Origin of the sequence: Xanthomonas sp. NCPPB 1638 (genome assembly GCF_041475635.2) — a bacterium.
Taxonomy (GTDB): Bacteria; Pseudomonadota; Gammaproteobacteria; order Xanthomonadales; family Xanthomonadaceae; genus Xanthomonas; species Xanthomonas cucurbitae.
Genome location: NZ_CM192984.1, coordinates 1,827,782 through 1,943,124 on the forward strand (window position 1 = coordinate 1,827,782; position 115,343 = coordinate 1,943,124).

A 115,343-nucleotide genomic window follows, 5' to 3' on the forward strand; every position below is an offset into this window, starting at 1 on the left:
AGATCGGCCAGGCGAACGGAATGCGGAACGGACGCGGCAGTTCCGGGTGGGTGTGGCGCAGGATCATCACGCCGGCGCAGACGGCGGCGAAGGCGATCAGCGTACCCATCGAGGTCAGCTCGCCCAGCACATCCAGTGGGAAGACGGCGGCCAGCAGCGCGATGCCCACGCCGGTAATGACGGTGTTGATATGCGGCGTGCGGTACTTGGGGTGGATGCGGGTGAAGATCGGTGGCAGTAGACCGTCGCGCGCGATAATCATGAAGATGCGCGGTTGCCCGATAATCATCACCAGCACCACCGACGACAGCCCGATCAACGCGCCCACTTCCACCACCACGCGCAACCAGGCCAGCTGTGGATGCGCGGCCACCGCCGTGACCACTGGCTCGTCGGTGCCCAGCAGGGTGTAGGGAATCAGGCCCGTCATCACCGCGGCCATGGCGATGTACAGCACGGTGCAGATCACCAGCGACAACATCATGCCGATCGGCAGGTCGCGCTGCGGCCGGTGCGATTCCTGCGCCGCCACCGAGACGGCCTCGAAGCCGATATAGGCGAAGAACACCATCGCCGCGCCGCGCAAGACGCCTTCCATGCCGTACTTGCCCGGGCCTTCGTTGGCCGGAATGAAGGGGTGCCAGTTGGAAGGATCCACATATTTCCAGCCGGCCACGATGACCAGGAGGATGAGCCCCGTCTTGAGGATCACCATGGCCATGTTCATCGCCGACGACTTGCGGATGCCCACGTAGCACAACCAGGTCAGCAACAGCACGATACCGGCGGCCGGCAGGTTGGCGATGGCGCCGGTGGGTTGTAGCTTGCCGTCCAGCGGGGCGCTGACCAGTGCGGCCGGCAGGTGGATATCGAAGTGTTCCAGCAGGCTCAGGAAATAGCCGGTCCAGCTGACCGCTACCGCCGAAGCCGAGACGCCGTACTCCAGCACCAGCATCCAACCGATGAACCAGGCCGCCAGTTCGCCGAAGGTGGCGTAGGTATAGGTATAGGCGCTGCCGGACACCGGCACCATCGCTGCGAATTCAGCGTAGGCCATGGCGCAGAACGCGCAGCAGACGGCGGCCAGCACGAACGACAGCACGATCGCCGGGCCGGCATGGTCGGCCGCTGCCTGGCCGGTGATGACGAAGATGCCGCCGCCGATCACCGCGCCGATGCCGAGTGCGGTCAGCCCCCAGGGGCCGAGCGCGCGTTGCAGGCCCAGCCCGTCGGCCGCCTCATGGCTGGCGTGCGGGTGTTTGGTGGCCCAGAGTTGTTTGAACATGGAGGGGTTCCGGCTTGGCGCTGCGCGCGATCGTTGAACGAGAAGACCGGCGCTGGGCGCCGGTCTTGAGAGACAGTCAGGCCCGTTTGGCCAGACGGCTGTGGTGGATGCCGTAGCCGAAATAAATGAACAGGCCGATCACCGTCCAGCCCACGAACACCTTCCAGTGTTCCTGGAAGGCCTGGAAGAACAGGAACAGGCAGGCCAATGCGCCCAGCGGGCAGATCACCATCGCCAGCGGTACCCGGAACGGGCGCGGCAAATCGGGCTTGGTGAAGCGCAGCACCATGACGCCGGCGCAGACGGTGGCAAAGGCGAGCAGGGTGCCCATCGAGACCAGTTCGCCCAGCACGTTCAACGGGATCATGCCGGCCAGCAGCGCGGCAACCACGCCGACGAAGAGTGTGCCGACGTAGGGGGTGTGGAACTTGGGGTGCACCTTGCCGAACAGCTTGGGCATCAATCCGTCCTTGGCCATGGTGTAGAAGATGCGCGGCTGCGCCATCAGCATCACCAGCACCACCGAGGACAGGCCGGCGATCGCACCGATCTCCACCGCCGTCTTGAGCCAGGTCAGCTGGGGATGCGCTTCCAGCGCGGTCGCTACCGGCTTGGCGGTGCCCAGCTGGGTGTAGGGCAGCAGCCCGGTCAGCACCGCACAGACGATGATGTAGATCACCGTGCAGATGGCCAGCGACACCAGGATGCCGATCGGCATGTTCTTCTGCGGGTCCTTGGTCTCGCCGGCCGAGGTCGAAACCGCGTCGAAACCGATGTAGGAGAAGAACACGATGGATGCCGCGCGGAACACCCCGTCCCAGCCGAACTGGCCCGGGCCGGTGTTTTGCGGGATGAAGGGGTGCCAGTTGGCCGGGTCGATATAGGAAATGCCGAAGCCGACGAACAGGCAGATCACCACCACCTTGATCGCCACCACGATGGCGTTGGCGAACGCCGATTGGGTGACGCCGACGTAGCACAGCATGCTCACCGCCGCGACGATCAGCACCGCCGGCAGGTTGATGAGGTTGCCCGAGCTGACGAAGCTGTGCCCGTCCCACGCCAGTGGCGCGCCTGCCAGTTCTGCCGGGAACGGCAGCCCGAGCGTGCCGGTCAGGAAGCTGATGAGGTAGGCCGACCAGCCGACCGCAACGCTGGAGCCGGCAAACAGATATTCCAGCACCAGGCACCAGCCGATGAACCAGGCGATGCCTTCGCCAAGGGTGGCGTATGAATACGAGTACGCGCTGCCGGAGACGGGCATCATCGCGGCGAATTCGGCGTAGCACAGGCCGGCGAAGGCGCAGGCGATGCCGGCGAAGACGAACGACAGCATCACGGCGGGGCCGGCATGGTTGGCTGCGGCCTGGCCGGTCAGCACGAAGATGCCGGCGCCGATCACCGCGCCGATGCCTAGCATGATGAGGTGCTTGGCGGTGAGGGTCCGTTGCAGCGTGACCTCGCCCTGCAGGCCGCCTTCGACCGGTTCGCCCGCATCGACGTGTCCAGCGGGTTCGATCGGTTTGACCCTCAACAGAGACTTCAGCATTCGGTACATCCCCAAGTGGCAAAGCGTCGGGCGATGGCGCCCGGAAAAGGTGTGCGCCGCGTCCCGACGGACAGGCAAGCGGCCTACCTTGCCAAAGCCGCAGGCTCACGACAAGCGCGTACGCAGCATGAATGGCGATAATGGCGGTCCGGCCCATGGGCGATCGAGCACGATAGATGGTGGATGCAACCCTGCGGCAGCAACTGGCTGCCTACCGGACGCGCTGGCCGGAGGAAGCTGCGGTGGCCGAACAGTTCGCACAGCTGCTGGACGATGCGGCAGATCCCTTCGTGCGCGCGCGTGCCGAAGGTCACTTCACCGGCTCGGCGTGGGTGGTCAGCGCCGACGGCGAGCGCACCCTGCTCACGCATCACCGCAAGCTGCAACGCTGGCTGCAGCTGGGCGGGCATGCCGATGGCGACCGCGACCTGGCCCAGGTCGCGCTCCGCGAGGCGGAGGAAGAATCTGGTTTGAGTGGCCTGCGGCTGGCGGATGCGGTTCTATTCGATCTGGACCGCCACTGGATCCCGGCACGCGGCGAGGTGGCCGGCCACTGGCATTACGATGCGCGCTACGTGGTGGTGGCAGGCGCGGACGAAGCGTTCGAAGTCAGCGCAGAATCACTGGCCCTGGCCTGGCGCCCGATTGCCGAGCTGCTTGCCGAAGGAGAGCTGGATCCGTCAATGCGGCGCATGGCGGAAAAGTGGGTGGCTCGAGGCGTGTGATGGGTGCGCCCTCATCCGCCCTGCGGGCACCTTCTCCCGCAAGCGGGAGAAGGAAACAGCGGGAGAAGGAAACAGCGGGAGAAGGAAACAGCGGGAGAAGGAAACAGCGGGAGAAGGAAACAGCGGGAGAAGGAAGCAAGTGGGAGATGGGTAGCCTGCACTCCCTTCTCCCGCTTGCGGGAGAAGGTGGCGCAAAGCGCCGGATGAGGGCCGCTCGTGCACCAATCGATCAATACAACACCCGCGTCCGCAAGGTCCCTTCGATCAACGCCAAGCCTTCCTTCAGCGCGATGGCCTGCGCCTCGCTGGCACTGACGTCGATCACCACGTAACCCACCTTGGGGTCGGTGCGCAGGAACTGGCCGTCGATGTTGACGTTGTGGCGCGAGAACAGTTCGTTGATCTGCGACAGCACGCCCGGCACGTTGCGGTGGATGTGCAGCAGACGCAGGCTGTCGGGGTGCTCGGGCAGGGTCACCTCCGGGAAGTTCACCGCTGACAAGGTGCTGCCGTTGTCGCTGTAGCGCACCAGCTTGGCGGCGACTTCAATGCCGATGTTGTCCTGCGCTTCCAGCGTGCTGCCGCCTACGTGCGGCGTCAGGATCACATTGTCGTGCGCGGTCAGCGGCGATTCGAACGCATCGCCATTGCCCTTGGGTTCGATCGGGAACACGTCCACCGCCGCGCCGCCGATCTGGCCGGAGGTCAGTGCCGCATCCAGCGCCGCGATGTCGATGACGGTGCCGCGCGAAGCATTAATCAGGTGCGCGCCGGGCTTCATGCGGGCGATTTCCGCCGCGCCGATCATGTCCTTGGTGGACGGCGTTTCGGGGACGTGCAGGGTCACTACGTCCGCGCGCGCCAGCAGGTCGTCCAGGTCGATGGCCGCGCGCGCGTTGCCCAGCGACAGCTTGGTTTCGATATCGTGGAAGATCACCTGCATGCCCAGCGATTCGGCCAGCACGCCGACCTGGGTGCCGATATGCCCGTAGCCGACGATGCCCAGTACCTTGCCGCGGGTTTCGTGGCTGCCGGCGGCCGACTTGGACCAACCGCCGCGGTGGCATTGCGCATTCTTCTGCGGGATGCCGCGTAGCAACAGGATGGCTTCGGCAATCACCAGTTCGGCCACGCTGCGGGTATTGGAGTAAGGCGCGTTGAACACCGGAATGCCCGCCAGCTCGGCCGCTTCCAGGTCCACCTGGTTGGTGCCGATGCAGAAGCAGCCCACCGCGATCAGCCGCTTGGCGTGCGCCAGTACCTCGGCGCTCAGCTGCGTGCGCGAGCGGATGCCGACGATGTGTGCGTCGGCGATGCGGGCGATCAATTCGTCTTCCGGCAGCGACTTGGCGTGCAATTCGATCTGCGAATAACCGGCGGCGCGGAACACCTCCACGGCGGTCGGGCTGACACCCTCCAGCAACAGCACGCGGATGTCCTGCTTGGGAAACGAGGTCTTCTTCGGCGACATGGGGGAGTGCACTGCAACAATCGGGCCGGCCACTATGCCAGATGGGGTGCGCGATGGGGCGTTCGCAACGCATGGTTCGCAGCGGCGCAGCCCTTGTGCTGCAACGGTTTCAGCTGAATCAAACACAGTGTTGGCGGCTGGCGATGTAACTGGACGCCGCTGGCGCACGCTGGCACGCTGTGCGGTTCCTACCGCTGCGCCGCGTGCCATGACCGATCCCCGCATCCTTTCGTTGCAACAGGCCGTGCCGGCGTTGCGTTTGAAGACCGAGCCGGCCGAGCTGGAACACTACGGCCGCGACTGGACGCGACGCTGGACGCCCAACCCGCTGGCCATTGCGCTGCCCGGGTCGGTGGAAGAAGTACAGGCCGTGGTGCGCTGGGCCAATGCGCAGGGCGTGGCGGTGGTGCCCTCGGGCGGCCGCACCGGGCTGTCCGGTGGTGCAGTGGCGGCCAACGGCGAGCTGGTGCTGAGCCTGGAGCGCCTGAACAAACCACTGGACTTCAACGCAGTGGATCGCACGCTCACCGTGCAGGCCGGCATGCCGCTGGAGGCGGTGCACAACGCCGCACGCGAACAGGGGTTGCTCTACCCGGTGGATTTCGCCGCGCGCGGCTCCTGCTCCATCGGCGGCAATATCGCCACCAATGCGGGCGGCATTCGCGTGATCCGCTACGGCAACACGCGCGAGTGGGTCGCCGGGCTGAAGGTGGTCACTGGCGCCGGCGAGTTGCTGCAGCTCAATAACGCACTGGTGAAAAATTCCAGCGGCTACGACTTCCGGCACCTGATGGTCGGTTCCGAGGGCACGCTGGGCATCGTGGTCGAGGCCACGCTACGGCTCACCGATCCGCCGCCGCCCAGCAATGTGATGCTGCTGGCATTGCCGTCGTTCGAGGTGCTGATGCAGGTGTTTGCCGCCTTCCGCGCGCAGTTGCGCCTGGAGGCCTTCGAATTCTTTACCGACCGTGCGCTCGAGCATGTGCTGGCGCATGGCGCGCAGGCACCGTTCGCGCAGGTGCATCCGTATTACGTGGTCACCGAATTCGCCGCCGGCGATGAGGCGCAGGAAGCGGCCGCGATGGCCGCGTTCGAGACCTGCATGGAGCAGGGCTGGGTCAGCGATGGCGTCATCAGCCAGAGCGATGCGCAGGCCGCGCAGCTGTGGCGGTTGCGCGAGGGCATCACCGAGGCGGTGGCGCGCTATACGCCGTACAAGAACGATGTCTCGGTGCGGATCTCGGCAATGCCGGCGTTCCTGGCCGAAACCCAGGCCTTGCTCGGCGAGGCGTATCCGCACTTCGAAGTGGTGTGGTTCGGTCATATCGGCGACGGCAACCTGCACATCAATGTGCTCAAGCCCGATGCCACCAGCCAGGCCGAGTTCGTGGCGGCCTGCGATCAGGTGACCAAGCTGCTGGCGCAGTCGCTGCAGCGCTGCGCTGGCAGCATCTCCGCCGAACATGGCATTGGCCTGGTCAAGAAGCCCTATTTATCCAGCACGCGCTCGGCCGCGGAAATCGCGTTGATGCGCGGCGTCAAGCAGGTGCTGGACCCGCAGTTGTTGCTGAATCCAGGCAAGCTGTTCGACATGCAGGACACGCCAGGACCCGCACAGGCCGGTTAGTCTTTCCACACCTTCACACGGAAACGACATGTCGATGATGCGCTCTCTGGTGTTTTGTGCGTTGACTCTGCTGCCGCTGGCAGCGTTTGCCTCCAGCCTGGCCGGCACGTCGGCCGGTGCGTCCTCGGCCGGCTCGTCCAACAGCAGCAGTTCGGGCGATGACAAGGTGGTGGCCGATGCCCGCGAAGATGCCGCCGGCTTCGTCGCCAGCAACGGTGCCATTCGCGGCGCACGGCTGGAAGCGGCCCTGCTGCAACTGCGCGCGCGGCACGACAGCGCACGCCTGGCCAGCGACATGGAACTGGCCCAGTCCATCCTGGCGCAGTGAACCGCCGCGGTCGGTGTCGATGGCTGTGGCTGGCCGCAGTCATCGCACCGGCGGCCTACGCCCAATCGCCGGCAACGCCGGCGCTACAGATCCGCTTGGCAGCGGCGCCGTTGAGCGCGGCCGAGCGCGATGCCAGTGCGCAGTTGGTGGGGCAGGTGATAAAGCATCTGCCCGCGCGTTGGGCGCAGCGTGTGGCGATGCCGATCCAACTGCAGTGGCGCGACGATCTGCCGGCGCGCGTGCACGGCCGCGCGATCGGCCAGCGTGTCCTGCTCGATCGCGCCTTGTTGCAGGCCTGGAGCGCGCAGCCGGCAAGCGCGCGCGCCGATGTGGCAATGCCGGCAACGCGTGCGGCAATGGCGGCGCTGGTGCACGAACTGGCGCATGTACTGGATCGTGGCAACGGCAGTGCCTTGTCACGCGATCCCCGGTTGCGCGACCTGGCCGGTTGGCAGGTGCGGCCCTGGCGTATCGGGCGCGGCGCCAACCAGTTCAGCGACCGCAGCCCCGACAACTACGAGCGGCATAGCCCGGCCGAGTTCGTCGCGGTCAATCTTGAGCATTTCGTACTGGATCCGGAATACGCCTGCCGGCGTCCTGCACTGGCGGCGTGGTTTGCGCAGCAGCTGGGTCCGCCGCAGGACACTGCCTCGTGTATGCCGGCGCTGCCGTATCTGCAGGCCGACAACGATGCCGGTGCGATGTCGTTGCTGATGCTGGACCCGGCGCGCGTGTATGCCGTGGACTACCTGCTTGCCGAAGGCAACGACCAGCCGATGAGCCGCTGGGGCCATAGCATGCTGCGGCTGGTGATCTGCGCGCCCGGGCGTGCGCCCGGGCCGGCATGCCGGCTGGATCTGCAGTACCACCGCGTGCTGTCGTTCCGCGCCTTCGTCGGCGATGTGCAGATTTCCAGCTGGCGCGGGCTCACCGGCTCGTATCCGTCGCGACTGTTCGTGTTGCCGCTGAATCAGGTGGTGGACGAGTACACCCAGGTGGAATTACGCGCCTTGTCCTCGGTGCCGCTGGCGCTGACGCCCGGCGAGATCGCCGCGCTGCTCGCGCGCGCCGCGCAGGTGCACTGGAGCTACGACGGGCGCTACTACTTCGTCAGCAACAACTGCGCGGTGGAAACCTACAAACTGCTGCACGACGGCGTACCGCGCCTGGCTGCCGCCGGCCTGTCCTCGATCACCCCGCGCGGCGTGCGCCAGCGCCTGCAACGCGCGGGTATCGCCGACATGGGCGTGCTGGACGACCGCGCGCAGGCCACGCGCCAGGGCTATTACTTCGAATCGGCGGCCACGCATTACCAGGCCATGTTCGATGTGCTCCGGCGTGGCCTGCCGGTGCCGCAGACCAGCGTGGCGCAATGGCTGGAGACGGAGCCACAGGCGCGCGCGCAGTGGTTCGATCGCGGCGGCCTGCGCGAAACCGCGGCGGCCTTGTTGCTGGAACAGGCGGCGTTACGGCGCCAGGAATTGCTGGCGCGCGATGCCATCAAGCACCTGCTGCGTCCGGGCGCGGCCGGGCTGGACGCCGTGCAGGCGCAGCTGCAACAGCTGTTCGCCCGCCAGGCGCAGCTCAGCCATCCGGCGGCCTTGCTGGACGGGGAGGGGTACGGGTTGCCGCAGCCGAGCGAACGCGATCACCTGGTCACGCAGGTGGCGCAGTCCAGCGCCGGGCTGGCCGATGGCTGGAAGCAATTGCAGCAGCAGGGGCGGCAGCAGTTGCCGCCGCCGCTGCGCGAGCGGCTGATGCAAGGCGAGGCCAATGTGCAGCGGCTGCAGGCGCGGCTGCGCGAACTGGCGCGACCGGTGCAGGCACCTTCGGCCGCCGCGTCGTAGGTGCTTGGCGTGCGCCAGGCACGCGGCGTCACGGTGGTACGGCGTCCACCAAGTCCGGCGCGTCGGCACCGGATTGGCGGTGCAGTCAGCCAGCAGCCCCGGTGACAGGGCTGCCGGCAGATGCCACCTCAGTCGGCGCGACCGGCGAATTCACCGGTTGTGGTATTGACCAACACGCGTTCGCCGTTGCCGATGTACTCGGGCACCATGATTTCCATGCCGGTGTTGAGCTTGGCCGGCTTCGGGCGCTTGGTAGCGGTGCCGCCTTTGAGCTCGGGCGGGGTTTCCACCACTTCCAGGGTGACCGTCTGCGGCAGTTGCACGGCCACCGGCTGGTCGTCGATCACCTGCACGTAGATGCCGGTGAGGCCATCGGTGATGTAGCCGGCATCGTTGCCGATCACGTCCGCGTCCAGCGTATAGGGGGTGAAGTCTTCGTCGTCCATGAACACGAATGCTTCGCCGTCCTTGTAGGAGAACGTGGACTGACGGCGCAGCAGCTCGACGTCCGGCAGGTTGTCGTCGGCATCGAAGCTGGCATCCAGCTTGGCGCCGCCGGGCACGCTGTACATGATGAAGCGGAAGCGCACGTTGCCGCCGCGCCCCTGCGGCGAGCTGCGCTCGATGTCGCGGATCTGGTAAATGCCGCCGTTGTATTCGACGACGTTGCCTTTCTTGATGTCGTTGGCTTTCATGGGAATCGGGAGTAGGGAATGGGGAATGGGGAATGGGGAATGGGGAATGGGGAATGGGGAATCGAAAAAGCCGGGGCCGGGGTGCTGAGAGTAGGGCGTCGTTGCGATTCCCCATTCCCGATTCCCGATTCCCGATTCCCGGCTACTTGGGCGCCAATCGCACGCCGCCGTCCAGGCGGATCACTTCGCCGTTGAGATAGCGATTGCGCAGGAGGAAGGCGACGGTGTCGGCGTATTCCTCGGGCTGGCCCAGGCGCGACGGGAACGGGATCGCGGCCGACAGCGATTGCTGCAGCGCTTCGGGCATGCCGTCCACCATCGGGGTCCAGAACACGCCAGGGGCGATGGTCATCACGCGGATGCCGAAACGCGCCAGCTCGCGTGCCATCGGCAGGGTCATGCTGACCACGCCGCCCTTGCTGGCGGCATATGCGGCCTGGCCGATCTGCCCCTCGAAGGCGGCGACCGAGGCGGTGTGTATGATGAGCCCGCGCTCGCCGTCGTCGCCGGCCGCATTGTGTTGCATGACATCGGCCGCAGCCTTGGCGACATTGAAGCTGCCAACCAGGTTGACCAGCACGGTGTTGCGGAAGGTCGCCAGCGGCATCGGCGCGTCCTTGCCCAGGACGCGGCCAGCGCCCAGGATGCCGGCACAATTGACTACCAGGTTGAGCCCGCCCAGCGCCTGCGCGGCCTGGGCGATGTTGGCCGACACCTGTGCCTCGTCGGTGACGTCGGTGGCGAAGTAATGCGCGTTGCCTGCGCCCAGCAACGCCAGCGCGGCGTCGGCCTTGTCGGCATTGACATCGAACAGCGCCACCTGGCCGCCGTCGGCCACGATGCGTTGTGCCACGGCCAGGCCCAGGCCGGAGACGCCGCCAGTGATCGCGGCAAGGACAGAGGTTGGCTGCATGGAAGGATTCCCGGAAAGAAGCGTTGCAGGCCAATGCAGATCGGCGCGCGAACGGGTGGGTGCGTGGCCGGCAATTCTATCCGAAGCCTTCGCGCGATCGTGGTGGTAACGCTGGCGACCCCTCAGGCGGCCGTCGCCAGCGCCTTGCCGGTCTTGCTGCCGCTCTCGCGGCCCAGCAGTTGCGCCAGCCAGCGGCCGGTGCGGGCCAGGGCGGGCAGGTCGATGCCGGTGGACATGCCCAGGCCATGCAGCAGGTACACCACGTCTTCGCTGGCGACATTGCCGCTGGCCCCCTTGGCGTACGGGCAACCGCCGGCGCCGGAAACCGCCGCATCGACCACGCGCACGCCTTGGTCGAGACAGGCGGCGATATTGGCCAGCGCCTGGCCGTAGGTATCGTGGAAATGCACCGCCAGGGCCTGCATCGGCACCTGCTGCGCCACGGCGGCCAGCATCTGCTGCGCCTTGCGCGGCGTGCCGACCCCGATGGTGTCGCCCAGCGAGATTTCATAGCAGCCCAGCGCATGCAGCCGTTGCGCGACATCTACCACGTCGGCCAACGGCACCTCCCCCTGGTACGGGCAGCCGAGCACGGTGGAGACATAGCCGCGTACGCGCACGCCGTCGATGGCGGCCTGCTCCAGGATCGGGCGAAAGCGCTCGATCGATTCGTCGATGCCGGCATTGGTATTGGTGCGGTTGAATGCCTCCGACGCTGCAGTGAACACCGCCACCTCGCGCGCCCCAGCCGCCTGTGCACGCACATAGCCCTGCAGGTTCGGCACCAGCACCGGATAGGCAATGCCCGGCGCTTGCGTGATACCGGCGAACACCTCGGCGGCGTCGGCCAGTTGCGGTACCCAGCGTGGGCTGACGAAACTGGTGGCTTCGATGCTGCGCAGGCCGGTGGCCGACAACTGATCGATCAAGGCGATCTTGTCGGCGGTGGCGATCGGCTGGGTCTCGTTCTGCAGTCCATCGCGTGGACCCACCTCGACGATGCGGACGAAGTCGCTCATGCCGCCGCTGTCCTGGGCGCGGCGGCTAGCGCAGCGCGGCACTCGATGCCGATGCCGACGGGCGCCGCCGTGCCGCCGCCGATATCGCAGCAGGCAAGCAGCGTCATGCCACGTTCTCCGGTACCCAGGCCGGGGTGCGCTTGCCGAGAAACGCGCCCAGACCCTCCTGGCCCTCGGGCGATACCCGCAGGCGGGCGATCCAGGCCGCGTTGGCCGCATCGATGGCGTCGCGATCAGCGGGCGGCATGACCGAGCGCACCAAGGCCTTGGCAGTGCTGGCGGCCAGCGGTGCGGCCGCCAGCAGCAGGCGGATCTGGCGTTCCACTGCCGTGTCCAGTTGATCGGACGCCACCAACTGATGCAGCAGGCCCAGCAGTTGTGCGGTGCCGGCATCGAAGATTTCGGCGGTGGCGAACCAGCGCCGCGCCTGGCGCGCGCCGATGGCGGCGACGACATACGGCGAGATCACCGCCGGCAGCAGCCCCAGCTTGCTCTCGGTCAGGCCGAAGCGCGCCTCGGTGCAGCCGATGGCGATATCGCAGCAGGCCACCAGCCCCACGCCGCCACCGAAGGCGGCGCCATTGACGCGGGCGATGGTGGGCTTGGGCAGTTCGTCCAAGGTGCGCATCAGCCGCGCAAGCGCCGATGCATCGGCGGCATTGTCCGCCTCGCTGGCAGTGGCCATGCCACGCATCCAGTTCAGGTCTGCACCTGCGGAAAATGCATCGCCGGCACCGGTCAGCACCACCACGCGGATCTGCGCTGCACGGCCGGCCTGTTGCAAGGCCTCGGTGAGGGCGGCGATCAAGGTCGCGTCGAAGGCGTTGTGCACCATGGGGCGGTGCAGGCGCAGGGTGCGAACCGGTCCGTGGTCCTCGACGATCAAGCCAGTGTCCTGCATTGCGATAGACGTCCATGAATGAGATGCGAACCATGATAGCGGTACGGCCCGTCTCGGCCATGATGCAGTGCGTCGATGCTAGAATTGAGAACCATTCCTAATCACCAGGCCGTCTTTGTGACGTTGTCCGACATGCCCCTGCATCGCGTGGCCATCGTGGATTCGGTAGAGGATCGTCTTCCCAACGACACCATTGCACGGCGGCTGCGCGAGCTGGGCTTCGTGGCGGGCGAAGAGGTCACCGTGCTGGCCACCGGGCCGGTGGGTCGTGAGCCATTGCTGGTGCAGGTTGGCTATACGCGTTTTGCGCTGCGGCGCAGTGAAGCCGCCCGCGTGCAGGTGCGTCAAGAGGTGTCGGCATGAGCGTCGCTGCCGTGCCCTTGCGCCTGGCCCTGGTGGGTAATCCCAACAGCGGCAAGACCGCGCTGTTCAATCAGCTGACCGGCAGTCGGCAGAAAGTGGCCAATTACACCGGCGTCACCGTCGAGCGCAAGGAAGGGCACTTCCGTGCGCCCTCCGGCCGTGACTTCGCGGTGCTGGACCTGCCCGGTGCCTACAGCCTGCAGCCGGCCAGCCTGGACGAGGCGATCACCCGCGACCTGTGCCGCGGCTTCTATCCCGGCGAACCGGCACCGGACGTGCTGGTGTGCGTGATGGATGCCACCAATCTGCGCCTGCACCTGCGCTTTGCGCTGGAGCTGCGCGAACTGGGCCGGCCGATGCTCGTGGCGTTGAACATGGTCGATGCCGCACAGCGACGCGGCATCGTCATCGACCTGCCGGCGCTGGAACAGGCGCTGGGCGTGCCGGTGGTGGAAACCGTGGCAGTGCGGCGCGGTGGCGCCAAGACCCTGGTGGAACGGCTCGATTCGCAGGCGGCCAGCCTGGCCGCACCAACCGCGACGCCACCGGCGGACGGTAATTATCACGCGCAGGTGCGGCAGATCCTGAGCGCGGCGGTGACCATGCCCACGCGCACGGCGCGGGTGGACGACGCGCTGGACCGCTGGCTGTTGCATCCCATCTGGGGGCTGGTGACGCTGGCGGTGGTGATGTTCCTGATCTTCCAGGCGGTGTATGCCTGGGCCACCCCGGTGATGGACCTGATCGATGCCGGCACCGCTGCGCTGGGTGAGTGGGTGGGGACCAGCTTTCCCGAAGGCCCGCTCAACAGCCTGCTCAAGGACGGCATCATCGCCGGCCTGGGTGGGGTCATCATCTTCCTGCCGCAGATCCTGATCCTGTTCGCCTTCATCCTGGCGCTGGAAGAGTCTGGCTACCTGCCGCGTGCGGCCTTCCTGCTTGATCGCATGATGGCGGCGGCCGGCTTGTCCGGGCGCTCGTTCATTCCGTTGCTGTCGAGTTTTGCGTGTGCGGTGCCGGGCATCATGTCCACCCGCAGCATCCAGGACCCACGCGACCGGCTCGCCACCATCATGGTCGCGCCATTGATGACGTGTTCGGCGCGCCTGCCGGTGTATGCGCTGCTGATCGGCGCCTTCATTCCGCAAAAGACGGTATGGGGCATCTTCAACCAGCAGGGGCTGGTGTTGTTCGGCTTGTACGCTGCGGCCATCGTCAGTGCGCTGCTGGTGTCGTGGATGATGAAGAAGTGGCGCCGCGACAAGAGCGAACACCCGTTGATGCTGGAGCTGCCGTCCTATCGCGTGCCGCAGCTGCGCGACCTGGCGCTGGGGTTATGGGAGCGCGCGTGGATCTTCCTCAAGCGCGTGGGCGGCATCATCCTTGCGCTGACCATTCTATTGTGGTTCCTGCTCTCGTTCCCGGCGGCGCCCGCCAATGCCACCTTGCCGGCGATCGACTACAGCTTCGCCGGCCGCATCGGCCATGCGATGGCGGTGTTCTTTGCACCGCTGGGCTTCAACTGGCAGATCTGCATCGCGCTGATTCCTGGCCTTGCTGCGCGCGAAGTGGCGGTAGCCTCGCTGGCCACGGTGTACGCGCTGTCGGCCGCCGATGACGATGCGGCGGCGCAGGCGCTGTCGCCACTCATCAGCGATGGTTGGTCGCTGGCCACCGCGCTGTCGCTGCTGGTCTGGTACATCTACGCGCCGATGTGCATCTCCACGCTGGCCACGATCAAACGCGAAACCAACTCGTGGAAGCAGATGACCATCAGCGCGGTGTACCTGTTCGCGCTGGCCTACCTGGCTTCGCTGGTGACCTACCAGCTGGCGGTCGTGCTCGGGGCTGGCTGACATGGAACTCTCGCTCGCCCTGCAGTACGTGGTCATCGCCGTCGCGGTGCTGCTCAGCCTGTGGGTGGTGATGAACAAGCAGTTCCCCGGCAGCTTGCGACGGCTGCGCGGGGCGCTTGCGCTGGTGCTGCTGCGCGATGGGCGGCCAGCCTGGATGCAGGCAGTGGGCCGTCGCGTGGCGCCACCGGCCACCCAGGCGGGCGCGTCCTGTGGCGGCTGCGACAGTTGCGGCCCGACGCCACCGCGCAGGCACTGACGCACGCTGGCCCGGCGCCACGCAGTGCACAGCCCGCCCGCCGCAGCGGTTGGTTATGCTTATGCCATGACCACTTCCTTCCAGATCTCCCGACGTGCGCAGGCGCTGACCAGTTCGGCGATTCGCGAAATCCTCAAGGTGACCGAGCGCCCGGAGGTCATTTCCTTCGCCGGTGGCCTTCCATCGCCGGCCACGTTTCCGGTGGAGCGCATGCGCGCGGCCAGCGACCAGGTATTGCGCGATGCGCCGCAGGCCGCCTTGCAATACGGCCCGACCGAAGGCTATGCGCCGCTGCGCGAATGGGTGGCTGCGCGGCTGAGTCGCGATGGCGCCAGCATCCGGCCCAGCCAGGTGCTGATCACCACTGGCTCGCAACAGGGCCTGGACCTGCTGGGCAAGGTGTTCATCGACGAAGGCAGCAAGGTGCTGGTGGAAACGCCGAGCTACCTGGGCGCATTGCAGGCGTTTTCGCTGTTCCAGCCCAGCTTCGTCGGCATGCCCTCCGACGAGGAGGGAGTGGTGGTGGAGGCGCTGGATCCGGCGCTGCTGGCGGAAGCACGGTTTCTGTATTGCCTGCCCAATTTCCAGAACCCCACCGGCCGCCGTCTGCCGCTGGCCCGACGCCAGGCGCTGGTGGAACGTGCGGCACAGGCGGGCGTACCGATCGTCGAAGACGATCCGTATGGCGAGCTGTATTACAGCGGAGAGCCGCTGCCCAGCCTGTTGTCGATGAATCCCGACGGCGTCATCTACATGGGCTCGTTTTCCAAGGTGCTCGCGCCCGGCCTGCGGCTGGGGTACGTGGTGGCGCCGGAAGCGGTGCTGGGCAAGTTGATCCAGGCCAAGCAGGCGGCTGATCTGCATACCCCGTCGTTCACACAGCGCGTGGTGTACCAGACCCTGCAGGACGATTTTCTCGATACCCACATCCCGCAAATTCGCGCGCTGTATGCACGCCAGTGCAGCCTGATGCTGGAAGCGCTGGACCGGCATTTCCCCGCACAGGTGCGATGGAATCGCCCCGAAGGCGGAATGTTCCTGTGGGTCAGCCTGCCGCCGGGGCTGGACGGCACAGTGCTGCTGGCACGGGCGATCGCACGCAACGTGGCCTTCGTGCCCGGCGCGCCGTTCTTCGCCACCTTGCCGCAGGCCAATACCTTGCGGTTGTCGTTCGTGACGGTGCCGGGCGAGAGGATCGATACCGGCATCCACGTGTTGGGCGAGGTGCTGCGCGAGGCACTGGCCGAGTTGCCAGCGCAGGGCCAATGACGGCATCGACAACCGTGCGTCCACCGGCGGCCAGCGTGACGCGCGATTTCACCCGCATCGATACGCACAGTGCCATCGGTGCATACCTAAAGCTTTGACCATTCCCCATTCCCGATTCCCGGCACCTTGTACAACTCCCGCAGCCTCGCTAGCCTGCGGGCATGACAAGTTCCTCTGTAAAAGTGTTGATCCACGGCGCCTCCGGGCGGATGGGCAAGGCCTTGCTGCGCCTGGCGGCTGAAGACGAGGCCGTGCAGGTCGTCGGTGCGGTGGTGGGGCGCTCGCCAGCGCAGCGGGTGGTGGACGGCGTGCCGTTCTTCGCCGCCAGCGAGCTGGGCGGCGCGCCGGCCTTCGATGTGGCGATCGACTTCAGCCTGCCGCAGGGCTTTGCACCGATCCTGGCGCTGTGCGCGCAGCGCGGCAAACCGCTGGTGTCCGGCACCACCGGGCTGGACGAGGCGCAGCGGTCGGCATTGCTGGAAGCGGCGCAAAGGATCCCGCTGGTGTGGGCGTCCAACTTCAGCCTGGGCGTGGCGGTACTCACCGAGCTGGTCGAGCGCGCCGCCGGCACCTTGCCGGGCTGGGATTGCGACATCGTCGAAGCGCATCACGTGCACAAGCAGGACGCGCCTTCGGGGACCGCATTGACCCTGGGCGAGGCCGCCACCGGCAGCGGTGCGCAGCCGCGCTTTGCCAGCCTGCGTGCCGGCGATATCGTCGGTGAGCACATGGTGCAGTTCACCGGGCTGGGCGAGCGGGTGGAGCTGGTGCATCGCGCCACCAACCGCGACATCTTCGCGCGCGGCGCCCTGCACGCGGCCAAGCGCCTGATCGGCCGGCCCGCCGGCAGTTACCGGGTGCGCGACCTAGTGTTGTAAACGCAGCGCAATCGCACGTGAACGGGTGCGGCCTGCCGCAGCCTGTTGGTGCGGATGCGCGGCCATGCAGTCGGCCTGATTCGCTCGTCAGGCTGGCAAGCCGGGGCACTTGCCTTTACAATTCCCGCTTGCCCGAACCAGCGTCGGACCGGTCCCCAGCACCGTGTCCGCGCTTTGCTGCAACCGGAATTTGGCCGGAAGCGCATCGGAGTCCCAGGCAGCCAGAGCGAGACCCCACGTGACCCAACCCGCAATCCTTGTCCTCGAAGACGGCACCGTGTTCGAGGGCGAATCCGTAGGCGCCAACGGGCTTTCCGTCGGCGAAGTGGTGTTCAACACCGCCATGACCGGTTACCAGGAAGTCCTGACCGATCCCTCCTACGCCCGCCAGATGGTCACGCTGACCTATCCGCACATCGGCAATACCGGTTTCACCGATCAGGATAACGAGGCCAGCAAGATCTGGGCCTCTGGCCTGATCGTGCGCGATGTGCCGCGCCGTCCCAGCAGCTGGCGTAGCCAGGTGGCCTTGCCGGAATGGCTGCAGGCACGCGGTGTGGTGGCCATTTCCGGCATCGATACCCGCAAGCTGACCCGTCTGCTGCGCGAAAAGGGCGCACAGAACGGTGCGCTGATGGCCGGCGAGATCGACATCGAAAAGGCGCTGGAAGCCGCGCGCAGCTTCCCCGGCCTGAAGGGCATGGACCTGGCCAAGGTGGTCTCGACTGAAACCAGCTACACCTGGCAGGAAGGCCAGCTGGATCTGGATGCAGACACCTTCGTGCGGGCCGAGCTGAAATACAACGTCGTTGCGTATGACTACGGCGTCAAGCTCAACATCCTGCGCATGCTGGCCGAACGTGGCTGCGACGTCACCGTGGTGCCGGCGCGCACGCCGGTGGCCGAAGTACTGGCGATGAACCCGGACGGCGTGTTCCTCTCCAACGGCCCGGGCGATCCGGAGCCGTGTGATTACGCCATTGCCGCGATCAAGGAGTTGATTGCACGCAAGGTGCCGACCTTCGGCATCTGTCTGGGCCACCAGCTGCTGGCGCTGGCTGCCGGCGCCAAGACGCTGAAGATGACCACCGGCCACCACGGCGCGAACCATCCGGTGCAGGATCTGGATAGCGGGCGGGTGATGATTACCTCGCAGAACCATGGCTTTGCGGTGGACGAAAGCACGCTGCCGGCCAATGTGCGGGTGACCCATCGTTCGTTGTTCGACGGCACCAACCAGGGCATCGCGCTGACCGACGCACCGGCGTTCTCGTTCCAGGGCCACCCGGAAGCCTCGCCGGGTCCGCGCGATGTGGGGCCGTTGTTCGATCGGTTCACTGCGCTGATGGCTGAAGCGAAAGCTTGAACCCGGTTGCCGGGCCATGTGCTCGCCCTGATGACTGCACGGCATCCCGTCGGCCCAGTGGAGATTCCAATGCTTGATCGCATCGACATCGAAGGTTTGAAGGGAGTTGGCAAGGTTGAGCTGCGGTTCGACGCAGCCAGCCGGGCGCGCGTGCTTTTCGGTGTCAACGGGGTTGGCAAGACCAAGTCGTTAGAGGCTATCTATGGTGCGTTGCTATTCACCAATGAGGAGTTTTTGCGGGTCGAGAGTAATTCGGTGGTCCATGCCGGACAAAACGTTCCCGCATCCGCTGTCCTTATCGACGATGCGCAGTACCTAGTGGATCTGCCCCCGCAGCAACTGATACATGTACGAGCTGTTGCTCCACATGCAGTGCGTCACTCTCGTCCCTTGGTTTACATCGGAGCGGGTGGGCGCTCGTCGATAGGACGTCTGCCCACATCTATTGCGGCACTAGGAAACTTTGAGGAACGTAGATCTCAGCACTTTGGCATGTTGTTGCAGGAGTGCGAAAGAGGTTCTTTGCGCTCTGCTGGCATGGATGCGGACATCCGCGTCTGGTTCATACAACGTGCGCAGTCGGTGAACCCCTTTCAAGTGGAAAAGGACAACCTGCGTAATGAGATCGAGTCGGTGTTAAAGCTGTTGCATCGCATCGATCAGCGCGTGGATGCCGAGCGCCTGCAGATCGACGGGTCGCAGCGTGTTTATCTGAGTGTGGAAGGCCGCATGATCGAGCTGGGGGAACTCAGTTCGGGATTTGCATCAGTCGTGAAACTGTTTCAAGCGATCATCTCGGGGTATGCCGGCTTCAGCAACTCCAAGGATCTGCAGAACCTGCCGGGCGTGGTGTTGATCGACGAGATCGAAAGTCATCTCCACGTTGGCTGGCAGGTCAGCATCGTCAGGCATCTGAAGACGCTGTTTCCGAATACGCAGTTCTTCATCAGCACCCACTCGCCGCTGGTGTTGACCCAGCTTGAGCAAGGCGAGGCTTATCTGCTGGAACGCGATGCGGCGGACGGAGTCGTCAGATCGTCCGTGATCGACTCGCCCAACATGAAGGCATTTGCCGATGTGCTTGAAGAGACCTTCGGGGTCGATCTCAATGCACTCAAGCGCGATGCCCTGGTCAGCGAAGACCAGTCCGCCACCAAACGTGCATTGCTGGATCTCATCAAGCAGCGCCGCGACCGCCAGGGTGGAGGGCAGGCATGAGTCGTCTGGTACTGCTGGATGCCAACCTGCTGATCGGCGCACTGGACGGGGAGGAGGGCAACGCGGATCACGCAGCCTCGCTGTCGACGTTCGAGGCGCTGGTCGCCGATCCTGACGTGAAGATCGCGATCTCCCCGCTGATTCGATACGAAGTACTGCGAGGGTTGGACGAGGCGGATGTCGGTGCGGTGAACGCCATCCTCAACGACATGAAGGAGTTCGAGGTACGGGGCCAAGAAGCCGTGCGTGCTGCGGAAGTATTCCGGAAGGCTCGCCAGACCAATGTAACGCTGGATAAGCGCAGGTTCGACGTGTTCCATTGCGTCTGCGCAGAAATCAATGATCTCGAAATCCTCAGTAAAGATGTGGATATCGCGAAGATTCAAGAACTCATGAAGGCCTGAATAAGACAATGCCAAAGCGAACCGACCTTAAAACCATCCTCATCATCGGCGCCGGCCCGATCGTCATCGGCCAGGCCTGCGAGTTCGATTATTCCGGCGCGCAGGCGTGCAAGGCGTTGCGCGACGAGGGCTACCGCGTGGTGCTGGTCAACAGCAACCCGGCCACCATCATGACCGACCCGAACATGGCCGACGCCGTGTACATCGAGCCGATCAACTGGCAGACGGTGGAAAAGATCATCGCCAAGGAAAAGCCTGATGCGCTGCTACCGACCATGGGCGGGCAGACCGCGCTGAACTGCGCGCTGGATCTGGCCGACCACGGCGTGCTGGAGAAGTACAACGTCGAGCTGATCGGTGCCAAGCGCGAAGCCATCCGCATGGCCGAAGACCGCGAACTGTTCCGCGTGGCGATGGGCGAGATCGGCCTGGACTGCCCTAAGGCCGAAGTGGCGCACACGCTGGAAGAAGCGCTGGATATCCAGACCCGCGTCGGTTATCCGACCATCATCCGGCCGAGCTTTACCCTGGGCGGCAGCGGCGGTGGTATCGCGTATAACCGCGAAGAGCTGATCGAGATCGTCGGCCGCGGCCTGGAGCTGTCGCCGACCACCGAAGTGCTGGTGGAAGAATCGGTGCTGGGCTGGAAGGAATTCGAGATGGAAGTCGTGCGCGATACTGCGGACAACTGCATCATCGTGTGCGCCATCGAAAACCTCGACCCGATGGGCGTGCACACTGGCGACTCGATCACCGTCGCTCCTGCGCAGACCCTCACCGACAAGGAATACCAGCGCCTGCGCGATGCCTCGATCGCGGTGTTGCGCAAGATCGGCGTGGACACCGGCGGCTCGAACGTGCAGTTCGGCATCAGCCCGACCACCGGTCGCGTCGTCGTCATCGAGATGAATCCGCGCGTGTCGCGTTCCTCGGCGCTGGCCTCCAAGGCCACCGGCTTCCCGATCGCCAAGGTCGCCGCCAAGCTGGCGGTGGGCTATACGCTGGACGAATTGCTCAACGAGATCACCGGTGGGCTGACCCCGGCCTCGTTCGAGCCGTCGATCGACTACGTGGTGACCAAGATTCCGCGCTTCGCGTTCGAAAAGTTCCCGCAGGCCGATGCGCGCCTGACCACCCAGATGAAGTCGGTGGGGGAGGTGATGGCGATGGGCCGCACCTTCCAGGAGTCGTTGCAAAAGGCGCTGCGCGGCCTGGAGACCGGCAAGATCGGGCTGGACCCGACCGGCCTGGATCTGGGTAGCGAAGACGATATCGCCACGCTCAAGCGCGAGCTCAAGGCACCGGGCCCGGAGCGTCTGTTCTACGTGGCCGACGCGTTCCGCGCCGGCATGACGGTGGACGAGGTGTATGCGCTGTCCTTCATCGACCCCTGGTTCTTGGACCAGATCGAAGAACTCATCAGCCACGAGCAGCAACTGGCCGACGACGGCATGGCTGCGCTGGATGCGCCGCGCCTGCGTACGCTCAAGCGCGCCGGTTTCTCCGATGCGCGTCTGGCGCAGCTGATCGGCAGCAACGAAGAATCGGTGCGTACGCTGCGCCGCGCGCTCAAGGTGCGCCCGGTGTACAAGCGCGTGGACTCGTGCGCGGCCGAATTCGCCACCAGCACCGCCTACCTGTATTCGACCTACGAGGACGAGTGCGAAGCGCTGCCCACCGGTCGCGACAAGATCATGATTCTCGGTGGCGGTCCCAACCGCATCGGCCAGGGCATCGAGTTCGACTATTGCTGCGTGCACGCGGCACTGGCGCTGCGCGACGATGGCTTCGAAACCATCATGGTCAACTGCAATCCGGAAACCGTCTCCACCGACTACGACACCTCCGACCGCCTGTACTTCGAGCCGCTGACGCTGGAAGACGTGCTGGAGATCGTGGAGCTGGAACAGCCCAAGGGCGTGATCGTGCAGTACGGCGGCCAGACCCCGCTGAAGCTGGCGCGTGCGCTGGAAGCCAACGGCGTGCCGGTGATCGGCACCAGCCCGGACTCGATCGACCTGGCCGAAGACCGCGAGCGTTTCCAGCAACTGGTCGACACGCTGGGCCTGAAGCAGCCGCCGAACCGCATTGCGCGCAACCCGGAAGAAGCCTTGGTGCTGGCGCGCGAGATCGGCTACCCGCTGGTGGTGCGCCCGAGCTATGTGCTGGGCGGCCGCGCAATGGAGATCGTCTACGGCGAATCGGATCTGGCGCGCTACGTGCGCGACGCGGTGAAGGTCTCCAACGACTCGCCGGTGCTGCTGGACCGTTTCCTGGACAACGCGGTGGAAGTGGACGTGGACATCATTGCCGACAAGGACGGCAACGTACTGATCGGCGGGGTGATGGAACACATCGAAGAGGCCGGCGTGCATTCGGGCGATTCGTCCTGCTCGCTGCCGCCTTACTCGCTCTCGCCCGAGACCCAGGCCGAACTGCGTCGCCAGGTGGTGATGCTGGCCGAAGGCTTGAACGTGGTCGGCCTGATGAACACCCAGTTCGCGGTGCAGGTCAACGATGCCGGCGATGACATCGTGTATCTGCTGGAAGTGAACCCGCGCGCCTCGCGCACCGTGCCGTTCGTGTCCAAGGCCATCGGCATGCCGCTGGCCAAGATCGCCGCCCGCTGCATGGCCGGCAAGACGCTGGCCGAGCAGGGCGCTACCCAGGAAATCGTGCCGGACTACTATTCGGTGAAGGAGGCGATCTTCCCGTTCGCCAAGTTCCAGGGCGTGGACCCGATCCTGGGGCCGGAAATGCGCTCCACCGGCGAGGTGATGGGCGTTGGACGCAGTTTCAGCGCCGCGTTCGCGCGTGCGCAGGAAGCCGGTGGCATCAAGGCACCGCCGGTGGGCAAGGCCTTTGTGTCGGTGCGCGATCCGGACAAGCAGCGCGTGTTGCCGGTGGCGCAGGCGCTGGTGGAGCGTGGCTTCACCCTGGTGGCCACACGCGGCACCGGTGCCTGGTTGCAGCAGAACGGGCTGAGCTGCGAGATCGTCAACAAGGTGGCCGAAGGCCGCCCGCATATCGTCGATTCGATCAAGAACGGCGAGATCGTCTATATCGTCAACACCACCGAGGGCCGTGCCGCCATCTCCGACTCGTTCTCGATCCGGCGTGAAGCGTTGCAGCATCGCGTGACCTATTCGACCACTGTCGCCGGCGCCAAGGCGCTGGTGCATTCGCTGGAATTCCGCGGCACCGGCCCTGTCTGGTCGCTGCAGGAACTGCACAAGGAGCTTCAAGCATGAGAGCACCCATGACATCCAAAGGCGCGCAGCGCTTGCGCGAGGAACTGGATCAGCTGAAATCGGTCAAGCGTCCGGCGGTGATCGCCGCGATCGCCGAAGCGCGCGCGCACGGCGATCTGAAGGAAAACGCCGAGTACCACGCCGCGCGCGAGCAGCAGAGCTTCATCGAAGGCCGCATCAAGCAGCTGGAAGGCGAGCTCTCGCATGCCGAGATCATCGACATCACCAAGCTGGGCGCCGGCAGCAAGATCGTGTTTGGCGCCACGGTGACGCTGGCCGACGTCGAGACCGACGAGGAAAAGCGCTACCAGATCGTCGGCGACCTGGAAGCCGACATCAAGATGGGCCTGATCGCGATTTCCTCGCCGCTGGCGCGCGCCCTGATCGGCAAACTGGAAGGCGATGCGGTGACCATCGACGCGCCCGCTGGCCAGCGCGAATACGAAGTGGTCAGCGTCGCGTACCTGGATTGAGCGGCATCACTGCGCGATGACCACCGCCACGCTGCTGCTGCCGGAAAAACGCCGCCTGCCCGGGACCCTGGACAATGCGGTGGTGACGCGTTCACTGGCGCGTGCCGACCAGCACGTCGCCAATGCGGGCGAGGTGGCGCAATTGCAGCGCCACTTCACCCTGACCCCGTCGTACTGGCCGGTGGCCGCGTTGACGCGGCAGCTGGATGCCGGCGATGCCGCCGGCGCCACCTGGGTGCGCGCCGACCCGGCCTACGTGGTGCCGGACATGCAGGGCGCGCGGCTGATGGGCTATGGCGAGGCGCTCGGTGCCACCGCGGAGGATCTGGCGATGCTGCTGCCGATCCTCAAGCCGATGTTCGGCGATGCCGGATTCCTGCTCGATGCGCCCACGCCGTCGCGCTGGTATCTGCGGCTGTCGCCGGATGCGAAGCTGCCCGAGTTCGCACCGCCGGATGTGGCGATCGGCGATGACCTGTTCGACCATTTGCCGGCCGGCGATCTTGGCCGGCGCTGGCGCGCGCTGCTGACCGAAGCACAGGTGATGCTGCATCAGCATCCCTGGAACGAAGGTCGCGTGGCCAGCGGCAAACCGGCGATCAACTCGCTGTGGTTCTGGGGCGGTGGCGTATTGCCGCAGGTCGTGACATCGCCGCATCGCCAGGTGCGCAGCCGTGAATCGCTGCTGCGTGCGCTGGCCCTGGCGGCCGGTGCCGATGCGCAGGACGAACAGCGCGTGGATGCGCTGGTGGATCTGCGCCATCTGCGCTCGCTGCAGCAATTCGGCGACGACGCAGTGGCACCGCTGCTGGCGGCGATGACCCGCGGCGAGCTGGATCGGCTGGTGCTGGATTTCCAGGACGGCGAAACGCTGTCGCTGGCACGCGCACAACGCTGGCGGTTCTGGCGTTCACCGCGGTTGCAGCTGGCGTAATGACGGGCACTCCACGGATTGTCCGGCGCCCGGCAGGGCAGGCCGGAAGCTGGCCCGATGCCATGTTGCCGCTGCTGCGCCGCATCTACGCCGCACGCGGCGTGACCGACGTGCAAGGCGCGCAGCCGCGGCTGGGGCAGTTGCTGTCGCCGGAGCGGCTGCACAACAGCACCGTGGCAGCGACCCTGCTGGCCGATGCGATCGCGCAGCAACGCCGCATCCTGGTGGTGGGCGATTTCGATTGCGACGGCGCTACCGCTTGCGCAGTGGGGGTGCGCGGCCTGCGCATGCTGGGCGCGCTGGATGTGCATCACGCCGTGCCCAATCGCATGGTGCATGGCTACGGCCTGTCGCCAGCGCTGGTGGATGAGCTGGCCGTGTTGCAGCCGGATGTCTTGGTCACCGTCGATCACGGCATCGCCTGCCATGCCGGTGTGGCGGCGGCCAAGGCGCGCGGCTGGACGGTGCTGGTCACCGACCATCATCTGCCGGGCGAGGTACTGCCGCCGGCCGATGCGATCGTGGACCCGAACCTGGCCGTGGACGATTTCCCCAGCAAATCCTTGGCCGGCGTGGGCGTGATCTTTTACGTGCTGCTGGCCTTGCGCAGCGTGCTGCGTGCGCGTGGCGCGTTCGCCGACCGCAACGAGCCAGATCTATCGGTATTGCTGGATCTGGTGGCGGTGGGCACGGTGGCCGATCTGGTGCCGCTGGATACCAATAACCGGGCGCTGGTCTCGGCCGGCCTGCGTCGGCTGCGCGAGGGGCGCGGCTGCATCGGCCTGCGTGCCTTGATCGACGCCAGCGGCCGCGACGTGGCGCGACTGAGTGCCAGCGATATCGGGTTCGCGCTTGGCCCACGCTTGAATGCGGCCGGCCGTCTCGAAGACATGGCGCTGGGCATCGAACTGTTGCTCAGCGAGGACTGGAACCGCGCACGCGAGATCGCAGGCACCCTGGAAGAGATCAACGCCGAACGCCGCGCGGTGCAGCAATTGATGACCGACGATGCCGAGCAGGCGGTGACCAAGGTGGTGCTGGATGCCGATGGCGCCTTGCCGATCGCCGCCTGCCTGTTCGATCCGGACTGGCACCCCGGGGTGATCGGTCTGGTCGCCTCCAAACTGAAAGACCGGCTGCATCGCCCGGTGATCGCGTTGGCCCCGGCCGAGCCAGGCAGCAATCAGCTGCGCGGTTCGGCGCGTTCGATCCCCGGCCTGCATATCCGCGATGTGCTGGCAGCGGTGGATGCCCGGCATCCCGGCTTGATCCAGAAGTTCGGCGGCCATGCGATGGCGGCCGGGCTGAGCATGGAACGTGCGGCGTTGCCGATCTTTGAGCAGGCGTTTCGAGCGCAAGTGCAGACGATGGTGGACGCTTCGCTGCTGCATGCCGAACTGCATAGCGATGGCGAACTGGCCGCGCACGAACTCGACCACCTGCATGCCGAAGCGTTGCGTGTGGCCGGTCCCTGGGGGCAGGGCTTTCCCGAGCCGCTGTTCGATGGGCAGTTCGAGGTGCTGCAATACCGCGTGCTCAAGGAGCGTCACCTCAAGCTGACGCTGCGTTGCGCCGGCCGTGCCGAGCCGCTCAACGCCATCCATTTCAACGGCTGGCACGGCAGCGAGCCGGCGCGCATGGTGCGGCTGGCCTATCGGCTGGTCAGTGATGACTACCGCGGCGGCACCGCAGTGCAGTTGATCGTCGAGCATTGCGAGCCGGCAACGGGCATGGGTTGATCTGAGAGCTTTGCGCGCGTCGTCATCCAGGCACCGCAATCAGTATCGCTTGCCCTGACAAACCGACCATCTCGACTGGTCCTTGCCCGCTCACCGTCGCGGGCCCCTTGGCGGCATGGATGCCGCCACGGAGCTTACAAGGACGTACTTGCAGCGTGTCCCGCGATGGTGGGCGGGCAAGGGCGCTGCAGCAAATTCGCAGCGTCGCGTGCGCGGTGTCCTCACCGCTCGCGGGACACGCCGTGAATCCGTCCCTGGAGGCTCGGTGGCGGCATCCATGCCGCCACACGGTCCCGCAATCGGCGAGGGCACCGCACTAGACAGTTGGCTAGGTGCTGTTGAAGAGCGGGGACCGCGCGTCGCTGCTTGCTTTATTGAAAGCCCTGCACGCCGACCATCTCTACCGGTCCTTGCCCGCTCACCGTCGCGGGACCCTTGGCGGCATGGATGCCGCCACGGAGCTTACAAGGACGTACTTGCAGCGTGTCCCGCGATGGTGAGCGGGCAAGGGCCCTGCAGCAAACGCGAAAATCGCGAGGCTGCGATGCCCTCACCGCTCGCGGGACACGTCGTAAATCGTTCCATGGAGGCTCGATGGCGGCATCCATGCCGCCTGTCATGCGTGCAGCCAGGTCGGTGACCCGCAGCAAACACCATGCATCGTGTGGGAGCGCGTCGCCTGCAGCAGCACTGGATGCAGGCAGTGGTGGCACTCGATTCCGGTGTTCCACGCATGCACATGTTGGTTTTTGCACGACGACGCGGGACAGTGCCGCGCGCCATTACGCCTTCATCGCTGGTGTGGTCTGGCGCGTGCGGTTCTCCGGCGCGCGCATCGGCATGCCGAACAATGGCCGCAGCCAGCGCAGGCGGCGGATCAGGGTTTCGTGCAACAGCAGGCAACCCGCCACGGCGGCAAGCAGCACCAGTACCGGTTCCAGCCAGGGGCCCAACTGTAGCGGCGCCAGCCAGTACAGCGCCAGGATGATGAGGCTCTGGTGCAGGATGTACCAAGGGAACACCGCTTGGGTGCAGTACGACAGCCAGGCGAACGGGTGGTTCAGACGATGCCGCGCCCACCCCAGCAGCGCCAGCAAGGCCAGCCAGGTGTAGGCCGCGCGCGCCAGCCGTTCGATCCCATCCCAGCGCACGTTGGCCAGCAGCGCGCTGGGCTGGGCCGTATCCAGGGTATGGCCAAGATGACGAATGCTCAGCTCGGTGGTGATGGCCAACAGCGCAGCCACCAGCGTCGGCCAGCGCCACTGCGCCACCCACGTCCATAACCGGCTGCTGTGGGCCAGCACATATCCGAGCACGAACAGCGGAAACGACTCGGCATGCACGAACCAGTCGCCGACCAGGGCATGGCTCGGTGGATGACGTGGCAGCACCCACAGCACACAGAAGGCCTCCCACATGATCGGTGCCAGCAGCAGGGCGGGGACCGCAATGCGGGTGGGCAGGCGCGGCAGGGTGACCGGCAGGGCGCGGCCCAGTGCAACCAGCGCCATCAATAAGAAGGTGTAGGGCAGCAGGTAGGCCAGGTACCACAGGTGGTTCCAGGTGATGCCATGTTCCCAGCCATCGAAGCTGCCGGCCGGCCACGGCCGGACCTGCCAGTAGCGCAGCAGGAAGCTGCCGAAGCCGGGGACCACCTTGCCGTTGCTCACGCCCTGGCAGTAGGCCTGCACCGACACCACCACGAACATGCCGAACAGCAGGGGCGGCAGCAAGCGCCCGCAGCGCCGCCAGGCGAACTGCCAGGGCGCACGCTCGGTACGCGCCAGGCCGATCGCGATGCCGGAGATCATGAACAGCAACGGCATCCGCCAGCGGTTGAGCGCAATCATCGGCGGCTGCAGCCAGTCGGTGGTGTAGGCACTCTTGAGATGGAAGCCCCAGCCGGCCACGTAGGCCATGCCCACGTGATAGAGGATCAGCAAGGCGAAGGCGAAGACGCGCAAGGCATCGATATCGTGGCGGCGCTCGGTCATGGTCGGCGGTTGCTGGAGGGGTGGACGCATCCTGCCCACCAGCCCTTGCCGCAGGTGGGGCCAGGGGTGGAAACCACCGCCCGCAGTGACCAGTGGCGTCCACCCAGGGACGAATGGGGACGGCCGGGATGGCGGTTTCGCCTTGCTGCGCGGGCCTCTATGATCGGCACCTGCCAACTGCGGACGTATGCAATGGAATTGACCGGGTCGCGCCCGCCAATCGCCTGGGACGGGGCCGGCCGTGCCGCCACGCGCTGGGCCGTCGTGATCTGGTCGCTGGTGTTTTACCTGAGTGCGCTGGGCAACGTCTGGACCGCCTGCCTGGCCGCGCGCCGCGACGGCCAGCCGATCGTGCTGTGGCAGTTGCTGAGCTGGGAGCTGAGCAGTGCCACCGCCGCGCTGTTGCTGCTGCCGGCGGTGTTGTGGCTGTGCACACGCTGGCCGCTGCATGCCGATGCCTGGCTGCGACGTGTGCCGCTGTACCTGGCTGCGGCCCTGGGATGGTGGCTGGCGCACGTCGGCGGCATGGTGCTGGTGCGCAAGCTGGTCTACGGGCTGGCCGGCGCGCACTACGATTTCGGCGGCTGGTTGCAGTGGGTGTACGAGCTATCCAAGGACCTGCGCACCTTTGCGCTGCTGGTGGCGGTGCAGCACGCGCTGGGCTGGTATGCGCGGCGGCGTCAGGGCGAGGCGCATCTGCTCGCCGCGCCGGACGAGGGGCCACCCGTGGAGCCGCTGGATCGCCCGGAACGCTTCCTGGTGCGCAAGCTTGGCCGCGATTTCCTGGTGGCCACCGCCGACATCGAATGGATCCAGGCCTCCGGCAACTACGTCAACCTGCGCGTCCGCGGTCATGACTATCCCCTGCGCAGCACCATGGCGGCGATCGAGGCCAGGCTGGATGCGGCCGTCTTCGTACGGATCCACCGCAGCTACCTGGTCAATCTGGGCCAGGTGCAGGCGATCGAACCGGTCGATTCCGGCGACGCGCGCGTGCACCTGCGCGACGCCACGGTGCTGCCCTGCAGTCGCAGCCATCTGGCCGGGCTGCGGGCGCGGGCCGGGCAGGTGGCCGGCACGCCCAGGCCGGACGCGGTGACGGTCTGAAGCAAACGCCCGCGAGCGGCAGTGCAGTTTTCTGCAGTGGCCTCCCCAGGGTTGTGCGGAGCCGAGACGCCGGCGGCGTGTCCTGTGATCCGTCCGGTTAGTCGAGCGGTGCTGCCGGGCCGCGGCGCGCGCGCCGGCCACTGCTGCGTTCCGCGCATGCGGCCCGCTTGCTAAACTAGCCAGCTTGTTTGCCGGAAATCCGTCATGATCGAAACCAATCCGATCCGCCAGCGCATCACCGATCTCAATGATCGCGTGCTCTCGCTCAGGGGGTATCTTTGACTACGACGCCAAGAAAGAGCGCCTAGAGGAAGTCAGCCGGGAGCTGGAGAGCCCGGATGTGTGGAACGACGCCGAGCGTGCCCAGGCCCTGGGGCGTGAACGTTCCCTGCTGGAAAAGACCGTCGTCGGGATCGCCGACGTGCTGGCTGGCCTGGCCGATGCCGGCGATCTGCTGGAGCTGGCCGATAGCGAGCAGGACGAAGAGACTGCGGTAGCGGTGATCGCCGATCTGGACAAGTACCAGGCGCACGTGGAAAAGCTGGAATTCCAGCGCATGTTCTCCGGACAGATGGACAGCGCCAACGCATTCGTCGACATCCAGGCCGGCGCCGGTGGTACCGAGGCGCAGGACTGGGCCGAAATCCTGTTGCGCATGTATCTGCGCTGGGCCGAGTCGCGCGGCTGGAAGACCGAGCTGATGGAAGTCTCCGGTGGCGAAGTGGCGGGCATCAAGTCGGCCACCGTGCGCATCGAGGGCGAGTACGCCTACGGTTGGCTCAAGACCGAGATCGGCGTGCACCGGCTGGTGCGCAAGTCGCCGTTCGACTCGGACAACCGCCGGCATACCAGCTTCACCTCGGTGTTCGTGTCGCCTGAAGTGGACGACAACATCGAGATCGACATCAACCCGGCCGACCTGCGTACCGACGTGTATCGCTCCTCCGGCGCCGGTGGCCAGCACGTCAACAAGACCGAATCGGCGGTGCGCATCACGCATATCCCGACCAATACGGTGGTGGCCTGCCAGACCGGCCGCAGCCAGCACCAGAACCGCGACAACGCGATGAAGATGCTGGCCGCCAAACTGTACGAGCTGGAAGTGCAGAAGCGCAATGTCGAGCGCGATGCGCTGGAAGCGACCAAGTCCGACATCGGCTGGGGCAGCCAGATCCGCAACTATGTGCTGGACCAGAGCCGCATCAAGGACCTGCGCACCGGCATCGAACGCAGCGATACCCAGAAAGTGCTCGACGGCGACCTGGACGAATTCGTCGAGGCCAGCCTGAAGGCCGGTCTGGCCGCAGGTTCCAAACGCCTGGATGCCTGACCGCCGCGTCGGGCGGCCGTCGTCGCACGGCATCCTGGCGCGCCACTGCGGTGCCTGCATCGCAGCGGCGAGAACGCCTGCAGCCCCCGGGTGACCCGAGGGCTGCGTGCGTTCGTCACACCGTCAACGTCAAAGTAGAGTGCCGGCGCTGCCGGTTGCTCACTCCCCACCGGGCACCGCCCGACTTATTGCAGACCGATTCCCGCCATGACCGAGCAGACCCCCGCGCCACCGATCCCCGCCGACGAGAACAGCCTCATCGCCGAGCGTCGCGCGAAACTGGGCGCATTGCGCGGCCAGGGCATCGCGTATCCGAATGACTTCGTGCGCGAGCACTTTGCCGGCGACCTGCAGGCCGAATTCGCCGATGCCGACACCTGGACCCCCGAAGCGCTGGAAGCCAGCGGACGCACCGTCAAGATGGCCGGCCGCCTGATGGCCAAGCGGGTGATGGGCAAGGCCAGCTTTGCGCAGATCCAGGACGAGTCCGGGCGCGTGCAGCTGTTCCTGCAGGGCAATGTGCTCGGCGATGCCTATCCCGCGTTCAAGGGCTGGGACGTGGGCGACATCGTGGCGGTGGAGGGCGGGCTGACCCGCACCAAGACCGGCGAGCTGTCGGTCAAGGCCAGTACGCTGCGGCTGCTGACCAAATCGCTGCGCCCGCTGCCGGATAAGTGGCACGGGCTGTCGGACGTGGAGCAGCGCTACCGCCAGCGCTACGTGGACCTGATCGTCACCCCGGAAGCGCGCGAGGTCTTCATCAAACGCTCCAGGATCATCCGCGCCATGCGCGCCTGGCTGGACGCGCGCCGCTTCCTGGAAGTGGAAACGCCGATGATGCATTACATCCCCGGCGGCGCCACGGCCAAACCGTTCACCACCCACCACAACGCGCTGGATCTGGATCTGTACCTGCGCGTGGCCCCGGAGCTGTATCTCAAGCGCCTGGTGGTCGGCGGGTTGGAGCGCGTCTACGAGATCAACCGCAACTTCCGCAACGAGGGCGTGTCGACCCGGCACAACCCCGAGTTCACCATGCTCGAGCTGTACGAGGCCTACGCCACGTACCACGAGATCATGGACCTGACAGAGCAGGTGATCCGCGACACCGCGCAGTCGGTGCTGGGTACCACGCAGGTGAACTGGGACGGCGCCGCCATCGATCTGGCGCCGGCTTTCCGGCGCTGGCGCATGGATGAGGCCGTTCGTCATCACAACCCGGAGATCAGCGTGGCCGACTGCACCGATCGCGCCGCGCTGCTGCGCCATTGCGAGAGGCTCAAGATCCGGGTCAAGCCGTCTTACGGCTGGGGCAAGCTGCTGCTGGAAATCTTCGAGGCCACCGTCGAGCCCACGCTGGTGCAACCCACCTTCATCACCGACCATCCGGTCGAGGTGTCGCCGCTGGCGCGTTCCAGCGATACCGAGCCTGGCTATACCGATCGCTTCGAACTGTTCATCAACGGCAAGGAACTGGCCAACGGCTTTTCCGAGCTCAACGACCCCGAAGACCAGGCCGCGCGCTTCCAGGCGCAGGTGCAGGCCAAGGACGGTGGCGACGATGAAGCCATGCATTTCGATGCCGATTACATCCGTGCGTTGGAGTACGGCATGGCGCCGACCGGCGGCCTGGGCATCGGCATCGACCGGTTGGTGATGCTGCTGACGGGCAGTACGTCGATCCGCGATGTCCTGCTATTCCCCTACATGCGTCCGGAAGCCTGACTTTTTTTGTGCTAACCGCGTGTCGGCGGCACAGATACTGCATATGCTAGGGCAGAGCCATGGGCCGCTTGCGGTCCATGGGAGTCGACACAGGGGTCGGCATCATCGCTTTTCCGTTCTCGGAATAGAGGAGCAACGGCTATGCAGGATATTTCAGGGGGTCCGGGCGGCATGGTGTCGACGGATGCATGGGGTAGCTGGACGGAAAAGGCGGATCTGGGATTGAACATCGTCATTGTCGATGACCAGATGTCCGCGAGGACGATGCTGCGCCATGTGATCGAAGACATTGCGCCAGAATTGAAGGTGTTCGATTTCGGCGATCCGCTGGACGCGCTGGCCTGGTGCGAGGCCGGGCGGGTGGACCTGCTGTTGCTCGACTACCGCATGCCGGGCATGGACGGCCTGGAGTTCGCGCGGCGCCTGCGCCGGCTGCCCATCCACCGCGACATCCCGATCATCCTCATCACCATCGTCGGTGACGAGCCGATCCGGCAGGCCGCACTGGAAGCCGGGGTGATCGATTTCCTGGTCAAGCCGATCCGCCCGCGCGAACTGCGCGCGCGCTGCGCCAATCTGTTGCAGCTGCGCCAGCAGAGCGAGAGCGTCAAGCAACGCGCGCTATCGCTGGAGCAGCGTCTTCTGGCCAGCATGAACGAGGTCGAGGAGCGCGAGCGCGAAACCTTGTCGCGGCTGGCGCGTGCCATCGAATACCGCGATTCCGGCACCAGCGCCTTCCTGGAGCGCATGTCGCACGTGGCCGGCCTGATCGCTGAGCAACTCGGGCTGTCCGAGGAAGAGGTGCGCATCATCGAGATGGCTGCACCGCTGCACGACATGGGCAAGATCGCCATTCCCGATGCGGTGCTGCTCAAGCCGGGCAAGCTCACCGACGACGAGATGAGCGTGATGAAGCGTCACCCGCGCATCGGCTACGAATTGCTCAGCGGCAGCCAGAACCGTTTCATCCAGATCGGCGCGCTGATCGCGCTGCGCCATCATGAACGCTACGACGGCACCGGCTATCCCGATGGCCTGGTGGGCGAGGCGATTCCGCTGGAAGCGCGCATCGTGGCGGTAGCCGACGTCTTCGACGCGCTGCTGTCGCCGCGCCCATACAAGGATGCATGGACCATGGATGCGGCGCTGGCCTATCTGTATGCGCAGCGCGGCCGCCTGTTCGACCCGCGCTGCGTGGATGCATTGCTGCGCGGCCGCGCCCAGCTCGACCAGATCTGCGGCGAATTCTCCACCGCATCGGCGCGACCCGGGGTGTGACGTGAGGGCTGTATTCGCCCGGTTGCGCGACCGGTTCGTACGGCGCGCCGACAGTGAGCATCGCCAGGCGCTGGTGCGCGTGGTGATGATCGGATTGATCCTGGCGTACGTCCTGGCATTCGGCTCGCACTGGGACCTGCCCGACCGTCCACTGCATCTGCTGTTGCGCTTGATCGCAATCGCGCAGAGTGGGGCGGTGCTGCTGGTGGTGTGGATCGTCGTCAAACCAGGGCGCTCGCACCTGCGCCGCACGCTTGGCATGCTGGCTGACTACGGTCTGCTCAGCCTGGCGATGACCTGGTTCGGTGCGCCGCTGGCGTGTCTTTACGTCGTGGTGCTGTGGGTAACCATTGGCAACGGATTACGCTTCGGCACGCATGCGCTGCAGACGGCAGTGGCGATGGCCGTCCTCAGCTTCGGGGCAACCCTTGCCAACAGCCCGTATTGGCAACAACGGACCGAGCTCGGGCTTGCCCTGCTGGCGGCACTGGTGGTGATTCCCATGTCCTTGCTGCGCCTGCTGGACGACGTTGCCGATGCCCACCCGCCCGTCGCCGGGCACGACCACGGTGACGACATGGCGCCATTGCGCGGCCACCCCCCAACCCCATCCAAGCAAACGCGGCACTGAGGCGTCTATGAAGTCTCCATTACCATGGCTGAAGGGTCGCCTCTCAGGGCGGGCAGATACGGAACACGCGCAGAATCTGATCCGTATTCTCATCACCACCCTGTTCATCTCCTACCTGGGCTGGCGCTACCTGCACACCCACGGCGATACCCTGATGGCGACCTGGTTGATCCTGGTCGGCGAGCTGGTGGTGTCGCTTGGATTGATGGTGGCGATCCTGCTGAGGCCACAGATCTCGCATACACGCCGCCTGGTCGGCATGGTGGTGGACTACACCTGCACCGGCGCGATCATGGCCATCCAGGGCGAGCCCGCCTCGCCGCTGTATGCGGTGTGCCTGTGGGTGACCATTGGTAACGGCTTGCGCTATGGCAGCCCGTATCTGCGCGCCGCCACCGCCATGGGGAGTCTGAGCTTTCTCAGTGCCATCCTGATTTCGCCGTACTGGAAAGCCAATCCCTACCTGAGCTGGGGGTTGTTGCTGGGCTTGATCGCGGTGCCGCTGTATTTCGACTCTTTGTTGCGTGCGCTGACCCGCGCAGTACGCGAGGCGCGGCACGCCAACCAGGCCAAGAGCCGTTTCCTGGCCAACATGAGCCACGAGTTCCGCACTCCGCTCAACGGGCTGTCGGGCATGACCGAGGTACTGGCGACCACGCGGCTGGATGCCGAACAGAAGGAATGCCTCAATACCATCCAGGCATCGGCACGCAGCCTGTTGTCGCTGGTGGAAGAAGTGCTGGATATCTCCGCGATCGAGGCCGGCAAGATCCGCATCGATCGCCGCGACTTCTCGCTGCGAGAAACGATCGGCTCCGTCGATATGATCCTCAAGCCGCAGGCCAGGACGCGGGGCCTGGAATACATCACCGAAGTCGCTGCAGAGGTGCCGGACCTGCTCAAGGGCGACACTGGCCATCTGCGGCAAGTATTGCTCAATCTGCTGGGCAATGCGGTCAAGTTCACCGAGCATGGGCATGTACTGTTGCGGGTGTCGCGCATACCCGGTAACGCAGATGAGGCGGTGCGGCTGCGCTTCGAGATCGAAGACACCGGAATCGGCGTGCCGATGGATATGCGCCCGCGGCTGTTCGAGGCGTTCGAGCAGGCCGATGTCGGTCTGTCGCGTCGCTATGAAGGAACCGGGCTGGGGACCACCATCGCCAAGGGGCTGGTCGAAGCCATGGGCGGTTGTATCGGATTCAAGCAGAACCAGCCCGACGGCAGCGTATTCTGGTTCGAGTTGCCGGTCGAGATCGGCGAGGCGGTGAAATCCACCCAAGCGCGCGGTCCCGCCGGTGCGCCGGTGGAGGCGTCCGACGAACTGGAAGCCTCGAATGTCATCGCGTTCTCCAATCCGTTCCTGCGTCATCGCGCGCGGGTACGCAGCATGCGCATGCTGGTGGCCGATGACCATGAAGCCAATCGCATGGTGCTGCAGCGTCTGCTGGAAAAGGCCGGGCACAAGGTGCTGTGCGTCAACGGGGGCGAACAGGTGCTGGACGCGCTGAGCGAGGAAGACTTCGACGCGGCGATCGTGGACCTGCACATGCCGGGCATGAATGGGCTGCAGATGCTCAAGCAATTGCGGGTGATGCAAGCCAGCGGCATGCGTTACACGCCGGTGATCGTGCTCAGCGCCGACGTCACGCCGGAAGCGATCCGTGGCTGCGAACAGGCCGGCGCGCGCGCTTTTCTCGCCAAGCCGGTGGTCGCGGCCCGATTGCTCGACACCCTGGCCGACCTGGCTGTCAGTACCCGCCCCTTGGCGACGCCGGCCACCGTGGTGCAGGCGCCGACCAGTTTCCAGGGCGTGCTCGACGCCAGCGTGCTGGACGAGTTGGCGGCGCTGGGCATGGGCGACGAATTCGAACGGCAGTTCGTCCGGCAGTGCCTGGAAGATGCACATAACTGCATGACTGCGATCGAACGCGACGGCACGCGCTCGGATTGGGAGCAACTGCGTGAGAACGCGCATGCGTTGCGTGGCGTCGCCAGCAATCTGGGCCTGGCGCAAGTGGCCGGTAACGGCGGCGAACTGATGCGCATGGCCGATTGGCAATTGCAGAGCGAATGGAGACAACGTCTGTCGGTGTTGCGCGAACAGCTGACAGCGGGAAGAGAGGCACTCGGCGCACGCTTGCAAGGCGCCAGGGACGACGAGTGCTCCCCCCAGAGTCGCGAATAGACAGACCGCCGACGCATCAGCCTGCGTCAAGTTCCGAGCGACGCGACTGGGCGCGCACCAGGCGGTCCATGGTGCGCAGTGACTTCTCGCCCAGTTGCATCGCCGTGTCGACCCAGATCTCGGTAATACGCATCATCTCGTCCAGCGGTACGGCCGTGGTCAGTTCGCGCACCTGGTGCATTGCCGCCCAGGCATGCGGGGTGCGTTTGCTCTCTCGAATCACTTGTTCCACCGCAGCAACACCCTGTCCGCGCGGGACGACGCGATCGACCAGGCCCATGCTCTGCAATTCGTTGGCCGAATATAGATTCCCTTCCAGCATGATTTTTTGCGCCAGTTGAGCGCTGATGCGCTGGCACATGAAAGAGTAGGCGCCCATCCCGGGAAACAGATCGAACAACACCTCGGGCAGCCCCATCATGACGCCTTCCTCGGCGACGATGGTGTGGCAGCTCAGCGCCGCTTCGAATCCACCACCGAGCGCGTTGCCTTGCACCAAGGCGATGCTGTGCGCACGCACGCCGAGGCCGACATGAAAGGCATGCACGCCGCGGACGCAGCGCTGCGCATAGTCCAGCAGGCGTGCGCGGTCGCCTTCGCGAATGAGCTGGCAGAACAACGCCAGATCGCCACCCAGATTGAATACGTCGCTGTCCGATGCCAGCACCACGTGTGGCGACAAGACGCCAGCCGCTGCGAGTCGTTGCCCCAAGTTTGTCTGGTAGCCGGTGATGTCATCGACCAGTCGGGTCGAGAAGCAGGCCCGCCCAGGATGATCGGCCAGGTCGGCATGCATGTTGATCCAGTACACCTCACGCTGCGGTTCTTCGGTGATGCGCAGGGTCGAGCCGATGTTGGTACGAATGAAGGGTTGAACTGCAGACATGGTGGTTCTCCGTGAAGACCGTCCGGCCGGTCGCCTTGCGGACGGAGATAAGGGTGAACGCCTGAGCGTGCGCCGACATCGGATTCTATGCGTGCAAAGGCAAGTGCCCGCAAGGTCTTCAAGACATTGCCGACATTCGCGAAGACTGAACACCGTCGCTCTACGGCGGTGGGGCATCAAACCTTGGGCAGTTCGCCGCACAGAAGCTTGCTGAGCCTGGTCCGGGCCGGTTCTTTACAAAACCCGACCAGTTGCGGTTGCCTGCCCCCGGCAAGGTTGGAATAGCAGTGGCCTCCGCGTCGCGGTCCGCCAGGGCCAGATCATTTTTAACGATTATCTTCCTGGATAATGTCGCAAGTGCCGGATTCGGCGCATTCGGGTGAATTGCATTGCTACCGTTTGGCGCGCAATGATTCGCATAACGACGCGTCCACTGACCTGTTTACTGTTAAGGCGATTGCTGGCGCAGGGTGATCGCTCGGTACTGCCCGCGATTGCCATAGCGCGGTCCCTTGGTCTCGAACGTGGCGCATAGTCTGTCCTTGCCGCAGGGCAGCAGATCGGCGCGTGCAACCCGATCCAGATAAGCGATCTCGGTTCTGCGCTGCGCGGCCTCTGCCAGGACTGGTTGGGCTCCCTTGGCCGCATAGACCAGCCCTCCCATGCACAGGATGGCTCCGATCATCATGGCCCCCAAGCCGAGCCACATGCGTCGGGTGGCGGTAGTCTCCAGCGCGTGCTGTGCTTGCGCATAGCGTGCGGTCGCTTGCTGGAGCGTGTGTGCCGCATCGGCCAGCTTCCGGTCCAGGCGCTCGGACGCCGGCTCCAGGGTTTGCATCAACGCCTGCTGACTCACCTGCGTCAGGCGGGGAAGCGCGTCGTCCAACACCCGGTTGACCTGACGATCCGCATTGGCGACCGTGCTCTGCAAAAGCTGCATTTGCTGCTGCACCCGCTGCTCAAGACTCTGCTCACGCTGCTGCAGCGCCGCGATCAAGACGGCCATGGCCTTGATCGCTTCCCTCATCGATGCCGTGGTGTCGTCTAGACCGGTATTGTTCTGGATATCCATGGTGTTCTCTTCAAGGGTTGATTGGTTGTGCGTACTCCAGCTATCCGCCGCCTATCCGCCGCCGCCACCACCTCCGTCGCCGCTGCCGCCGCCCCCATCACCCTGCGGGCCGTATGGCAGCGTGGGCCCGTGCGCGAACTGCGGCAGCGTCAGTACCATCACCGGGCCACGGCTGGTCTGTACCTCTGGTGCTACGTCCATCCCGAGGGCTTGGTGCGCCGCGACGTGCTCCTGGGCTTCCTGCTGGGCCTTGGCGTCCAGATGGGCATGACCTTCCTGCGCGAAGGCATTGCCCTGCGCGCTGTTGGCCACACGCTTGAGGGCATGTGCGATGGCCACATCGTTCTTGGAGTCCAGCGCATAGACCAGATCATCCACGTCTGGATCGCCGGTGATGGTCGTGCGTTGGAGCGCTGGTCGATCACCTTGCTGGTCTGTGGCATGCGCACCGGCAGCGTGATGTGGCATGGGCTGTCGCGGGTATCGCGCATCCACTCGTGCCGGAGGGCTGTCCGGGTCGTCTTCACCATGCAATTCCAACGCGGTGAAGGGCTGTTCTCCGCGCCCGATGCGCGCGCGTCGTTCGTCTGCGACACGCGTGTTTCTTTCAAGATCCCGTTCGCCCTGGAGGCGTAGTGCACGCAGGCTGTCGTAGAGCTCGTCCCATGCGGTGTTCGGATCTTTCGATGCAGCGGCCGCTGGTGGATCCGATGGCCCGGCCTGGGCCAGGCCCGATGCCTGCGGTGCAACGATCTCACTGTCGCCAGCGGCGATGGCGCGCTCAGCAATAGGCAGGCCTGGTCGTGACATCGTCGCAGCAGCGTCAGGCGTGTCTGGCCCGGCTGTCTGCCAGGCTGGGGCATCGCCGTGCCGCGCAGCGATGGGGACAGCCGGCGATAGCGAGTGCAGCGGCTGCCTCACCTGCTCAGGCTCCGCCGCAAGGTCCGCAGGCCGCGCTTGGGAAGTGGAGAGTGGCACCTGCGGCTGCCTAGCATCGATCTGGTGGGAGTGCAGCGGCTGAGCGGCTTGTCGCTGTGCATCATCCGACGCAGAGGAGGGTACTGCCGCTACCCGCGTCGCAGCGGCCCGTGCCGCCGGTTGCGCGACGCCGTGTGCATCGCCTTCGTGCGCCAGCCTGGCCAATGCTTGCTGGTGTGCCAGGTCGGCTGCAAGCCGAGGCTCACCCAAGGCCTGTGCTGGTTCTGTGGGGTGTGCAGCGGCATCGTGTGCCGAACGCTGGGCTGGATGCTGCAACGTGTTCGCTACCGGCAGTGGCGAGGCGGAGCTGTCCCGGGTTTCCTGCGCCTGGTGCTGTGCTTGCTCGCGTGATGCAACGTGCCGGTCGTGCGGCGGTTCCGGTTGCTGCGGTTGGCGCGATTGTGTTGTCTGCTGGTCGTGAGCGCGTTCCCGAGCGTGCTGCGCCTGCGATAGTTGCTGTTCGCGTTGCGTCACGTCCTGCGCCTGCTGCTGCGCGTGGTGGTGCTGCTGTGCGAGATGCTCCTGCTGCACGCGCTCCTGGCGCTCCTGCGCAATGCTGGCTGCTTGCATCCGTGCCTGCACGTCCAGCATCAGCTGCGGGCTGGAAGTACCAGCGCCGCCGGAACTTGCACCGTCGCTCGCGCCATCGGCAGTGGACGTTGCAAGGCGCGGATCTGCCAGCGACTCGGGAATCGATCCACGCGATAAAGGCGCCTGCCGCGCCTGCACATCCCGCAGCGCCTGGCGGATCTCTTCGGTGTGGGTGACCGCGACGATGCGGTCTACGCCGTCGGGGCCGCGTTGCAGGTGCGCAACCGGGCTGTCGGCGCCGAAGGTTTCGCCTGGACCACGCTGCAGCTGCAGTGCGCCATCGCCGGTGAGTCCGGCTGTTTCACGCGTGCGCTGGATCGCCAGCTCGATCGCTTCACGCCAGTGCGGCTGTAACTCGGTACCTATCATGCGGTAGCGATACAGCGTCTGCTCGCGCTGCACGTCCTGCGGCGATGGCGGGGTCTGCTGGATGGCGGCAATCGACTGGGCCTGCTCGGCAAGCGCCTGCTGCAGCATCGCGCGCGTGGTCTCCAGCTCCAGCACCCGGTTGGCATCGGGCGAAGTGCCGGGGCTGGTCCACCGGCCTTCGATGTCGCGGTAGTAGCGCTGGCCGTTCGAGGCAGTCAACGCATCCGGATCCGGCAACGCCTGCTGGACGGCCGGCGACATCGGCAAGCCCTCGGCGGCCCAGCCGCTGCGGTGGTAGGCCAGTTCATAGCGCGCGGCGATCGCACCGGGACTGTTGGCAATATTGCGGGCGATGACTGTTTGCGCTTGTGCGTCCAATTCCGCTGCACGGGGTGGCAAGGCGGTTTCCTGCACGTAGCTGCCGCGATCGTTGGCACCGGAGACCGCAGTCTTGACCAGACGATGCCATTGGCCGTCTGCCGGATCGCGCTTCCAGTCGGCAGGACTCAGGCTGGGGCGATCGGTGGCGTTGGCCGGCTGTCGATAAGGATCGACCGGATCGGGTGCGTCTTTCAGCGCCAGTGCTGCAGCGACATTGGTCGCCTGGTAGTTGAGTTCTCGGGCCTTGGCGAAGCTGGCGACGATCGGCGTGGCGGTGGGGTTGTCAACGCCATCGGCGGTGGTGTCTGCTTTGCCCTCGCGTGCCCAGGCAGTGCCGTTGAACGCCCACTTGGTGCCATCGCCATCGGTCTGCCGGTAGATCGCGCGGTTGTCGAGCAGCGCGGCGGCCTTCTCGCCGGCCACGCTCATAAAATAGTCATCGGCGGCGATCAGCACCATCGGCCCGGCGCCGGAGCTGCCCAGTGCGTAGGCCGCCGCGCTACCGCCGGCCCAGCCACCGACATTGCGCCCGGCGAAATGCGCCAGCTCCGATTGCGCGGCCAGTGGGTTGTCCTGGCCCAGCAGCTGCGTGGCGCGTTGGCCGGAGGCCACTGCGTCGGCGGCGGTCGCGAGCAGGCCGGCCGTGCGCAGCGCCTGGCCGGCGGATAGCTCGCCTGCGAGTAGCTCGGGGTCGATGAAGCCGCGCTGCGAGAGTGGGGTATAGGGGTGCGATGGGGCGCTTGCGGACGAATGCAGCATGCTGCGGGTAGCGCCGCTCATGCTCGGCGGCGTGTCATCCAGCACTTGCCGGATCAGGGCTGCATTGGATTCGGACAAAGTGACACGACCGGCCTCTTGAGCATGCGCAATGGCCATACGCAATTCTTCGCGGCCGGCGATTTCGCGGGCGACGGGATCTGGATCACCGGGAACAGCGACCAGATTGGTCGAGGTGCGCTGTTTGGCGAGGATCACCGCAGCGATGCGTTGCTCAGAGCGGATGATAGCGAGCCATTCGGACTCGATGTCATTCGTGGCACGCAAGATCTTCAACTGCTGCGAATGATCGATGCGATACTGGTCGTACTCGGAAAAAATCTTGTTGTTCTGGGCCTTGGTCTCCTTTTTGGTCAGGCTATCTGGTCTTGTCGCGTAAAGATCACCATTGTCGAGCGCGATTTTGAGGGTGTCTTGCAGGTCACGAACTTCCGCCGCCACGCGCTTCAAGGCCGCCGTGTCATCGCGCATGGCGGCGCGGCCCACGGCAGAGTCAAGGATTTCCTTGAGACTGCGATTAACGCCTGTCGTATATGAGCTCAGCGTTCGTCCTCTGTGAGGCGAGATTGCAAGTTCATTGGCTAGATCGCCCTCCACCGGAAGGTAGATCCGATTGGCTGAAATATCTTGATTTATCAGTCCGTGCTCGACCAACTTCTTGAGAAGAATGTGGTCTCGGAAGATGCTTTTCTCAATGACGTGATGACTATGAAGAGTGACATTGCTGTTTCGCATCTTCTTCTACCTCATCAGTGACTGAAAAATTAGGGACGCTCTGAACAAAGCAGCCTGATCTGCGACAATTGACCGACGATCCAAGCGGACGATTTCGATGCAACTGAGCTTTGGCGACGCGGAGCACAACGGCAAACGCAAGCGAACACGGCGGGAGGTGTTCCTGGCCGAGATGGATCAGGTGGTGCCGTGGAAGGCCTTGCTGGCGCTGATCGAACCGCACTATCCCAAGTCGGGCCAGCCTGGGCGACAGCCGTATCGACTGGAGACGATGCTGCGGATTCACTTTCTGCAGCAGTGGTACGCGCTGAGAGGGTGTTTACATAATGATATAATAGTGCCATCTCATCACAGACAGTCATCGAAATGGGCCGCCCACTGAAGATTCAAGTCGAACATGAAGCTGTGTTGATGGACATCGTCGCGTCGGATCCGACGGCGACGTTGGAGGAAATCAGGCTTGAGCTTCTCCGCCGCTGCAACGTGCATGTTCATGAGCAAACGGTGGTCTCGACGTTGAAAAGGCTTGGTATCGAGCGCCGCCCTAGCCATGAGGTGGTAACGATCGAGAAAGTCCAGATCGATAAGTCGCGTTATGGCTATACCGATGCGCACGCTCGCCAGGAGCCGGAACAGACCTACCCGAGTTGCCTGACCAACGCCGAATGGGCACTGGTCAGGGATATTTTCGAGAAGGAAGGCGGGCGCGGTTTGCCGCCGCGCATCAGCCGCAGAACGCTGGTGGATGCGTGTTGTTATGTGGTGCGCAGCGGTGGGTCGTGGCGGATGCTGCCAGTACATTTTCCACGTTGGCAAAACGTGTATCGCACCTTCCGCCGCTGGAGCGAGCAAGGCAAGTTCGAGCAGATGCACGACCGCCTGCGCGGGCAATGGCGCGAGCGCGAAGGAAGGAACGAAGAACCCACCGCCGCAGTGATCGATGCACAATCCACGCGCGGTTCTGCGCAAGGTGGCGACACTGGCTATGACGCCGGCAAGAAGGTCAAAGGGCGCAAACGGCATCTGGTGGTGGATACGCTCGGATTGCTGCTTGCCGTGAGCGTCACCGCCGCCAGCATGCAGGACCGCGATGGCGCTTATCCGGTGGTGGAACGGGCGATGGAAAAATATCCGAGCATCCAGACGCTGTACACCGACAGCGGTTACGCAGGGCAGTGTGCGCAGCTGCTGTCGCAGTGTCACAACATCCGGGTACAGGTCGTGCGGCATCCGGCCAACAAGAACGTGGGGCGTTGGATGGGTCCAGAGCAGCCGGACCTATTCACGGTGAAAGCCAGTGCTCAGGGATTTGTGGTGCTGGCCAAGCGTTGGGTGGTCGAACGCACGCATGCCTGGAACGACCGTGCACGCCGACTCGTCATGCACCACGATCGGCTGCCCAAGGTGGCCGAGGCGTGGGTATGGCTGGCTCAAGCGCGATTGCTGCTGGCGCGGCTGACTGGTTAATTATGTAAACACCCTCTTAGCACGCCGCAGCATCTGTGAGCCAGACTCCACGCGTTCTTGGCAGTCTGCCAAAGCCATGCTCAATCAATGTGTCGCGAAGCAGTCTGTCGCAGAATGCCTCTGATGAATACGGGGTGCGGAAGATGTGCGCGGATCCAACTATGTTTTTCCTGAACGCAAGATTTGCGCCACCAGCAAGACGGTAGTATTTGCCATTCGGATAGCCGGTCAAAACCTTGACCTTGGATGCCGCCTCGTCAATCGCATCCAGCATCCTGACTACCTCGCAAAGGTAATGCGGCGACGCTTCAGAGCCATCTTCTAAGAGGAATGAGCACTTCACAAATGAAAAGCCAGCTGGGTCCATGGACTGAAAAATCTGCTTCAGCGGCTCTGATATCAGCCAGTATCCCTTGAAGCCGCTATGCATGTCATTTGGCATATCACCAATGCGGCTGTCGTATCGCAGGCGTGGAGTTTCCTTCAATTCTGCAAGTCCTCCACGTTCCGATGGTTGGCTCATGTGCGCGGGGAATGGTACGTTCTTTTCATTCTCAAATTCCACGCCATTTCCCCGTCCTCCACCTCTCATGTCAGGCTCAAGGATATAGAACTCGCCCTTCTTCGGCTTATGGTGAGTTGTCATTGTTGACTCTTCTATTTCATTCATGGGCACAACTCCATAACGTTTCAGCATGTTTTTCCGCAATACTCCGAAATTGCAGGGCCAATGCGTTCAATAATTCCAGATCAGGTCGCGCTTGACGTTGATGCTTTGTTTCCAGTTGCAGCAACCGGTTGCCATCGGGCGGCGCGCCATGGCTGGTCCACTGGCCTTGGCTGTCTCGGTAATAGCGCCGGCCGTCGGAGGCGGTCAAGGCGTCCGGATCCGGGAGCATCTGCTGCACCGCCGGCGCCAGCGGCCAGCTCTCTGCCGCCCATCCATTACGGTAATGCGCAAGTTCATAGCGCGCGGCAATCGCGCCGGGGCTGTTGGCGGTGTTGCGGGCGATGGTGGCCTGCGCCTGCGTATCTAATTCCGCTGCGCGTGGGGGTGAGGCGGTTTCCTGCACATAGCTGCCGCGATCGTTGGCACCAGAGATGTCGGTCTTGACCAGGCGATGCCATTGGCCGTTGGAGTCATCGCGGATCCACTCGGCGCTTCTCAGGCTAGGGTGATCGCTGGCATTGGATGGTTGGCGATCGACGATGGGCGTGGCGATGGGGTTGTCCACGCCATCCTGGCTGGTGTCGGCCAGCCCATCGCGCGTCCACGCCGTGCCATTGAAGCTCCACGGCGTGCCGTCGTGATCGGTCTGACGATAGATGGCGCGGTTGTCGAGCAAGGCGGCGGCTTTCTCGCTGGCCACGCTCATGAAGTAGGCATCGGCGGCGATCAGCACCATCGGCCCGGCGCCGGAGCTGCCCAGCGCGTAGGCCGCCGCGCTACCGCCCGCCCAACCGCCGACATTGCGCCCGGTGAAGTGTGCCAGCTCCGATTGCGCGGCGAGCGGGTTGTCCTGGCCGAGCAAATGCGTGGCGCGTTGGCCGGTCATCACGGTGTCGGCGGCGGTGGCGAGCAGGCCAGCGGTGCGTAGCGCCTGGCCTGTTGATAGCTCGCCTGTCAACAGTTCGACGGTGGTGAAGCCGCGCTGAGAAAGCGGCGTGTACAAGTGCGGTGTGGAACCAGCGGCATGCGCGATGCGGAGGGGCGCATCACCCACCGCTGTAGGCGTGTCGTCCAGCACTTCGCTGACAAGTGCCGCTGTGGAGTCGGACAAGCGCACGCGCCCGGCACTTTCAGCATGCGCGATGGCCATCCGCAATTCCTCGCGGCCGGCGATCTCGCGGATCACGGCATCGCGTTCATCAGGCACAGCGACCAGAGTGCGTCCTGTCGCACGCGCCGTCTCGATGACCTTGGCAATGCGTTGCTCGGAGTGGGTGATAGCAGCCCATTCGGATTCCACCGCGCTCATCGAGCGCAGCGCCTTCAATTGATCGGCGTGCGTTGCGCGGTAACTGTCTAAATCGGAGAAGGTCTTGTGGTTCTGCGCGTTCGTATCGGCCTTGGTCAGACGATCTGGGATAGTGGTGAAAACATCGCCATTTATCAATGCGACTTTTAGGGTGTCTTGCAATTCGCGCACTTGACCGGCGACGCGCTGCAATGCGGCGGGGGCGTTGCGCATTGCAGCCTTGCCGTCCGGAGAGTCAAAAATATCTTCAAGATGAGCAATGAGTTCTTTTGTGTATGAACTCCGCGTACGACCACGATGTGGTGATGTTTCCAGCGTATCGGCGAGTTGGCCGCCTTTGGGCAAGTACAGCCGATTGACAGAGACATCGGCATCGATCAAACCATGCTCAGCCAGTTTTCTGAGCAAAGGATTCCGTAGAAAATTACTCTGCTCAATGACGTGATGGCTTTGAAGAAGCGAGTCATTAGCCGACATTTACATTGACTCCAGTCGCTCGAAGGGAAGCTCGGATCAGTAGTCTGCAGCGTCTATGAGCCAAACGCCGCGCGTCCGAGGCGACTTGCCAAACCCCTGCGCGATCAAGATATCGCGCAGGACGCGATCACAGAAAGCTACGGATGTGTAAGGTGTTCGAAAAATATGCGCATCCTCGATGGCGTCTGCTTTGAAAGCCAGCTGTCCGCCACCCGTAAGGCTGTAGTGCTTGCCGTGTTGATAGCCAGTTAATATCTTGACCTTGGATGCCCCTTCATCAATTGCCTCAATGATCCGCACGACTTCGCATAGGTAGTGCGGCGCTGCGGGCGAGCCATCTTCCAATCTGAAATCGCATGGCGCGAAAGCAAATCCCTCGGGATCTATCGATTGGAGCAGCTGCTTCAGTGGCTCTGAAACCAGCCAATACCCTTTTAAGCCGCTTTCAAGATCGTTTGGCATATCGCCGATGCGACTGTCGTAGCGCAGGCGCGGTGTTTCCTGCAATGCGGCCAGTCCCGCATCTTCTCCCGGTAGACTGTCAGCAATGGGGAACGGCACACTGTCTTCGTTCTCCAATTTCACACCGGGACCGCGACCGCTGCGCATATCTGGCCTGAGGATGTAGAACTCGCCTTTTCTGGGCGCATTCGGATGTATTGCTTGCGCTTGATTTGACTGGTTCATGGGTGTTCTCCGATCAACCCTGCATATAACCGAAATGCGATATCCGCTTTCATCAAGCGGGCGCCGCCAGCATACGCGATTTGTATGTTCTAACACCGCGCTGCAGATGGGCGATCGGACTGTCGGCGCCATAGTGGCCGCCTGGTTCGTGCTGCAGCTGCATGGCGCCATCGACTGCGAGCCCCTCCGCTTCGCGCGTGCGCTTCGTCGCCAGTTCGATCGCTTCGCGCCAGTGCGGCTGCAGCTGCGTGCCTACGATGCTGTAGCGGTACAGCGTTTGCGCGTGCTGTTGCTCCTGCGCCGACGGCGGCGATTGCCGGATGGCGGCGATCAGCTGCGCCTGCTCGGCCAGCGCCGGTTGCAGCAGTGCGCGCGTGGTCTCCAGTTCCAGCAACCGGTTGCCATCGGGCGGTGCGCCATGGCGGGTCCGCTGGCCTTGGCTGTCGCGATACTGGCGCTGGCCTTTTTCTGCATCCGCGACCACGCCGGTCTGCACCATGCCCATCGATTGCCTATCTGTGGGATTGCCTGAAGCCGGGCGAAAAACGCAAACGCCCGCAATGCGTCGAAGGCATTGCGGGCGTTGGTGAAGGCGGCAGGCCTTCGTTCTGCGGTGGTGTGGGCGTTACGCCTTGGGCGCGTCGCGCAGTTCGCGGCGCAGGATCTTGCCGACATTGGTCTTGGGCAGTTCTTTGCGAAACTCGACCACTCGCGGTTGCTTATAGCCGGTCAGGTTGGAACGGCAGTGCGCCTTGACGTCTTCGGCGGTCAGGGCCGGATCCTTCTTGACGATCACCACCTTGACGATCTCGCCGGACTTTTCATCCGGGACGCCGACGGCGGCCACTTCCAGGACGCCGGGCAGGGTGGCGACCACGTCCTCGATCTCGTTCGGGTACACGTTGAAGCCGGACACCAGGATCATGTCCTTCTTGCGATCGACGATGTAGACGAAGCCTTGCTCGTCCATGCGTGCGATGTCGCCGGTGTGCAGCCAGCCCTCGGCATCCATCACCTTGGCGGTCTCCTCGGGCTTCTTCCAGTAGCCCTTCATCACTTGCGGGCCCTTGAGGCACAACTCGCCGATCTCGCCGATCGGCAAGGTGTTGCCGGCGTCGTCCTTGATGCAGGCATCGGTGGAAGGAATCGGCAGGCCGATCGAGCCGTTGTAGTCCTTCAGGTCCATCGGGTTGATGCACGCGGCCGGAGAGGTCTCGGTCAGGCCGTAGGCCTCGACCAGGGTCTGACCGGTGACGTTCTTCCAGCGCTCGGCCACCGAACGCTGCACGGCCATGCCGCCGCCGAGGGTCATCTTGAGCGAGGAGAAGTCGATCTGGTCGAAGCCGGGTGTGTTGAGCAGGCCGTTGAACAGCGTATTGACACCGGTAAATGCGGTGAAGCGGGTCTTCTTCAGCTCCTTGACGAAGCCAGGCATGTCGCGCGGGTTGCTGATGAGGTGATTACAGCCGCCGACCTTCATGAAGACCAGGCCGTTGGCCGTCAGTGCGAAGATGTGATACAGCGGCAGCGCGGTGATGACCACCTCGTTGCCTTCTTCCATCTTGCCCGTGCCGGCGATCCACTGGTGCGCCTGCTGCATGTTGGCGACCAGGTTGCGGTGGGTCAGCATCGCGCCCTTGGCCACGCCGGTGGTGCCGCCGGTGTACTGCAGGAAGGCGATGTCGTCCGATTCCACCTGCACCGCAGGGACGTTGTGCTTGCTCCCGAGCGCGAGCGCCTCGCGGAAGCGGATGGCACCGTCGAGGCGGTAATCAGGCACCAGCTTCTTGATGTATTTGACGACGAAGTTGACCAGCGCGCCCTTGGGGAAACCAAGCATGTCGCCCAGCCCGGTGGTGATGACCTGCTTGACCGGCGTGTCGGCGATGACCTGCTGGACGGTGGTGCCGAAATTGTCGATGACCACCAGCACGCTGGCGCCGGAGTCGACCAACTGGTGCTTCAACTCGCGCGGGGTGTAGAGCGGATTGACGTTCACCACCGTCAGGCCGGCACGCAGGATGCCGAAGGTGGCGATCGGGTACTGCAGGCAGTTGGGCATCATCAGCGCGACGCGGTCGCCCTTCTTCAGCTGCAATTGGCCGAGCAGATAGCCAGCGAACTGGTCGACCAGGCGATCCACCTCGCGATAGGTGATGGTCTTGCCGAAGCTGTGATAGGCGGGACGATCGGCGAAGCGTTTGGCCGAGGTGGCGAACACCTCGGCGATGGTACGGAACTGCTCCAGATCGATCTCGGCGGCCACGCGGGCCGGATAGCTTTGCAACCAAGGACGTGCCTGATTCATCTGCCCCCCTCCAGGGTAATCGGTGCGCGACGCGGTGTTGTCCACGGCACTGCAGCTGTCGGCAGCATACCGTCATGAATGGAAAAGGCGAAGCGTGATGCACCGCAATATTCGGTAGCGGCCGGCAGCGGCGGGTGATGGCATCGCTGTGGATGCTGCTGCCTGTCGCCGGTAGGCCCGAGTTGTACGGGAGCGGCGCCTGCGGCAGACGATGGCGCCGATGCAGGCGGCGATCGAGGTTCATCGCGCGGCGCGCTGGTGGGGCAGGGCGCCGGCCGTCCGAACAGGGACAGGCCGGCCTGCCGGCCCCAGAAACGACATTCCCGCCACGCGGCGGGAATGTCGGCAGTGGTGCCGTACGGGGCGGTCAGGCGGCCTTGCGTGCAGCCAGTTGACGCAGCACGTATTGCAGCAGACCACCGTGCTTGAAGTACTCCACTTCCTTGGGTGTCAGCAGCAATACCTTGACCTGGAACTGCTTGACGCTGCCGTCGGACTTCTTCGCATCGACGTTGGCACGGCGGCTGGCGCCGTCCTGCAGGCCGGTGATGTCGAGCACTTCCGATCCATCCAGGCCAAGGCTTTGCGCGTTCTCGTTGTCCAAAAACTGCAGCGGCAGCACGCCCATGCCGACCAGGTTGGAGCGGTGGATGCGCTCGAAGCTCTCGGCGATCACCGCCTTGACCCCAAGCAGGTTGGTGCCCTTGGCTGCCCAGTCGCGCGAGGAGCCGGTGGCGTATTCCTTGCCGGCCAGCACCACCAGCGGCACGCCATCGGCCTTGTATTTCACCGCCGCATCGTAGATGGCGAGTTTTTCCGGCTGGCCGCCATTAGCCGGGTAGTACAGCGTGTTGCCGCCCTCTTCACCGCCGAACATCAGGTTCTTGATGCGGATGTTGGCGAAGGTGCCGCGCACCATCACATCGTCATTGCCGCGGCGGCTGCCGTAGCTGTTGAAGTCTGCCGGCTGCACGCCGCGTTCCTGCAGGAAACGGCCCGCCGGCGAGTCCTTTTTGATGTTGCCGGCCGGGGAGATGTGGTCGGTGGTGATCGAATCGCCGAACAGGCCCATGATGCGCGCACCGTGCACGTCGTCCACGTTTCCCACCTGCATGGTCATGCCGTCGAAGTAGGGCGGGTTTTTGATATAGGTGGAGGCGGCGTCCCATTCGTACAGCGCGCCATCCGGCGAGGCGATCGTGTTCCAGCGCGTGTCGCCCTTGAACACGTCGGCGTAGTTCTGCTTGAACATCTCCGGGCCGACGGTGGCGGCGATGGTGTCGCCGATTTCCTTGTTGCTCGGCCAGATGTCGCGCAGGTAGACCGGCTGGCCGTCGCTGCCGGTGCCCAGTGGCTCGGTGGTCAGGTCGATGTCGGTGGTGCCGGCGATCGCGTACGCCACCACCAGTGGCGGCGAGGCCAGGTAGTTCATCTTGACTTCGGGATGCACGCGGCCTTCGAAGTTGCGGTTGCCCGACAACACCGAGGTCACCACCAGATCATCCTTGGCAATCGCCGCAGACACGTCTTCCGGTAGCGGGCCGGAGTTGCCGATGCAGGTGGTGCAGCCGTAGCCGACTACATAGAAACCGAGTTTTTCCAGATCGGCGAGTACGCCGGCCTTGCTCAGATAGTCGGTGACTACGCGCGAGCCGGGCCCGAGCGAGGTCTTCACCCATGGCTGCGCCTTCAGGCCCCTGGCCGCCGCGTTACGCGCAAGCAGGCCGGCGCCGAGCATGACTGCCGGATTGGAGGTATTGGTGCACGAGGTGATGGCGGCGATGACCACCGAGCCGTCGCGCAGCTGCCAGCCGGCACCGCTGTCGGTGGCGTGCTCGGCGTGTGCGGCCTTGGCACCAACGGCGGTGCCGCCACCGCCTTCGTTTTTCAGCCGGTCTTCCTGCTTGAGATCGGTCAGCTTCTTGCTGCGTGCGTCGGCAAAGGGCTTGAGGCTTTCGCGATAGTTGCGCTGCATGTCTTCCAGCAGCACGCGGTCCTGCGGGCGCTTGGGGCCGGCCAGCGAGGGCTTGACCTCACCCATGTCCAGTTCCAGCGTGGCGCTGTACTGGGCGGGCGGGGTGTTGGCGTCGTGCCACAGGCCTTGCGCCTTGGCATAGGCTTCCACCAGCGCGATCTGCTCCTCGCTGCGGCCGGACAGGCGCAGGTAGGTCAACGATTCTTCGTCGACCGGGAAGATGCCGCAGGTGGCGCCGTATTCCGGTGCCATGTTGCCGATGGTGGCACGGTCTGCCAGCGGCAGGTGTTGCAGGCCCTCGCCATGGAACTCGACGAACTTGCCCACCACGCCGGCCTTGCGCAGCATCTGGGTGACGGTGAGCACCAGGTCGGTGGCGGTGGCGCCTTCGGGCAGCTTGCCGCTGAGCTTGAAGCCCACCACCTGCGGAATCAGCATCGAGGAGGGCTGGCCCAGCATCGCGGCCTCGGCCTCGATACCGCCCACGCCCCAGCCCAGCACGCCGATGCCATTAATCATGGTGGTATGGCTGTCGGTACCGAACACGGTATCGGGATAGGCAACCAGGGTGCCGTCCTTGTCGGCGCTCATCACCACGCGCGCCAGGTTTTCCAGGTTGACCTGGTGGACGATGCCGGTATTGGGCGGCACCACCTTGAAGTTTTCGAATGCCTTCTGGCCCCAGCGCAGGAAGCCGTAGCGTTCCTGGTTGCGCTGGAATTCGATCTTGCCGTTGAGGTCGAGCGCGTCGGGCTTGCCGAACACGTCCACCTGCACCGAGTGGTCGATGACCAGTTCGGAAGGAATCTGCGGGTTGATCTGGTCGGCCTTGCCGCCCAGCTTGACCACCGCATCGCGCATCGCGGCCAGGTCCACCACGCAGGGCACGCCGGTGAAGTCCTGCAGCACCACGCGCGCGGGCATGAAGGCGATTTCGATCTCCGGCTCGGCCTTGGGGTCCCACTTGGCGACCGCCTCGATATGGTTCTTGCCGACGGTCACGCCGCCGTCTTCGTGCCGGAGCAGGTTCTCCAGCAAGATCTTCATCGAGTAGGGCAGGTGGGCGATATCGAAGCGCTCGCCCAGTTTGGGCAGGCTGTAATAGTCGTAGCGCTTGCCGTGGACCTCAAACGAGGTGCGGGTGGAAAAGGAATCGCTCATGCATCACTCCTATGGCGTCGAAGGCTTTAGGTAGGGGTTAATTCTGAGTCATTCAGTGTGTACGTACGGTTTGTGTGCCCGTTCTGCGGGCTTGAGTATGGCAACCAAAGTATGTATAGTTCGTGCATACTTTATCCACGGAGCGCCCATGGAAGCCACCGTTGCCGAGCGCGGCCAGATCACGCTGCCCAAGGCGGTACGCGATGCCCTTGGGCTGACCAAGGGCACTACGCTCAAGGTCGAGCTGGAAGGGGGGCGCATCATCCTGCGCAAGAGTGTGGACGATGCGATTTCACGCGCACGCGGCCGCTTCAAGCTGGATGGCTTCGATAGCACCGACGATGCGATGCGTGCCATTCGCGGGCGTGCGCCGGGCGATCCGTTCGATCCTGAAGCCGGCGCATGATTGCCATCGATTCCTCGGTGCTGGTGGACCTGCTGGCCGACAGTGCGCAGGCAGACGCTGCCGAAGCCTGTTTGCGCCAGTGCCTGAGTACCGGGCCGGTCGTGGTGTGCGACGTCGTGCTGGCCGAAGTGTGCAGCGCGCTGCGCGACGGCGCCGAGGCGCTGTCGGTGCTGGAAGACATGAGCATCCGCTTCAATGCGCTGGAGGCCAAGTCGGCCCTGCGCGCCGGCGAGATGCAGCGTCGCTTCCGTGCGCGCGGCGGCAAGCGCGAGCGGGTGGTGGCCGATTTCCTGATCGGCGCCCACGCGATGCTGCAATGCGATGGCCTGATTACCCACGACGAGAAATTTTTCCGCGACTACTTCAAGGGCTTGAAGATCATCGTGCCCAAGCCCACCCCCTGATCCACGTTTCGCGTTTCTACACCTTACCGCTGTCTTTTTTGGAGAACCCGCATGTTGGAAGCCTATCGCCACCACGTTGCAGAGCGCGCCGCGCTCGGTATCCCGCCGCTGCCGCTGACCGCGCAGCAGACCGCTGAGGTCATCGAACTGTTGAAGGCGCCGCCGGCCGGCGAAGACGCCTTTCTGGTCGAGCTGCTGAGCCAGCGCGTGCCGGCCGGCGTGGACGATGCCGCCAAGGTCAAGGCATCGTACCTGGCCGCCGTGGCTTTCGGCACCGAAAAGACTGCGCTCATCAGCCCCACGCGTGCCACCGAGCTGCTCGGCACCATGCTGGGTGGCTACAACATCCAGCCGCTGATCGACCTGCTGGACAACGCCGAGCTGGGCACCACCGCCGCCGAAGCGCTCAAGCACACCTTGCTGGTGTTCGATGCGTTCCACGACGTGCAGGAAAAGGCGCAAGCCGGCAACGCGCACGCCAAGGCCGTGCTGCAGAGCTGGGCCGATGCCGAGTGGTTCACCAGCAAGCCGGAAGTGCCGCAGAGCATGACCGTCACCGTGTTCAAGGTGCCGGGCGAAACCAACACCGACGACCTGTCGCCGGCGCCGGATGCCACCACCCGGCCGGACATCCCGCTGCATGCGCTGGCGATGCTCAAGAACGCCCGCGAAGGCGCAGCGTTCGTGCCGGAAGAAGACGGCAAGCGCGGCCCGATCCAGGCCATTGCCGACCTCAAGGACAAGGGCCACCTGGTCGCCTACGTGGGCGATGTGGTCGGTACCGGTTCTTCGCGCAAGTCGGCCACCAACTCGGTGCTGTGGTGGACCGGCGAAGACATTCCGTTCATTCCGAACAAGCGCTTCGGCGGTGTGTGCCTGGGTAGCAAGATCGCGCCGATCTTCTACAACACCATGGAAGACGCCGGCGCATTGCCGATCGAGCTGGACGTGTCGCAGATGGAGCACGGCGACGTGGTCGAACTGCGTCCGTACGACGGCAAGGCGTTGAAGAACGGGCAGGTAATTGCCGAGTTCGCGATGAAGTCGGACGTGCTGTTCGACGAAGTGCGCGCCGGTGGCCGCATTCCGCTGATCGTGGGCCGTGGCCTCACCGCCAAGGCGCGCGAATTCCTCGGCCTGCCGGCGTCGGACCTGTTCCGTCTGCCGATGGACCCGCCGGACACCGGCAAGGGCTTCTCGCTGGCGCAGAAGATGGTCGGCCGCGCCTGTGGCTTGCCGGAAGGCCAGGGCATGCGTCCGGGCACCTATTGCGAGCCGAAGATGACTTCGGTGGGCTCGCAGGACACCACCGGCCCGATGACCCGCGACGAGCTGAAGGATCTGGCTTGCCTGGGCTTCTCGGCCGACCTGGTGATGCAGTCGTTCTGCCACACCGCCGCCTATCCGAAGCCGGTGGACGTCAAGACCCATCACACCCTGCCGGAGTTCATCTCCACCCGTGGCGGCGTGTCGCTGCGTCCGGGCGATGGCGTGATCCACAGCTGGCTCAACCGCATGCTGCTGCCCGACACCGTCGGCACCGGCGGTGATTCGCATACGCGTTTCCCGATCGGCATTTCGTTCCCGGCCGGCTCCGGCCTGGTAGCCTTCGCCGCCGCCACTGGTGTGATGCCGCTGGACATGCCCGAGAGCGTGCTGGTGCGCTTCAAGGGCGAAATGCAGCCGGGCGTGACCTTGCGTGACCTGGTCAACGCGATCCCGCTGTACGCGATCAAGGACGGTCTGTTGACGGTGGCCAAGCAGGGCAAGAAGAACATCTTCTCCGGCCGCATCCTGGAAATCGAAGGCTTGCCGAACCTGAAGGTGGAGCAGGCGTTCGAATTGTCCGATGCCTCGGCCGAGCGTTCGGCGGCCGGTTGCACCGTGCACCTGGACAAGGCACCGATCATCGAATACCTGACCAGCAACATCACCCTGCTGCGCTGGATGATTGCCGAAGGCTACGCCGATGCACGCACCCTGGGCCGCCGCATCAAGAAGATGGAAGAGTGGCTGGCCGACCCGCAGCTGCTGCAGCCCGATGCGGACGCCGAATACGCGGCGGTCATCGAGATCGACCTGGCCGACATCCACGAGCCGATCGTGGCGTGCCCGAACGACCCGGACGACGTCAAGACGCTGTCCGACGTGGCCGGTGCGGCGATCGACGAAGTGTTCATCGGTTCGTGCATGACCAACATCGGCCACTTCCGTGCCGCCGCCAAGTTGCTGGAAGGCAAGCGCGATATTCCGACCCGGTTGTGGGTGGCACCGCCGACCAAGATGGACGCTTCCGAGCTGACCAAGGAAGGCCATTACGGCACCTTCGGCGCGGCCGGTGCGCGCATGGAAATGCCTGGCTGCTCGCTGTGCATGGGCAACCAGGCGCAGGCACGCGAGGGCGCCACGGTGTTCTCCACCTCCACGCGTAACTTCCCCAACCGCCTGGGCCGCAACACCAATGTGTACCTGGGTTCGGCCGAGCTGGCGGCGATCTGCTCGCGTCTGGGCCGGATCCCGACCAAGGCGGAGTACATGGCCGACGTGGGTGTCATCAAGACCAGTGGCGAGCAGATCTATCGCTACATGAACTTCGACCAGATCCAGGAATACCAGGACGTGGCCGAGACGGTCGCTGCCTGAGTCGGCGAGCGATTGACGTGTAGAACGCAATGCCCGGCACTGCCGGGCATTGCGCTTTTTGAGCGATGGCCTGGCGTTGGCTTCACGATGCCGGGCGATAAGGCAACTGCCAGCTGACTGGTCTGGTGCATTGCAACAAAAATCTGATGTCGCGGTGGCTAGTGTCCGGCCTTCCCCCACGTGCCCTCGATGCCATGCCAACCTGCACGATCGCTGGTCAACCATTGCACTACACACAGTACGGCCAAGGTTTTCCAGTGTTGCTCGGCCACAGCTATCTTTGGGATGCGGACATGTGGGAGCCGCAGATCCAGGCCCTGTCGCCGCACTATCAGGTCATCGTTCCGGAGTTGTGGGGTCACGGGCAATCGGGGGGCTTGCCGGACCGCACCCAGGGAATCGACGATCTTGCACGGCAGATGCTTGGGTTGCTGGATGCGTTGGAGCTGCCGCAGTGCGCGGTGGTCGGCGTGTCGGTCGGTGGCATGTGGGGTGCGGAGCTGGCGTTGCTGGCACCGGCGCGGGTCCGCAGCCTGGTGTTGATGGAAACCTTCCTGGGTGCCGAGTCGCAGACAAGACGTTTACGTTGCTTCGGCCTGCTCGATGCGATCGAGGCGGCAGGGCAGGTGACGCCTGCACTGATCGAGGCGATCGTGCGGATCTTTTTCCGTCCGGGAACCGACCCGGGGTCTGCGCTGCCGGCGGCGTTTGCGCAGCGCCTGGCGAGGTTGTCGGTCGAGCAGCTGCGTGCGTCGATCGTGCCGCTGGGGCGGCTGATCTTCGGGCGTGCCGATCGGCTCGATGCAGTGTCTGCGCTGGATCCGGCGCGCACCTTCCTGCTCGGCGGCGCTGGCAACGTGGCACACCCGCCAGAAGAGGTGTGGAAGATGGCCGAGGCGATCTGCTGCGATTACGAACTGGTGCCCGATGCCGGGTACCTCGCCTCGCTGGAGAACCCGGCGTTCGTCAATGCGCAGTTGCTGGGGTGGTTCAAGCGCACCTTGCAGTGATGCTTGCTTGCGTGCGGGATGACCGCTCGCAACCCCTCTCCCGCTAAGGCTGTGTGCCCAGCCAGGCTTCCAGCGCGGGTGCAGGCAGCGGGCGCGAGAAGAGATAGCCCTGCAGCACCTCGCAGCCCAGATCGGCAAGAAACAGACGCTGGGCCTCGTTTTCCACGCCCTCGGCGACCACGTGCTTGCGCAGGTGTTCGCCGATGCGCAATACCGAGGTGGTCAGCGCACGCGCATCCTCGCTGTGTTCGATGTCGCGCACGAAACTCATGTCCAGCTTGAGTTCGTCGATCGGCAGGCGGTGCAGATGGCTGAGGCTGGAGTAGCCGGTGCCGAAGTCGTCCAGCGACAACGTGATGCCGGCTTCGCGGATGGCATGCAGGTTTTCCAGGACACCGGGCTGGCCGGAGAGCATCACGCTTTCGGTCAACTCCAGGGTCAGGTCGGACGGTTGCACGCTCAGCTCGGCGATCAGCTGCAGCAGGTCCGGCAGCATGCGCGGACTCTCGAAGCCGCTGGCGGACAGGTTGACCGACACCCGGGCTACCGCAATGCCGCGCCTGCGCCAGTCGGCGATCTGTTCGCAGGCGCGGCGCAACACCCAGGCATTGAGCTGCGGCATCATGCCTTGCTCTTCGGCCACCGGCAGGAAACGCGCCGGCGACACCGCGCCCAGCTGGGGATGATTCCAGCGCAGCAACGCTTCCACGCCGTAGAGCGTGTGCGGCGTGGCGCTGTGCATCTGCGGTTGGTAGTGCAGCTGCAGCTGGTCGCGGTCGATGGCCTGGCGCAGTTCCGCCTCCAGTGCCACCCGCTCCTGCGCCATGCGATTCATGTCCGAACTGAAGAAACGGAAGCGTCCGCCGCCTTCCTTCTTGGCGCGGTTCATTGCCAGGTCCGCGTGGCGCAACAGGATGGTGATCTCGCGTCCATCCTCGGGAAACATCGCCACCCCGATGCTGGCCGAGGGATGCACGGTCAGGTGGCCGACCGTCAGCGGGCCGGCGATGGTGCTCAGCAGGCGCTCGGCGGCGGCACTGGCCTGCTCGGCGCCGCATTGCGGCAGGGCCAGGGCGAACTCGTCGCCGGCCATGCGCGCCAGCATGACGGTGGCCGGCAGCTGCTCGGCGATCCGCAATGCGATGTCACGCAGCAGGCCATCGCCGGCGGCATGGCCCTGGCTGTCGTTGATCAGCTTGAAGCGGTCGATGTTGACGAACATCAATGCCGCCGGCTCGCCGGCATATTCGGCCTGGGTCAGCGCCTGCTCGGCGCGGGCGCTGAACATGATGCGGTTGGGCAGGCCGGTGAGCGCATCGTAGAAGGCCAATTGATGCACGCGCTGCCGGATCTGCTCGCGTTCCAGTGCCAGCGTGCACAGCTGCTGGCACAGTTCGGTCAGCCGCACATGCCAGGCATCAGCGCGCTGCGGCTTGCGGTAGTACAGCGCAACGGTGCCCAGCACGCGCGCACTGTTGGAGCGGATCGGCGTGCTCCAGCAGGCGCGCAGGCCCATCGGCAAAAGCAGCTCGCGGTAGGCGGCGAACAGCGGATCGCTGGCAATGTCTTCCACCATCACCGCGCGACCGCGCCAGGCTGCGGTGCCGCAGGCGCCGGCACCGGGGCCGATCTTCAGGCCGTTCACCGCGTCGGCATACTCCGGCGGCAGGCTGGGTGCGGCCAGCGAATGCAGGTAGCCCTGATTGTCCGCACTCATCACCGTGGCCATCACCTCCGGCGCGATGCGTTCGACCTCGGTGCAGATCAGCGTCATCACTTCGATCAGCGGGCGCTCCTGCACCAGCGCTTCCAGCACGCGATGCTGCAGCACCTCGTGCATCTTGGTGTCGGTGATGTCGGTCAGCACTGCGACGTAGTGTGACGGATTGTGCTTGGCGTCGTAGATCGGGTTGAAGTTGAGCGAGATCCACAGCGGCGTGCCGTCCTTGCGATAGACCAATAGGTCGGCGCGGGTCTGTTGCAGGGCATCGGCACGGTCGCGGATTCGCGCCACCTCGTTCTGGTCGCTTTGCGCGCGGGTCAGCACGTCGGAGGGCCGTTGCCCCACCAGTTCGGCCTCGCTATAGCCGAACATGCGCTGGAAGCCGTCGTTGGCATACAGCAGCCGCGATTGCAGATCGCAAATGAGGATGGCGCTGCTGCTGCCGTCCAGGGCTTCAGACAACAGGCGCGCGCGGCGGTCGCGCGGGCGTTCGCCACGCATCACCATGCCGGCGGTGAGTGGGCCGGGCGTATTCGTGAGACTGCCGGCAGCGCGTATGGGAATGCCCGCACCGGCGACACCCGCGGCGGCACCGGCAGTGCCGTGTACCTCCGCTGGCGCGTTCGAATGCGGGGGACGCTCAGCCATGGACGTCAGCGTGCCTGGGCCGACAACGCGATCAGGCGCTCGGCCACGCGATCCAGCGGCACCACTTCCTGCGCGGCGCCGAGCTTGTAGGCAGCACCGGGCATGCCCCAGACCACGCTGCTGGCTTCGTCCTGCACCAGCGTGGGTGCACCGGCCTGCAGCATTTCCAGCAGGCCGCGGGCACCGTCGTCGCCCATGCCGGTGAGGATGGCGCCGACCGCATTCGGCCCGGCGTTGGCGGCCACCGAACGGAACAGCACGTCCACCGCCGGCTTGTGGCGGTTGACCGGCGGGCCGTCGTCGATGCGGCAGCGCCAGCGCGCACCGTCGCGGATGATGCGCAGATGTTGGCCGCCTGGCGGCAGGTAGGCATGGCCGGGCAGGATGGCTTCGCCATCGCTGGCTTCGCGCACCGACATGGCCGAATGCCGGTTGAGGCGCTCGGCGAATGCGGTGCTGAAACTGGCTGGGAGATGCTGGGTCATCACCACCGCCGGTGCGTCGGCAGGCATGTGTTCAAGCACCACGCGCAGCGCTTCGGTGCCACCGGCGGAGGCGCCGATGGCGATCAGGCGGTCGGTAGTGCGAAAGCGCAGCGCGCTGCCCGCTACCGGGGCCGCGTAGGTGTCCAGGGTGAGCTTGGGCGGGGTGGGGCGGTTGAGCGCGCTGACCTTGGCCTTGGCGGCCATCTTGACCTTGCTGACGATCTCCTCGGCGTAGCCTTCCAGCCCGCGCGCAACGTCGATCTTGGGCTTGGACACGAAATCCACCGCGCCCAGCGACAAGGCCTGCAAGGTGGTATCGGCGCCGCGTTCGGTCAGCGACGAGATCATCACCACCGGCGTGGGGCGCAGGCGCATCAGGTTTTCCAGAAACACCAGGCCGTCCATGCGCGGCATCTCCACGTCCAGCGTGATGACGTCCGGATTGAGGCGCTTGATTTTCTCGCGCGCCAGCAGCGGGTCGGCCGCCGAACCGACCACTTCGATGCCGGCATCGCGCGAGAGGATTTCGGTGAGCATCTGGCGCACGACCGCCGAATCGTCGACGATCAACACACGTACGGGAGTTTCCAGCGTCATTCGAACAGCTCCACTCCACCGGTGACCGGGGCTTTGGATAGACGGGCGCGCACGGCCGATTCGGCGGCGGCGACTTCGGCTTCGTGTGCATGCGGCAGACGCTGCACGACCACCCGGCCGGTCGTCGGGAAGAACCACACCTTGCGCGGATGGATGCCGCACAGATCTTCGGCAATGATGGGAATGTATTCGGCTTGCAGATACTGGCGCACGAACTCGGCATTGCGGGTGCCGACCGGATTGCTGGTAAAACCCTTGAGCACGTTGGCGCCACCGAAGACCTTGGCTTCGATGCGTTTGCGATGCGCGCCGCGCTTGAGCATGTCGTTGATGAGCAACTCCATTGCATAACTGCCGTAGCGCGCGGGTGCGCCGTCGCCGACCTGGCCCTCCGGCAACAGGAAATGGTTCATGCCGCCGATCTTGAGCACCGGGTCGCGCAGGCAGGCGGCAACGCACGATCCCAAGGTGGTCGTCAACGCGGTGTCGTCGTCCACGACCAGGTATTGGGTGGGCAACAGCTTGGCGGTGATGGTCTGGAAGCGCGAATCGCGGTAGCGCATCACGTCGTCGACTTGCACGGCCGTACTCATGCGGACGCCCCTGCGCGCTGGGTGCGCCGATACAGCGTGCGGCCGCACGGCTGGATCAGGTCGGCCGCGTGCAGGTAGTTCTCCGAATGCCCGGTGTAGAGCAGGCCGTCGTCGCCCATATGCGTGACCAGGCGCGACAGGATGCCGCGCTGGGTGGGCTTGTCGAAATAGATCATCACGTTGCGGCAGAACAGCGCCGCGTAAGGGCCGCCGACGTCGTAGCGCGAAGACAGCAGGTTCAACTGCCGATACTCGATCAACTGCTGCAGCGCCGGGATTACCCGGCACTTGCCCTCGTTGGGGCCGCTGCCGCGCTGGAAGTACTTGCGCTTGATCGCTGCATCCAGCGAGGCGACACGGTCGATGGCATAGACCCCGCGCGAGGCGGTTTCCAGTACCTGGGTGTCCACGTCGGTGGCGATAATGCTCACCGGCGGGGTCAGCGTGCCGAAGGCTTCGCAGGCAGTGATGGCGATGGAGTAGGGCTCCTCGCCGGTGGAGGCGGCGCAGGACCAGATCTTCAGCGGCGCTTGCGCCGTGCGCTTTTGCAGTTCTTCGCGCAACTTGTCGAAGTGGTGCGGCTCGCGGAAGAACGAGGTCAGGTTGGTCGTCAGTGCGTTGGTGAACGCCTGCCATTCTTCTTCGTCGTTGCCGGCTTCCAGTTGGTCCAGGTACTCGCGGAACGAGCGCAGGCCAAGTACGCGCAGACGACGCGACAGGCGGCCGTACACCATGTCGCGCTTGGCCGGCGCCAGGGCGATGCCGACACGTTGATAGATGAGGTCGCAGACGCGCTTGAAGTCGCGGTCGCCGAAATCGAATTCGCGTGTGTCAGAAGCGGGAGTGGTAGTCGTCATATCCATACGCGTTGTTAGCTAGTACTGGATATCGGCCATGGGGCCGTGCAACTGAAGCGCCAATCGGTGGGTCGATGGCGGTGGGGCCGTGCGGGTACGTGGAGGCCGCCGTGCGGCGGCTTGCCCGGGTTGCACGTCCACAGCAGAGGGCGTGGATGGCAATCGGCACAAACACAAACGCCCCGGCAGGCCGGGGCGTTGTGGGTGACGGCAGTGACTCAGAACTCTTGCCAGTTTCCGTCGGCCAGCGCGGCCGATGACTTGGCAGACCGCGGCGGCGCTGTCGCTGTGCGGACCGCCGGCCTGGCCGCGGTCTTGACCGCCACCGGACGTGAGGCCACCGGACGCAGGCGTGCCTGCGTGGCGGCAGCGGCCGACTCATCCAGCTTGAACACCGAGACCGCTTCGGCCAGGTGACCGGCCTGTTCTTCCATCGAACGGGCGGCGGCGGTGGCTTCTTCCACCAGCGCGGCATTCTGCTGGGTGGTTTCGTCCATCTGGGTGATGGTCTGGTTGACCTGCTCGATGCCGGCAGATTGTTCCTGCGAGGCGGCGGAGATCTCGCCCATGATGTCGGTCACGCGCTGCACGCTGGCGACGATGTCGGCCATGGTGGCACCGGCCTTGCGCACCAGCGCCGAGCCTTCGGCGACCTTGTGCACGGAGTCGTCGATCAGGCCCTTGATCTCCTTGGCGGCACCGGCCGAGCGCTGTGCCAACGTGCGCACTTCCGAGGCCACCACGGCGAACCCGCGGCCCTGCTCACCAGCACGCGCCGCTTCCACGGCGGCATTCAAGGCCAGGATATTGGTCTGGAAGGCAATGCCGTCGATGACCGAGATGATGTCGGCGATCTTCTTGGACGAGGCTTCGATGCCGGACATGGTGTTGACCACCTGCGACACCACCTCGCCACCTTGCGAGGCGACGCCGGTGGCGCCGATGGCCAGCTGGTTGGCCTGGCGGGCGCTTTCGGCGTTCTGCTTGACGGTGGAGGTGAGTTCCTCCATCGAGGCAGCGGTTTCCTCCAGGTTGGCGGCCTGCTGCTCGGTACGATGCGATAGATCGGTATTGCCGGCGGCGATCTCGCCAGCGGCCGCATTGATCGCGGTGGAGGAGGTCTTGATGCGCCCGACGATGTCGGCCAACTGTTCGGCCGTGGCATTGGCATCGTCGCGCATCTGTGCGAACACACCGCTGAATTGTCCGTGCATGCGCACGGTCAGATCGCCACGCGACAGTGCCGACAACAGGGCCGAGATCTGCTCGATGCTGGCGGCGTTGGCATCCAGCAGGCCGTTGAGCTGCTGGGCCAGCTGCAGGAAGAAGCCCTGCTTGCCGTCGGTGTCCACGCGGCCACTCATGTCGCCGTTGGCAGCGGCACGCACGATGCGGGCGACTTCTTCTTCGACCTGCACTTCGATGGTGCGGTCGCGCCATTCGCACACTTCGCCAGCGATTTCACCCTGGTCGTTCTTGATGCCGGTGACGGTCTGTGCCAGCACCACTTCGCCGAAGCGCTCTTCGAAGCTGGTGACACCATCGCGTTCCAGTGCGGCAATGGCCTTGCGCACGGTGGCATCGGAAAGACCCAGGTAGCTGACGTGCTGGTCGATGACCTTGCTGGCGTCGAACTCCGGCGATGCCAGGCGGATGCTGCTTTCGTACTGCGCCACGATCTTCATGAAGGCATCGTTGGCGTAGATGATGACACGGTCCGGATTGGTGATAAAGGTGCCGGTGGACGACTTGTCCAGCGCGGTGCGGATGCGCAGGTTCTGGTCGGCGATGATGTGGTCGCGTTCGATACGCTCCTTGAGATCGCGTTGCATGCGCTGCATGGAGCGCATCAGTTCGCCCACTTCATCCTGGCCTTGCACGTGGATCTGGCCATCCAGCTTGCCGCCGGCGATTTCGGTGGCCGTGCTGACCGCGCCACGCATACTCTTGACAATGGAACGGGCGAACAGGAATGCCAGGCCGAGGCCGCCGGCGATGCCGATCAGCAGCACCATCACGGTCAGCGACACGGACGTGGCATGCACCTTCTCGGCCTTGGTCTTGGCCGCCTGCGCCAGCAGGTTGTCTTCGGTAATCAGCGCAGCCAGCGAATCCTGTGCCTTGTTGTGCAGGGTGCGGGTTTCGCCGACGAAGGTGTCAACAGCATCGTCCGGGAGATTGAGCTCGACCATTTCATTGACGCTGGCATAGGAGGCGTAGGCCTTCTTCCAGTCCGCCACGAACGTATTGAACAACTTCTTCTGCTGCGGGGTCTCGATCAAGCGGGGGTAGCCCTTGATCGTCGCGTCGATCTCGCTGCCGAGCTTCTTCGACCGCTGCCTGGCCTCCTGCTTGACCGCATCGCTTGCACGCACCAGGTTTTGATAGGCCGCATTGCGGTATTCGCCGAGCATGCCGCGCAGGTCGCCGGCTTCGCGCACGCTGGACATGGTGTTGCCGGCCAGGTCGCTGGTGACGTTGTTGAGCGACGCCAGGCCCGAGTAGGCGATGATGCCTTGTACCAGCATCATCAGCAGCACGATGCCGAACGCCAGCATCAGCCGCGGCATCAGTTTCAGGTTATTGATCCATTGCATTGACACGATTCCCCGTAGAAGTCAGTCCGCATCATCCAGACAGCACATCGCCACGCATGGGCGTGGCGATGTGCGATGGAATCACTTGATGGTGGCGAGCTTCAGGCCGGCCGGAGAGCTGACTTCGATTTCGGCGCGCGAGCTGTCGCGCTGGATCTTGCCCAGAACGCAGACGTCCTTGCCTTCGAGGGATTCCGGGGCGAAGCTGAACTTGCTGCGGTTAGCGCCGTCGATGCGGGCCGAGAAGGTGTGGCGCGGGAACATGCCACCCATATAGAGGAAGGTGGGCTCACCTTCCGAGCTCTGCGCGTACTTGGCCTTTTCGACCTTGCCGCAGACCATGCCGTCCTTGCCAACGAAGCGGGTTGCCATTTCCGGCGGAATCATTTCCTGCGATTGAGCCGACAGCGAGGGAGCAACAACGACCAGTGCAGCGACGGGGAGCAGCGACAGCAGGAACTTCATAGGGGTTCTCCAGAATCGAAAGTCGAACGGTGACCCGTTTATGCACACGGGCTTCCATTCAGCTATCGGCGAGCTGGACTTCAACTTGAACCCGATTAGAGTGATCTATATCTCACTTCCGCACATGTGTACGCTACCTGTCGGGAGTGTCCTGACACCTGATGGTCGCAAACGGCCGCTGCCATGGATGCAGCGGCTGCCAAGCCGTCGCGAAGCGGAGACGTGCCTCGCTGCGGTTGCGACCATCGTCTGGCGACGGCCACCCTGCAATTCGCGCACAGGGTTGAATCAGGCGGCTTCTTCGGTCAGTTGCTGGCCCAGCTCGGTGCTGTCGAGCAGGGTCTCGATGTCCAGCAGGATCAGCATGCGATCGTCCTGGGTGCCGATGCCGGAGATGAAGCGGGTATCGACCGATGCACCGAACTCGGGGGTGGGGCGGATCTGGTCATCGTTGAGCGGGATCACGTCCGAGACGCTGTCCACCACGATGCCGACGACGCGGTCTTCCACGTTGAGCACGATCATCACGGTGAAGGCATCGTAGCGGGCTTCCTTCATGCGCAGCTTCAGGCGCAGGTCGATCACCGGCACGATGGTGCCGCGCAGGTTGATGACACCCTTGATGTAGTCGGGGGCGTCGGGCAGGCGGGTGACCGAATTGTAGCCGCGGATCTCCTGCACCTTCAGGATGTCCACGCCGTAGTGCTCTTCGCCCAGGGCGAAGCTGAGGAATTCACCACCGGTGCCGGTGGTCGTGCTTTTGTCGTTCATGGAAACTCCGGGCGTTGCGGCTGAGTGACATAAAGGGGGTTGCCCTAGCAACATCGGCGCGCCGTCCGGCAACTTTAGGCAGGCGCCACCGGCGCTGCAGGTAGATTCAGAACACACCGCTCTTGCGTGCATTGCGCTGGCGGTCGACGCGGAAGATGTAGCGCTGGATGGTTTCGTCGGCACCGCGCGGCAGGTCGCTGAACTGCATGCCGATGCGGAAGCCCTCGCTGCCATTGGGCAGGGTCTGCTTGTGCTGGCTGCAGACGGTGAGCGGCAAGACGATCGGCGCGGCGCCTGGCAGTTGCAGCGTGCAGTCGCGGTAGGTGCGCTGCGGCTCCAGCAAGGGCATCCCGGCCGTGAGCGAAACCGCCAGCCCGCCGCTGCTGATGTCGGTCACGCGCAGCTGGAGGCTCAGGTCGCCGCCTTGCGCTTGCTCCTGGCGGATGGTGCAGACGGGGGAATCGGTAATCGGCGTTTCCAGCCGGTACGATTCGCGCCGTTGCATGTGGTAGAGCGCATCGGGCAGGTTGGCGCGGAAGGCGACGTGGCTGTCGCGCTCGATGCGTTGCGCCTTCTCCAGCCGGAAGCGGACGTTGACCCGTTCCAGCTGCGCGTAGCACAGCAGGTACTTGGCGTCTTCGATGGCGCGGTTGGAGGTGTCGTTGTGGCTGCCGTCCAGGATCAGGCAGTCGTCGTCCTCGTCCACCTCAAGCACGGCGGTGGGCACGGCCATGTCGCGACCGGCCACGTGCATGGTGACCACGGCGCGTTGGTCCCGCAGTTGGCGCAGCAGGCCACGGATCTGCCGCCGGTTGCGCAGCAGATAGCGCTCGTCACCTTCGGGTAGATGATCGGCGTCGTGGTCCTGCTGTGACTGTGAGGAATCGCCTTGGGACATGGGCACGCGCACGGTTGGAAACGGGAGGGCGCCGCTGGACTGGCGCTGGCATCGCCATGATATCGGCGGCGGCCGCGAATCTTGAAGGCCAACGCCCACGCCGGCAAGGCCGGCGGTCGCTGCACCCGGTGACGCCGCACTGCACGCGATTGCTGCCAGTGTCGCCGCGCGCGCAGTCTATGCAGGCGCGGCATCGTCGCCTCAGTGGTAGGCGTGGCGCGCGTTGGCCAGCAGCGTGCTCAGGCGGTCTTCCTGCTCGAGGCGGAACACCGCTACCGCATCCACCAGCTGCGTGGCCTGATCCTCCATGGCACGGGCGGCGGCGGTGGCTTCTTCCACCAGCGCCGCGTTCTGCTGGGTGGTCTCGTCCATCTGGGTGACGGTCTGGTTGACCTGGGTGATGCCGGCGGCCTGCTCGCGCGAGGCGCTGGTGATCTCGCCCATGATGTCGGTGACGCGCTGCACCGAGCCGACCACCTGCTGCATGGTATTGCCGGCCTCCGCTGCCAGTGCTGCACCGTTGCCGATGCGGGTCACGGAATCTTCGATCAGGTGCTTGATCTCCTTGGCCGCGCCGGCCGAACGCTGCGCCAGCGTACGCACCTCGGAAGCGACCACGGCAAACCCGCGGCCCTGTTCGCCGGCACGCGCTGCTTCCACTGCTGCGTTCAAGGCCAGGATGTTGGTCTGGAACGCAATGCCGTCGATGACCGCGATGATGTCGGCGATCTTCTTGGACGAGGTGTCGATGTCGGCCATGGTGGCGACCACGCGGCCAACCACGTCGCCGCCCCTGGCGGCCACGCCGGCCGCATCCAGCACCAGGCGGTTGGCCTGGTCGGCATTGTCGGCGTTCTGCTTGACGGTGGCGGTGAGTTCCTCCATTGAGGCGGCGGTTTCCTCCAGCGCGGCGGCCTGCTGTTCGGTACGACGCGACAGGTCGCCATTGCCGGTGGCGATCTCGGTGGCGGCTGAATTGATGGCCAGCGAGGAGTCCTTGATCCGGCGCACGATGCCGGCCAACTGGTCGGCAGTGGCGTTGGCGTCGTCGCGGATATCGGCAAAGACGCCTTGCAGGTCGCCTTCCATGCGCGCGGTGAGATCGCCCTGCGACAGCGACGACAGCAACGCAGACACCCGCGACAAACCGTCGGCATTGTTGTCCAGCAATACATTGAGCTGCTAGGCGAGCAGCAACAGGAAGCCCTGCTTGTCCTGCACGCCAATCCGTTCGCTCAAGTTGCCGGCGGCCGCTGCGCGCACCACGCTCGCGACCTCTTCTTCCACCTGTACCTCCTGGGTGCGGTCGCTCCATTCCACGACATAGCCCATGCGTTCGCCGGTGGCATCGAGGACCGGGCTGACGATTTCCAGCATGATGCGGCCGCCGACCTCGATCTGCGCGGTATGCGAGCTCTTGAGCTGCTCCAGCAGCTGCGCCTGGTCAGTGTTTTGATGAAACTGGTCGATGCGCAGCTCGCTCAACGCGTCGGCGTCGAAGTGCGGCAGGTGGGCTCGCAGCGCGCCTTGCATCTGCGTGAGCTTGCGCTGCAATGGCCGATTGACGTAGATGATGCGGCGGTCGGCATCGGCGATCATCACATTGGTGCTGACGTCGTCCAGCGCAGTGCGCACGCGCAGCGCTTCACTGGCAATCAGGTGATCGCGCTCCAGGCGCGCGCGCAGGTCGTCGCGCATGGTGCGCGCGTTGAGCAGCAGACGGCCGAGTTCGTCGTGCCGATCGATTTCGATCGGGTTGTCCAGGCGCCCGGCCGCGACGTCGCCCAACACGCGCTCCACCGCCAACAAGGGGCGGGTAACCATCTTGCGTGCGGCAATAAAGACCACCGCGATGCACAGTGCCAGCACCACCAACGAGAACAGCAACATGCTGCCCATCAGCGCGTCCAGCGGGCCATCGATGGCGCTGCGCGGCTGCGTGCCGATCACTGCCCACTGCCACGGCGCATAGCGGTGGGCAGTGACTTCGAAGGCCTGGCTGCTGCCCTTGGCATCGCGCAACGGCAGGTTGGCGCTGGGTTGCTTGCCATCCAGCACTGCTTGCAGCGCGGGCTGCTGCTCGGCGGCGACCAGCGCCGACAGGTTGTCCGGCGTGCCGGGCGGGGCGGCGATGACCTGGCCATGGTGGTCGCCAGGTGCCATGTCGACGATGATGAAGTAACCGTCCTGGCCCAGCTTGGTCTGGCTGACCTGGGCCTTGAGCGCTGCCAGGCCCTGGGTGTAGTTGCGACCGACGAACAGCGCGCCGATCACGTCGCCGGCCGCATTGCGCAGCGGCGCGTAATGGGTCATGTACTGTTCGCCGAACAGTTGCGCCTGGCCGGTGAAGGGCTTGCCCTCGGACAGCGCGGCATAGGCCTTGCCCTTGCGGTCGAGCAGGGTGCCGATCACGCGCTCGTTCTGTTTGTTGCGCAACGAGGTGGTGATGCGCACGAAGTCGTCGCCGGTGCGCGCGAAGATGGTCGCAACGCCGCCGGTGGCCTGTGCGAAGCGGTCCACCGCGTCGAAATTGAGATTCAGTGCCTGGGTGCCGGCCCGCAACGCAGGGGTGTCTTGCGCGCCGATGGTGACGGTGCTGGCCGGGTCCAGTTCGCGGGCGCCGCGCGGGAGCATGTCGTCGAACACGTTGCCCAGGCGCTGGGTGCCCTCGGTCAGGGTCACGTCGTACATCGCCACCGATTGCTGCATCAGCCGGGTGCTGGAGCGCAGCTCGGCCTTGACCTGCGATTCGATGTCGCGCGCCGATTGCCGATAGATGGTCAGGGCCAGTAGCCCCAGCGAGATGGCGATGACTAGGGTCAGCAGTGCGGACAGCCGTGTGCCAATAGACAGCCGGTTGAAGAAATCCATGCGAAATCGACCTTGCCCCGGGAAGGGCGTTACAAATGCATGAATGCGTTATCGGCCGTCTAGGCGCGAAATTGATCATTTATGCCGAAATCTGCATAAAAAATGCGATATGTTCAAGTTGAGTGCGTGTAAGCGATTTCAGAGCAGGTAACCCATTCCGCCATTTGTGAGTTCGGTGTGAAATTTCCACGGCGCGCCGTTTGCGAGTCATCGCCCTAGTCGCCAGGCCCGGAAGGCCGCGACAAAAAAAGCCGCTTCCCCTGGAGAAGAGAAGCGGCTGTCAAGATTTGCTGGTTGCGGATCCACGATCCGCGACTGGTACGCAACCCTGATAAGTGTGTTGCCTGCGTACTACGAGGTTGCACTGTGCGGTTTGGTCATGCCTTGCGAAACGCGGTTAAGGAAACGGAGCGTGGTGATCGATGCTCATGGTCTGTGCACCTTGGGCAAGCCCGCCTGATAGACATGGACGCCACTCAGAACTCCTGCCAGCCGGCTGCATCGGTGGCCGGTACAGACGCACGTGTCGATGGGCGAGGTGCGCTCGCCGGTGCGGCGAATGCACGCGCTGGCTTGCGCGCATGGCTGGGGGCACCGGCAATGGCGGCGAGCTGGCGTGCCACCGGTGCCTGCGTGTTGACCTTGAACACCGACACGGCCTCGGTGAGTTGCTGCGCCTGCTCTTCCATGGCGCGTGCGGCGGCGGTGGCTTCTTCCACCAGGGCGGCGTTCTGTTGGGTGGCTTCGTCCATCTGGGTGACGGTCTGGTTGACCTGTTCGATACCGGCGTACTGCTCCTGCGAGGCAGCAGAAATCTCGCCCATGATCGAGGTGACGCGCTGCACGCTGGCCACGATCTCTGCCATGGTGGTGCCGGCCTGGTCGACCAGGGTGGCGCCCTGGGTGACCTTGTCCACCGAATCGTCGATCAGGTGCTTGATTTCCTTGGCGGCACCGGCCGAGCGTTGCGCCAGCGTGCGCACTTCCGAGGCGACCACGGCAAACCCGCGGCCCTGTTCGCCGGCACGCGCCGCTTCCACGGCCGCGTTCAAGGCCAGGATGTTGGTCTGGAACGCGATGCCGTCGATGACCGAGATGATCTCGGCGATCTTCTTCGAAGAGGCCTGGATGTCGGACATGGTGGTGACCACATCGGCGACCACGCTGCCGCCTTGCGATGCCACCGCTGCCGCACCGATGGCGAGCTGGTTGGCCTGGCTGGCGTGTTCGGCGTTCTGCCTGACCGTGGAGGTGAGTTCCTCCATCGAGGCGGCGGTTTCTTCCAGGTTGGCGGCCTGCTGTTCGGTGCGCTGGGACAGATCCTGGTTGCCGGTGGCGATCTCGCCCGAGGCCAGGCCGATCGCGTCGGCGGCCTGCTGGATGCGACCAACGATGCCGGCCAACTGTTCGGCCGTGGCGTTGGCGTCGTCGCGCATCTGCGCAAACACGCCCTGGTACTGGCCACTCATGCGCGCAGTGAGGTCGCCGGCGGCAATGGCCTGCAACAGGCTGGAGAGCGAGGCGAGGTTGCCGTCTGCGGTGGCCATCAGGTGGTTGAGGCTCTCGACCATGATGCGGAAGTCGTACTGGAATTGCTCGGCGTTGCCGCGTGCGGTGAAGTCGCCGCCAGCCGCTGCCTGCGCCAGATGCTTGATCTCCTGATTCATCGTGGACAGGTTGTGCTTGACCTGATTCATCGCAGTGGTGATCGCAGCTTTTTCGCCTGGCAGTTGCGGCATGTCCTCGCTCAGGTCGCCGATGGCGTAGCGCTCCACCAAGTGGATGGTCTGCATCTTGACCTTGATGTGGGCGGCGACCAGCTCGTTGGTGTCGCGGGCCATGCGGCCAAAATCGCCGGGGAACACGCTGGCGTCCATACGGAAACTGATCTGGCCTTCGTCATGGCGCCTGGCCATGTCCAGCTGCGCGCTGATGAGTGTGCGGACCTGGTCCTGCATCTTGTCCATGGCCTGCAACAGGCGGCCGGTTTCGTCGTTGGCCTGGGTGCGCACATCGTTGTCGAGATGGCCCTCGGCAATGGCTTCGGCGGCACGGGTAGCCTGGGTCAACGGACGCACCAGGCTGCGGGTGATCGCCCACCCCAGCAGGATACTGATGACAACCACTGCCAGGCCGCCGCCGATCAACATGGCACGGCCGCGCGCCATGGCCGTGGTGGCTGCGTCATAGGCTTCGCTAGCGCGACGGCGCTGCAGCGCAGAATATTCATTCAAGGCGTTCTGCCACTGTTCGGTGGCCGGTGCGGCTTTCTGCAACAGCAGCGCAAGCGCTTCCTGGGGCCTGGAATTCAGGCCGAGGTCGGCGACCTGTGCGTTGAGCTTGCCGGCGATGTCGCTGGCCTGATCGATCTTCTGTCGCAATGCGGCCGCTTCCGGCGATGCGGAGAACACGTAGAGTGTGCGTCGGGTGTCTTCGTAGGTTGCCAGCTTGTCCTTGATGATGCCGGTGAAGCGCAGATTGTCTTCCTGGGAGGTGGGCAGCACGATGTTGCGCAGCTGCACGGCAACCACGGCGCTGGCGCTGGTCATGTCCTCCAGATGCTGCATGATCTTGATGTTGCGGTTGACCACCGTGTCCAGGCTCTCGCGCGCCTGGGCCAAGGTATATAAACCGGCGACGACCAATCCGCAGGACAACAGGATCAGCGTGCCGAAGGCGAAGGTCAGGCGCTTGCCGACGTTGTACCGTTGTAGAAGAGCGATCATGTGGAGGTCTCGAGGGCAATGGGCAGGAAGAGGGGCGTTGGGTGCCATCGCGTCGTCGCGACGTCGCATGGGCCGTGCAGGCAGACATTCGGTTGTTTGATCGCTGCGACCGAACCAGGCGCTTGAGCGGCGCGATTGCAGGTATGTCTGCCTGCTTGTAGTCGGTAACGGCGCCGCCGACCACGGCTGAACGGATCTGCGCTCCCGCGTATGGGTAGCCGTCACCGAGGTGAAGCGGGCGTGCACAAGACAGCAGCAAAGGCGCGCGGAAGCGCGGCAATCGCATAGGCGATACGCAGGAGCTTCACTGTTCGATCACGAACCGGAGCGTGATGGCTGTGTGTGCGGGTGCGATCTGCAGGATCGCAGGGCACTGCCAGGTGTTCGCGAAAGGCGATTGACGTTTTTCGAGTATGCGGCCAGATGCCAGCACAGACTGGCAGCGTGCAGTAGTGCCGGGTGCTGTGCCAGCTGCCGACATACCTGGATTATCGCCAGCGCCGGCATGGCGATGGCCGATGCAGTCCGCTGCTGGGAGCTGCATCGGCGGTGCGGTCCTCTGCTTGCAGAGCGGCCGCAGGTCGATTCAATCAGTGTGAGCGCAGACGATCAGGCGGCCTGGCCGATGTGGGCCGAGGCGGTTGTCTGCAGCTGAAAGATCGAGACCGCATCACGCAGCTGCTGCGCTTGTTCTTCCATCGCACGGGCGGCGGCGGTGGCTTCTTCCACCAGGGCCGCGTTCTGTTGAGTGGACTGATCCATCTGCGCGACGGTCTGGCCAACCTGCGCGATGCCGTCGGACTGTTGCTGCGATGCGTCGCTGATCTCGTGCATGATCGTGGTGACGCGCTGCACCGAGGCGACGATCTGCTGCATGGTGTGCCCGGCCTGGCCAACCAGCTGGCTACCATGCTCGATGCGCTGCACCGAGTCGTCGATCAGCTGCTTGATTTCCTTGGCCGCGCCGGCCGAGCGCTGCGCCAGCGTGCGCACTTCCGATGCCACCACCGCGAAGCCGCGGCCCTGTTCGCCCGCGCGCGCGGCTTCCACCGCCGCATTCAAGGCCAGGATATTGGTCTGGAAGGCGATGCCGTCGATCACGCCAATGATGTCGGCGATCCGGCGCGACGCGGTCTGGATGCCGGCCATGGTGCCGACCACCTGGTCCACCACTTCACCGCCTTGTGCGGCCACGGTGGTGGTGTCGACCACCAGTTGGTTGGCGCGCCGCGCATGCTCGGCGTTGTTGCGCACGGTGGAGGTGAGCTCTTCCATCGAGGCGGCGGTTTCTTCCAGGTTGGCGGCCTGCCGCTCGGTGCGTTGCGACAGGTCCTGGTTGCCGGCGGCGATTTCGCTGGCGGCGTCGTTGATGGCGTCGGTGGAATGCTGGATGCGTGCGACGATGTCGGCCAGCTGCACGACCGTGGCGTTGGCATCGTCGCGCATCCGCGCGAACACACCATGGAAATCACCGTGCATGCGCACGTTCAGATCGCCGCCGGCGATCGCCTGCAGCACCGTGGACAGCGCCTGCAGATTGGCATCGGAGGTGGCCATCAATTGATTGAGCGCCTCCACCATGGTGCGGAAATCGTACTGGAAGCGCTGTGCGTCGCCGCGTACGCTGAAGTCACCGTTGGCGGCAGCCTGCACAAGCCGCTTGATCTGGGTGTTCATCGCCGACAGGTTGGCCTTGGCGGTGTCCATGGTGTCGCTCAGCACCGCCTTCTCGCCCGGCAGGCGTGGCATGTCCTGGCTCAGGTCGCCGATGGCATAGCGCGACATGATCTGCGCCAGCTGCATCTTCACGGCGATATGCGAGCCGACCAGTGCATTGGTGTCGTTCACCATGCTGGCGTAGGCGCCGGGGAAGCTGTCGGCCTGCATGCGATAGCTGATCTGGCCGGCATCGTGTCGCTGCGCCATTTCGCTTTGCGCGGCCAGCACGCGTTGCAGCTGCTGCTGCATCTGCTGCATGTTGCCCAGCAATTGGCCGGTCTCGTCGCGGCTGGGCGCCACGATCCGGTCGGTCAGTTCGCCCTTGGCGATGTTGGCCGCCACCACAGCGCCGCGCCGCACGTTGCGGGTCAGCCGCGACAAGGTGTACCAGCCCAGCGCGACGATCAGCGCGGCCAGCAGCGACAACCCGGCGATCGCCTGCCACATCGCGTCGCGGGCCTGCACCAGGTGCCGTTCGGATTGTCGTTGCAAGGCCTGCAATGCCACGCCGCTGAGGTCCTGCATCGTTTGCCCAAGCGCATCGAGCGCAGCATTCCATCGCGCGTCGGCGTGGGCGTCGCTGCCCGCCAGCGCACTCGCCAGCACGGCCATCGTCGCGTTCGCGCGTGTGGCTTCGGCGCGTGCGGCATCGCTCAGCGCCGGGTCCGGTTGCTCCAGCAGCCTGATGGCCTTGTCCAGCTCATGCCGGAAGCGTGCATGGTTACGTTGCAGCTGGCTGAGCTTTTCGGCCAGCATGGGCTTGTTCTCTGCCGCTTGCGAGGGATCGCTGGCGGCGTCCAGCCCGGTCATGGACTCGGTGGCGTCGGGGCCGTAGATCAACGTGGCCACCACCAGGTGGTAGCTCTCGATGTAGGGGGTGTACACCAGCTGGCTGTCATCGCGCAACGCATCGAGCGCTGCAAATGCCTGGTCCCTTACCTTGGTGTAGCCTTCGGTGGCGACGCTGGCGACATGGCGTTGTTGCAGGATGCGCAATTGCTCGCGGCTGCGTTCGAAGCCGGGCAGGGTGGTGGTCATGGCAAGCAGTTGCTGCAGATCGCGTTCGGCCCGCTGTGCTGCCGCAGTGGCGGTGCTGCCGCTGTCCACGTGCGCGGCGTGCAGGTCGGTGATGAGACCCAGCATCTTTCCCAGCGGTGCGTAACTGCGTAATTCGTTGCTGCTGACGCCCACGCTTTCGCTGAGCGTGCCGCTGTAGAGCAAGACCGGGACGAGTAGCCCGATCAGGGCGAGTACGCCGATCATTCCGAGTTTGCTGGCGATGGCCAGGTCGTCCCAACGACGGGTCCAACGGTGTGGGGACGGAGCAGCGGTGTTCGGCGTCAACGTGGGCGAAGTAGGCATTGGTGCGTCTCTTGGGCGTACGCAGCTATCGGCCATGACATGTGAAGGCTTGAGCCGGCCGGCAATGCTGCCGACCGGCTCTGTTCAGACTGCGTTGCGTGCCGCTTCAGAACTCCTGCCAGCTGGAGTCGTTGCCGGTGGTGGCGGCCACCGGACGCGGCCTCGACGCGGGGCTGCGACCTGCTGCCGCCACCTGCGCCCTGAGCGCTTGAGTCACCACCGGCTGCGCCGGGGCGGCACGCGCGGCCAGCGGCGCATGGCCGTGGCTGTCGTCGGTCTTGAACACCGCCACCGCGTCGGTCAACCCGACGGCCTGTTCTTCCAGCGCGCGTGCGGCCGCAGTGGCTTCTTCCACCAGGGCCGCGTTCTGCTGGGTGGTCTCGTCCATCTGGGTGACGGTCTGGTTGACCTGCTCGATGCCGGAGGACTGTTCCTGCGAGGCGGCGGAGATTTCGCCCATGATGTCGGTGACCCGCTGCACGCTGGCCACGATCTCGCCCATGGTCTTGCCGGCGCTGTGCACCAACACCGAGCCGTCGGCCACGCGCTGCACGGATTCGTCGATCAAGCCCTTGATCTCCTTGGCGGCACCGGAAGAGCGCTGCGCGAGCGTACGCACCTCGGAGGCGACCACTGCAAAACCGCGACCCTGCTCACCAGCACGCGCCGCTTCCACTGCCGCGTTCAAGGCCAGGATGTTGGTCTGGAAGGCGATCCCGTCGATGACGCTGATGATGTCGGCGATCTTCTTGGACGAGGCTTCGATGCCGCTCATGGTGTCCACGACCTTGCTGACGATCTCCCCGCCTTGCGAAGCGACACCGGCGGCGCCGATGGCCAGCTGGTTGGCCTGGCGGGCGCTTTCGGCATTCTGCTTGACGGTGGAGGTGAGCTCTTCCATCGAGGCGGCGGTTTCTTCCAGGTTGGCGGCCTGTTGCTCGGTGCGCTGGGACAGGTCCTGGTTGCCGGCGGCGATTTCGCTGGCAGCGCCCTTGATCGAGATGGCAGAGTGCTTGATGCCGGTGACGATCTGCGCCAGCTGGGAGGCGGTGGCATTGGCGTCGTCGCGCATCTGCGCGAACACGCCGCGGAACTCGCCACTCATGCGAGCGGTGAGGTCGCCGGCGGCGATGGCTTGCAGCAGGCTGGACAGCGATTGCAGGTTGCCGTCGGCGGTGGCCATCAAGGTGTTGAGGCTATCGACCATCACCCGGAAGTCGTACTGGAAGCGTGCGGCGTCACCACGGGCGCTGAAGTCACCGTTGGCGGCCGCTTGCGCCAGTTGCTTGATCTCGGCGTTCATCGCCGACAGATTGGATTTGACCTGCATCATGGTGTCGGTCAGCACGGCCTTGTCGCCGGGCAGCTTGTCCATGTCCTCGCTGAGATCACCGACTGCATAGCGGCCCATGATCTGCGACAGGCGCATCATCACCGCTACATGCGAGGCGGCCAGATCATTGTTGTCGCGCACGATCGTGGCGTAGTCGCCAGGAAATGCCGACTCGTCCACACGGTAGTTCAACTCGCCCTGGTCGTGCCTGCGCTTCATTTCCAGCTGACCTTGCGAAACCTTCTGCAATTGCAACTGCATCTTGCCCATGCTGGCGAGCAGGCGTCCGGTCTCGTCGGTGCCGCTACTGTCCACAGTGATGGACAGATTGCCCGCAGCAATGGCGTCGGCCACCTGCGATGCGCTGCCCAATCGCGCGAGCAGGCGGCGCCGAATCAACCAGCCGCCGGCCACTGCCACCAGCACGGCGATGCCGCTGCCGATCATCATCGACCACCGGCTACGCACCTTGGCAGCTGCCAGGGCCGCGCTGCGCTTGACCAGCAACCCGTTCTCCTGGCTTTCGAAGTCGGTCAGCAACTGGCGCATCTTGTTCATCGCCAGACGCTCATGGCCGGCCTTGAACTGCGTCAGCAGATCGCCCATCGCCGCATCGCTGCCGCGCAGCGCGATCAGGCGCTCTTCGTGGCCCAGAAACTCGTCGTAGGCCGTATGCAATTGTCCAAGCCGATCCTGCTGGATGGGGTTGTCGGAGGTCAGCTTCTTGGCGCGCGCATATTCCTCCTCGAACGCAGTCTTGCCCTTGTTATAAGGCGTCAGATGTTGCTGCTGGCCAGAGAGCAGGAAGCCGCGCGCGCCGGTTTCGATATTGATCGTGGCGATCGACATCGCACGTCCTGTCGCGATCACCTGGTAGGTGTGATCGTTCATGGCCACCGCTTCGGAAAGCTCGGACTGCCCACGCAGTCCTACTGTGGTAACGGCCAACAGGACGGCGACGATGGTGCCAAAGCCCAGTGCCAATTGGGTGGAGAGACTCAAGTTCTTCATCTGTATGCGCCTTGATCGAGGAGCGTGGCTGATACGGGCAGAGCGCAGAGCTCTACGGTTGCGATGGACGGAAACGCACGGCTATGGACTTTCCTGTCGCGGTTGACGAAGGTCATCGCTGATATAAATATCGGCAAAATTTCAGTGAGCTGAAGACTTTGTGATGAAGTTGTCAGGTGTGTATTTCGCTTGTGCTCATCAGACAACAACTTGGCAGACGCATGAGTCCGCTCGATATAGTTGTTGGAGCAGTGAAGTGGTCCGACGCGACCCGTTTGCCGATCAACCAGGCAATTTTTGGAGTGCAGCGATGCGGCGCTGAGAACAGCGCCGCATCGCTACAACATAACATTTACTTCATTAAAATTCCGACCAGTTGGTGCGTTGGTCAGCTGTCTCAGGTACCTGGGCGCGCGCCTTGGGTGCGCGGGGAATGGTGGCAACGGCTCTGGTGGACGTCGATTGGGTGATGGGTTTGCGCGCGGCGTTTACCGAAGGCCGGGAAGAGATGGCACGCATGGCGGTCGGTGACGCATGGCTGTGGCTGTCGTCGGTCTTGAACACTGCCACCGCGTCGGTCAACCCAACCGCCTGTTCTTCCAGCGCGCGTGCGGCGGCGGTGGCTTCTTCCACCAGGGCCGCATTTTGCTGGGTGGTCTCGTCCATCTGGGTGACGGTCTGGTTGACCTGCTCGATGCCGGAGGACTGTTCCTGCGAGGCGGCGGAGATTTCGCCCATGATGTCGGTGACCCGCTGCACGCTAGCCACGATCTCGCCCATGGTCTTGCCGGCGCTGTGCACCAACACCGAGCCGTCGGCCACGCGCTGCACGGATTCGTCGATCAAGCCCTTGATCTCCTTGGCGGCACCGGAAGAGCGCTGCGCGAGCGTACGCACCTCGGAGGCGACCACTGCAAAACCGCGACCCTGCTCGCCGGCACGCGCCGCTTCCACTGCCGCGTTCAAGGCCAGGATGTTGGTCTGGAAGGCAATCCCGTCGATGACGCTGATGATGTCGGCAATCTTCTTGGACGAGGCTTCGATGCCGCTCATGGTGTCCACGACCTTGCTGACGATTTCCCCGCCTTGCGAAGCGACACCGGCGGCGCCGATGGCCAGCTGGTTGGCCTGGCGGGCGCTTTCGGCATTCTGCTTGACGGTGGAGGTGAGCTCTTCCATCGAGGCCGCGGTTTCTTCCAGGTTGGCGGCCTGCTGCTCGGTACGCTGGGACAGGTCCTGGTTGCCGGCGGCGATTTCGCTGGCAGCGCCTTTGATCGAGATGGCAGAGTGCTTGATGCCGGTGACGATCTGCGCCAGCTGGGTGGCGGTGGCATTGGCGTCGTCGCGCATCTGCGCGAACACGCCGCGGAACTCGCCACTCATGCGGGCAGTGAGGTCGCCAGCGGCGATGGCTTGCAGCAGGCTGGACAGCGATTGCAGGTTGCCGTCGGCGGTGGCCATCAAGGTGTTGAGGCTATCGACCATCACCCTGAAGTCGTACTGGAAGCGTGCGGCGTCACCACGGGCGCTGAAGTCACCGTTGGCGGCCGCCTGCGCCAGTTGCTTGATCTCGGTATTCATCGCCGAGAGGTTGGCCTTGACCTGCATCATGGTGTCGGTCAGCGCGGCCTTGTCGCCGGGCAGCTTGTCCATGTCTTCGCTGAGGTCGCCGATCGCATAGCGGCCCATGATTTGCGACAGGCGTATCATCACCGCGATGTGCGAATCCACCAGGTTATTGGTGTCATTGGCCATGCGGCCGTACTGGCCGGGGAATGCGTCGGCGTCGATCCGGAAGCTGATCTGTCCTTCGTCATGACGACGGGCCATGTCGGTCTGCGCAGCCAGCAGATTGCGCAATTGCGATTGCATCCGGTGCATGGAGGTGAGCAGACGTCCGGTTTCATCGTTGAACGGCGTCTGGACGTCGTTGTCCAGCGTGCCGCCGGCAATCGATTCGGCCGCGCGCGTGGCGCGGTTCAACGGCTGGGTAAGGCTACGGGTAATCAATAGCCCCAGCACGGCGCTCAGCAGAATCACCGCCGCCGTGCCGGCAATCAGCAACTTGCGCGAGTCGGCCATCGAGTCCAGGGCGATAGCGGATGCCTGCGATGCCGCCTTGTCCTGTAGCGTGATGTTTTCGGAGATCTTGTCCTGCCAGCGTTGCATGGCTGGAGCTGCCTTGGTGAGCAACAGGGTCAAGGCATCATCGCTGTGGTTGCTCATCACCAAGTCGATGATCTTGTCGTTCAGTGGCTTGGCCTCGGCACCACGCACATCGATTTCTGCGCGCAGTGCCTTACCTTGCGGCAAGGCCGACATGGCATACAGGGTCTCGCGCGCCTTGTTGTAGTCGGTCTGTGCAGAATTGATGCGTGCGATGAACTGAAGGTTTTGCTCATCGGTCGTGGGGAGTACGACATTGCGTAGCTGCATGGCGATGATGGAATTGGCGTTCATCATGTCGTTGGACAGACGAATCTTCACCATGTTCTGGTGCACGATGTCGTCGACCAGAGTTTGCGCCGAGCGCAGTCCGCGGTAGCCGATCATTGCAATCAGGCCGGACAGCACGATCAGGACGGTGAACGCCGCCGCAAGGCGCGGGCCCACGTTGAAGCGTTGGAGTAAGGCAGTCATGGCAGGATCCTGGGAGGCGGGCTGGTGATGGGAAGATGCAATGGCAGCAATCGCGCCGCGCATCTCGTCCACCCTGATTTCGGCCGCTGATGCCACTTATTAACGTCAAGGCATAAAAAAAATGTAAATCAGGTCACTTTCGTGAAGTGATCGTGATTGAAATGCAAGTGCTCATGGATAGACGGCTAGATGATTGCAGCGAGCCCGTCCATCCAACCTGAGGCTGGGTGATCGATGGTCACTTGCCTGCCCGGTGCCGGCTCCGCTTTGCCCAACGCTCAAAACAAACGAGCCGCGCTCCGGGCGCGGCTCGTTCGTGCGTCATGACTGGCCGCTGTTCTAGAACTCCGACCAGTCCGATTCGTTGGACGCCACGGAGGCCACCCGGGCGCGCGGTAACGGTTTGCTGGCGGCTGTGGGCGCGGCGGTCGTTGCCGGCTTCTGGGCGATGCGCGCCTTCGCTGGCGTGCTGCGTGTGACTGCTCCCAGCTCGGCCGAGAGGCGGAACAAGGCGACCGCTTCGGTCAGTTGCTGGGCCTGTTGTTCCATCGAACGGGCGGCAGCGGTGGCTTCTTCCACCAGCGCGGCGTTCTGCTGGGTGGCCTCGTCCATCTGGGTCACGGTGAGGTTGACCTGCTCGATGCCGGCCGACTGTTCCTGCGACGCCGCGGAGATCTCGCTCATGATGTCGGTGACGCGCTGCACCGAGGACACGATCTCGCTCATGGTGCTGCCGGCCTGATCCACCAGCGCCGAGCCCTGCGCCACCTTGCTCACCGAATCGTCGATGAGGTGCTTGATCTCCTTGGCCGCACCGGCCGAACGCTGTGCGAGCGTGCGCACCTCGGAGGCAACCACGGCGAAACCGCGGCCCTGCTCGCCGGCACGCGCCGCTTCCACCGCCGCGTTCAAGGCCAGGATGTTGGTCTGGAACGCGATACCATCGATGACGGAGATGATCTCGGCGATCTTCTTCGAGGAGGCCTGGATGCCGGACATGGTGTCCACTACCTGGCTGACCACGTGCCCACCCTGCGAGGCGACGCTGGCTGCGCCGATCGCCAGCTGGTTGGCCTGGCGTGCACTTTCGGCATTCTGCTTGACGGTGGAGGTGAGCTCTTCCATCGAGGCGGCGGTTTCTTCCAGGTTGGCGGCCTGCTGTTCGGTGCGCTGCGACAGATCGTTGTTGCCGGCGGCGATTTCGCTGGCCGACCCGGTGATGGAGGTGGCCGTCTGCTGGATGCGTCCGACGATGCCGGCCAGCTGCGTGGCGGTGGTGTTGGCATCGTCGCGCATGCGGGCGAACACGCCATGGAACTGGCCATCCATGCGCGCTGTGAGGTCGCCTTGGGCCAGCGCTGTCAGCAGTTCGGAGAGCTTACCCAGGTTGCGGTCGCTCACTTCCATCATCGCGTTGAGGTCGCCGATCATGCGCGCCGAATCGTGTTTGAAGCGCGTGGCATCGCCGCGCTGGCTGAAGTCGCCGTTGGCAGCGGCCTGCGCCAGGCGCTTGATCTCTGTGTTGATCGCCAGCAGGCTGGCCTTGGCCGCGTCCATGGCTTCGTGCAGCACGGCACGGGTGCCCGGAAGGCGCGCGGCATCGCGCGACAGGTCGCCCTGGGCATACTCGTTGAGCACGCCGATGGCATCGACGATGGCATCCAGGTGCTCGAAGATCATGGTGTTGATGCCGCCGGCCAGCTCGCCGTAGACACCCGGGAAATCAGTGGGCATGCGGTGGGTGACATCCTCGCCCGCATGCATGTGCACCATCGTCTTGGTCTGCGCGGAGAAGCGCTCCAGCGTGTGCACCATGTCGTCGGTGGCCTTGAGCATCTGGCCGATCTCGTCCTTGCCGTGGTCGGCGGTGCGCACGCTCAGGTCGCCCCGCGCCACGCCCTTGATCGCGGCCAGGGCACGCGCCACCGGTTCCAGGACCGAATTGCCGATCATCCAGCCGACCAGCAGATTGACCAGCACCAGCAGGCCGCCGGCCAGCGTCACCACGGCGGTGAAGGCCAGTGCCTGCGATTGGGTGTCGTCCAGGTACACGCCCGTGCCGATCACCCAGCCCCACGGCTTGTACAGCGCCGCGTAGGAGGTCTTGCTGACCGGATCCTGCTTGCCGGGCTTGGCCCAGGTGTAATCGACATAGCCACCACCGGCTTGCGCGGCGGTCACGAACGCCGGGAAGATGCGCTTGCCGTCTGGGCTGAGCACATCGTTGAGCGGCTTGCCATTCAGATCCGGGCGGGTGGGATGCATCAGCATCACCGGCGCCTGGTCGGTCACGTAGATGTAGTCCACGCCATCGCGTGCGCGCATGGTGGACAAGGTATGCAACGCGGCCTGCTTGGCGGCGGCCACGTCCACCTGGCCCTTTTCGGCGCGCTCGGCGTAGCCGTTGACCACGGCGATCGCCATTTCGACCTGGCTCTTGAGGCCGTCGCGGCGGGTGTCGGTGAGATCCACGTATTGCATGCGCGCGGCCACCACCGCCAAGGCGACGATGCCCACCGCCACCAGCGCGGTCTGGACCAGGAACTTGCGCTTCAACGGCATGTTGGCGAGCGTTTTTGCGAACGAACTCTTGAACGTCATGACGAATATCCAGCGAAAGGAAGATACCGGGATAAAGCAGATAGCGACTGGGACAGCGAAATGTTGAGCATCCTGCGGAAGTGGCCCATGCCTGCCCGGGGCAGTGCCCTGCGTCTACGGCAGGGCTGCCCTGGAAAGCGAGTGCGGCAGACTTAGTCGCGTTGCCGTGCGCTGTCGCCGGCCACCGATGCCTGCAGGTTGCGCAATTCGGTCCACAGCTGTTGGCGGGTATCGCCGTCGTGCCCCAGCGACAAGGCCTGCGCCGCGTGCAGGTCGCCGGCGTGCAGCGCGCGATCGGCCTGACGATGTTGAGCCAGGTATCTGCCGAGCTGCTGCTGCACCCGCGCGAAGCGACGGGCCTGCTCGCCCTGTGGCGCAGTGGCCTGGAAATAGCCGGCATGCCGCGCGATGCGCTGGCGCAAGCTGCCCAGGCGTTCGTCGTAGGCCTGGATGCGAACCGGGTCGTACGCGGCGGCCAGCTGTGCACGTTGTTGTTCGCGCAGTTGCACCAGATCCACGGCCAGCGATTGCAAGGCTGTCACCGGCACGCTGTCCAGCAGTACGGACACCGGCGCTGCCGGTGCGGCGAAGGACGGTGGCAGGGAGGCGCCCGCCGCCAGCAGGGCGACAGCGACTACGGCAACCAGCATCGGGCGGGCAGAGCGGAGGGAATTGGCGGTGTGCATGCGACTTCCTTCGACTTGACGCGGGCTAAAGGCCCTCAGTGCCTTGTCTATCGGCCGCCCAAGCGTGTGCTTTATCACCTTTTGGACCGACGGTCGCCACGCCGGTGAACCGTTGGCCGGCAGGGTGCGCCAGGGGCTGTGGCGCCAATTGCCGTGCCGGCGCTGCAATAACTGGCAGGACAGGACGAGCGGCCAGGGCCCGGCAGCGTTGCCGGGCCCTGGTGGGACGCCGGATGCTGGCTAAGGCGAAAGGTCTGGGTAAAGGGCCAGAATGTCCTGCCGATCGCGTCTGGCGTCTGGCCGGACGGGGAAGGGCGATGCCGTCAGTTGCTTGCCACCGGCAATCGCTTCCACGTCATCGCGCACCGATGGCGTGGAAGCGTGCACCGCGGCATGGCTGCCGCGGCCTGCCGCACTACGCGGCCTGTGGCACCTTCAACGAGCGCACCAGCCCGCCGATGTCCACGATCAGCGACACACGGCCATCACCGAGGATGGTGGCGCCGGAGACGCCGGGGATGCGGCGGTAGTTGTTCTCGATGTTCTTGACCACCACCTGCTGCTGGCCAAGCAGTTCGTCCACTTCCAGTGCGATCTTCTGGCCGTCGCCTTCGACGACGACCACCAACGGTTCCTGCGAGGACTGCTGCCCGCCGAAGCCGTAGTAGTTGGTCAGCGACAGGATCGGCAGGTATTCGCCGCGCACCCGCAGCACGCGGCCGTCGCCAGCCATCGAGCGGATGTCTTCGGCCGCCGGTTGCAGTGCTTCGAGCACGTAGGCCAGTGGCAAGATCAGGGTTTCGCCGGCCACCGAGACGGTCATGCCGTCCAGGATGGCCAGGGTCAGCGGCAGGCGGATCAATACGCGGGTTCCGCTGCCGGCGTTGCTTTCCAGCTGCACTTCGCCACCCAGGCCCTGGATGTTGCGGCGAACCACGTCCATGCCCACGCCACGACCGGACAGGTCGGTGACGGCATCGGCGGTGGAGAAGCCCGGCGCGAAGATCAGGTCCCAGACCTGCGAGTCGGTCGGGTTGTCCGGCACGGCAATACCGCGTTCGGCGGCTTTTTCCAGGATCTTGGCGCGGTTGAGGCCGCGGCCGTCGTCGCTGACTTCGATCACGATGTGGCCGCCCTGGTGCGAGGCGGCCAGGGTGATGGTGCCCGTCTCGTCCTTGCCGGCGGCGCGACGCGCGTCGGGCAATTCCAGGCCGTGGTCGATGGAGTTGCGCACCAGGTGCACGAGCGGATCGGCGATCTTTTCGATCAGGCCCTTGTCCAGTTCGGTGCCTTCGCCAATGGTGCGCAGGCGCACCTGCTTGCCGAGGCGGCCGGACAGGTCGCGCACCAGGCGCGGGAAGCGGCGGAACACCGCATCCACCGGCAACATGCGCACGCCGATGACCGCTTCCTGCAGGTCGCGGGTGTTCCGTTCGAGCAGGTCCAGGCCGGCGAACAGTTGTTCGGCATGTGCCGGGTCCAGGCCGGTGGAGACTTGCTTGAGCATGGCCTGGGTGATGACCAGTTCGCCGACCAGGTTGATGAGCGCATCGACCTTGTCCACGCTGACGCGGATGGAGCTTTCGGCTTCGGCGGCAGCGGCCTTGGCAGGCGCGGCGGCAGCTTCGACCACGGCCACCGGCGCAGCGGCAATCGCCGCCGGGGCGCTGGTGGCGTTCTGGTCCACGGCCAGGCTCGGCGGCGGGCCGGGCACTGGCATCGGGCGGATGTCCAGTTCGCAGTCGTCCACGACCCAGGCGAAGGTGTCTTCGATCTTGCTGCGCGGAATCTTGCCGATCAGGCCCAGGTCCCACGCCAGGTAGGCTTCCAGCGGGTCGATGTTCTCGAAGCCCGGTATGCGCTCCAGGCGCGCGGCGATCTGCAGCGGGCCCAGGTGTTCCAGCTCGCGGATGATGCGCAGTGGGTCGTTGCCGCTCATGAACAGCGACGGCGCCGGGGTGAAGCCGATGTGCCAGGCTTCGGGCTCTTCTTCCTTCGGCTTGGCCGCCACGACGGCGGTGGCCGCTTCGCCGGCCAGCACGGCGTTCAGGCGGGTATGCACGGCCTTGACCGCCGCAGGGTCTGCCGGGGTGCCGTGTTCGGCTTCGCGCAGCAGGGCGCGCAGCACGTCCACCGACCCGAGCATGGCATCGACGGCATTGGGTTCGAGCTGGCGCTTGTTGGAGCGCAACTCGTCCAGCAGCGTCTCCAGCACATGGGTCAGCCCGGCGACGGCCTCGAATCCGAAGGTGGCAGCGCCGCCCTTGATGGAATGCGCGGCGCGGAACACCGAGTTGATGATTTCCGGGTCGCGGTTGCCTTCTTCAAGTGACAGCAGCCCGGCCTCCATCGCGTCGAGCCCTTCGCGGCTTTCCTCGAAGAAGGTGGCGTGGAAACGTTGCAGGTCCATGCTCATGGGCGTGACATCCGATGCTGGAGCGAGTAAGGGTTAACCCAGGACTTTCTGGACGGTGGCGATCAGCTGTTCGGGATTGAACGGCTTGACCAACCAGCCGGTGGCGCCGGCCGCCTTGCCTTCGGACTTCTTGTCGGCCGCCGATTCGGTGGTGAGCATCAGCATCGGGGTGAACTTGTAGTCCGGCAGCTGGCGCAGCTCGCGGATCAGCGAGATGCCGTCCATGTTGGGCATGTTCACGTCGGTCACCACCGCATTGAAGCGCTGGCCCTTCGCGCGGCCCAGCGCAACGGCGCCGTCTTCGGCTTCTTCGACGGCAAAGCCGGCGGAGGTGAGGGCGAAAGAGACCATCTGGCGCATCGACGCCGAATCGTCCACCACCAAGATACGTGCGCTCATGCGGCGTTCTCCACAGATTTCAGGTTGTCATTGGATGCGGGTAGCCCAAGCGCGTCGGTGACGCCAAGCAGGCGGGCCGCATCCCTAAAAGTGTCGTTACAGCCATCGAATTCGGTATGCAGGCCGGCCTGGCGGCGACTCTGCACGAAGGCGCAGAGCAACTGCACGGTGGCGGTGTGGATGCGTCGGACCTCGCCGGCATCAAGCACCAGGTCGCCGTCCTGGGTGAGGAATCCGGCAAGCTTCTGCTTGAGGTCGGCGCTGGTCTCGATGCCAAGATCCTCGCCCAATGTCACTGTGCTCATTGTTGCTCCGAACGGATGGTTCTATGCGTACTAACGGCGGCGGGCGGGAAAGCTTTAACGGTGAATCGGTCACACGCCACAGTGCGCACAGCGGGCGTCAGGTTGCACACCCGTTCAATGCAACAGATGCGTGGCATCGAGCAGGATCATCGGCTGGTGGCTCAGGCGCGCGACGCCGCGGAACAGGTTGTTGGAGATGCGGCACAGCCGGGCGTTGTCCGGTGGTTCGATCTGCTGGTCGGTGAGGCTGGTGACGTCTTCCACGGCCGACACGCGCAGGCCCATGGTTTCGCCGTTCTCTTCCAGCACCACCACGCGCGTCTGCAGGTCCATGTCCACCGGCGATGCGCCCAGGTGGATGCCCAGGTCGATCACCGGCACCACCTGTCCACGCAGGTTCATGATGCCGAGCATGGCGCTGGATGTGCCGCGCAATGGCAGCAATGGCACCGGCAGCACCACTTCCTGCACCTTGAGCAGTTCCAGCGCATAGGTCTGTTCGCCGCAGCGCAGGCGCAGCCAGCGGGTACTGCGTTCGCTGGCACGGCGCTCGGCATGGATCCTGTCGGCCTGGCCGGGAGCCAGCAGTGCCTGCAGGCCGGTCGGTGCGATCGGCGCCGGCGCGGCGCGTGCCGGTGCCTGGGGCGCGCGTGGCGGCAGCGCGGCGGGTGCCGGTGCAGGTGCGGGCGCGGTGTCCAGGCCAAAGGCCGGATCGGAATCCATTTCGGCCAGCAGATCGGCGGCCATCATGTCCGCACTCGGGACAGCACTGCCGAAGGCCGGGTCCGAATCCATCTCTGCCAGCAGGTCGGCGGCGATCTGTTCGGGCGTGGGCGCTGCGGCCACCAGCGCACCGAAGGCCGGGTCCGAATCCATCTCGGCCAGCAGGTCGGCGGCGATCTGTTCGGGCGTGGGCGCTGCGGCCACCAGCGCGCCGAAGGCCGGGTCCGAATCCATCTCGGCCAGCAGGTCGGCGGCGATCTGTTCGGGCGTGGGCGCTGCGGCCACCGGCGCACCGAAGGCCGGGTCCGAATCCATCTCGGCCAGCAGATCGGCGGCGATCTGCTCGGGCGTGGGCGCTGCGGCTACCGGCGCACCGAAGGTGGGGTCGGCATGCATCTCGGCCAGCAGGTCGGCGGCGATGACCTCGGGCGAGGCGGTCGCGGCAACCGGCGGTTCGGCCAGCGCAACGTCGCTCGCGTCGCTGGCCGCCTGCACGGCGGGCGGCTGCGCTGCTGCGGCCGCGATGGCAGGTGTTTCCACGCCGACATCGTGCAGCAGGCCCTCCAGGTAGTCGTCCAGCTCGCCATTGGCGGTGTGGTTGCTCATGCGGCTTGCTCCATACGCATCGCGTCATCGGCCAGCACCCATTCCAGCGCGCGGCGATAGGCAGACAGGCCGCGGCCCTGGTAGTCGCCGCCAACGGCGGGCACGGTCAGGGCGGCGGCATTGCAGATTCGGGTATCCACCGGCACCGCGTCTTCCCACACCACTGCACCGTAGGTGGCCTGCATTTCCTTCAATGTTTCGGTGCCGGCGCGGGTGCGGCGATCGAACAGCGTGGGCAGGATCGACACCGGCAACGCGCGGCGACGCGACCGCTGCACCATGTCGGCGGTGCGCACCATGCTGGCCAGGCCATGCAGCGCGAGCGGTTCGGCCTGGGTCGGCACCACCGCGCGGTCGCAGGCGGCCAGCGCGTTGATCATCAGCAGGCCCAGGGTAGGGGGGCAGTCGAGCAGGATGTAGTCGTGCTGGCCGGCGTGGCGGGTCAGCGCGTTCTGCAACGCCAGGCCCAGGCCGGGCTGGTTGGCGCTACGGCGTTCCAGTGTGGCCAGGGCGGCCTGTGCGCAGACATACGACAGGCCGGGGATGGTGCTTTCGTGCGCCAGGCCGGCCAGGTCGCTCGGCGGGGTGCCGAACAGGTCCAGCACCCCGCGCGGCGGCGGGTCGGACGGCACGCCAAACGCGCGGGTGAGCGAGGAATGCGGATCGAGGTCGATCAACAACACCCTGTGGCCGAGCGCGGCCAGGCCGCGACCCAGCGCCAGCGTGGTGGTGGTCTTGCCGACGCCGCCCTTTTGGTTGGCGATTGCCCAGATACGCATCTCATTGCACTCCTTCAATTACGGCGGGAACGGAACTTGTGCCGCTTTCGGTGGTGACGGCCGTCTGGCCGCCGTCAGGCTTGGCAGGCTTCGGCGCCCCGGCGGCGGTCGCGTGCAACTGCGATGGCGGATCGGGTGCGAGTGAGCCAGCCGAGTCAGCGAGGATGATCAACACCACACGCCGGTTCGCATTCCGTCCCGCCTCAGTGCCGTTATCGGCACGTGCGCGGAATTCTCCATAGCCCACCATCGCCAATCGTTGCGGCGCAATGCCGTCGTCGGCGAACAGGTGCACCACGCTGGCCGCGCGCGCGGCCGACAGCTCCCAATTGGACGGGAACTGCACGGTGGCAATCGGCTGGTTGTCGGTATAGCCCTCCACGCGCACCCCGTTGGGTGCATCGCGCAGCACCGTAGCCAGCGTGGACAGGGTGTTGCGGGCGCCACCGGCCAGGGTGGCCGAGCCGGTACCGAACAGGATGTCGCTGTTGATCTCCACCTCGATCCACAGATCGTTGCGGCGGATGGTGATGAGGCGTTTTTCGATCAGCGGCGACAGCGTCTTGCTCAACTGCTGCGCCACCGCATCCATCTGGCGCTGCGCGCGGGCCAGTTGCGCCTGGTTGCGCAACGACACCGGCATGCGCATCTGCGCGGCCATCGACGGCAGCGAGGTGGTGTCGGTTGGCCCGGTGGTGGCCGTCATCGGCGCACCGGCCTTGATGACCGAGGGACGGTCATGGTCGGCGCCCAGGGTCTGGGTCTTGCCGATCTGGACCGGGCTCGCTTGGTTCGACGAACCACCGAAGGCGCTGGTCAGCGCCTGCGCCATCACCTTGTACTTGCCCTCGTTGAGCGAGGAAATGGCGTACATCACCACGAAGAACGCCAGCAGCAGCGTCATCAGATCGGCGTACGGAATCGCCCACGCTTCGTGGTTGCCATGTTCTTCGTGATGCTTGCGACGACGGGCCATAAGCGGGCTAATGCAAGTAGCCTGCCAATTTCGACTCGATGTTGCGCGGGTTCTCGCCCTGGGCGATGGCGATTAGCCCTTCGATGGCCATTTCGCGCTCGTTGGTGCTGCAATGGATCACGCTTTTGAGCTTGGCGGCCACCGGCAGGAACAGCAGGTTGGCCGAGGCAATGCCGTAGATGGTGGCGGTGAAGGCCGCCGCGATGCCGTGGCCGAGCATGGCCGGGTCGGCCAGGTTCTTCATCACCGCCATCAGCCCCAGCACCGCGCCGATGATGCCCAGCGTGGGGGCGTAGATGCCCATGCCCTCGAACACCTTGGCCGCGGCCAGATCCTGGCGCTCCTGGTTGTCCATTTCGATTTCCAGCATGTGCCGCATGGCCTCCGGCTCCACGCCATCCACCAGCATCTGCAAGCCCTTGCGCAGGAATGGGTCGTCCAGGCGCGGCAACTGGTCCTCCAGGCCCAGCAGGCCCTGGCGGCGCGCGGTATTGCTCCATTCCACGATACGCGCCAGCAGCTGCGGGCGGTCGCTGGCCGGCGGCTGGATCACCCAGCGCAGGATCTTGAAGGCGCGCCGGAAAACCGTCGGCGAGGTATGCAGCAGGATCGCCGCCACCGTGCCAACGATGACGATCACGAAGGCAGCCGGCGACCACAGCGACGAAATACCGGCGCCCTTCAAAACGCTGCCGCCGACGATCGCCACGATCGCCAGCACCAGTCCGATGATGCTCAATCTGTCCATGCAGGCGGTATCGGCCCGGGCGCGGCGGACTTGATAGACGAGGGCGCCTGGCAGTGCCGGAAATCTGGCGTGGTCACAGTTCGTCGCGTGGAAAGCCCGTCTCCCCGCGAGAGAAGGGAACGGGACGGCCGCCAAGGCAGTGACAGGCCCCGCACCCTCATCGGCGCGATAAGACGCTGCTTGCGTGTCATTGGCGCGCAACCCTTGGAGCGCCCGCGCCACAATCGCGAGCCGGCGCGCGGCGCGGGGGATGGGAATACAAATCACCCTTGTGCCATTACGCAATGCGTAATATATTCCGCCTGACGTAATGAGGGCGGTCAGGATGATCCAGTCGTTTCGATGCAGGCACACACGCGCGTTGTTAAGGTGGGAACCCGCGTCAGTTCCACTCCATGCAGGCCGCAGCCGAGCGGAAGCTGCAGTTGCTGGATTCGGCGCAGACGCTGGAGTTCTTGCGCAGTCCGCCAGCCAATCGGCTTGAGCTTCTTGCAGGTACGCGTGTAGGTCAGCACAGCATCCGCATCAACGACCAATGGCGTGTGTGCTTTGTCTGGACCGGTGCCGGCCCTGGGCACGTAGAGATTGTTGACTATCACTGAGGTGTTGCCATGCGACCCACCAACAAGCTGCGCGCGATCCATCCCGGCGAGATCCTGCGCGAGGACTTCATGCTGCCATTGCAGCTGACCATCAACGGCCTGGCGCGTGCGTTGGATGTGCCTGCCACGCGCGTCCACAGCATCGTGCACGGCGCGCGCGCGATCACTGCCGATACCGCTGCGCGCCTTGCGCGTCACTTCGGTGGCGACGCGGCATCCTGGCTTGCGCTGCAGGCCACTTACGACCTGAAGACCTTGCCCAACCGTAGTGAGATCGAGACCAACGTGCAGCCGCGTGTAGCGGCGTAGGTTGAACGGCCTGCTGCGTGCAGAGGCGGTTCTGCACTGCGCCACCAGCGCGCATGCAGCAGACGATTGCGACGACTGACTTCGCCTTCTTGTCCAATGCTGCGGGGCAAGGCCGATAGTGTCAGAGCAAGCGCTCGCCGTGGATAAGGGCATGAAGGGAGAAGGTGGGGTGCGGGTTAAATATCGGAATTTCTTTCTGTGGCTACTGTTCGCTACCACTCTGATTTCCGCATTCGCTGTTTGGGCGAATTATCGAATCAACCTGCATCTCCTGGGGTCTGCTTGGTCAGCAGTCGATGAGCGTTATTACGATGAGCATTTCAATGGCTACGACTGGGCGGCTGTCCACGCGACCTACAGGAAGAGAATTCCGGTGTTCGATTTTAGTCATGCAAAGACGGTCGACCTGGTAGGAGAAATGTTGGGTTTATTGGAGGCGTCGCATCTTCAATACTTCACAGCCGAGGACATCGCGCTGAGCCTTCCAAAGAAGGAAGATCTGGTTGGGCTTCAATGGCCGGATGCGTTCGTGGGAGCCGGTATGCTGATCTCCGAGCCGCGTTCGGCCACTATGTCAGTTGTCAAAGCCATCGACCCTGGTTCGCCTCTTTATACGCGAGGGGTGCGCGCAGGCTGGCATGTCCTGCTGTCTGCCGCTGCGGCCCCGAGTCCTGGTCAGCAAAAATTAGACATTGGGGTTGCAGCAATTTCGCTGGATGGTATCTGGAGATATTTCGTTATTCCAGTTGATCTTGTTGCTACGCGCTCGACGAATCTTGAAAGACGCGATGGGCTGGTTCGTATCAATGACTTTGATCGGTCAAACTTTCGCGCTTTGGTGGAGTCGGCTTACGGCACCGGTGGAACGCCCGGTATGATTCATTGTCGGCCATTGAAGCTGACGATCACAAGTCCATTGCCCGGCAACGGGCTAAACGTGATCGAGGTGGTGAACCACTCCAGTGCGGAACGGGCGGGTGTCGAGCCTGGCGATCACCTGGTAAGTATGGGGCCGGTATCGGGACAGCCCGTCGGGACGTATGAATACCGTCTCAGGCAACCATCCGGGCAAGTGCTTCAGGTAAGGACAGATCCCACCGAGCACGCCATGGGAGAAAGACTCCTGGCCAAGCTCTATGAGCGAGTCGCCTATGAGCACCGGGAGTCGCTCGTTCTGGAATTCAACGAATTCAATACGAAGAATATGCGCTGGGTCACCCAGCAGGTCGCGTCTCATCCCGGGCAGCCGATCGTGCTTGATCTCCGGCTCAATCGCGGTGGAGTCGCAACGGCCATGGGTGACATTGCCAAGAACTTTCTTCCGGCAGGAACGCTGATTGGAACGGAGCGCGGTCGCGAATCGTCCATCGAGCTGCGTGTTCCAACAGGAATGACAGCAACGGATGTTCCAGTCACTGTCCTTGTCAGTGAAGCCAGCTCCAGTGCTGCCGAGGTTCTGTCGGCGACCCTGCAACGCTATCGCCGTGCCCGTGTGATTGGTCAGCGCACGGCCGGCCAGGTGCTGATTGCGCAGGTCTACTCACTTGATCGTGGCGCAAAAATTCACATTCCGATCGCCTCTTTCAAGGATTCCTCCGGTGTCTCGCTCGAAGGGCGGGGAGTCACCCCGGATGTGACCATCGCCAGTTCCCTGACTGACATCCGCAACAACCGCGATGCCGCGCTCGACTGTGCAGCCACGATCAATCGTGGGGGGGAGTGTTCCAGCGCGCCGGCGCATGCGCCTTGACGATACGAGGATCGGTCCATCACGCCGAGGTGTCCAGCTGCGCTCCAAAATAACGGAGTCAGATTCACTTCTCGCAAGCTAGTGTCACTAGCAAACAACGAGGTCAGGTGATCTGGAACCAGTCTTCTGCTCACGAAACAAGTGAACCTGGAGCCGTTCTTCCTTGAGCCCCGCGAAAGACCACCAAAGCGCTCATCCGACGTTTGAACGTGAACTTTTGACGGGTGCCGGTGGACGCCGAGCAATGAAGAACAGAGCCTGATCTCAACCCAACGGTTGATCAGCCTGGCGTCCAGACGCGTTCATTTGATCGACGCGCGCGTTGTTCCCGAAGTTCGTTCATGTGCTTTTCGACCCCTTCGGATTTCCTGGAGAACGAGTTGCAGCGGACAAACTCGATGTCCTCCCAGAATCCTCTCACGGCCATCATCATCTGCTCGAGCAGGACGCGAGGAAGGGTGATCGTGTCGAAGGCCGGATGCCGGGGTGCGTCAAGCGGGACGGTGTATAGGCCCCCAATGATTGATCCCGGCGGAAGCCAGGTTATCCAAAGCGACGGCGCGAACTGATGGATCTTGATTGCAGAGTCGCCGTTGCCGTGTCGAAGCGCATTGCCCAATAGGTGAAGGAACTGCAAGTCGGAGTGGACGCCGAACCATTCCATGGGTGCATCGAACAGCTCCTGAAAGAAGCACAGCAGATTGGGGCCCTTGCCGTCCAAAGAGCAGCGCTGAATCTGCTGGATTCTGCCGGCGGGCCAGGTCTTCCTTCCTGCCATGCCAACCATCAATCCTCGAAGGGCTCGTTCATGCATGGACTGCGTAGCCAGCAAGAACGCTTCGATGGTTGACTGCCGGATGTCAGCGTAGTGGTCTACGGCGAAGACCCGTTCCACTTCCTCTTCGCTGTTCTCAAGAGTGTCGATCTTAGTATCCAGCGCTTCGACGGCGGCCAGCACCACTTCGCGCCGGAAAGTAGCAAAGGAGGGAAGGTCGAGACCGCTGTAAACGGCCACCTCGTGGTGCTCCCAGCGAACGGCTTCCAGTGGATCAGGTGCGAGATTCATCTTTGTTCCCGAGAGTAACGCCTGAAAGACTGACTTCGTCCGCTGCCTTGCCGAGCATCCGGGATCGTAGAGCGTTCGTAGGGATCTTGGACGGGGCTAGAAGCCTCAGTGGCCGCCCATCCAGATCGCGGTAGCAGGCATCAGAAAGGGCGCTGGAGACGGAGATGACCAGGTTCGGGGAAACAAGGAGCAAGCCGGCATCGAACAGGGCGTGGATGTCCTTCCGAAGCAGCAGCCCGTTGCTGAGCGCATTGGTGGACGTGCCGTTGTAGGGGTTGATGTGCGCGGCATCGATCACGGCCGCGTGGGCCGTGCCCGTGACCATGCACACGGCCCCGTAATGCTCAATCAAACGCTTCCTGAAGTCGGCCTGCCCATCCCGGATGACTCGTAACACCTGCTCGACGCGCTTGCAGTCTACCTCGACATCTGGCGGAGCGAGTGAGGCGGGCGCAGAGCTCGGAATCAGGCGGCCGGACTCTTCCAGCGCCCCCCGGAGGGCTTGGATGGCGTCGTTGTTCATCATCTGCGCCGGAGCACGAAGGACGGGATCAATCCCAGATCGATGACGAATGTGGGCAAGCAACCGTGCTGCGTCTTCTAGGTAGGTCGGCGGTCTCAAGATTCAAGTGCAACACGTGATTTGAAGATTGCCAGTTCTTCTTCCATGGCCTCGCTGGGCGTTTTCCAGCCAAGCGTTTTTCGTGGGCGGGTGTTCATCAGCAAGGCGATGTGATTGAGATACTCCTGACTGACGCTGGACAAATCCACACCCTTGGGTAGGAACTGGCGTAGTAGACCGTTGGTGTTTTCGTTGCTTCCGCGCTGCCATGGCGCATGCGGGTCTGCAAACCATACGTCCATGTTCAGCCCCTCCATCAGTTCGGCATAACACGTCATCTCGGTGCCGCGATCGTAGGTCAAGCTCGTCCGCATCGCGGCGGGAAGCTTCTTCAGCTGGCGGGTAAATCCTGCCAGGGCATCTGCGGCCGTGCAGCCGTCCATGCGGCACAGCACGACAAAGCGTGTCTTGCGCTCCACCAGGGTGCCCACGCAGGAACGGTTGAACGCACCCTTGATCAAATCACCTTCCCAATGGCCTGGAACCAGGCGCTGTTGCACTTCTTCGGGTCGGTGCACGATCCGCAGTTCCTCCGGCACCCAGGTGCGTTTGGCGGCACTCGTCCGTCGCAATCCACGAGAAGGCTTGTGCTGGCGCAGCGCCTCGACCAGCTCTTTCTTCAGGCCCCCGCGCGGATGCGCGTAGATCGTTGCGTAGATGGTCTCGTGGCTGACGCGCTGAGCAGGATCGTGTGGATGCATGGCCAGCAGCTTGGCAGCAATTTGCTGGGGCGACCACCGCCATAGCACCAGATGATCGCGCACGAGCTGGAACAGCTCCGTTCCAGGGATCAGTCGATGTTGCCGAACGCTAAGCCGGCGACGCGCTGTGTAACGCCTGCCTGCATCTGATGCACAGTAGAGCGCGCTGTCTTGCCTGGATAGCTCCCGGCTCAACGTCGACGGGCTTCTGCCTAGCAGCCTGGAGATCGAGCGTAAGCTTTGGCCGCGTCGGGTTTCGATTTGCAGCATCGCGCGCTCTTCTGAACTCAGGTGAAAATAACGTTTTGACATGTGCATACCCTACTTGCTATTGGGGTGTTGCACTTGGAAGTTGAGTCTAAGGTCAGCTTTTGCTCCCGCTCCCCCCACAACTGGCGCAGCGCGTCCAAATCCCGTGACCACAACGCCAGCCTGAGCTCGCTGCTCGTCAGACGAGGCGCGGCCTCCGCGCGCACCAACTTTTGCTGGGTCCAGATCAGCTCCTCCGCGTCCGTAGCGGCGCAGGCAGGATCGATGCCTTGCGCCTCGTTATCCTCGAGAAAGTAGTGTCCGCCGAACTGACGCTTGCTGTCCCGTTCCCGCTCTTGTTCAAAAACGCTGCTGGCGTCGCTTCGCTCGCCATTCGGCGATCCGTCGCTTGTCGTTGCCATTGTCCATGCCATTCCCTTGCTTGCCGAATAGAATAGTCTGCGCTCCAAAAACTGGCCATTGAAGCGGGTGGGGCGCTATCCCGCTACGTCCTTCACACCGCGTCTGCTGTTATCCCTGCGGAGTGATGCGCAGCCTGTAAGCGCAGAGCAAATGGTGCTAACCGACTCCATCGTTTGAATCGCCATCGCTGTTCTCGACGAAGTGGTGTGCCTCAAGCGTCCTTAGCAATGCCAGGAGAGCGCTGTGGGACGCCATCGCTTGCTCAAATGTGCTGGCTTCTTCACCGTATCGAACGGCCGGCGACGTCTTCAATGCTGTTAGGATCTCCTCGCTGATACGAATGCCGAGCTTCTCCTCCAGCAGCTTGCCAAGGTGGACGTGGTCATGCCCCTTTCCGGCATCCTTTGGATACGAGTGTTCCTCGCGGGCCAGAAGGCCTTTCAGCAACTTCTCAGCGCATTGAGCCGCCTCCCAGCGTGCTTTTCCATACTCTCGTCGGCTGGCGATGGCATCGACGCTGTGCCTGAAATCTGCTTTCGCCTCAGAGAACAGTGCATGCCCGCCGAGTGACTCCAAGGTCATGATCGCTTGCCAGCCATGCACAAATGCGTGGAAGAAGAACGCAAGCTCCTGGTCCGATAACTTGTTGGCCATCGCTTGTGTCAGTCCCTCCACCGAGCACAACACGTTGTGGATTGCCGGACCCCTGCCAACACCGTCCTTCTGGACTACGGATAGGTCGCGATTAACCACGAGCCTCCCTTCGCCCATGATCATCGGAAGACGAACCTTCCAAAGGTTGCCGTTGACGACAACCAGGAAGCTTCCCGGTGAGAAGTCGATCTTCATCGCGTCGCCGTAGTGATCCGAATACCAGTCATGGACCTTGGCAAGTAGGTCACGCGGACCGAAGGGGGGACCCCTGTCCGGAGGTCCGCCGAGGATTGGAGTGCCATCCAGCTTCAAGGTCCAGGACACTTGCTGGGAGGCTCTCATGCCTCGATGGCGCGGTTCGATGCCCATCGCCGAAAAGCGACTGTCCAGAGACGTCATCATGGCGTCGAATTCTTCTTCGTTGGTTGGGCGAGTGGGCCACTTCCACTCGTTCAGCTCATCCTTTCTCGACCGTTCCATGTCGCCCCCTAGGGCTTAAGTAGATGTGCAGTATAAACGGCGCTAAGCGGGCTCTGAGGCGCGTGAATCCGTTGAAAGAAAGCCGCAGCGATTGAAAGGGGTCAAGCATGATGGGGTCAGGTGCACTTATCAGGCGACGGCGCTCGGCTTGCGTGGCCCGTATGGCACTGCGCCAGCGGCGCACACAGCCGCGCGAGACCCGCCAGCGTGTGTTGACACGCCAGACCGTGTACTTGCAATCTAGGCCCAAGGAGCGTCGAAACTCCTCTAGTAGCGGTACCCACCTCCGTCAAACCGGTGGGTTTTTTGTGCCTGCATCCTGCAGGGACAAGCCGACGCAATGCCTGTGTCGGGAGGGCGGCTAATACAACACCCGCAAGGGGAATACGCCCGCCGGCTACTAGCGGTTTCGAACCTCCCGACATCCCGTCGCCGTTGGCGGCGGTTCTTGGGTTGTTCCAGGAGGGCGTTGCCATGTCTATCGCACCATCCATGCCGGCTTCGGTGCCGGGTTATCTGTTGCCAGCTTCCGCCCACAGCTTGCTGAGCGAGATAGGCGAAGTGCTGCGCAGCCTGGCCGCACGCGCGGCCGTTGAGCAGGCCAGCGACGATCTTGCGCAGCAGTTGCTCAGCCAGCTCGGCGTGTTGTCGCAGGCCCTGCATAGCCTTTCTGCACGCATCGACGTGGCGTTGCAGCAGTGCGTCGCTGCACCTAGCGCTACCCGCCGCCACCCGGAGGCGCCATGACACGCCGCCGCCCACCTACGGCATCTGCCAGCGCACGACCCGCCCGCACCCGCACGCGCCCCACGCCGCCCAAGCGGGTGCAGTGGGTCGTTGTGGAGCCCGACCGCAGCAAGCTGCCACCGATGCTGCCGCCCGACCCGGACGCCTCCCCGCAAGGCCCCGGCACGCTACGCGCACCCCGCCGCGCCCGCCGCCCGCGCCAATGCACCGTCAGCTACACCCATTACCCCGGCGCCCACGACCACGGCGGCGACCAGCACGTTCCCCACGTCCGCCTCAGCGGCTTGTGGCTGGAGCAATTGGGCTTTGCCATCGGCACCAAGCTACGCATCACCGCCAGCGCGGGGCAGCTGCTGATGGAGGTGTTGCCGCCGGTGGAGGTGCCGGCCAGGGCGCGTAGCGTGCGGCGATGATGCTGCAGCTGCCAGACGCCTTGCGATTGACCTCGGTGCCGGATGCCACTAGCGTCGCAGCCACACCAGCGCACAACGGACGCTTCATGATCGCGCGCCCCCTCTACGCCTTGCTCGCCACCCTCGTTCTGGGCGCATGCGCCCACACGGCGGCCACCCCAGCCCCGGCAACCGTCACGGAGACATCTGCCATGAGTTCCTCAGCCGAATCCAACGTCACTCCCGTTGGCAGCGAACCCAGCGGGCCGATACGAACGGCAGAGGATGCACTCACCCGCATGCTTGCATTGATTCAAGCAATTCACGGACTGGACGATCTGACACCCGACTACCTGCAGTCCAAAATGGGGGTTCCGGTGACGCGTGCGGCAGCTGATCCCAAGCGTTATGGCGCCAGTGCTCCGCTTACCAGTGAGTGGGGTTACAGCTTTGGGATGGATCAGACGCTTACTGCGGGGCGTTGGTTCGAGTTCACCTTTGTTCCAGCGCAAGCGGGTGCTTCCCCGTCCATGACGGAGATCTGCGGGATCGATTTCGATACGTTTACCAAGAAGCTGGAGAACATCGGGTTTGTACGTCAACGCAACATGGTGGAAGACGGGCGATGGATGAGTGACTTCTTCAGCCGCCCAGGCATGCGGGTGGAGGTGTTTCCACGAGGTGAGGCCGATGCACCGCAGGAGCGGGTGGAGCACCACTGCGTTGAATGGATCTACATCCGTTAACCCAAGGAACGGCCATGCCTTTGAGTCCACAGGCGCAAGCCATTATTGATGACTTCGGCCGCCAACTAGGCGTCACCACCGAACATGTCACCAAACTACAGGGTGTGCTTGCCGCATCGCCGGTTTTGCTTGACCAATTCAATGATGCGGTTGCGAAGCAACGCGTACTCAGTCTAAAGCCTCTGAATGATCCGAATGCAGGCGGAACGTTCACGCCGAATGAGAATTCCATCCGGCTGCCGCTGTCTAGGCTTTCCAATGGGCATGGCGGCAAGTTGCTTGATTCCGGTGACATGACGTTTGTGCTGGGGCATGAACTGCAACACGCCATGTACAGCCCAACCGCTGCTGCTTCCCGTGCGACGTTCGAAGCCGCTGCGGTGCAGATAGCCAAGACCACGCACGATTATTCGGACGCGGCGGAGAAGGTTTTATCAAGCAACCGTGTAGATGAAGCAAGTGCAGAAATTGCAGGCTGGAATGCAACCGTCAGCAGGGTAAAGCAAGCAAAGCCGGATGCATCCCTGGAAGATATTTTTCGGGAAGCACCCGGCCGTATGCGCGACTTCATTGATCAAACCGGCGGAATGCCGCAATTCAATTACGCGCTCAAGTCCAACCTTACCTTGAACGCAGATATGACGATGCCCGTCACTCCTGCCAACGTCGAGGCAATGGGTGCAAACTTCTTCGACAAGGACGCCAAGAGCGCTCGCATCGGCTATACGGGTCAGTCCGACTACGCCAATCACTACGGCCCGTGGGTAGTTGGAACAGCTGCCATCTACGAGCGCCACTACAACAAGTCAAAGCCCGGCGAGCCGGAACAGCCGATGATCCTGGACATGCAGCGCTTGGGATTGAAGGAAGAAATACTTGAGCGCAACGGTATCGACCTGGGCAGCGATACGCGCCCCATGCCTTATCTCGACAGCAGCACGCAGCCACCGACGCCCGGCCTGTTCCAGCACAGCAAGACGACGCACCTGCACGTCTTGCCTATCACCGCGCGCGAACTGGAACATGAGCTGCGAGAACGCGATCCACAATTGTCGAGGCCGTCGGCACACCTTTTTCCGTCAGACCCCGGCCACGCGGATCATTCGCTCTACCAACAGATCAGGGATGGGGTGCAAAAGCTCGATGCCCAGCATGGCCGCGAGTGGGATGCATCAAGCCAGCGCATCACGGCTAGCTTGCTCGTACTCGCAAAGGAAGAAGGCTTGTCACGTGTAGACCATGTGCTACTCAACAACGCGACAGACAAGCTTGCGGCCGGAGAGAAAGTATTCCTGGTCCAGGGTACCCCGAGCGACCCAGGGCACCGCCGTGCCGACATGGCCACTGTACAGGCGGTGCAAACACCTGAAGACCACTCGTTCGAGCGCGTGCAATCGATTAATCAATCCCAATCGCAGGCGCGAGAGCAGCAGCAATCGCTTGAGCAATCGCAGCAAACAGTCGCTCCGCCTGGGCCAACGATGACGCGTTGAGGAAATAACGGTTCCTGGATCACTTCCACGGCGCCCTGACCGTTGCCAAACCGCCTGCGCGCGTAGCGGGGTAGATCGGCAGCGATGCTGGTAGTGAAACGACAACGGCCGCAGTACGCGGCCGTTGTCGTTAGATCAGGTAACCAGGATCGTCTTGACGATTCCCGATTCCCGATTCCCGATTCCCGATTCCCGATTCTCCCAATCCCGAATCCCGAATCCCGAATCCCGAATATCAATGATCGCTGGAGCGCAATCCATCCACATCCAGGATCAAGGCCATGCGGCCGTCGCCGATCAGCGTGGCGCCGGCGTAGCCGGGCAGGCCGCGCAGGGCGCGTGGTAGCGGTTTAATGACCACCTCCTCGCGGCCGCGCACCTGGTCCACCACCAGGCCGAAGCGGGTTTCGCCGGCCTGCAGCAGCACCACGGTCAGCAGCGGCGGCTGTTCGGCGGGCACGCCCAGCCAGCGGCGCAGGTCGATCAGGGGCAGGGTATGCGAGCGGCGGTCGAGCACGGCGCGGCCGTCGAACCAGCCCAGCGAGGTCTGCGGGGCGTGCAGCACTTCGACCACGCGTGCCAACGGCAAGGCGTAGACGGCTTCGCCGGCCTGCACCAGCAGCGTGGGCAGGATCGCCAGGGTCAGCGGGACGCGGATCATGAAGCGGCTGCCGCGGCCCAGTTCGGACTGGATCTGGATCTGACCACTCAATTCGCGGATGCGCGACTGCACCACGTCCATGCCCACGCCACGGCCGGAGATGTCGGTGACCTCGACCTTGGTGGAAAAGCCCGGCATGAAGATCAGATGCAGGCATTCGTCGGTGCTCAGGCGGGCGGCGGCCTCGGCGTCGATCAGGCCCTTGTTGCGGGCGATCTCGCGCAGCCGCTCGGGGTCGATGCCGGCGCCGTCGTCCTGGATTTCGATACTGACGTAATCGCCTTCCTGCTGCGCGGACAGGCGCACATGGCCGCTACGCGGTTTGCCGGTGGCTTCGCGCAGGGCCGGCGATTCGATGCCGTGGTCGATGGCGTTGCGCACCAGGTGCACCAAGGGGTCGGCCAGGGCTTCGACCAGGTTGCGGTCCAGTTCCGTCTCGGCGCCGATCAGTTCCAGTTCCACTTCCTTGGACAGGGTGCGCGCGACATCGCGCGCCACCTTCGGAAAGCGCGCGAAGACCTTGCTCACCGGCTGCATGCGGGTACGCATGACCGCGGTCTGCAGGCGCGCAGTGGCGATGTCCAGCGTGCTCACCGCGCGGTCGAGTTCTTCATCGCGCAGGCGGGTGCGCAAGGTCTTCAGGCGGTTGCGCGAGAGCACCAGTTCGCCGATGAGGTTGACGATGGCGTCCAGCCGCTTGGTGTCCACGCGCACGGTCTGCTCGGCCTCGGCACCGGCCTTGGCTGCGGCCTTGGGGCCGGCCTTGGCACCGGGCGCAGCGGGTGCGTGGGCGTCGTGCGCCGGTGCGGTGGCGCCTTTGGGCACGGACTTGACCGCCGGCGGGCCGCTCTTGGCATCGAATTGCGCAATCAGCGTGGCCGGTGCGTGCGGCACGGGTTCACCCGAGCCCATCGCATCCAACATGGCCTGCAGATAATCCAGCGACTGCTGCGCGGCATCGAAGTGATGCGCCTGCAACACCGCCTGGCCAGAGCGCGCCATGCCGAGAGTTTCCTCGGCGGCGTGGCACAGCTCCACCATGGGTTTGATCGCCAGGAAGCCGGCGCCGCCCTTGAGGGTGTGGAAACCGCGGAACACCGCGTTGAGCTGGTCGGCTTCGTCTGGTGCCTGTTCCAGCGACACCAGCTGTTCGCCGAGGCGGTCCAGGATTTCCTGGGCCTCGACGATGAAATCGGCAGCAATATCGTCTGGAACAGCACTCATGGTTACAACCCCAATCCGGACAGCAAATCGTCGGCGTCGTCCTGCGACACCGCATGACGGTCCAGGCCCTTGATGGCGGGGCCGGCAAGACCGCCGTCGTCGTTCTTCGGTTCGGTACTCTTCGGCGGCAGGCCGAGCGCACCGAAGCCCTCATGCACGCGGCGCACGATCCCGGCCACGCGGCGGATGATCTGCCCGCTGAGGTCCTGGTAGCTCTGCGCCAGCGACAGTTCGGTCAGGTTGTGGCGCATCTTGTCCAATAGCGCGGCCTGGTCCTGATTGAGGCCGCCGTCGCGCAGCTGGTTGGCCAGCACGCGGCATTCCTCGACCAGGTCCAGGGTGCGGTGGCTGGCCTTCTCGGTCATCTCCACCACATGGTCCAGGCGCGAGCAGGCATCGTCCAGTTCGCCGGCCTCGTCGGGCACGGTGGGCAGTTCGCCCAGGGCCTGTCCCAGTTCGCGGGCGAGCCGGCTCAGGCTCTGCATCATCGGGCGCGTGCGCAGGGCGGCGAGGTGATCGACCTCGCGCCGCCAGGCAACCTGGTCACCGCTTTCCAGTGCATCGAGCGCGTGTTGCAGGCGTTCGATCAGCGCGGCACGTTCGGCATCGGCTTCGACGGTGGCGTTCATCAGGCGGTCGCCGTCAGACGTTCGAACACCTTGCCCAGCTTCTCTTCCAGCGTTTGCGCGGTGAACGGTTTGATGATGTAGCCGTTCACGCCGCACTGGGCGGCTTCGATGATCTGCTCGCGCTTGGCTTCGGCGGTCACCATCATCACCGGCAGGTGCTTGAGCTTGGCGTCGGCGCGGATGTTGCGCAGCAGGTCGATGCCGGTCATGCCGGGCATGTTCCAGTCCGTCACCACGAAATCGAACGGACCTGCGCGCAGCGCAGCCAGCGCGCTGTTGCCATCCTCGGCCTCTGCGGTGTTGGTGAAGCCAAGATCTGCCAACAGATTCTTGACGATGCGTCGCATTGTCGAGAAGTCGTCCACGATCAGGATCCGCATGTTCTTGTTCACATCAAGCTCCTAACACGAAAAATACGCGAAAAAATCAATCGTCATTTTCGACACCGGCATCGGCCAGTTCGAATACCTTGAGGCGGCCGCGCAAGCGCACCACGGCCTGGCCGTGGATCTGGCAGACGCGCGATTCGCTGACACCGAGTACGGCGCCGATTTCCTTCAGGTTCAATTCCTGTTCGTAGTACAGCGACAGCACCAGTTGCTCGCGCTCGGGCAATTGGCCGATGGCCTTGCCCAGCTCGCGGCCGAATTCGCCCCGTTCCATCATCTGCTGCGGATTGGGCCCGCCTTTGGCGGTGGTGTCCAGCTCGCCGTGATCTTCGATGCGCGATTCCAGGCTCAGCACCTGGCCGCGTGCGGCGTCTTCCATCAGGCGCAGGTAGTCGGGCAGCGGCATCTCCATCGCGGCGGCCACTTCGGTGGCGGCGGCGGCACGGCCGGTGTTCTGTTCGATCTTGCGCACGGCGGCGGCGGCATCGCGGGCACGGCGGTGCACCGAACGCGGCACCCAGTCGCCACGGCGGATCTCGTCGATCATCGAGCCGCGGATCCGGATCGAGGCATAGGTCTCGAACGAGGCACCCTGCTCGGAGTCGTAGCTGCGCGAGGCTTCGATCAGGCCGATCATGCCGGACTGGATCAGGTCGTCCACTTCCACGCTCGCCGGCAGGCGGGCAGCCAGGTGGTGGGCGATGCGGCGCACCAGGTCGGCGTGCAGGGTCACCACGTCGTTGGCGTTGTTGCGTTGGACGGCACGGTATTGCGCGGTGGCGGTCGTTGCGGTGGCGGTACTCATGCGGCCACTCCCCGTTGGATGATGCGTTCGACAAAGAACTCGACGTTGCCGCGCGGCACGGTGGGGGCCTGCCAGCGCGAGGTACGGCGAGCGATTTCTGCAATGGCCTGCGCCGACGGACTGGCAGGGTAGGCCTTGATGACGGGTTGCTGGCGCTGCACCGACAGGCGCAACCAGTCGTCCTGCGGCACATGGCCGAGGTAGTTCAGCGAGACATCGCCGAGGAATTTCTCGCAGACGCGGGAGAGCTTGTCGTACAGCAGGCGGCCCTCGTTGGGGTCGCGCACCATGTTGGCGATGATCTGCAGGCGGTCCACGCCGCGTTCGCGCGAGAGCACCTTGATGAGTGCGTAGGCATCGGTGATCGAGGCCGGTTCATCGCAGACCACCACCACGGTGTCCTGGGCGGCCTGGCAGAAGGTCAGCACGCTGTCGGTGATGCCGGCGGCGGTGTCGATGACCATCACGTCCAGATCGCGCTCCAGCTCGGAGAACACATTGACCAGGCCGATGTGCTGGGCGGGGGCCAGTTCGGCCATGTGGCGGCGGCCGGAGGCGGCCGGCACCACCAGCACGCCGCCGGGGCCTTCGATGATGACTTCATCCAGCGTGCAACGGCCGGCGATCAGGTCGGCCAGGGTGTACTTGGGTGAAAGCCCCAGCACCACGTCCAGGTTGGCCAGGCCAAGATCGGCGTCCAGCAGCAGCGTGCGCTTGCCCATGTCGGCAAGTGCCACGGCCAGGTTGGCGGAGATGTTGGTCTTGCCCACGCCACCCTTGCCACCGGTCACGGCAATGGTGCGCACCGGGCCCAGGGGCTCGGGACGGGTTGCCGACAGGGGGAAGGCGTTGGTCAGCTTTGCGTATTCACGCGACTGCATGGTTGTGCTCCGGAGTACAGGGCTTATCGGCAGCGCGCCGTAAATCTTCAAGGCGAAGAACGAGACTGGCGGCATTGGCGCGGTGCAGGTCGTCGGGGACCCGCTGTCCGTCAGTCACCCAGGTGATGGGTAGTTGGTGATCGACCACCACCGACAGGGCACTGCCGAAGCGGCCGGTCTCGTCGAGTTTGGTCAGCACCACGCCCTGGGGCTTGGCGTGGGCAAAGCGGCGCACGACCTCGTCGAGGTCGGCGAAATGGGAGTTGGCGGGCAGCACCAGCAGCGAGGTGACTTGCTGGGCGGCGCGTAGCCAGTTCAGCTGGGCGGCCAGGGCGCGATCGCGCTGGCCCATGCCGGCGGTGTCGATCAGCACCAGCTTGTAGTCGCGCAGGCGCTCCAGCAGGGCGAGCAGGCTTTCGGCGCTGTCGGCCTCGTGCACCGCGATGCCGAGCTGGCGGCCGTAGCTGTGCAGCTGCTCGCGGCCGCCGACGCGCAGGGTGTCGGTGGTGACCAGGGCCACGTCGCGGGGGGCGTGCTGGGCGGCGAAGCGCTGCGCCAGCTTGGCGATGGTGGTGGTCTTGCCGGCACCGGTCGGGCCGACCAGGGCGATCACCCCGCCGCGTTCCAGCGGGTCGATCGGGGTCACCGGCAGGCGCTTGGACAGCAGGCCCAGCATCAGTCCGCGGCCGCGGTGCAATTCGGTATCGGCCGGGATCTGCAGGGCCACGTCGCGGGTGAGGCCGGCGTCGAAGCCGTAGTCGTCCATCAGTTCCAGCGTCTGCGCGCGCACCGGGGAGCCGCGCAGGCGCTCGTCGGTGAGGCGGTTCATTTCGCGCTCGATCATCTGCCGCATTAGCGCCAGCTCGCCGCGCAGTTGCTTGAGTTCTTCGTCGTTCTGCGGGATCGGCGCGGCAGCCACCGGCACGGCGGCCAGCGCAGCGGGGGCCGGCGGGGCGACCACGATCGGTGGCAAGGCGGCCGGCGGCAGGATCTGCGGCAGGGCCTCGTCCAGATCGAAGTCGGCCGCGTCGGCGAACGCGTCGTCGTCCTGGCCCTGGCCAGCATAGGCGGGGGCGGCAGCCATGGCCGGGCTCGCGGCCTGCACCGGCGCGGCCGGGCGCGGCACCGGGGCGGTGGTCAGGAAGTCGGCGAACAGCTGTTCCGGCACTGCCGACAACGCGTGTTCCTGGCGCTGCACGACCGGGGCGGCCAGTTCCTGCACGGCCGGCATCGGTGCGGCGCTGCGGATCGGGGGAGCGACCGGCGGCTGGCGCGGCACGCTGGCCGGCTGGCGCAGGGCCATGGCCGCGATCATGTCTTCGGCGGCGTTGGCCACGCGCTGGCGGTGGCTCATGCCGGTCTCGGCGGTCGGCTTCAGCGGGGCATGGACTGGCGCGGCGGGGCGGGCGACAACCGGTGCCGGTGCCTGCTGCACGGGTGCCTGCTGCACCGGCACAGTGGTGGCCGGGGTGTCGCGGGCGGTTTCCAGGGCGCGCTGCACCAGCTCTTCGTCGTAGTTGCTGGCGGCGACGATCTCGATGCCTTCGGCGGTGCGACGGTTGGACAGGATCACGGCATCCGGGCCGTGTTCCTCGCGTACCATGCGGAATGCAGTGCGCATGTCCGGGGCGACAAAGCGTTTGATCTTCATGCCAGGTACCTCCAGGAACAGGACCCGCCGGACGCCGGACGGGTGCGCGATGAATGTGGGTGTGTTGCCAGCGTCATGAGTTGCCTGTCCCGTTGGTAGTTCCAAGTCCTGCCATCGACCCCGTAGCGGTGGTGCTGGCTGCGGTCTCGCCAGGGCTAATGCATGCGGCGTGCCAAACACCGCAGTGCCGGGTTTCCGGCGCGGGAACCGCATGGGACGCAGGGCAGGTGGATCGACCGCTGGCGGCGGCGGTCAGGCGATTGCTTGAAGAAGGCGTTGCGCCTTCACGACGTCGGCACGCCAGGCGGGGGGATCAGGGGGCAGGCGTTGCCAGTGCCGGAACGGTCAGCTTTCCGCCGCTGCGGGAGGGTGCGCCGTGTCGGTGCTGGACGTGGGTGGGGCGACCGGTTCGGGCATCGGCGCTGCGCTGGATTTCTGACGCGGTACGCGCATCGGCCCGGCGAGGTGGCCATCACTGCCCCGCCGGATCAGGTTGGTTTGCAGCGTCGACATGGCACGCCGCCTTGTGCCTGTACGAGCTGGGTGCGCGCATTGGGCCAGGTCACCAGAGGCATCCAGCCCGTCCTGTCCGGCCCATTCCCTCCGATTGCGCCACCAACCCGCCCAGCCTGCGCGATGGCGCTGGCAGGAGTGAGGTCACTTGCGATCCCCGGATAGAGCGACGCAACCGGTAGACGATGCAGCGCGATGCGCTATGGCCTGGCGTTGTCGTCCAATGCCAATGCCGGAATCGCCACCGGGTCCATGATGCGCTTCTTCAAGACCGAGTCCTTGAAGAACCAGTTCTTCTCGCAGCGGATCGGCTTGCTCCCTTCGAAGAACAGCAGTTCGTCGTTGCCGGGCAGCTCCTTGATCTCCTGCGGCAGCATCAGGGCGCGGCGCTCTTCGGTAAAGTTGTATGACACGTTGCTGCCGCCGCCGCCCTTGCTGGTGGAGCGGTGACGCTTGCGGATCGTCGTATATCCCAGCATGTCGCTGTAGGCGTTGGCGTCTTCCTGCTCGCGCGGGGTGAAGACGATGCTGGCGGCATGGTTGGTGATGAAGTTCTGCGCGTCGTCGGCGCCATAGGTGGCACGCAACTGCGACTGGCTCTGGATGATGCACAAATCGCGTACGCCATAGCTGGCAGAGATGGAGATGCGCTTGGACCAGACATCGACCCGGCCCATGGCGGTGAATTCGTCCATCAGCATCAGCATCTGGTATTTGAGCTTGGGATCTTCGTTGAGCTGTTTATCGAGATTATTACCGATCACCGAGCTGAAGAAGATATTCAACAGCTTGCTGCTTTCATCCAGTTTCTGGGTGGGGATGATGACGTACACGGTGGTAAGCCGCTTGCGGATGGCGGTGACGTCGATATCGGTGGCGTTGGTGGCGGCTGCCAGGATCGGGCTCAGGAACTGTTGCAACGGCGCCTGCATGGTGGCCATGACCGAAGAGAACGTCTGTTCCGCCAGGCCGGCCAGCGCACTGAAGGTGGAGCGCGTCTGTGGGCTGATGAAGCTGAAATTCTTGGTGGTGATGATTTTTTTCAGCAATTCGGCCGTGTTCTCTCCATTATTGCCGCCGGTGGAGAAGCGCAGGATGCGTTCGAAGCTGGGAAACAGGCTGCTTGTGTTGGGGTCTTCCACGCCTGGAAATCCAGAACTTCGCATGTCGTGCCAGTTCTCGAACATATAGGAGGCGAATGCGGTGAATGCGGTACGCGCCTGGGTGACCCAGAAGGCGTCTTTGCCGGGCTCGTCCGGATACAGGATCGCGGCCATGGTCTGGATGGAGGCGATGCGCTCGCGCGGATCTTCGGGTACCAGGGTCAATGGGTTGAAACGATGGGTCTGGCCATTGGTGGCGTAAGGTGCCCAGACATAGATCTTCTGACCTTGCGAGGCCCGGTATCCGCTGGTGGCCTTGAACAACTCGCCTTTCAGGTCGAGCACGACCATGGATTGTTGGTAGGTCAGCAACACGGGGATGGCAATGGAGGTGGTCTTGCCGGAGCGCGTGGGTGCCACCACGATGACGTGGAGCGCGCCGTTGATGTAGATATAACGGCCACCGAGCTTGCCGACCAGGATGCTTTCCGGCTTTTTCTCCAGCATGCCGGCTTTCTTGAGATCACCGACAGTGGCAAAGCTGGCTTGCCCATGCAGGGATTGCTGTTTTTTTCTCAGCACGGGAATCAACAGCAGCAACCAAGCGATAAAGGGCAGGCCGAAGCCGATGATGCCGCTGATCTTGATGCGGGTGACGTAGGGTTGCACTTGCGGAAGGTCCAGCGCCCTCCAGTAGTCCAGATAAGTGGTCGCCTTCAATGGCACCTGCAATTTCAGCAGCATCAGCGTCATGTAACCGGCCAGATACAACCCGGCGACCAATGCAAGGACCAACAGCATCGCTGCAATGCCCGCCTTTCCCTTACTACCCATGCGTCTATCTCCGTGTGTGATTACTTTGGCGACGCTTGTCCTACTTCATCTGAAAAGCGCCACCCTAAATTCTTTTTTATTTCTTTACGAATCCGAATAAATTCCATGAGGTGGCGAAACTCTGGCGTGATAATGTCCCGTCAGGAAAGTTATATACTGATGTAGCAATATTATTGATTGTGTGCTGCCCGGCGTTGATATTTTCTCATCGGATAATCCTGATTTTTCCATGGCAAGACGATTTTCTGTACCGAAAGCTATTATTGCGTCGGGGCGTTCAGTTGCGCATTTTGTGCTTGAGTCTGTGTTGTCATTTGTACCTGTTGTTGATTATATTGTTGAATCTGCTGGATGGATTGCTCCGGCTGAGGTGACTTGGTGTTCAGGTCGACGAAGACAGGACTTGATAGCGGGCCGCTTCCAGCGAAACCAATGTTCATGGCTGCTTCGTTCAGGTGAATCGTTGAAAGAGTATTTGCGGTGATGTTGTTCGAATGGCAAGCGGCAGTGAACTGTAATAACCGGTTTTCTGATGCCTCTGGGATACGTTGATGCAGTTCATTATACAGGGCGTGATTTGCGTGGCTCTTGTTTCTCGGATCACTGTCCGCAAACAAGGGGGTGTGATTGGACACCTGAGATGTCGGAGAGTCAATTGCTTGCTGTTGACATTGTTCGTGTATGGCCTTCAGGGTGGCGGGTCCAGCAATGCCGTCCTGCTTTAGTCCATGGTCGCGCTGGAAGGTTTTCAATGCGGTATCGGTATCACGGCCAAAGTCTTTGTCCGCATGCAAGGGTCGTCCCCGACTATCCGTGTAGCCGAGCGCAGCTAAATCAGTTTGCAAGGTGCCTACTGCTTCTCCATGCGCACCTAACTTTATTGATTTAACCCAATTTTGACTTTCAACGGTTTTTTCCTCCTCAAGTTTTTCAAGAGTGATTTTCCCGCTTCGTATATCTTCCACAAGCTCAGGTGTAATTCTTTTTGACCAATCTTCTGAGAGTCTTACGCGTGCATCTGCACCATTATGTCCGCCGTTAATTCTCTGACCGGCTGCACGTGCATCAGAGCGTTCGTTCTCTGGTACCCTGTCTTTCCAATATGCAATTGCTAATTTTGCGGAAGTCTCTGGGTCTGCTGCCAAATCTGGATTTCCAGCCAAGTCGACGTCGAACTTTTTACCAAATGTCTCGTAGTTATTTCGTCCCGTATATTGAAAGTACCCCCTCCCGTGATATCTATAGCCATCACCAGGTTCCGTGTTACCTAAATCTTTTCTGTCTTCGTATAAAATCTTAGCTACCTCGCTTGGTTTTCCGCTATCTACTGCATCTTTTATTTGATCCTCTGTAAATCGCTTATTTGCGGAGCGCGATGCATTTTCTATCGCGGCAACTGATTTGTAATTCAGATCTTCATGCATTGTGGTAAAGTTTCTGGTTTCTACAGAGGCGTTACCCATAATATTGGACAGCTCTGTTGGTGAGGTGATTCCAGAGTCAATTGCGCGTTTAAGAAGTGGTGCTGAGCTTTTATTGAAATTAGGCATTTTGCTACCCTTTTTTTAGTTGGCTAGCGACTTGTGCGACTTCATTTCTTTTTCTATGCTAATTGGATCGAAATCAGATAGTGTTATAAAGTGCAAATTTTCCGGATATCTCACGGATTCTCTAAATGGTTCATTCTCACCCGTGTTTTGGTTTTCCTCAAAAAATGTGCTAATGGCTTGTGATAAATACCATGTATTTTTCTGGGTAGAATAATTAAATTCATAGGTGTCATAACCGCCAGTGCGCTGATTTGTATAGCTTATTTCCAGGGGTTTTATTTCTAAATTTTCATTCAGATCGGAGGAGTTTTGCGCATTTTCATTGTAGATACAGTCAACTACCTTGTCATTCTTCTCGGTTACAGAGAATGTATTTCCCTTACGCTTGAGGATCATCAGTGTGCAGGGGAGGGGCTCGGCGCCAGATAGATCCTTACGCCGCACGATTGCTACAGCACTTGTGTCCCCGTCGCCGAATAAATTTGTTTCTTGATAGGCGAGTAGAATTTCATTTGGTGCTGCGGTCCAATGAGTTTCCTTACGTGCGGGATCCTGTTTAGGAATAAGTGTAGCCTGCGCAGTGTCAGGTGCGCCGCATGATGACGAGATTATGCAAAATACGACAATAATTAAAAAATTTATTGTTTTCATAATTCACCATGTAAGTGTATGCAGTCATGGGCTGACGTTAAAACATTAATTTAATTTCGAAATCAGGTTGGTGGCGATGTTTGGTTATTATTCAGTGAGTTGGATTTTCATAAATGCCGGGTGAGCTGTATTTTCATTGTTTTGAGGTTTAATTGACTTGGGTTTGTGGCGTAATTCTCAAATTTCTCATTCTTGGATTTTGCCTTTATTTCTCGGTGGCGACTAATTGCTGCGTTGTCATATCTCGGGTTGCGTTGAGAGGGCTTTGTATATTAAGTTCATTTTTTCACTAAGTGCAGATATTTATCAAGGGTATTTGCCCTTTCGCATATCCTGAAAATCTCGTTTTGCCCCTGTTGCAAGTTGTCTACTTGCTCATCTCCATAAATGATGTTTTCAAATGTTTCATCTTTTACTTTTGATTCCAGCCAAGCTCTCTCCGCCATTACTAAAAGTTTTTTAGATTTTTCGTCAACTGCATTGAGTAGTGTTTTATATGATTTATTGAGTCTTGCATCTTGATATTTTTTTTTCAGCACTCATGCACGCAGCAGCTGCAATAGTCTCTAATTTTGAATTTCTGACACAAGCCATGAAGTCGTTGCTGACCCCGGGTGGTGCATTGCTGTGCACAGATTCATTGTCAGAGGCATTGCATGATAGTGCAAAGAAAAATGAAGCGAGCATCATTAATGAAATTTTTCGGAAAGCCAGCATCTTGATTCGCCTATTTAAATTTTGATTTGTAAGTTGCAAAAAATATTACCAGCAGGGCCCAGGCTGAGGTATGGATTTTAATTAAATTTAATCGCTAAGCGCGGCAGCGACTCTCGTACTCTTCGCTTTTACGACATATTCTACAGCTGTTGCTTGTGGTGGATTTTGTATGGCCTTGATTTCGATAGGCGGTGAAGCTGCATGTCCTTTAAGCACTTTATCCTTGAAGAACCAGTTCTTTTCGCAGCGGATCGGCTTGCTCCCTTCGAAGAACAGCAGTTCGTCATTGCCGGGCAGCTCCTTGATCTCCTGCGGCAGCATCAGGGCGCGGCGTTCTTCGGTAAAGTTGTATGACACGTTGCTGCCACCGCCGCCCTTGCTGGTGGAGCGGTGACGCTTGCGGATCGTCGTATATCCCAGCATGTCGCTGTAGGCGTTGGCGTCTTCCTGCTCGCGCGGGGTGAAGACGATGCTGGCGGCATGGTTGGTGATGAAGTTCTGTGCGTCGTCGGCGCCATAGGTGGCACGCAACTGCGACTGGCTCTGGATGATGCACAAATCGCGCACGCCATAGCTGGCAGAGATGGAGATGCGCTTGGACCAGACATCGACCCGGCCCATGGCGGTGAATTCGTCCATCAGCATCAGCATCTGGTACTTGAGCTTGGGATCTTCGTTGAGCTGTTTATCGAGATTATTACCGATCACCGAGCTGAAGAAGATATTCAACAGCTTGCTGCTTTCATCCAGTTTCTGGGTGGGGATGATGACGTACACGGTGGTGAGCCGCTTGCGGATGGCGGTGACGTCGATATCGGTGGCATTGGTAGCGGCTGCCAGGATCGGGCTCAGGAACTGTTGCAACGGCGCCTGCATGGTGGCCATGACCGAAGAGAACGTCTGTTCCGCCAGGCCGGCCAGCGCACTGAAGGTGGAGCGCGTCTGTGGACTGATGTAGTTGTAGTTTTTATTTGCGAGGATTCGTTTCAGCATATCGCTGGTTTTTTCGCCGTCGCTGCCGCCGGTTGACACGCGTAAAATGCGCTCAAAGCTTGGGAAAAGTTCGCTGGTGTTTGGATCTTCTACGCCAGGGAACTGCATGTTTCTCATGTTGTCCCATCGCTCGAACATATAAGAGGCGAATGCAGTGAACGCGGTACGCGCCTGGGTGACCCAGAAGGCGTCTTTGCCCGGTTCGTCCGGATACAGAATCGCGGCCATGGTCTGGATGGAGGCGATGCGTTCGCGCGGATCTTCGGGTACCAGGGTCAATGGGTTGAAACGGTGGGTCTGGCCATTGGTGGCGTAAGGCGCCCAGACATAGATCTTCTGGCCTTGCGAGGCCCGGTATCCGCTGGTGGCCTTGAACAACTCGCCTTTCAGGTCGAGTACGACCATGGATTGTTGGTAGGTCAGCAACACGGGGATGGCAATGGAGGTGGTCTTGCCGGAGCGCGTGGGTGCCACCACGATGACGTGGAGCGCGCCATTGATATAGATATAGCGGCCACCGAGCTTGCCGACCAGGATGCTTTCCGGCTTTTTCTCCAGCATGCCGGCTTTCTTTAAATCACCGACAGTGGCAAAGCTGGCTTGCCCATGCAGGGATTGCTGTTTTTTTCTCAGCACGGGAATCAACAGCAGCAACCAGGTGACAAGGGGCAGGCCGAAACCGATGATGCCGCTGATCTTGATGCGGGTGACGTAGGGTTGCACTTGCGGAAGGTCCAGCGCCCTCCAGTAGTCCAGATAAGTGGTCGCCTTCAATGGCACCTGCAATTTCAGCAGCATCAGCGTCATGTAACCGGACAGATACAACCCGGCGACCAATGCAAGGACCAACAGCATCGCTGCAATGCCCGCCTTTCCCTTACTACCCATGCGTCCATCTCCGTGTGTGATTGCCTCCGCGCGCTCACCGGTGCCCAGCGGGAGGCGGTCTTTGTCCAAGCGGCGTTCATCATAGATGAGTGCGGCGGGAACTGGCGTCGCGGCGGCGTCAACTGCCCTGTAGGCCACGGCTGACCAGCACGGAAACCAGAGGCGCCGGGTCGCGTCGGTGGGGCAGCAACAGGAGGCCGCAGTGGACGCACCGAAGTGCGTCAGGCGGAGAGGGGAGCGCGAAGGGAACCCTGGCCAGCGCCGGGCTTGCCGCCTCAGCTGATGGTGCCGACCAGTTTCAGGCGCTTGTCTTCCGGCACTTCGCTGTAGGCCAGCACCGACAGGCTGGGCACGCTGTGGCGGACCAGGCGGGCCAGCGCCGCGCGCACCTGGCCGGGCACCAGCACCACCGCCGGTTCGTTGCGGGCTTCCTGCTTGCCCACGCAATCGGCCAGGCTCTGATGCAGTCGTTCGGCCAGGCCCGGCTCCAGCGCCACGCCGTTGCCATGGGTGGAGTCCTGCAGCACGCGTTCCAGCTGCGGGGCCAGGGTGAACACCGGCAGCTCGGCCGACATGCCGGCGATCTCCTGCACGATGAAGCGGCCCAGCGAGGTGCGCACTGCGGCGGTGAGAGTGGCCGGGTCCTGGCTGTGCGGGGCATGCTCGACCAGGGCTTCGACGATCTTGCGCAGTTGGCGCACCGGAATGCGCTCGATCAGCAGGTTCTGCAGCACGCGCACCACCACCGACAGCGGCAAGGCTTTCGGGGTGAGGTCTTCGACCATCTTCGGCGCGGTCTTGCCCAGGGTGGCGAGCAGTTGCTGCACTTCTTCGTGGCCGAGCAGTTCGGGAGCGTGTTCGCGGATCAGGTGTGACAGGTGGGTGGCAACCACGGTCGCCGGGTCGACCACGGTGTAGCCCATCGATTCGGCATAGGCGCGCTGGTGCGTCTGGATCCAGGTAGCGTCCAGGCCGAACGCCGGGTCCTTGCCGGGGATGCCGTCCAGCTGGCCGAGCGCGCCGCCCGGGTCCAGCGCCAGCTCGCGGTCGGGATGGATCTCGGCGGTGGCCACCGGCACGCCGTGCACCAGCAGCCGGTAGGCGTTGGCCGACAGCTCCAGGTTGTCGCGGATATGCACCGGTGGCACCAGGAAGCCGA

The 115,343-nt window shown here is 63.8% G+C and carries 88 protein-coding genes and 6 pseudogenes (2 of these 94 running past the window's edge); 36 read left to right on the forward strand and 58 right to left on the reverse strand.

Translation table 11 applies throughout. From position 1 onward, the window contains the following. A protein-coding gene (locus ACCQ13_RS07920; protein ID WP_104604150.1) for an amino acid permease crosses the window boundary here: on the reverse strand, positions 1-1,285 show its 5' portion. It extends 146 nt beyond the left edge of the window; 1,285 of the gene's 1,431 nt are visible here — the first part of the coding sequence; its start codon is at positions 1,283-1,285; its stop codon lies beyond the left edge, outside the window. Between the two features lie 76 nt (positions 1,286-1,361). Beyond that, positions 1,362-2,834 (reverse strand): amino acid permease, encoded by a 1,473-nt coding sequence (locus tag ACCQ13_RS07925; protein ID WP_167526868.1) that lies wholly within the window; start codon positions 2,832-2,834, stop codon positions 1,362-1,364. Positions 2,835-3,010: 176 nt separating this feature from the next. On the opposite strand from ACCQ13_RS07925, the gene ACCQ13_RS07930 reads away from it, so the two are divergent. Beyond that, a complete protein-coding gene (locus ACCQ13_RS07930) occupies positions 3,011-3,559 on the forward strand; it encodes an NUDIX hydrolase (RefSeq protein WP_104604148.1) in 549 nt (182 codons plus the stop codon). Positions 3,560-3,788: 229 nt separating this feature from the next. Here the strand turns inward: ACCQ13_RS07930 and serA are convergent, their stop codons facing one another. After that, positions 3,789-5,030 (reverse strand): phosphoglycerate dehydrogenase, encoded by a 1,242-nt coding sequence (gene serA, locus ACCQ13_RS07935; protein ID WP_104604147.1) that lies wholly within the window; start codon positions 5,028-5,030, stop codon positions 3,789-3,791. A 208-nt stretch (positions 5,031-5,238) separates the two neighbouring features. Here serA and ACCQ13_RS07940 point away from each other — a divergent pair, with 208 nt between their 5' ends. From ACCQ13_RS07940 to ACCQ13_RS07950, 3 genes are read left to right on the forward strand one after another with little or no spacing between them, the layout of a single operon-like run. Then, positions 5,239-6,657, forward strand: a complete 1,419-nt coding sequence (locus tag ACCQ13_RS07940) for a D-2-hydroxyglutarate dehydrogenase (RefSeq protein ID WP_159406953.1) — start codon at positions 5,239-5,241, stop codon at positions 6,655-6,657. 34 nt (positions 6,658-6,691) lie between these two features. Further along, complete coding sequence (locus ACCQ13_RS07945; protein ID WP_159406954.1) at positions 6,692-6,985, forward strand: DUF2388 domain-containing protein; 294 nt, start codon at positions 6,692-6,694, stop codon at positions 6,983-6,985. Next, positions 6,982-8,832 carry a DUF7844 domain-containing protein gene (locus tag ACCQ13_RS07950; protein ID WP_159406955.1) on the forward strand — a complete coding sequence of 617 codons (1,851 nt, stop codon included), beginning with the start codon at positions 6,982-6,984 and terminating at the stop codon, positions 8,830-8,832. The genes ACCQ13_RS07945 and ACCQ13_RS07950 overlap by 4 nt, the downstream gene beginning before the upstream one ends. 128 nt (positions 8,833-8,960) lie before the next feature. On the opposite strand, the gene yeiP is transcribed toward ACCQ13_RS07950, so the two are convergent. The 4 genes from yeiP to ACCQ13_RS07970 all read right to left on the reverse strand — a co-directional run bounded on the left by yeiP (position 8,961) and on the right by ACCQ13_RS07970 (position 12,360). Further along, positions 8,961-9,527 (reverse strand): elongation factor P-like protein YeiP, encoded by a 567-nt coding sequence (yeiP, locus tag ACCQ13_RS07955; protein WP_104604144.1) that lies wholly within the window; start codon positions 9,525-9,527, stop codon positions 8,961-8,963. 142 nt (positions 9,528-9,669) lie between these two features. Next, positions 9,670-10,440, reverse strand: coding sequence for an SDR family oxidoreductase (locus tag ACCQ13_RS07960; RefSeq protein ID WP_104604143.1), 771 nt, complete (start codon positions 10,438-10,440; stop codon positions 9,670-9,672). A gap of 122 nt (positions 10,441-10,562) precedes the next feature. Further along, positions 10,563-11,459: a hydroxymethylglutaryl-CoA lyase gene (locus ACCQ13_RS07965; RefSeq protein WP_104604142.1), complete on the reverse strand. Its 897-nt coding sequence runs from the start codon at positions 11,457-11,459 to the stop codon at positions 10,563-10,565. A 103-nt stretch (positions 11,460-11,562) separates the two neighbouring features. Continuing rightward, complete coding sequence (locus tag ACCQ13_RS07970) at positions 11,563-12,360, reverse strand: enoyl-CoA hydratase-related protein (protein ID WP_104604141.1); 798 nt, start codon at positions 12,358-12,360, stop codon at positions 11,563-11,565. Positions 12,361-12,477: 117 nt separating this feature from the next. On the opposite strand from ACCQ13_RS07970, the gene ACCQ13_RS07975 reads away from it, so the two are divergent. From ACCQ13_RS07975 to recJ, 12 genes are all read left to right on the forward strand, one after another. Further along, on the forward strand, positions 12,478-12,723 hold the full coding sequence (locus tag ACCQ13_RS07975) for a FeoA family protein (protein ID WP_104604140.1): 246 nt from the start codon (positions 12,478-12,480) through the stop codon (positions 12,721-12,723). Next, positions 12,720-14,579, forward strand: a complete 1,860-nt coding sequence (feoB, locus tag ACCQ13_RS07980; RefSeq protein WP_159406956.1) for a ferrous iron transporter B — start codon at positions 12,720-12,722, stop codon at positions 14,577-14,579. The genes ACCQ13_RS07975 and feoB overlap by 4 nt, the downstream gene beginning before the upstream one ends. Position 14,580: 1 nt before the next feature. Further along, entirely contained in the window at positions 14,581-14,835 is a 255-nt protein-coding gene (locus ACCQ13_RS07985; protein ID WP_159406957.1) for a DUF6587 family protein, read from the forward strand. A gap of 66 nt (positions 14,836-14,901) precedes the next feature. Beyond that, positions 14,902-16,104 carry an aminotransferase-like domain-containing protein gene (locus ACCQ13_RS07990; protein WP_159406958.1) on the forward strand — a complete coding sequence of 401 codons (1,203 nt, stop codon included), beginning with the start codon at positions 14,902-14,904 and terminating at the stop codon, positions 16,102-16,104. Positions 16,105-16,265: 161 nt separating this feature from the next. Beyond that, on the forward strand, positions 16,266-16,982 hold the full coding sequence (gene dapB, locus ACCQ13_RS07995; protein WP_104604137.1) for a 4-hydroxy-tetrahydrodipicolinate reductase: 717 nt from the start codon (positions 16,266-16,268) through the stop codon (positions 16,980-16,982). Positions 16,983-17,220: 238 nt separating this feature from the next. Further along, a complete protein-coding gene (gene carA, locus ACCQ13_RS08000; protein ID WP_159406959.1) occupies positions 17,221-18,348 on the forward strand; it encodes a glutamine-hydrolyzing carbamoyl-phosphate synthase small subunit in 1,128 nt (375 codons plus the stop codon). Between the two features lie 69 nt (positions 18,349-18,417). Continuing rightward, positions 18,418-19,566, forward strand: a complete 1,149-nt coding sequence (locus ACCQ13_RS08005; protein ID WP_223214423.1) for an AAA family ATPase — start codon at positions 18,418-18,420, stop codon at positions 19,564-19,566. Then, the gene (locus ACCQ13_RS08010; RefSeq protein ID WP_159406960.1) at positions 19,563-19,970 is read left to right on the forward strand and encodes a PIN domain-containing protein; all 408 of its coding nucleotides are present in this window, start codon (positions 19,563-19,565) and stop codon (positions 19,968-19,970) included. Before ACCQ13_RS08005 ends, ACCQ13_RS08010 begins: the two co-directional genes overlap by 4 nt. 8 nt (positions 19,971-19,978) lie before the next feature. After that, positions 19,979-23,221: a carbamoyl-phosphate synthase large subunit gene (carB, locus tag ACCQ13_RS08015; RefSeq protein WP_159406961.1), complete on the forward strand. Its 3,243-nt coding sequence runs from the start codon at positions 19,979-19,981 to the stop codon at positions 23,219-23,221. 8 nt (positions 23,222-23,229) lie between these two features. Beyond that, a complete protein-coding gene (gene greA, locus ACCQ13_RS08020; protein WP_029219710.1) occupies positions 23,230-23,694 on the forward strand; it encodes a transcription elongation factor GreA in 465 nt (154 codons plus the stop codon). Positions 23,695-23,710: 16 nt separating this feature from the next. After that, the gene (locus tag ACCQ13_RS08025; protein ID WP_159406962.1) at positions 23,711-24,628 is read left to right on the forward strand and encodes a phosphoglycerate mutase; all 918 of its coding nucleotides are present in this window, start codon (positions 23,711-23,713) and stop codon (positions 24,626-24,628) included. Continuing rightward, positions 24,628-26,367 carry a single-stranded-DNA-specific exonuclease RecJ gene (gene recJ / locus ACCQ13_RS08030; protein ID WP_104604131.1) on the forward strand — a complete coding sequence of 580 codons (1,740 nt, stop codon included), beginning with the start codon at positions 24,628-24,630 and terminating at the stop codon, positions 26,365-26,367. Before ACCQ13_RS08025 ends, recJ begins: the two co-directional genes overlap by 1 nt. 782 nt (positions 26,368-27,149) lie before the next feature. Here the strand turns inward: recJ and ACCQ13_RS08035 are convergent. Next, positions 27,150-28,361 (reverse strand): acyltransferase family protein, encoded by a 1,212-nt coding sequence (locus tag ACCQ13_RS08035; protein ID WP_167527000.1) that lies wholly within the window; start codon positions 28,359-28,361, stop codon positions 27,150-27,152. Positions 28,362-28,520: 159 nt separating this feature from the next. On the opposite strand from ACCQ13_RS08035, the gene ACCQ13_RS08040 reads away from it, so the two are divergent. The 6 genes from ACCQ13_RS08040 (at position 28,521) to rpfC (ending at position 36,620) form a co-directional block, all read left to right on the forward strand. Then, a complete protein-coding gene (locus ACCQ13_RS08040; protein ID WP_159406965.1) occupies positions 28,521-29,468 on the forward strand; it encodes a LytTR family DNA-binding domain-containing protein in 948 nt (315 codons plus the stop codon). Positions 29,469-29,672: 204 nt separating this feature from the next. Then, positions 29,673-30,798 (forward strand): peptide chain release factor 2 gene (gene prfB, locus ACCQ13_RS08045; protein ID WP_104604128.1). Its coding sequence is split into 2 segments (ribosomal slippage): positions 29,673-29,747 and positions 29,749-30,798, totalling 1,125 coding nucleotides; the frame shifts between segments, so codons are not numbered across the junction. A 207-nt stretch (positions 30,799-31,005) separates the two neighbouring features. Then, positions 31,006-32,523 carry a lysine--tRNA ligase gene (lysS, locus tag ACCQ13_RS08050; RefSeq protein ID WP_104604127.1) on the forward strand — a complete coding sequence of 506 codons (1,518 nt, stop codon included), beginning with the start codon at positions 31,006-31,008 and terminating at the stop codon, positions 32,521-32,523. A 141-nt stretch (positions 32,524-32,664) separates the two neighbouring features. Next, on the forward strand, positions 32,665-33,801 hold the full coding sequence (gene rpfG / locus ACCQ13_RS08055; protein WP_159406966.1) for a cyclic di-GMP phosphodiesterase response regulator RpfG: 1,137 nt from the start codon (positions 32,665-32,667) through the stop codon (positions 33,799-33,801). Between the two features lies 1 nt (position 33,802). After that, positions 33,803-34,432, forward strand: coding sequence for an RpfH protein (locus ACCQ13_RS08060; RefSeq protein ID WP_104604125.1), 630 nt, complete (start codon positions 33,803-33,805; stop codon positions 34,430-34,432). Positions 34,433-34,439: 7 nt separating this feature from the next. Continuing rightward, a complete protein-coding gene (rpfC, locus tag ACCQ13_RS08065) occupies positions 34,440-36,620 on the forward strand; it encodes a sensor histidine kinase RpfC (RefSeq protein ID WP_104604124.1) in 2,181 nt (726 codons plus the stop codon). Positions 36,621-36,636: 16 nt separating this feature from the next. Here the strand turns inward: rpfC and rpfF are convergent, their stop codons facing one another. The 3 genes from rpfF to ACCQ13_RS08080 all read right to left on the reverse strand — a co-directional run bounded on the left by rpfF (position 36,637) and on the right by ACCQ13_RS08080 (position 42,124). Further along, complete coding sequence (gene rpfF / locus ACCQ13_RS08070) at positions 36,637-37,506, reverse strand: diffusible signal factor synthase RpfF (RefSeq protein ID WP_104604123.1); 870 nt, start codon at positions 37,504-37,506, stop codon at positions 36,637-36,639. Between the two features lie 448 nt (positions 37,507-37,954). Further along, the gene (locus ACCQ13_RS08075) at positions 37,955-38,578 is read right to left on the reverse strand and encodes a hypothetical protein (protein WP_159406967.1); all 624 of its coding nucleotides are present in this window, start codon (positions 38,576-38,578) and stop codon (positions 37,955-37,957) included. Positions 38,579-38,629: 51 nt separating this feature from the next. Beyond that, positions 38,630-42,124: a hypothetical protein gene (locus ACCQ13_RS08080; RefSeq protein WP_159407953.1), complete on the reverse strand. Its 3,495-nt coding sequence runs from the start codon at positions 42,122-42,124 to the stop codon at positions 38,630-38,632. Between the two features lie 382 nt (positions 42,125-42,506). On the opposite strand from ACCQ13_RS08080, the pseudogene ACCQ13_RS08085 reads away from it, so the two are divergent. Together ACCQ13_RS08085 and ACCQ13_RS08090 are read left to right on the forward strand one after the other, a co-directional pair. Further along, positions 42,507-42,719: pseudogene (locus ACCQ13_RS08085) on the forward strand (transposase); the annotation flags it as partial. Positions 42,720-42,775: 56 nt separating this feature from the next. Next, positions 42,776-43,876, forward strand: a complete 1,101-nt coding sequence (locus ACCQ13_RS08090; RefSeq protein WP_159406553.1) for an IS5 family transposase — start codon at positions 42,776-42,778, stop codon at positions 43,874-43,876. Between the two features lie 16 nt (positions 43,877-43,892). Here ACCQ13_RS08090 and ACCQ13_RS08095 read toward each other — a convergent pair whose 3' ends face one another. The 7 genes and pseudogenes from ACCQ13_RS08095 to acnA all read right to left on the reverse strand — a co-directional run bounded on the left by ACCQ13_RS08095 (position 43,893) and on the right by acnA (position 52,463). Then, a complete protein-coding gene (locus tag ACCQ13_RS08095; RefSeq protein ID WP_159407954.1) occupies positions 43,893-44,522 on the reverse strand; it encodes an imm11 family protein in 630 nt (209 codons plus the stop codon). 58 nt (positions 44,523-44,580) lie between these two features. Continuing rightward, positions 44,581-45,078, reverse strand: a pseudogene (locus ACCQ13_RS08100) (hypothetical protein); the annotation flags it as partial. 3 nt (positions 45,079-45,081) lie between these two features. After that, positions 45,082-46,047: pseudogene (locus ACCQ13_RS08105) on the reverse strand (hypothetical protein); the annotation flags it as partial. Between the two features lie 321 nt (positions 46,048-46,368). Next, positions 46,369-47,019 carry an imm11 family protein gene (locus tag ACCQ13_RS08110; protein WP_104604385.1) on the reverse strand — a complete coding sequence of 217 codons (651 nt, stop codon included), beginning with the start codon at positions 47,017-47,019 and terminating at the stop codon, positions 46,369-46,371. Positions 47,020-47,113: 94 nt separating this feature from the next. Further along, positions 47,114-47,491 (reverse strand): annotated as a pseudogene (locus ACCQ13_RS08115) (hypothetical protein); the annotation flags it as partial. Between the two features lie 153 nt (positions 47,492-47,644). Continuing rightward, a complete protein-coding gene (gene rpfB, locus ACCQ13_RS08120; protein WP_104604436.1) occupies positions 47,645-49,327 on the reverse strand; it encodes a fatty acyl-CoA ligase RpfB in 1,683 nt (560 codons plus the stop codon). A gap of 367 nt (positions 49,328-49,694) precedes the next feature. Further along, positions 49,695-52,463 carry an aconitate hydratase AcnA gene (gene acnA, locus ACCQ13_RS08125; RefSeq protein WP_159406969.1) on the reverse strand — a complete coding sequence of 923 codons (2,769 nt, stop codon included), beginning with the start codon at positions 52,461-52,463 and terminating at the stop codon, positions 49,695-49,697. Between the two features lie 148 nt (positions 52,464-52,611). Between acnA and ACCQ13_RS08130 the strand changes: the two genes are divergently transcribed. From ACCQ13_RS08130 to ACCQ13_RS08145, 4 genes are all read left to right on the forward strand, one after another. Then, on the forward strand, positions 52,612-52,869 hold the full coding sequence (locus ACCQ13_RS08130) for an AbrB/MazE/SpoVT family DNA-binding domain-containing protein (RefSeq protein WP_104604389.1): 258 nt from the start codon (positions 52,612-52,614) through the stop codon (positions 52,867-52,869). Then, on the forward strand, positions 52,866-53,273 hold the full coding sequence (locus tag ACCQ13_RS08135; RefSeq protein WP_104604391.1) for a type II toxin-antitoxin system VapC family toxin: 408 nt from the start codon (positions 52,866-52,868) through the stop codon (positions 53,271-53,273). The genes ACCQ13_RS08130 and ACCQ13_RS08135 overlap by 4 nt, the downstream gene beginning before the upstream one ends. Before the next feature lie 51 nt (positions 53,274-53,324). Next, positions 53,325-55,916, forward strand: coding sequence for a bifunctional aconitate hydratase 2/2-methylisocitrate dehydratase (gene acnB / locus ACCQ13_RS08140; protein WP_104604393.1), 2,592 nt, complete (start codon positions 53,325-53,327; stop codon positions 55,914-55,916). 194 nt (positions 55,917-56,110) lie between these two features. Further along, entirely contained in the window at positions 56,111-56,926 is an 816-nt protein-coding gene (locus ACCQ13_RS08145; protein ID WP_159406970.1) for an alpha/beta fold hydrolase, read from the forward strand. Between the two features lie 43 nt (positions 56,927-56,969). On the opposite strand, the gene ACCQ13_RS08150 is transcribed toward ACCQ13_RS08145, so the two are convergent. From ACCQ13_RS08150 to ACCQ13_RS08255, 22 genes and pseudogenes are all read right to left on the reverse strand, one after another. Next, positions 56,970-59,297 carry a sensor domain-containing protein gene (locus tag ACCQ13_RS08150; RefSeq protein WP_223214426.1) on the reverse strand — a complete coding sequence of 776 codons (2,328 nt, stop codon included), beginning with the start codon at positions 59,295-59,297 and terminating at the stop codon, positions 56,970-56,972. Between the two features lie 5 nt (positions 59,298-59,302). Beyond that, positions 59,303-60,379 (reverse strand): protein-glutamate methylesterase/protein-glutamine glutaminase, encoded by a 1,077-nt coding sequence (locus ACCQ13_RS08155; protein ID WP_104604397.1) that lies wholly within the window; start codon positions 60,377-60,379, stop codon positions 59,303-59,305. Continuing rightward, on the reverse strand, positions 60,376-60,972 hold the full coding sequence (gene cheD, locus ACCQ13_RS08160) for a chemoreceptor glutamine deamidase CheD (RefSeq protein WP_104604399.1): 597 nt from the start codon (positions 60,970-60,972) through the stop codon (positions 60,376-60,378). The genes ACCQ13_RS08155 and cheD overlap by 4 nt, the downstream gene beginning before the upstream one ends. Next, a complete protein-coding gene (locus ACCQ13_RS08165) occupies positions 60,969-61,835 on the reverse strand; it encodes a CheR family methyltransferase (RefSeq protein WP_104604401.1) in 867 nt (288 codons plus the stop codon). The genes cheD and ACCQ13_RS08165 overlap by 4 nt, the downstream gene beginning before the upstream one ends. A 212-nt stretch (positions 61,836-62,047) precedes the next feature. Further along, entirely contained in the window at positions 62,048-64,426 is a 2,379-nt protein-coding gene (locus ACCQ13_RS08170; protein WP_167526869.1) for a methyl-accepting chemotaxis protein, read from the reverse strand. 81 nt (positions 64,427-64,507) lie between these two features. Further along, positions 64,508-64,891, reverse strand: coding sequence for a hypothetical protein (locus tag ACCQ13_RS08175; RefSeq protein WP_159406972.1), 384 nt, complete (start codon positions 64,889-64,891; stop codon positions 64,508-64,510). Positions 64,892-65,179: 288 nt separating this feature from the next. Further along, a complete protein-coding gene (locus ACCQ13_RS08180; RefSeq protein ID WP_104604407.1) occupies positions 65,180-65,662 on the reverse strand; it encodes a chemotaxis protein CheW in 483 nt (160 codons plus the stop codon). A 106-nt stretch (positions 65,663-65,768) separates the two neighbouring features. Next, the gene (locus tag ACCQ13_RS08185) at positions 65,769-66,560 is read right to left on the reverse strand and encodes a flagellar brake protein (RefSeq protein ID WP_167527001.1); all 792 of its coding nucleotides are present in this window, start codon (positions 66,558-66,560) and stop codon (positions 65,769-65,771) included. Positions 66,561-66,761: 201 nt separating this feature from the next. Beyond that, a pseudogene (locus ACCQ13_RS08190) lies at positions 66,762-69,431 on the reverse strand (methyl-accepting chemotaxis protein). A gap of 476 nt (positions 69,432-69,907) precedes the next feature. Next, on the reverse strand, positions 69,908-72,157 hold the full coding sequence (locus ACCQ13_RS08195; protein ID WP_159406973.1) for a methyl-accepting chemotaxis protein: 2,250 nt from the start codon (positions 72,155-72,157) through the stop codon (positions 69,908-69,910). 609 nt (positions 72,158-72,766) lie between these two features. Continuing rightward, on the reverse strand, positions 72,767-75,238 hold the full coding sequence (locus tag ACCQ13_RS08200; protein WP_372372383.1) for a methyl-accepting chemotaxis protein: 2,472 nt from the start codon (positions 75,236-75,238) through the stop codon (positions 72,767-72,769). A 106-nt stretch (positions 75,239-75,344) separates the two neighbouring features. Further along, positions 75,345-77,462: a methyl-accepting chemotaxis protein gene (locus ACCQ13_RS08205; protein WP_159407955.1), complete on the reverse strand. Its 2,118-nt coding sequence runs from the start codon at positions 77,460-77,462 to the stop codon at positions 75,345-75,347. 480 nt (positions 77,463-77,942) lie between these two features. Continuing rightward, positions 77,943-80,222 carry a methyl-accepting chemotaxis protein gene (locus ACCQ13_RS08210; RefSeq protein WP_159406975.1) on the reverse strand — a complete coding sequence of 760 codons (2,280 nt, stop codon included), beginning with the start codon at positions 80,220-80,222 and terminating at the stop codon, positions 77,943-77,945. 339 nt (positions 80,223-80,561) lie between these two features. Further along, positions 80,562-82,823: a methyl-accepting chemotaxis protein gene (locus tag ACCQ13_RS08215; protein WP_104604416.1), complete on the reverse strand. Its 2,262-nt coding sequence runs from the start codon at positions 82,821-82,823 to the stop codon at positions 80,562-80,564. A 152-nt stretch (positions 82,824-82,975) separates the two neighbouring features. Beyond that, a complete protein-coding gene (locus ACCQ13_RS08220; protein ID WP_104604418.1) occupies positions 82,976-83,509 on the reverse strand; it encodes a hypothetical protein in 534 nt (177 codons plus the stop codon). 415 nt (positions 83,510-83,924) lie between these two features. Further along, the gene (locus ACCQ13_RS08225) at positions 83,925-85,925 is read right to left on the reverse strand and encodes a chemotaxis protein CheA (RefSeq protein ID WP_159406976.1); all 2,001 of its coding nucleotides are present in this window, start codon (positions 85,923-85,925) and stop codon (positions 83,925-83,927) included. 33 nt (positions 85,926-85,958) lie between these two features. After that, positions 85,959-86,324 (reverse strand): response regulator, encoded by a 366-nt coding sequence (locus tag ACCQ13_RS08230; RefSeq protein ID WP_002806565.1) that lies wholly within the window; start codon positions 86,322-86,324, stop codon positions 85,959-85,961. Further along, positions 86,321-86,629, reverse strand: a complete 309-nt coding sequence (locus ACCQ13_RS08235; protein ID WP_104604422.1) for an STAS domain-containing protein — start codon at positions 86,627-86,629, stop codon at positions 86,321-86,323. Before ACCQ13_RS08235 ends, ACCQ13_RS08230 begins: the two co-directional genes overlap by 4 nt. A gap of 114 nt (positions 86,630-86,743) precedes the next feature. After that, positions 86,744-87,958: a chemotaxis protein CheW gene (locus tag ACCQ13_RS08240; RefSeq protein ID WP_159406977.1), complete on the reverse strand. Its 1,215-nt coding sequence runs from the start codon at positions 87,956-87,958 to the stop codon at positions 86,744-86,746. Then, positions 87,955-88,737, reverse strand: a complete 783-nt coding sequence (locus tag ACCQ13_RS08245; protein WP_159406978.1) for a ParA family protein — start codon at positions 88,735-88,737, stop codon at positions 87,955-87,957. Before ACCQ13_RS08245 ends, ACCQ13_RS08240 begins: the two co-directional genes overlap by 4 nt. 1 nt (position 88,738) lies before the next feature. After that, complete coding sequence (gene motD, locus ACCQ13_RS08250) at positions 88,739-89,713, reverse strand: flagellar motor protein MotD (RefSeq protein WP_104604428.1); 975 nt, start codon at positions 89,711-89,713, stop codon at positions 88,739-88,741. 7 nt (positions 89,714-89,720) lie between these two features. Further along, positions 89,721-90,461 carry a flagellar motor protein gene (locus ACCQ13_RS08255; RefSeq protein WP_104604430.1) on the reverse strand — a complete coding sequence of 247 codons (741 nt, stop codon included), beginning with the start codon at positions 90,459-90,461 and terminating at the stop codon, positions 89,721-89,723. A 325-nt stretch (positions 90,462-90,786) separates the two neighbouring features. Here ACCQ13_RS08255 and ACCQ13_RS08260 point away from each other — a divergent pair. The 3 genes and pseudogenes from ACCQ13_RS08260 to ACCQ13_RS08270 all read left to right on the forward strand — a co-directional run bounded on the left by ACCQ13_RS08260 (position 90,787) and on the right by ACCQ13_RS08270 (position 93,122). Then, a pseudogene (locus ACCQ13_RS08260) lies at positions 90,787-91,063 on the forward strand (type II toxin-antitoxin system RelE/ParE family toxin). A gap of 9 nt (positions 91,064-91,072) precedes the next feature. Continuing rightward, positions 91,073-91,372, forward strand: a complete 300-nt coding sequence (locus tag ACCQ13_RS08265) for a HigA family addiction module antitoxin (protein WP_159406979.1) — start codon at positions 91,073-91,075, stop codon at positions 91,370-91,372. A 151-nt stretch (positions 91,373-91,523) separates the two neighbouring features. Continuing rightward, positions 91,524-93,122 carry a S41 family peptidase gene (locus ACCQ13_RS08270; RefSeq protein WP_159406980.1) on the forward strand — a complete coding sequence of 533 codons (1,599 nt, stop codon included), beginning with the start codon at positions 91,524-91,526 and terminating at the stop codon, positions 93,120-93,122. A 280-nt stretch (positions 93,123-93,402) separates the two neighbouring features. On the opposite strand, the gene ACCQ13_RS08275 is transcribed toward ACCQ13_RS08270, so the two are convergent. The 5 genes from ACCQ13_RS08275 to ACCQ13_RS08295 all read right to left on the reverse strand — a co-directional run bounded on the left by ACCQ13_RS08275 (position 93,403) and on the right by ACCQ13_RS08295 (position 97,239). After that, positions 93,403-94,188, reverse strand: coding sequence for a hypothetical protein (locus tag ACCQ13_RS08275; protein ID WP_126942758.1), 786 nt, complete (start codon positions 94,186-94,188; stop codon positions 93,403-93,405). Further along, the gene (locus ACCQ13_RS08280) at positions 94,172-94,711 is read right to left on the reverse strand and encodes an HNH endonuclease (RefSeq protein WP_223214429.1); all 540 of its coding nucleotides are present in this window, start codon (positions 94,709-94,711) and stop codon (positions 94,172-94,174) included. The genes ACCQ13_RS08275 and ACCQ13_RS08280 overlap by 17 nt, the downstream gene beginning before the upstream one ends. A gap of 95 nt (positions 94,712-94,806) precedes the next feature. After that, on the reverse strand, positions 94,807-95,823 hold the full coding sequence (locus ACCQ13_RS08285) for an IS30 family transposase (protein WP_159406982.1): 1,017 nt from the start codon (positions 95,821-95,823) through the stop codon (positions 94,807-94,809). Beyond that, a complete protein-coding gene (locus ACCQ13_RS08290; protein WP_159406983.1) occupies positions 95,799-96,182 on the reverse strand; it encodes a hypothetical protein in 384 nt (127 codons plus the stop codon). Before ACCQ13_RS08290 ends, ACCQ13_RS08285 begins: the two co-directional genes overlap by 25 nt. Before the next feature lie 157 nt (positions 96,183-96,339). Then, the gene (locus ACCQ13_RS08295) at positions 96,340-97,239 is read right to left on the reverse strand and encodes a HEPN domain-containing protein (protein WP_274392083.1); all 900 of its coding nucleotides are present in this window, start codon (positions 97,237-97,239) and stop codon (positions 96,340-96,342) included. 552 nt (positions 97,240-97,791) lie between these two features. On the opposite strand from ACCQ13_RS08295, the gene ACCQ13_RS08300 reads away from it, so the two are divergent. The 4 genes from ACCQ13_RS08300 to ACCQ13_RS08315 all read left to right on the forward strand — a co-directional run bounded on the left by ACCQ13_RS08300 (position 97,792) and on the right by ACCQ13_RS08315 (position 100,695). Next, positions 97,792-98,064 (forward strand): XAC0095 family protein, encoded by a 273-nt coding sequence (locus ACCQ13_RS08300; RefSeq protein ID WP_159406986.1) that lies wholly within the window; start codon positions 97,792-97,794, stop codon positions 98,062-98,064. Next, positions 98,061-98,477, forward strand: a complete 417-nt coding sequence (locus ACCQ13_RS08305; protein WP_159406987.1) for a SymE family type I addiction module toxin — start codon at positions 98,061-98,063, stop codon at positions 98,475-98,477. The genes ACCQ13_RS08300 and ACCQ13_RS08305 overlap by 4 nt, the downstream gene beginning before the upstream one ends. Before the next feature lie 86 nt (positions 98,478-98,563). Then, entirely contained in the window at positions 98,564-99,202 is a 639-nt protein-coding gene (locus ACCQ13_RS08310) for a hypothetical protein (RefSeq protein WP_159407956.1), read from the forward strand. A gap of 14 nt (positions 99,203-99,216) precedes the next feature. Continuing rightward, on the forward strand, positions 99,217-100,695 hold the full coding sequence (locus ACCQ13_RS08315; protein ID WP_159406988.1) for an XVIPCD domain-containing protein: 1,479 nt from the start codon (positions 99,217-99,219) through the stop codon (positions 100,693-100,695). A 235-nt stretch (positions 100,696-100,930) separates the two neighbouring features. Here ACCQ13_RS08315 and ACCQ13_RS08320 read toward each other — a convergent pair whose 3' ends face one another. From ACCQ13_RS08320 to ACCQ13_RS08370, 11 genes are all read right to left on the reverse strand, one after another. Next, complete coding sequence (locus ACCQ13_RS08320) at positions 100,931-102,580, reverse strand: chemotaxis protein CheA (RefSeq protein ID WP_104605216.1); 1,650 nt, start codon at positions 102,578-102,580, stop codon at positions 100,931-100,933. Positions 102,581-102,582: 2 nt separating this feature from the next. Then, on the reverse strand, positions 102,583-103,209 hold the full coding sequence (locus tag ACCQ13_RS08325; protein ID WP_159406989.1) for a protein phosphatase CheZ: 627 nt from the start codon (positions 103,207-103,209) through the stop codon (positions 102,583-102,585). Next, positions 103,209-103,601, reverse strand: coding sequence for a chemotaxis response regulator CheY (gene cheY, locus ACCQ13_RS08330; protein WP_167526872.1), 393 nt, complete (start codon positions 103,599-103,601; stop codon positions 103,209-103,211). Before cheY ends, ACCQ13_RS08325 begins: the two co-directional genes overlap by 1 nt. A 34-nt stretch (positions 103,602-103,635) precedes the next feature. Further along, entirely contained in the window at positions 103,636-104,403 is a 768-nt protein-coding gene (locus ACCQ13_RS08335; RefSeq protein WP_159406990.1) for an RNA polymerase sigma factor FliA, read from the reverse strand. Then, positions 104,400-105,284, reverse strand: a complete 885-nt coding sequence (locus ACCQ13_RS08340; RefSeq protein WP_010374294.1) for a MinD/ParA family protein — start codon at positions 105,282-105,284, stop codon at positions 104,400-104,402. Before ACCQ13_RS08340 ends, ACCQ13_RS08335 begins: the two co-directional genes overlap by 4 nt. After that, positions 105,271-106,935 carry a flagellar biosynthesis GTPase FlhF gene (flhF, locus tag ACCQ13_RS08345; protein WP_159406991.1) on the reverse strand — a complete coding sequence of 555 codons (1,665 nt, stop codon included), beginning with the start codon at positions 106,933-106,935 and terminating at the stop codon, positions 105,271-105,273. Before flhF ends, ACCQ13_RS08340 begins: the two co-directional genes overlap by 14 nt. 345 nt (positions 106,936-107,280) lie before the next feature. Next, entirely contained in the window at positions 107,281-107,448 is a 168-nt protein-coding gene (locus tag ACCQ13_RS08350; protein WP_159406992.1) for a hypothetical protein, read from the reverse strand. 200 nt (positions 107,449-107,648) lie between these two features. Further along, the gene (locus ACCQ13_RS08355; RefSeq protein WP_104605208.1) at positions 107,649-109,385 is read right to left on the reverse strand and encodes a type IV secretory system conjugative DNA transfer family protein; all 1,737 of its coding nucleotides are present in this window, start codon (positions 109,383-109,385) and stop codon (positions 107,649-107,651) included. Between the two features lie 260 nt (positions 109,386-109,645). Beyond that, positions 109,646-110,935, reverse strand: a complete 1,290-nt coding sequence (locus ACCQ13_RS08360) for a peptidoglycan-binding protein (RefSeq protein ID WP_159406993.1) — start codon at positions 110,933-110,935, stop codon at positions 109,646-109,648. A 15-nt stretch (positions 110,936-110,950) separates the two neighbouring features. After that, complete coding sequence (locus ACCQ13_RS08365; protein WP_159406994.1) at positions 110,951-111,586, reverse strand: hypothetical protein; 636 nt, start codon at positions 111,584-111,586, stop codon at positions 110,951-110,953. A gap of 278 nt (positions 111,587-111,864) precedes the next feature. Then, the gene (locus ACCQ13_RS08370) at positions 111,865-112,125 is read right to left on the reverse strand and encodes a lysozyme inhibitor LprI family protein (RefSeq protein WP_159406995.1); all 261 of its coding nucleotides are present in this window, start codon (positions 112,123-112,125) and stop codon (positions 111,865-111,867) included. Positions 112,126-112,178: 53 nt separating this feature from the next. Here ACCQ13_RS08370 and ACCQ13_RS08375 point away from each other — a divergent pair, with 53 nt between their 5' ends. Further along, positions 112,179-112,328: a hypothetical protein gene (locus ACCQ13_RS08375; protein ID WP_159406996.1), complete on the forward strand. Its 150-nt coding sequence runs from the start codon at positions 112,179-112,181 to the stop codon at positions 112,326-112,328. Positions 112,329-112,390: 62 nt separating this feature from the next. Here ACCQ13_RS08375 and ACCQ13_RS08380 read toward each other — a convergent pair whose 3' ends face one another. Then, positions 112,391-114,184, reverse strand: coding sequence for a type IV secretory system conjugative DNA transfer family protein (locus ACCQ13_RS08380; RefSeq protein ID WP_159406997.1), 1,794 nt, complete (start codon positions 114,182-114,184; stop codon positions 112,391-112,393). A gap of 275 nt (positions 114,185-114,459) precedes the next feature. Next, positions 114,460-115,343: the 3' portion of a flagellar biosynthesis protein FlhA gene (gene flhA / locus ACCQ13_RS08385; RefSeq protein ID WP_104605207.1), read on the reverse strand. The gene runs 1,210 nt beyond the window's last position; the window shows 884 of its 2,094 coding nt (coding positions 1,211-2,094); the start codon falls outside the window, past its right edge; the stop codon is at positions 114,460-114,462.

Excerpts from the sequence above, each read along its gene's own strand:
- ACCQ13_RS07925 (WP_167526868.1), bottom strand. The coding sequence starts at position 2,834 with ATGCTGAAGTCTCTGTTGAGGGTCAAACCGATCGAACCCGCTGGACAC.
- ACCQ13_RS07930 (WP_104604148.1), top strand. The coding sequence starts at position 3,011 with ATGGTGGATGCAACCCTGCGGCAGCAACTGGCTGCCTACCGGACGCGC.
- serA (WP_104604147.1), bottom strand. The coding sequence starts at position 5,030 with ATGTCGCCGAAGAAGACCTCGTTTCCCAAGCAGGACATCCGCGTGCTG.
- ACCQ13_RS07940 (WP_159406953.1), top strand. The coding sequence starts at position 5,239 with ATGACCGATCCCCGCATCCTTTCGTTGCAACAGGCCGTGCCGGCGTTG.
- ACCQ13_RS07945 (WP_159406954.1), top strand. The coding sequence starts at position 6,692 with ATGATGCGCTCTCTGGTGTTTTGTGCGTTGACTCTGCTGCCGCTGGCA.
- yeiP (WP_104604144.1), bottom strand. The coding sequence starts at position 9,527 with ATGAAAGCCAACGACATCAAGAAAGGCAACGTCGTCGAATACAACGGC.
- ACCQ13_RS07960 (WP_104604143.1), bottom strand. The coding sequence starts at position 10,440 with ATGCAGCCAACCTCTGTCCTTGCCGCGATCACTGGCGGCGTCTCCGGC.
- ACCQ13_RS07965 (WP_104604142.1), bottom strand. The coding sequence starts at position 11,459 with ATGAGCGACTTCGTCCGCATCGTCGAGGTGGGTCCACGCGATGGACTG.
- ACCQ13_RS07970 (WP_104604141.1), bottom strand. The coding sequence starts at position 12,360 with ATGCAGGACACTGGCTTGATCGTCGAGGACCACGGACCGGTTCGCACC.
- feoB (WP_159406956.1), top strand. The coding sequence starts at position 12,720 with ATGAGCGTCGCTGCCGTGCCCTTGCGCCTGGCCCTGGTGGGTAATCCC.
- ACCQ13_RS07985 (WP_159406957.1), top strand. The coding sequence starts at position 14,581 with ATGGAACTCTCGCTCGCCCTGCAGTACGTGGTCATCGCCGTCGCGGTG.
- ACCQ13_RS07990 (WP_159406958.1), top strand. The coding sequence starts at position 14,902 with ATGACCACTTCCTTCCAGATCTCCCGACGTGCGCAGGCGCTGACCAGT.
- dapB (WP_104604137.1), top strand. The coding sequence starts at position 16,266 with ATGACAAGTTCCTCTGTAAAAGTGTTGATCCACGGCGCCTCCGGGCGG.
- ACCQ13_RS08005 (WP_223214423.1), top strand. The coding sequence starts at position 18,418 with ATGCTTGATCGCATCGACATCGAAGGTTTGAAGGGAGTTGGCAAGGTT.
- ACCQ13_RS08010 (WP_159406960.1), top strand. The coding sequence starts at position 19,563 with ATGAGTCGTCTGGTACTGCTGGATGCCAACCTGCTGATCGGCGCACTG.
- carB (WP_159406961.1), top strand. The coding sequence starts at position 19,979 with ATGCCAAAGCGAACCGACCTTAAAACCATCCTCATCATCGGCGCCGGC.
- greA (WP_029219710.1), top strand. The coding sequence starts at position 23,230 with ATGACATCCAAAGGCGCGCAGCGCTTGCGCGAGGAACTGGATCAGCTG.
- ACCQ13_RS08025 (WP_159406962.1), top strand. The coding sequence starts at position 23,711 with ATGACCACCGCCACGCTGCTGCTGCCGGAAAAACGCCGCCTGCCCGGG.
- recJ (WP_104604131.1), top strand. The coding sequence starts at position 24,628 with ATGACGGGCACTCCACGGATTGTCCGGCGCCCGGCAGGGCAGGCCGGA.
- ACCQ13_RS08035 (WP_167527000.1), bottom strand. The coding sequence starts at position 28,361 with ATGACCGAGCGCCGCCACGATATCGATGCCTTGCGCGTCTTCGCCTTC.
- ACCQ13_RS08040 (WP_159406965.1), top strand. The coding sequence starts at position 28,521 with ATGATCGGCACCTGCCAACTGCGGACGTATGCAATGGAATTGACCGGG.
- lysS (WP_104604127.1), top strand. The coding sequence starts at position 31,006 with ATGACCGAGCAGACCCCCGCGCCACCGATCCCCGCCGACGAGAACAGC.
- rpfG (WP_159406966.1), top strand. The coding sequence starts at position 32,665 with ATGCAGGATATTTCAGGGGGTCCGGGCGGCATGGTGTCGACGGATGCA.
- rpfC (WP_104604124.1), top strand. The coding sequence starts at position 34,440 with ATGAAGTCTCCATTACCATGGCTGAAGGGTCGCCTCTCAGGGCGGGCA.
- rpfF (WP_104604123.1), bottom strand. The coding sequence starts at position 37,506 with ATGTCTGCAGTTCAACCCTTCATTCGTACCAACATCGGCTCGACCCTG.
- ACCQ13_RS08075 (WP_159406967.1), bottom strand. The coding sequence starts at position 38,578 with ATGGATATCCAGAACAATACCGGTCTAGACGACACCACGGCATCGATG.
- ACCQ13_RS08090 (WP_159406553.1), top strand. The coding sequence starts at position 42,776 with ATGGGCCGCCCACTGAAGATTCAAGTCGAACATGAAGCTGTGTTGATG.
- ACCQ13_RS08095 (WP_159407954.1), bottom strand. The coding sequence starts at position 44,522 with ATGACAACTCACCATAAGCCGAAGAAGGGCGAGTTCTATATCCTTGAG.
- ACCQ13_RS08110 (WP_104604385.1), bottom strand. The coding sequence starts at position 47,019 with ATGAACCAGTCAAATCAAGCGCAAGCAATACATCCGAATGCGCCCAGA.
- rpfB (WP_104604436.1), bottom strand. The coding sequence starts at position 49,327 with ATGAATCAGGCACGTCCTTGGTTGCAAAGCTATCCGGCCCGCGTGGCC.
- acnA (WP_159406969.1), bottom strand. The coding sequence starts at position 52,463 with ATGAGCGATTCCTTTTCCACCCGCACCTCGTTTGAGGTCCACGGCAAG.
- ACCQ13_RS08130 (WP_104604389.1), top strand. The coding sequence starts at position 52,612 with ATGGAAGCCACCGTTGCCGAGCGCGGCCAGATCACGCTGCCCAAGGCG.
- ACCQ13_RS08135 (WP_104604391.1), top strand. The coding sequence starts at position 52,866 with ATGATTGCCATCGATTCCTCGGTGCTGGTGGACCTGCTGGCCGACAGT.
- acnB (WP_104604393.1), top strand. The coding sequence starts at position 53,325 with ATGTTGGAAGCCTATCGCCACCACGTTGCAGAGCGCGCCGCGCTCGGT.
- ACCQ13_RS08145 (WP_159406970.1), top strand. The coding sequence starts at position 56,111 with ATGCCAACCTGCACGATCGCTGGTCAACCATTGCACTACACACAGTAC.
- ACCQ13_RS08150 (WP_223214426.1), bottom strand. The coding sequence starts at position 59,297 with ATGGCTGAGCGTCCCCCGCATTCGAACGCGCCAGCGGAGGTACACGGC.
- ACCQ13_RS08155 (WP_104604397.1), bottom strand. The coding sequence starts at position 60,379 with ATGACGCTGGAAACTCCCGTACGTGTGTTGATCGTCGACGATTCGGCG.
- cheD (WP_104604399.1), bottom strand. The coding sequence starts at position 60,972 with ATGAGTACGGCCGTGCAAGTCGACGACGTGATGCGCTACCGCGATTCG.
- ACCQ13_RS08165 (WP_104604401.1), bottom strand. The coding sequence starts at position 61,835 with ATGGATATGACGACTACCACTCCCGCTTCTGACACACGCGAATTCGAT.
- ACCQ13_RS08170 (WP_167526869.1), bottom strand. The coding sequence starts at position 64,426 with ATGCAATGGATCAATAACCTGAAACTGATGCCGCGGCTGATGCTGGCG.
- ACCQ13_RS08175 (WP_159406972.1), bottom strand. The coding sequence starts at position 64,891 with ATGAAGTTCCTGCTGTCGCTGCTCCCCGTCGCTGCACTGGTCGTTGTT.
- ACCQ13_RS08180 (WP_104604407.1), bottom strand. The coding sequence starts at position 65,662 with ATGAACGACAAAAGCACGACCACCGGCACCGGTGGTGAATTCCTCAGC.
- ACCQ13_RS08185 (WP_167527001.1), bottom strand. The coding sequence starts at position 66,560 with ATGTCCCAAGGCGATTCCTCACAGTCACAGCAGGACCACGACGCCGAT.
- ACCQ13_RS08195 (WP_159406973.1), bottom strand. The coding sequence starts at position 72,157 with ATGATCGCTCTTCTACAACGGTACAACGTCGGCAAGCGCCTGACCTTC.
- ACCQ13_RS08200 (WP_372372383.1), bottom strand. The coding sequence starts at position 75,238 with ATGCCTACTTCGCCCACGTTGACGCCGAACACCGCTGCTCCGTCCCCA.
- ACCQ13_RS08205 (WP_159407955.1), bottom strand. The coding sequence starts at position 77,462 with ATGAACGATCACACCTACCAGGTGATCGCGACAGGACGTGCGATGTCG.
- ACCQ13_RS08210 (WP_159406975.1), bottom strand. The coding sequence starts at position 80,222 with ATGACTGCCTTACTCCAACGCTTCAACGTGGGCCCGCGCCTTGCGGCG.
- ACCQ13_RS08215 (WP_104604416.1), bottom strand. The coding sequence starts at position 82,823 with ATGACGTTCAAGAGTTCGTTCGCAAAAACGCTCGCCAACATGCCGTTG.
- ACCQ13_RS08220 (WP_104604418.1), bottom strand. The coding sequence starts at position 83,509 with ATGCACACCGCCAATTCCCTCCGCTCTGCCCGCCCGATGCTGGTTGCC.
- ACCQ13_RS08225 (WP_159406976.1), bottom strand. The coding sequence starts at position 85,925 with ATGAGCATGGACCTGCAACGTTTCCACGCCACCTTCTTCGAGGAAAGC.
- ACCQ13_RS08230 (WP_002806565.1), bottom strand. The coding sequence starts at position 86,324 with ATGAGCGCACGTATCTTGGTGGTGGACGATTCGGCGTCGATGCGCCAG.
- ACCQ13_RS08235 (WP_104604422.1), bottom strand. The coding sequence starts at position 86,629 with ATGAGCACAGTGACATTGGGCGAGGATCTTGGCATCGAGACCAGCGCC.
- ACCQ13_RS08240 (WP_159406977.1), bottom strand. The coding sequence starts at position 87,958 with ATGAGCAACCACACCGCCAATGGCGAGCTGGACGACTACCTGGAGGGC.
- ACCQ13_RS08245 (WP_159406978.1), bottom strand. The coding sequence starts at position 88,737 with ATGCGTATCTGGGCAATCGCCAACCAAAAGGGCGGCGTCGGCAAGACC.
- motD (WP_104604428.1), bottom strand. The coding sequence starts at position 89,713 with ATGGCCCGTCGTCGCAAGCATCACGAAGAACATGGCAACCACGAAGCG.
- ACCQ13_RS08255 (WP_104604430.1), bottom strand. The coding sequence starts at position 90,461 with ATGGACAGATTGAGCATCATCGGACTGGTGCTGGCGATCGTGGCGATC.
- ACCQ13_RS08265 (WP_159406979.1), top strand. The coding sequence starts at position 91,073 with ATGCGACCCACCAACAAGCTGCGCGCGATCCATCCCGGCGAGATCCTG.
- ACCQ13_RS08270 (WP_159406980.1), top strand. The coding sequence starts at position 91,524 with ATGAAGGGAGAAGGTGGGGTGCGGGTTAAATATCGGAATTTCTTTCTG.
- ACCQ13_RS08275 (WP_126942758.1), bottom strand. The coding sequence starts at position 94,188 with ATGAATCTCGCACCTGATCCACTGGAAGCCGTTCGCTGGGAGCACCAC.
- ACCQ13_RS08280 (WP_223214429.1), bottom strand. The coding sequence starts at position 94,711 with ATGAACAACGACGCCATCCAAGCCCTCCGGGGGGCGCTGGAAGAGTCC.
- ACCQ13_RS08285 (WP_159406982.1), bottom strand. The coding sequence starts at position 95,823 with ATGTCAAAACGTTATTTTCACCTGAGTTCAGAAGAGCGCGCGATGCTG.
- ACCQ13_RS08290 (WP_159406983.1), bottom strand. The coding sequence starts at position 96,182 with ATGGCAACGACAAGCGACGGATCGCCGAATGGCGAGCGAAGCGACGCC.
- ACCQ13_RS08295 (WP_274392083.1), bottom strand. The coding sequence starts at position 97,239 with ATGATGACGTCTCTGGACAGTCGCTTTTCGGCGATGGGCATCGAACCG.
- ACCQ13_RS08300 (WP_159406986.1), top strand. The coding sequence starts at position 97,792 with ATGTCTATCGCACCATCCATGCCGGCTTCGGTGCCGGGTTATCTGTTG.
- ACCQ13_RS08305 (WP_159406987.1), top strand. The coding sequence starts at position 98,061 with ATGACACGCCGCCGCCCACCTACGGCATCTGCCAGCGCACGACCCGCC.
- ACCQ13_RS08310 (WP_159407956.1), top strand. The coding sequence starts at position 98,564 with ATGATCGCGCGCCCCCTCTACGCCTTGCTCGCCACCCTCGTTCTGGGC.
- ACCQ13_RS08315 (WP_159406988.1), top strand. The coding sequence starts at position 99,217 with ATGCCTTTGAGTCCACAGGCGCAAGCCATTATTGATGACTTCGGCCGC.
- ACCQ13_RS08320 (WP_104605216.1), bottom strand. The coding sequence starts at position 102,580 with ATGAGTGCTGTTCCAGACGATATTGCTGCCGATTTCATCGTCGAGGCC.
- ACCQ13_RS08325 (WP_159406989.1), bottom strand. The coding sequence starts at position 103,209 with ATGAACGCCACCGTCGAAGCCGATGCCGAACGTGCCGCGCTGATCGAA.
- ACCQ13_RS08335 (WP_159406990.1), bottom strand. The coding sequence starts at position 104,403 with ATGAGTACCGCCACCGCAACGACCGCCACCGCGCAATACCGTGCCGTC.
- ACCQ13_RS08340 (WP_010374294.1), bottom strand. The coding sequence starts at position 105,284 with ATGCAGTCGCGTGAATACGCAAAGCTGACCAACGCCTTCCCCCTGTCG.
- flhF (WP_159406991.1), bottom strand. The coding sequence starts at position 106,935 with ATGAAGATCAAACGCTTTGTCGCCCCGGACATGCGCACTGCATTCCGC.
- ACCQ13_RS08350 (WP_159406992.1), bottom strand. The coding sequence starts at position 107,448 with ATGTCGACGCTGCAAACCAACCTGATCCGGCGGGGCAGTGATGGCCAC.
- ACCQ13_RS08355 (WP_104605208.1), bottom strand. The coding sequence starts at position 109,385 with ATGGGTAGTAAGGGAAAGGCGGGCATTGCAGCGATGCTGTTGGTCCTT.
- ACCQ13_RS08360 (WP_159406993.1), bottom strand. The coding sequence starts at position 110,935 with ATGCCTAATTTCAATAAAAGCTCAGCACCACTTCTTAAACGCGCAATT.
- ACCQ13_RS08365 (WP_159406994.1), bottom strand. The coding sequence starts at position 111,586 with ATGAAAACAATAAATTTTTTAATTATTGTCGTATTTTGCATAATCTCG.
- ACCQ13_RS08375 (WP_159406996.1), top strand. The coding sequence starts at position 112,179 with ATGAAGTCGTTGCTGACCCCGGGTGGTGCATTGCTGTGCACAGATTCA.
- ACCQ13_RS08380 (WP_159406997.1), bottom strand. The coding sequence starts at position 114,184 with ATGGGTAGTAAGGGAAAGGCGGGCATTGCAGCGATGCTGTTGGTCCTT.